Origin of the sequence: Caballeronia sp. LZ032, from assembly GCF_031451315.1 — a bacterium.
GTDB lineage: Bacteria > Pseudomonadota > Gammaproteobacteria > Burkholderiales > Burkholderiaceae > Caballeronia.
In genome coordinates this window covers 1,265,733-1,377,404 of the sequence record NZ_JARUXP010000001.1, presented here as the reverse complement: position 1 = coordinate 1,377,404, position 111,672 = coordinate 1,265,733, and the positions used below count along the sequence as shown (strand labels likewise).

At 64.0% G+C, this 111,672-nt stretch carries 115 protein-coding genes, 2 tRNA genes and 2 pseudogenes (2 of these 119 running past the window's edge); 52 read left to right on the top strand and 67 right to left on the bottom strand.

The window, feature by feature from the left end:
• On the bottom strand, window positions 1-308 hold the beginning of the coding sequence (locus tag QCE69_RS06470; RefSeq protein ID WP_309929961.1) for a polyamine ABC transporter substrate-binding protein. 808 nt of this gene lie to the left of the window's left edge; the window shows 308 of its 1,116 coding nt (coding positions 1-308); its start codon is at window positions 306-308; its stop codon lies off the left edge, out of view.
• Between the two features lie 608 nt (window positions 309-916).
• Here QCE69_RS06470 and QCE69_RS06465 point away from each other — a divergent pair.
• From QCE69_RS06465 to QCE69_RS06455, 3 genes are all read left to right on the top strand, one after another.
• A complete protein-coding gene (locus QCE69_RS06465) occupies window positions 917-2,266 on the top strand; it encodes an Nramp family divalent metal transporter (protein WP_309929959.1) in 1,350 nt (449 codons plus the stop codon).
• Window positions 2,267-2,423: 157 nt separating this feature from the next.
• Window positions 2,424-3,671: a phospholipase A gene (locus tag QCE69_RS06460; RefSeq protein ID WP_309915747.1), complete on the top strand. Its 1,248-nt coding sequence runs from the start codon at window positions 2,424-2,426 to the stop codon at window positions 3,669-3,671.
• A gap of 71 nt (window positions 3,672-3,742) precedes the next feature.
• Complete coding sequence (locus QCE69_RS06455; protein ID WP_309808206.1) at window positions 3,743-3,946, top strand: DUF1289 domain-containing protein; 204 nt, start codon at window positions 3,743-3,745, stop codon at window positions 3,944-3,946.
• Window positions 3,947-4,018: 72 nt separating this feature from the next.
• Here the strand turns inward: QCE69_RS06455 and QCE69_RS06450 are convergent, their stop codons facing one another.
• The 4 genes from QCE69_RS06450 to QCE69_RS06435 form a co-directional block, all read right to left on the bottom strand.
• Window positions 4,019-5,611: an ABC-F family ATPase gene (locus tag QCE69_RS06450; protein ID WP_309915744.1), complete on the bottom strand. Its 1,593-nt coding sequence runs from the start codon at window positions 5,609-5,611 to the stop codon at window positions 4,019-4,021.
• Between the two features lie 198 nt (window positions 5,612-5,809).
• Window positions 5,810-7,255 carry a threonine synthase gene (gene thrC, locus QCE69_RS06445; RefSeq protein WP_309929957.1) on the bottom strand — a complete coding sequence of 482 codons (1,446 nt, stop codon included), beginning with the start codon at window positions 7,253-7,255 and terminating at the stop codon, window positions 5,810-5,812.
• Window positions 7,256-7,268: 13 nt separating this feature from the next.
• A complete protein-coding gene (locus QCE69_RS06440; RefSeq protein ID WP_309929955.1) occupies window positions 7,269-8,591 on the bottom strand; it encodes a homoserine dehydrogenase in 1,323 nt (440 codons plus the stop codon).
• A 25-nt stretch (window positions 8,592-8,616) separates the two neighbouring features.
• Window positions 8,617-9,855: a pyridoxal phosphate-dependent aminotransferase gene (locus QCE69_RS06435; RefSeq protein ID WP_309808201.1), complete on the bottom strand. Its 1,239-nt coding sequence runs from the start codon at window positions 9,853-9,855 to the stop codon at window positions 8,617-8,619.
• A gap of 562 nt (window positions 9,856-10,417) precedes the next feature.
• Between QCE69_RS06435 and QCE69_RS06430 the strand changes: the two genes are divergently transcribed.
• The 12 genes from QCE69_RS06430 (at window position 10,418) to QCE69_RS06375 (ending at window position 23,367) form a co-directional block, all read left to right on the top strand.
• Window positions 10,418-10,792 (top strand): Mth938-like domain-containing protein, encoded by a 375-nt coding sequence (locus QCE69_RS06430; protein WP_309929954.1) that lies wholly within the window; start codon window positions 10,418-10,420, stop codon window positions 10,790-10,792.
• Window positions 10,793-11,090: 298 nt separating this feature from the next.
• A complete protein-coding gene (locus QCE69_RS06425; RefSeq protein ID WP_309929953.1) occupies window positions 11,091-12,764 on the top strand; it encodes a glycosyltransferase family 39 protein in 1,674 nt (557 codons plus the stop codon).
• A gap of 96 nt (window positions 12,765-12,860) precedes the next feature.
• Window positions 12,861-13,232, top strand: a complete 372-nt coding sequence (locus QCE69_RS06420; protein WP_409021168.1) for an EamA family transporter — start codon at window positions 12,861-12,863, stop codon at window positions 13,230-13,232.
• 72 nt (window positions 13,233-13,304) lie between these two features.
• Window positions 13,305-14,456, top strand: coding sequence for a DegT/DnrJ/EryC1/StrS aminotransferase family protein (locus QCE69_RS06415; protein WP_309915732.1), 1,152 nt, complete (start codon window positions 13,305-13,307; stop codon window positions 14,454-14,456).
• 67 nt (window positions 14,457-14,523) lie between these two features.
• Window positions 14,524-15,561 carry a glycosyltransferase gene (locus tag QCE69_RS06410; RefSeq protein ID WP_309808196.1) on the top strand — a complete coding sequence of 346 codons (1,038 nt, stop codon included), beginning with the start codon at window positions 14,524-14,526 and terminating at the stop codon, window positions 15,559-15,561.
• Window positions 15,558-16,556, top strand: coding sequence for a formyltransferase (locus tag QCE69_RS06405; protein ID WP_309929949.1), 999 nt, complete (start codon window positions 15,558-15,560; stop codon window positions 16,554-16,556). The genes QCE69_RS06410 and QCE69_RS06405 overlap by 4 nt, the downstream gene beginning before the upstream one ends.
• Window positions 16,553-17,599 carry a bifunctional UDP-4-keto-pentose/UDP-xylose synthase gene (locus QCE69_RS06400; protein WP_309915726.1) on the top strand — a complete coding sequence of 349 codons (1,047 nt, stop codon included), beginning with the start codon at window positions 16,553-16,555 and terminating at the stop codon, window positions 17,597-17,599. Before QCE69_RS06405 ends, QCE69_RS06400 begins: the two co-directional genes overlap by 4 nt.
• 15 nt (window positions 17,600-17,614) lie before the next feature.
• Window positions 17,615-18,511, top strand: coding sequence for a polysaccharide deacetylase family protein (locus QCE69_RS06395; protein ID WP_309915724.1), 897 nt, complete (start codon window positions 17,615-17,617; stop codon window positions 18,509-18,511).
• 81 nt (window positions 18,512-18,592) lie between these two features.
• Window positions 18,593-19,054 (top strand): peroxiredoxin, encoded by a 462-nt coding sequence (locus QCE69_RS06390; RefSeq protein ID WP_309915722.1) that lies wholly within the window; start codon window positions 18,593-18,595, stop codon window positions 19,052-19,054.
• A 397-nt stretch (window positions 19,055-19,451) separates the two neighbouring features.
• Window positions 19,452-21,305, top strand: coding sequence for a PhoH family protein (locus QCE69_RS06385; protein WP_309915719.1), 1,854 nt, complete (start codon window positions 19,452-19,454; stop codon window positions 21,303-21,305).
• A gap of 206 nt (window positions 21,306-21,511) precedes the next feature.
• Window positions 21,512-22,501: an NlpC/P60 family protein gene (locus QCE69_RS06380; protein ID WP_309915717.1), complete on the top strand. Its 990-nt coding sequence runs from the start codon at window positions 21,512-21,514 to the stop codon at window positions 22,499-22,501.
• 59 nt (window positions 22,502-22,560) lie between these two features.
• A complete protein-coding gene (locus QCE69_RS06375; protein WP_309808189.1) occupies window positions 22,561-23,367 on the top strand; it encodes an SDR family oxidoreductase in 807 nt (268 codons plus the stop codon).
• A 46-nt stretch (window positions 23,368-23,413) separates the two neighbouring features.
• Here the strand turns inward: QCE69_RS06375 and QCE69_RS06370 are convergent, their stop codons facing one another.
• The 8 genes from QCE69_RS06370 to QCE69_RS06335 all read right to left on the bottom strand — a co-directional run bounded on the left by QCE69_RS06370 (window position 23,414) and on the right by QCE69_RS06335 (window position 29,416).
• Complete coding sequence (locus tag QCE69_RS06370; RefSeq protein ID WP_309915714.1) at window positions 23,414-24,424, bottom strand: anion permease; 1,011 nt, start codon at window positions 24,422-24,424, stop codon at window positions 23,414-23,416.
• A 40-nt stretch (window positions 24,425-24,464) separates the two neighbouring features.
• Window positions 24,465-25,091 carry a DUF47 domain-containing protein gene (locus QCE69_RS06365; RefSeq protein ID WP_309808186.1) on the bottom strand — a complete coding sequence of 209 codons (627 nt, stop codon included), beginning with the start codon at window positions 25,089-25,091 and terminating at the stop codon, window positions 24,465-24,467.
• 223 nt (window positions 25,092-25,314) lie between these two features.
• Window positions 25,315-26,703: a replicative DNA helicase gene (locus QCE69_RS06360; RefSeq protein WP_309929947.1), complete on the bottom strand. Its 1,389-nt coding sequence runs from the start codon at window positions 26,701-26,703 to the stop codon at window positions 25,315-25,317.
• A 111-nt stretch (window positions 26,704-26,814) separates the two neighbouring features.
• Window positions 26,815-27,270: a 50S ribosomal protein L9 gene (gene rplI, locus QCE69_RS06355; protein WP_309808184.1), complete on the bottom strand. Its 456-nt coding sequence runs from the start codon at window positions 27,268-27,270 to the stop codon at window positions 26,815-26,817.
• Between the two features lie 28 nt (window positions 27,271-27,298).
• On the bottom strand, window positions 27,299-27,574 hold the full coding sequence (rpsR, locus tag QCE69_RS06350) for a 30S ribosomal protein S18 (RefSeq protein WP_309808183.1): 276 nt from the start codon (window positions 27,572-27,574) through the stop codon (window positions 27,299-27,301).
• Between the two features lie 2 nt (window positions 27,575-27,576).
• Entirely contained in the window at window positions 27,577-27,876 is a 300-nt protein-coding gene (gene priB / locus QCE69_RS06345) for a primosomal replication protein N (RefSeq protein ID WP_309915708.1), read from the bottom strand.
• Window positions 27,877-27,910: 34 nt separating this feature from the next.
• On the bottom strand, window positions 27,911-28,282 hold the full coding sequence (gene rpsF / locus QCE69_RS06340) for a 30S ribosomal protein S6 (RefSeq protein WP_309808182.1): 372 nt from the start codon (window positions 28,280-28,282) through the stop codon (window positions 27,911-27,913).
• A gap of 150 nt (window positions 28,283-28,432) precedes the next feature.
• Window positions 28,433-29,416 carry a LysR substrate-binding domain-containing protein gene (locus QCE69_RS06335; protein ID WP_309929945.1) on the bottom strand — a complete coding sequence of 328 codons (984 nt, stop codon included), beginning with the start codon at window positions 29,414-29,416 and terminating at the stop codon, window positions 28,433-28,435.
• Window positions 29,417-29,607: 191 nt separating this feature from the next.
• Between QCE69_RS06335 and gcl the strand changes: the two genes are divergently transcribed.
• The 4 genes from gcl (at window position 29,608) to lysM (ending at window position 34,023) form a co-directional block, all read left to right on the top strand.
• Window positions 29,608-31,383 (top strand): glyoxylate carboligase, encoded by a 1,776-nt coding sequence (gcl, locus tag QCE69_RS06330; protein ID WP_309929943.1) that lies wholly within the window; start codon window positions 29,608-29,610, stop codon window positions 31,381-31,383.
• A gap of 76 nt (window positions 31,384-31,459) precedes the next feature.
• Window positions 31,460-32,260: a hydroxypyruvate isomerase gene (gene hyi, locus QCE69_RS06325; RefSeq protein ID WP_309915701.1), complete on the top strand. Its 801-nt coding sequence runs from the start codon at window positions 31,460-31,462 to the stop codon at window positions 32,258-32,260.
• A gap of 44 nt (window positions 32,261-32,304) precedes the next feature.
• Complete coding sequence (locus QCE69_RS06320) at window positions 32,305-33,213, top strand: 2-hydroxy-3-oxopropionate reductase (RefSeq protein ID WP_309915698.1); 909 nt, start codon at window positions 32,305-32,307, stop codon at window positions 33,211-33,213.
• Window positions 33,214-33,528: 315 nt separating this feature from the next.
• Window positions 33,529-34,023, top strand: coding sequence for a peptidoglycan-binding protein LysM (gene lysM, locus QCE69_RS06315; RefSeq protein ID WP_309808177.1), 495 nt, complete (start codon window positions 33,529-33,531; stop codon window positions 34,021-34,023).
• 49 nt (window positions 34,024-34,072) lie between these two features.
• Here lysM and QCE69_RS06310 read toward each other — a convergent pair whose 3' ends face one another.
• From QCE69_RS06310 to QCE69_RS06285, 6 genes are all read right to left on the bottom strand, one after another.
• On the bottom strand, window positions 34,073-35,065 hold the full coding sequence (locus QCE69_RS06310) for an asparaginase (RefSeq protein ID WP_309929940.1): 993 nt from the start codon (window positions 35,063-35,065) through the stop codon (window positions 34,073-34,075).
• 42 nt (window positions 35,066-35,107) lie between these two features.
• Window positions 35,108-36,034: a CysB family HTH-type transcriptional regulator gene (locus QCE69_RS06305; RefSeq protein WP_309808175.1), complete on the bottom strand. Its 927-nt coding sequence runs from the start codon at window positions 36,032-36,034 to the stop codon at window positions 35,108-35,110.
• A 61-nt stretch (window positions 36,035-36,095) separates the two neighbouring features.
• On the bottom strand, window positions 36,096-37,154 hold the full coding sequence (locus tag QCE69_RS06300) for a sulfate ABC transporter ATP-binding protein (RefSeq protein ID WP_309915689.1): 1,059 nt from the start codon (window positions 37,152-37,154) through the stop codon (window positions 36,096-36,098).
• Between the two features lie 15 nt (window positions 37,155-37,169).
• On the bottom strand, window positions 37,170-38,072 hold the full coding sequence (gene cysW / locus QCE69_RS06295) for a sulfate ABC transporter permease subunit CysW (protein ID WP_309929938.1): 903 nt from the start codon (window positions 38,070-38,072) through the stop codon (window positions 37,170-37,172).
• Window positions 38,069-38,956, bottom strand: a complete 888-nt coding sequence (cysT, locus tag QCE69_RS06290) for a sulfate ABC transporter permease subunit CysT (protein ID WP_309808172.1) — start codon at window positions 38,954-38,956, stop codon at window positions 38,069-38,071. Before cysT ends, cysW begins: the two co-directional genes overlap by 4 nt.
• A gap of 99 nt (window positions 38,957-39,055) precedes the next feature.
• On the bottom strand, window positions 39,056-40,090 hold the full coding sequence (locus QCE69_RS06285) for a sulfate ABC transporter substrate-binding protein (protein ID WP_309915683.1): 1,035 nt from the start codon (window positions 40,088-40,090) through the stop codon (window positions 39,056-39,058).
• A gap of 258 nt (window positions 40,091-40,348) precedes the next feature.
• Here QCE69_RS06285 and lexA point away from each other — a divergent pair, with 258 nt between their 5' ends.
• The 3 genes from lexA (at window position 40,349) to QCE69_RS06270 (ending at window position 42,280) form a co-directional block, all read left to right on the top strand.
• Entirely contained in the window at window positions 40,349-41,026 is a 678-nt protein-coding gene (lexA, locus tag QCE69_RS06280) for a transcriptional repressor LexA (RefSeq protein WP_309929936.1), read from the top strand.
• A gap of 224 nt (window positions 41,027-41,250) precedes the next feature.
• A complete protein-coding gene (locus QCE69_RS06275) occupies window positions 41,251-41,580 on the top strand; it encodes a hypothetical protein (RefSeq protein ID WP_309915680.1) in 330 nt (109 codons plus the stop codon).
• Window positions 41,581-41,677: 97 nt separating this feature from the next.
• Entirely contained in the window at window positions 41,678-42,280 is a 603-nt protein-coding gene (locus QCE69_RS06270; protein ID WP_309929934.1) for a DUF2939 domain-containing protein, read from the top strand.
• A 19-nt stretch (window positions 42,281-42,299) separates the two neighbouring features.
• Here the strand turns inward: QCE69_RS06270 and QCE69_RS06265 are convergent, their stop codons facing one another.
• On the bottom strand, window positions 42,300-42,809 hold the full coding sequence (locus QCE69_RS06265; RefSeq protein WP_309929932.1) for a universal stress protein: 510 nt from the start codon (window positions 42,807-42,809) through the stop codon (window positions 42,300-42,302).
• Window positions 42,810-43,169: 360 nt separating this feature from the next.
• Here QCE69_RS06265 and nodI point away from each other — a divergent pair, with 360 nt between their 5' ends.
• Both nodI and QCE69_RS06255 read left to right on the top strand, forming a co-directional pair.
• Window positions 43,170-44,141 carry a nodulation factor ABC transporter ATP-binding protein NodI gene (gene nodI, locus QCE69_RS06260; RefSeq protein ID WP_309915672.1) on the top strand — a complete coding sequence of 324 codons (972 nt, stop codon included), beginning with the start codon at window positions 43,170-43,172 and terminating at the stop codon, window positions 44,139-44,141.
• A gap of 13 nt (window positions 44,142-44,154) precedes the next feature.
• Window positions 44,155-45,015 (top strand): ABC transporter permease, encoded by an 861-nt coding sequence (locus QCE69_RS06255; RefSeq protein ID WP_309929931.1) that lies wholly within the window; start codon window positions 44,155-44,157, stop codon window positions 45,013-45,015.
• A gap of 60 nt (window positions 45,016-45,075) precedes the next feature.
• On the opposite strand, the gene gnd is transcribed toward QCE69_RS06255, so the two are convergent.
• From gnd to QCE69_RS06240, 3 genes are all read right to left on the bottom strand, one after another.
• Window positions 45,076-46,056 carry a phosphogluconate dehydrogenase (NAD(+)-dependent, decarboxylating) gene (gene gnd / locus QCE69_RS06250; RefSeq protein ID WP_309915667.1) on the bottom strand — a complete coding sequence of 327 codons (981 nt, stop codon included), beginning with the start codon at window positions 46,054-46,056 and terminating at the stop codon, window positions 45,076-45,078.
• A 5-nt stretch (window positions 46,057-46,061) separates the two neighbouring features.
• Window positions 46,062-48,155: a transketolase gene (gene tkt / locus QCE69_RS06245; protein ID WP_309929930.1), complete on the bottom strand. Its 2,094-nt coding sequence runs from the start codon at window positions 48,153-48,155 to the stop codon at window positions 46,062-46,064.
• A 411-nt stretch (window positions 48,156-48,566) separates the two neighbouring features.
• Entirely contained in the window at window positions 48,567-49,619 is a 1,053-nt protein-coding gene (locus QCE69_RS06240; RefSeq protein ID WP_309915660.1) for an NADP(H)-dependent aldo-keto reductase, read from the bottom strand.
• A gap of 187 nt (window positions 49,620-49,806) precedes the next feature.
• On the opposite strand from QCE69_RS06240, the gene QCE69_RS06235 reads away from it, so the two are divergent.
• Together QCE69_RS06235 and QCE69_RS06230 are read left to right on the top strand one after the other, a co-directional pair.
• Window positions 49,807-51,234, top strand: coding sequence for an MFS transporter (locus tag QCE69_RS06235; RefSeq protein WP_309915659.1), 1,428 nt, complete (start codon window positions 49,807-49,809; stop codon window positions 51,232-51,234).
• Window positions 51,235-51,301: 67 nt separating this feature from the next.
• Window positions 51,302-51,502, top strand: a complete 201-nt coding sequence (locus tag QCE69_RS06230) for a hypothetical protein (protein ID WP_309808160.1) — start codon at window positions 51,302-51,304, stop codon at window positions 51,500-51,502.
• A gap of 46 nt (window positions 51,503-51,548) precedes the next feature.
• On the opposite strand, the gene QCE69_RS06225 is transcribed toward QCE69_RS06230, so the two are convergent.
• From QCE69_RS06225 to QCE69_RS06215, 3 genes are all read right to left on the bottom strand, one after another.
• A complete protein-coding gene (locus QCE69_RS06225; protein ID WP_309929929.1) occupies window positions 51,549-52,286 on the bottom strand; it encodes an SDR family oxidoreductase in 738 nt (245 codons plus the stop codon).
• A gap of 134 nt (window positions 52,287-52,420) precedes the next feature.
• Window positions 52,421-52,624, bottom strand: coding sequence for a hypothetical protein (locus QCE69_RS06220; RefSeq protein WP_309929928.1), 204 nt, complete (start codon window positions 52,622-52,624; stop codon window positions 52,421-52,423).
• Window positions 52,625-52,793: 169 nt separating this feature from the next.
• Window positions 52,794-53,096, bottom strand: coding sequence for a hypothetical protein (locus QCE69_RS06215; protein ID WP_309915655.1), 303 nt, complete (start codon window positions 53,094-53,096; stop codon window positions 52,794-52,796).
• 192 nt (window positions 53,097-53,288) lie between these two features.
• On the opposite strand from QCE69_RS06215, the gene dusA reads away from it, so the two are divergent.
• Entirely contained in the window at window positions 53,289-54,293 is a 1,005-nt protein-coding gene (dusA, locus tag QCE69_RS06210) for a tRNA dihydrouridine(20/20a) synthase DusA (protein WP_309929926.1), read from the top strand.
• Between the two features lie 121 nt (window positions 54,294-54,414).
• A tRNA-His gene (locus QCE69_RS06205) sits at window positions 54,415-54,490 on the top strand.
• Between the two features lie 167 nt (window positions 54,491-54,657).
• Here QCE69_RS06205 and QCE69_RS06200 read toward each other — a convergent pair.
• Window positions 54,658-55,278 (bottom strand): annotated as a pseudogene (locus tag QCE69_RS06200) (IS3 family transposase).
• A 197-nt stretch (window positions 55,279-55,475) separates the two neighbouring features.
• On the opposite strand from QCE69_RS06200, the gene QCE69_RS06195 reads away from it, so the two are divergent.
• The gene (locus QCE69_RS06195) at window positions 55,476-55,727 is read left to right on the top strand and encodes a hypothetical protein (RefSeq protein WP_309929924.1); all 252 of its coding nucleotides are present in this window, start codon (window positions 55,476-55,478) and stop codon (window positions 55,725-55,727) included.
• A gap of 126 nt (window positions 55,728-55,853) precedes the next feature.
• Window positions 55,854-56,279 (top strand): hypothetical protein, encoded by a 426-nt coding sequence (locus tag QCE69_RS06190; protein WP_309929923.1) that lies wholly within the window; start codon window positions 55,854-55,856, stop codon window positions 56,277-56,279.
• A gap of 71 nt (window positions 56,280-56,350) precedes the next feature.
• Here QCE69_RS06190 and QCE69_RS06185 read toward each other — a convergent pair whose 3' ends face one another.
• From QCE69_RS06185 to QCE69_RS06155, 7 genes and pseudogenes are all read right to left on the bottom strand, one after another.
• Window positions 56,351-57,460: an enoyl-CoA hydratase/isomerase family protein gene (locus QCE69_RS06185; RefSeq protein WP_309929922.1), complete on the bottom strand. Its 1,110-nt coding sequence runs from the start codon at window positions 57,458-57,460 to the stop codon at window positions 56,351-56,353.
• The gene (locus QCE69_RS06180) at window positions 57,457-57,990 is read right to left on the bottom strand and encodes a TetR-like C-terminal domain-containing protein (RefSeq protein ID WP_309931577.1); all 534 of its coding nucleotides are present in this window, start codon (window positions 57,988-57,990) and stop codon (window positions 57,457-57,459) included. The genes QCE69_RS06185 and QCE69_RS06180 overlap by 4 nt, the downstream gene beginning before the upstream one ends.
• Before the next feature lie 15 nt (window positions 57,991-58,005).
• Window positions 58,006-58,152, bottom strand: a pseudogene (locus QCE69_RS06175) (helix-turn-helix domain-containing protein); the annotation flags it as partial.
• Window positions 58,153-58,267: 115 nt separating this feature from the next.
• Complete coding sequence (locus QCE69_RS06170) at window positions 58,268-58,447, bottom strand: hypothetical protein (RefSeq protein ID WP_309808151.1); 180 nt, start codon at window positions 58,445-58,447, stop codon at window positions 58,268-58,270.
• Between the two features lie 231 nt (window positions 58,448-58,678).
• Window positions 58,679-58,972: a DUF1488 domain-containing protein gene (locus QCE69_RS06165; protein WP_309929920.1), complete on the bottom strand. Its 294-nt coding sequence runs from the start codon at window positions 58,970-58,972 to the stop codon at window positions 58,679-58,681.
• A gap of 160 nt (window positions 58,973-59,132) precedes the next feature.
• Entirely contained in the window at window positions 59,133-59,489 is a 357-nt protein-coding gene (locus QCE69_RS06160; RefSeq protein WP_309915636.1) for a hypothetical protein, read from the bottom strand.
• Window positions 59,486-59,752 (bottom strand): hypothetical protein, encoded by a 267-nt coding sequence (locus tag QCE69_RS06155; protein WP_309929917.1) that lies wholly within the window; start codon window positions 59,750-59,752, stop codon window positions 59,486-59,488. The genes QCE69_RS06160 and QCE69_RS06155 overlap by 4 nt, the downstream gene beginning before the upstream one ends.
• Before the next feature lie 330 nt (window positions 59,753-60,082).
• Here QCE69_RS06155 and QCE69_RS06150 point away from each other — a divergent pair, with 330 nt between their 5' ends.
• Window positions 60,083-60,475, top strand: a complete 393-nt coding sequence (locus QCE69_RS06150) for a hypothetical protein (protein ID WP_309915630.1) — start codon at window positions 60,083-60,085, stop codon at window positions 60,473-60,475.
• A gap of 42 nt (window positions 60,476-60,517) precedes the next feature.
• On the opposite strand, the gene QCE69_RS06145 is transcribed toward QCE69_RS06150, so the two are convergent.
• Complete coding sequence (locus QCE69_RS06145; protein ID WP_309929915.1) at window positions 60,518-60,856, bottom strand: multidrug efflux SMR transporter; 339 nt, start codon at window positions 60,854-60,856, stop codon at window positions 60,518-60,520.
• A gap of 43 nt (window positions 60,857-60,899) precedes the next feature.
• A complete protein-coding gene (locus QCE69_RS06140) occupies window positions 60,900-61,397 on the bottom strand; it encodes a heme-degrading domain-containing protein (RefSeq protein WP_309915627.1) in 498 nt (165 codons plus the stop codon).
• A gap of 262 nt (window positions 61,398-61,659) precedes the next feature.
• On the opposite strand from QCE69_RS06140, the gene QCE69_RS06135 reads away from it, so the two are divergent.
• The 4 genes from QCE69_RS06135 to QCE69_RS06120 all read left to right on the top strand — a co-directional run bounded on the left by QCE69_RS06135 (window position 61,660) and on the right by QCE69_RS06120 (window position 63,235).
• Window positions 61,660-61,736, top strand: a tRNA-Met gene (locus tag QCE69_RS06135).
• 211 nt (window positions 61,737-61,947) lie between these two features.
• Window positions 61,948-62,343: a DUF2946 family protein gene (locus QCE69_RS06130; RefSeq protein WP_309929913.1), complete on the top strand. Its 396-nt coding sequence runs from the start codon at window positions 61,948-61,950 to the stop codon at window positions 62,341-62,343.
• 92 nt (window positions 62,344-62,435) lie between these two features.
• Complete coding sequence (locus QCE69_RS06125) at window positions 62,436-62,798, top strand: copper resistance protein CopC (protein ID WP_309929912.1); 363 nt, start codon at window positions 62,436-62,438, stop codon at window positions 62,796-62,798.
• Between the two features lie 5 nt (window positions 62,799-62,803).
• Entirely contained in the window at window positions 62,804-63,235 is a 432-nt protein-coding gene (locus tag QCE69_RS06120) for a copper chaperone PCu(A)C (RefSeq protein WP_309929911.1), read from the top strand.
• A gap of 91 nt (window positions 63,236-63,326) precedes the next feature.
• Here QCE69_RS06120 and QCE69_RS06115 read toward each other — a convergent pair whose 3' ends face one another.
• On the bottom strand, window positions 63,327-65,912 hold the full coding sequence (locus QCE69_RS06115) for a penicillin-binding protein 1A (protein WP_309929908.1): 2,586 nt from the start codon (window positions 65,910-65,912) through the stop codon (window positions 63,327-63,329).
• 517 nt (window positions 65,913-66,429) lie between these two features.
• Here QCE69_RS06115 and QCE69_RS39495 point away from each other — a divergent pair.
• The 3 genes from QCE69_RS39495 to QCE69_RS06100 all read left to right on the top strand — a co-directional run bounded on the left by QCE69_RS39495 (window position 66,430) and on the right by QCE69_RS06100 (window position 69,164).
• A complete protein-coding gene (locus QCE69_RS39495) occupies window positions 66,430-66,855 on the top strand; it encodes a plasmid mobilization protein (RefSeq protein ID WP_404987299.1) in 426 nt (141 codons plus the stop codon).
• A 267-nt stretch (window positions 66,856-67,122) separates the two neighbouring features.
• A complete protein-coding gene (locus QCE69_RS06105; protein WP_309915611.1) occupies window positions 67,123-67,803 on the top strand; it encodes a PspA/IM30 family protein in 681 nt (226 codons plus the stop codon).
• Between the two features lie 158 nt (window positions 67,804-67,961).
• The gene (locus QCE69_RS06100) at window positions 67,962-69,164 is read left to right on the top strand and encodes a tetratricopeptide repeat protein (protein ID WP_309929907.1); all 1,203 of its coding nucleotides are present in this window, start codon (window positions 67,962-67,964) and stop codon (window positions 69,162-69,164) included.
• Between the two features lie 81 nt (window positions 69,165-69,245).
• Here the strand turns inward: QCE69_RS06100 and QCE69_RS06095 are convergent, their stop codons facing one another.
• Both QCE69_RS06095 and glgX read right to left on the bottom strand, forming a co-directional pair.
• Window positions 69,246-69,368 carry a hypothetical protein gene (locus tag QCE69_RS06095; RefSeq protein WP_309808134.1) on the bottom strand — a complete coding sequence of 41 codons (123 nt, stop codon included), beginning with the start codon at window positions 69,366-69,368 and terminating at the stop codon, window positions 69,246-69,248.
• Between the two features lie 160 nt (window positions 69,369-69,528).
• The gene (gene glgX, locus QCE69_RS06090; RefSeq protein WP_309915605.1) at window positions 69,529-71,739 is read right to left on the bottom strand and encodes a glycogen debranching protein GlgX; all 2,211 of its coding nucleotides are present in this window, start codon (window positions 71,737-71,739) and stop codon (window positions 69,529-69,531) included.
• Between the two features lie 287 nt (window positions 71,740-72,026).
• On the opposite strand from glgX, the gene QCE69_RS06085 reads away from it, so the two are divergent.
• The 4 genes from QCE69_RS06085 (at window position 72,027) to QCE69_RS06070 (ending at window position 75,344) form a co-directional block, all read left to right on the top strand.
• Window positions 72,027-73,406 (top strand): DUF2252 domain-containing protein, encoded by a 1,380-nt coding sequence (locus QCE69_RS06085; protein ID WP_309931575.1) that lies wholly within the window; start codon window positions 72,027-72,029, stop codon window positions 73,404-73,406.
• Between the two features lie 182 nt (window positions 73,407-73,588).
• On the top strand, window positions 73,589-74,032 hold the full coding sequence (mscL, locus tag QCE69_RS06080; RefSeq protein WP_309808131.1) for a large conductance mechanosensitive channel protein MscL: 444 nt from the start codon (window positions 73,589-73,591) through the stop codon (window positions 74,030-74,032).
• Between the two features lie 355 nt (window positions 74,033-74,387).
• Window positions 74,388-74,879: a hypothetical protein gene (locus QCE69_RS06075; protein ID WP_309915602.1), complete on the top strand. Its 492-nt coding sequence runs from the start codon at window positions 74,388-74,390 to the stop codon at window positions 74,877-74,879.
• Window positions 74,880-75,134: 255 nt separating this feature from the next.
• The gene (locus QCE69_RS06070) at window positions 75,135-75,344 is read left to right on the top strand and encodes a dodecin (RefSeq protein ID WP_309832023.1); all 210 of its coding nucleotides are present in this window, start codon (window positions 75,135-75,137) and stop codon (window positions 75,342-75,344) included.
• Window positions 75,345-75,425: 81 nt separating this feature from the next.
• Here the strand turns inward: QCE69_RS06070 and QCE69_RS06065 are convergent, their stop codons facing one another.
• The 4 genes from QCE69_RS06065 to QCE69_RS06050 all read right to left on the bottom strand — a co-directional run bounded on the left by QCE69_RS06065 (window position 75,426) and on the right by QCE69_RS06050 (window position 80,249).
• Complete coding sequence (locus QCE69_RS06065) at window positions 75,426-76,511, bottom strand: BMP family ABC transporter substrate-binding protein (protein WP_309915600.1); 1,086 nt, start codon at window positions 76,509-76,511, stop codon at window positions 75,426-75,428.
• A gap of 104 nt (window positions 76,512-76,615) precedes the next feature.
• On the bottom strand, window positions 76,616-77,545 hold the full coding sequence (locus QCE69_RS06060) for an ABC transporter permease (RefSeq protein ID WP_309929906.1): 930 nt from the start codon (window positions 77,543-77,545) through the stop codon (window positions 76,616-76,618).
• Between the two features lie 21 nt (window positions 77,546-77,566).
• Window positions 77,567-78,670, bottom strand: coding sequence for an ABC transporter permease (locus tag QCE69_RS06055; protein WP_309915597.1), 1,104 nt, complete (start codon window positions 78,668-78,670; stop codon window positions 77,567-77,569).
• 7 nt (window positions 78,671-78,677) lie between these two features.
• The gene (locus QCE69_RS06050; protein WP_309915595.1) at window positions 78,678-80,249 is read right to left on the bottom strand and encodes an ABC transporter ATP-binding protein; all 1,572 of its coding nucleotides are present in this window, start codon (window positions 80,247-80,249) and stop codon (window positions 78,678-78,680) included.
• Window positions 80,250-80,520: 271 nt separating this feature from the next.
• Here QCE69_RS06050 and QCE69_RS06045 point away from each other — a divergent pair, with 271 nt between their 5' ends.
• Window positions 80,521-81,453 carry a LysR substrate-binding domain-containing protein gene (locus QCE69_RS06045; RefSeq protein WP_061124662.1) on the top strand — a complete coding sequence of 311 codons (933 nt, stop codon included), beginning with the start codon at window positions 80,521-80,523 and terminating at the stop codon, window positions 81,451-81,453.
• Between the two features lie 36 nt (window positions 81,454-81,489).
• Here the strand turns inward: QCE69_RS06045 and QCE69_RS06040 are convergent, their stop codons facing one another.
• Window positions 81,490-82,851: an 8-oxoguanine deaminase gene (locus QCE69_RS06040; protein ID WP_309929904.1), complete on the bottom strand. Its 1,362-nt coding sequence runs from the start codon at window positions 82,849-82,851 to the stop codon at window positions 81,490-81,492.
• Window positions 82,852-83,310: 459 nt separating this feature from the next.
• Between QCE69_RS06040 and uraH the strand changes: the two genes are divergently transcribed.
• The 4 genes from uraH (at window position 83,311) to QCE69_RS06020 (ending at window position 86,356) form a co-directional block, all read left to right on the top strand.
• Window positions 83,311-83,664 (top strand): hydroxyisourate hydrolase, encoded by a 354-nt coding sequence (gene uraH / locus QCE69_RS06035; RefSeq protein ID WP_309915591.1) that lies wholly within the window; start codon window positions 83,311-83,313, stop codon window positions 83,662-83,664.
• A gap of 87 nt (window positions 83,665-83,751) precedes the next feature.
• On the top strand, window positions 83,752-84,945 hold the full coding sequence (locus QCE69_RS06030; protein ID WP_309929902.1) for a urate hydroxylase PuuD: 1,194 nt from the start codon (window positions 83,752-83,754) through the stop codon (window positions 84,943-84,945).
• Between the two features lie 339 nt (window positions 84,946-85,284).
• Complete coding sequence (locus tag QCE69_RS06025; protein ID WP_309929901.1) at window positions 85,285-85,602, top strand: hypothetical protein; 318 nt, start codon at window positions 85,285-85,287, stop codon at window positions 85,600-85,602.
• 229 nt (window positions 85,603-85,831) lie between these two features.
• A complete protein-coding gene (locus QCE69_RS06020; protein ID WP_309929899.1) occupies window positions 85,832-86,356 on the top strand; it encodes a hypothetical protein in 525 nt (174 codons plus the stop codon).
• 169 nt (window positions 86,357-86,525) lie between these two features.
• Here QCE69_RS06020 and ltaE read toward each other — a convergent pair whose 3' ends face one another.
• The 20 genes from ltaE to QCE69_RS05920 form a co-directional block, all read right to left on the bottom strand.
• On the bottom strand, window positions 86,526-87,530 hold the full coding sequence (ltaE, locus tag QCE69_RS06015) for a low-specificity L-threonine aldolase (RefSeq protein WP_309915585.1): 1,005 nt from the start codon (window positions 87,528-87,530) through the stop codon (window positions 86,526-86,528).
• Between the two features lie 105 nt (window positions 87,531-87,635).
• On the bottom strand, window positions 87,636-88,139 hold the full coding sequence (locus QCE69_RS06010; RefSeq protein WP_309915582.1) for an ureidoglycolate lyase: 504 nt from the start codon (window positions 88,137-88,139) through the stop codon (window positions 87,636-87,638).
• A complete protein-coding gene (alc, locus tag QCE69_RS06005) occupies window positions 88,136-89,149 on the bottom strand; it encodes an allantoicase (protein ID WP_309915578.1) in 1,014 nt (337 codons plus the stop codon). The genes QCE69_RS06010 and alc overlap by 4 nt, the downstream gene beginning before the upstream one ends.
• A gap of 40 nt (window positions 89,150-89,189) precedes the next feature.
• Window positions 89,190-89,711 carry a 2-oxo-4-hydroxy-4-carboxy-5-ureidoimidazoline decarboxylase gene (uraD, locus tag QCE69_RS06000; protein ID WP_309929898.1) on the bottom strand — a complete coding sequence of 174 codons (522 nt, stop codon included), beginning with the start codon at window positions 89,709-89,711 and terminating at the stop codon, window positions 89,190-89,192.
• Window positions 89,708-90,658 carry an allantoinase PuuE gene (puuE, locus tag QCE69_RS05995; RefSeq protein ID WP_309808114.1) on the bottom strand — a complete coding sequence of 317 codons (951 nt, stop codon included), beginning with the start codon at window positions 90,656-90,658 and terminating at the stop codon, window positions 89,708-89,710. The genes uraD and puuE overlap by 4 nt, the downstream gene beginning before the upstream one ends.
• 146 nt (window positions 90,659-90,804) lie before the next feature.
• Entirely contained in the window at window positions 90,805-91,539 is a 735-nt protein-coding gene (locus QCE69_RS05990) for an aspartate/glutamate racemase family protein (RefSeq protein ID WP_309808113.1), read from the bottom strand.
• Window positions 91,540-91,606: 67 nt separating this feature from the next.
• A complete protein-coding gene (locus QCE69_RS05985) occupies window positions 91,607-93,100 on the bottom strand; it encodes an NCS1 family nucleobase:cation symporter-1 (RefSeq protein ID WP_309929897.1) in 1,494 nt (497 codons plus the stop codon).
• A 324-nt stretch (window positions 93,101-93,424) separates the two neighbouring features.
• On the bottom strand, window positions 93,425-94,180 hold the full coding sequence (locus tag QCE69_RS05980; protein WP_309929895.1) for a GntR family transcriptional regulator: 756 nt from the start codon (window positions 94,178-94,180) through the stop codon (window positions 93,425-93,427).
• A 303-nt stretch (window positions 94,181-94,483) separates the two neighbouring features.
• The gene (gene ldcA / locus QCE69_RS05975; RefSeq protein ID WP_309929894.1) at window positions 94,484-95,404 is read right to left on the bottom strand and encodes a muramoyltetrapeptide carboxypeptidase; all 921 of its coding nucleotides are present in this window, start codon (window positions 95,402-95,404) and stop codon (window positions 94,484-94,486) included.
• Window positions 95,401-96,027, bottom strand: coding sequence for a tRNA adenosine(34) deaminase TadA (tadA, locus tag QCE69_RS05970; protein WP_409021167.1), 627 nt, complete (start codon window positions 96,025-96,027; stop codon window positions 95,401-95,403). The genes ldcA and tadA overlap by 4 nt, the downstream gene beginning before the upstream one ends.
• On the bottom strand, window positions 96,024-96,416 hold the full coding sequence (locus QCE69_RS05965; protein WP_309919663.1) for a DUF1992 domain-containing protein: 393 nt from the start codon (window positions 96,414-96,416) through the stop codon (window positions 96,024-96,026). The genes tadA and QCE69_RS05965 overlap by 4 nt, the downstream gene beginning before the upstream one ends.
• A 281-nt stretch (window positions 96,417-96,697) precedes the next feature.
• Window positions 96,698-97,456, bottom strand: a complete 759-nt coding sequence (locus QCE69_RS05960) for an ABC transporter ATP-binding protein (RefSeq protein WP_309929893.1) — start codon at window positions 97,454-97,456, stop codon at window positions 96,698-96,700.
• Window positions 97,453-98,325: an ABC transporter ATP-binding protein gene (locus tag QCE69_RS05955; protein WP_309929891.1), complete on the bottom strand. Its 873-nt coding sequence runs from the start codon at window positions 98,323-98,325 to the stop codon at window positions 97,453-97,455. The genes QCE69_RS05960 and QCE69_RS05955 overlap by 4 nt, the downstream gene beginning before the upstream one ends.
• Window position 98,326: 1 nt before the next feature.
• Window positions 98,327-99,238, bottom strand: a complete 912-nt coding sequence (gene nikC / locus QCE69_RS05950) for a nickel transporter permease (RefSeq protein ID WP_309931571.1) — start codon at window positions 99,236-99,238, stop codon at window positions 98,327-98,329.
• 45 nt (window positions 99,239-99,283) lie between these two features.
• Window positions 99,284-100,351: an ABC transporter permease gene (locus QCE69_RS05945; RefSeq protein ID WP_309919660.1), complete on the bottom strand. Its 1,068-nt coding sequence runs from the start codon at window positions 100,349-100,351 to the stop codon at window positions 99,284-99,286.
• 8 nt (window positions 100,352-100,359) lie between these two features.
• Complete coding sequence (locus QCE69_RS05940; RefSeq protein ID WP_309929889.1) at window positions 100,360-101,952, bottom strand: ABC transporter substrate-binding protein; 1,593 nt, start codon at window positions 101,950-101,952, stop codon at window positions 100,360-100,362.
• Window positions 101,953-101,987: 35 nt separating this feature from the next.
• Window positions 101,988-102,551 (bottom strand): D-alanyl-D-alanine dipeptidase, encoded by a 564-nt coding sequence (gene ddpX / locus QCE69_RS05935; RefSeq protein WP_309929887.1) that lies wholly within the window; start codon window positions 102,549-102,551, stop codon window positions 101,988-101,990.
• Window positions 102,552-102,662: 111 nt separating this feature from the next.
• Window positions 102,663-103,211: a 2'-5' RNA ligase family protein gene (locus QCE69_RS05930; RefSeq protein WP_309929885.1), complete on the bottom strand. Its 549-nt coding sequence runs from the start codon at window positions 103,209-103,211 to the stop codon at window positions 102,663-102,665.
• Between the two features lie 197 nt (window positions 103,212-103,408).
• Window positions 103,409-104,278, bottom strand: a complete 870-nt coding sequence (locus tag QCE69_RS05925; RefSeq protein ID WP_309929883.1) for a hypothetical protein — start codon at window positions 104,276-104,278, stop codon at window positions 103,409-103,411.
• A complete protein-coding gene (locus tag QCE69_RS05920; RefSeq protein ID WP_309929881.1) occupies window positions 104,202-104,480 on the bottom strand; it encodes a hypothetical protein in 279 nt (92 codons plus the stop codon). The genes QCE69_RS05925 and QCE69_RS05920 overlap by 77 nt, the downstream gene beginning before the upstream one ends.
• A 204-nt stretch (window positions 104,481-104,684) precedes the next feature.
• Between QCE69_RS05920 and QCE69_RS05915 the strand changes: the two genes are divergently transcribed.
• The 5 genes from QCE69_RS05915 (at window position 104,685) to QCE69_RS05895 (ending at window position 108,846) form a co-directional block, all read left to right on the top strand.
• A complete protein-coding gene (locus QCE69_RS05915) occupies window positions 104,685-105,446 on the top strand; it encodes a hypothetical protein (RefSeq protein WP_309931670.1) in 762 nt (253 codons plus the stop codon).
• The gene (locus tag QCE69_RS05910; RefSeq protein ID WP_201656092.1) at window positions 105,443-106,027 is read left to right on the top strand and encodes an LA2681 family HEPN domain-containing protein; all 585 of its coding nucleotides are present in this window, start codon (window positions 105,443-105,445) and stop codon (window positions 106,025-106,027) included. The genes QCE69_RS05915 and QCE69_RS05910 overlap by 4 nt, the downstream gene beginning before the upstream one ends.
• Window positions 106,028-106,134: 107 nt before the next feature.
• Complete coding sequence (locus tag QCE69_RS05905; RefSeq protein ID WP_201656090.1) at window positions 106,135-107,475, top strand: hypothetical protein; 1,341 nt, start codon at window positions 106,135-106,137, stop codon at window positions 107,473-107,475.
• Between the two features lie 172 nt (window positions 107,476-107,647).
• Window positions 107,648-108,097, top strand: coding sequence for a hypothetical protein (locus QCE69_RS05900; protein ID WP_309929880.1), 450 nt, complete (start codon window positions 107,648-107,650; stop codon window positions 108,095-108,097).
• Between the two features lie 5 nt (window positions 108,098-108,102).
• Window positions 108,103-108,846 carry a hypothetical protein gene (locus QCE69_RS05895; RefSeq protein ID WP_201656084.1) on the top strand — a complete coding sequence of 248 codons (744 nt, stop codon included), beginning with the start codon at window positions 108,103-108,105 and terminating at the stop codon, window positions 108,844-108,846.
• Between the two features lie 49 nt (window positions 108,847-108,895).
• Here QCE69_RS05895 and QCE69_RS05890 read toward each other — a convergent pair whose 3' ends face one another.
• The 3 genes from QCE69_RS05890 to QCE69_RS05880 all read right to left on the bottom strand — a co-directional run.
• Window positions 108,896-109,444, bottom strand: a complete 549-nt coding sequence (locus QCE69_RS05890; protein ID WP_201656081.1) for a hypothetical protein — start codon at window positions 109,442-109,444, stop codon at window positions 108,896-108,898.
• 55 nt (window positions 109,445-109,499) lie between these two features.
• The gene (locus QCE69_RS05885; protein ID WP_201656078.1) at window positions 109,500-110,279 is read right to left on the bottom strand and encodes a hypothetical protein; all 780 of its coding nucleotides are present in this window, start codon (window positions 110,277-110,279) and stop codon (window positions 109,500-109,502) included.
• Window positions 110,280-110,572: 293 nt separating this feature from the next.
• A protein-coding gene (locus QCE69_RS05880) for an AAA family ATPase (protein ID WP_309929874.1) crosses the window boundary here: on the bottom strand, window positions 110,573-111,672 show its final stretch. 1,558 nt of this gene lie beyond the right edge of the window; only the last 1,100 of its 2,658 coding nucleotides appear in the window; the start codon falls outside the window, past its right edge — the gene reads right to left on this strand; its stop codon occupies window positions 110,573-110,575.

Below are 111,672 nucleotides of genomic sequence, written 5' to 3'. Positions count from 1 at the left end.
AGCGGCGAGAAGATGTTGGCGGCAATCTGCTTGCCGGCATAGTTGCTGGTCGGCACGACGATGTCGTAGCCTGAATTGCCGGTGAGCAGCTTGGCCTGGAGGGTGTCGTCGCTGTCGTAGTTGTCGTACTTCACCTTGACGCCGGTTTGCTTGGTGAAGTTGGGAATCGTGTCCTTGGCGATGTAATCCGACCAGTTGTACACGTTCAGCTGCGTGTCCTTCGCCATTGCAGCGAGCGGAGTCAACATCGCGGCGCAGGTCAGCGCGCCCGCCAGCTTGACCATGCGGCCCGCCAGTTTCTCGTTCATCTCGATTCTCCGTTGTTGCGACTGTCAAGACGTCGTGCCGCGCGCATCCGCCACCGGTTGAAGTCCCGGTCGCTTCAAGCCCGACCCTGGCGCGCGACGCCCCTCAAAACCCCGAAAACTACCATTAAACGCAAGCGCGACAAAAATTAACGGGCCGCCTGTCGCACAAAATCTACAACCACGCGGCACGTCGGTCCGGAAGTCTTGCGCAGCAAGCTTCAACGATGCAAACCGCACCCGCGGGGAGCGCGCATTTTAGCCCCTAATCGCCCCCTGCGGCACCTGATAAAACCACACTCGCCACAGGGACCGCGGGCGCCTTGTGCCGATGGGGTGTCATTATCTGTGGTCGGCTGCCGGCATGCCCTTCCCTTGCCCGCCTTTCAGTTTCTTTCAGGCGGCAAGCGGAACAATGGGCTGCGGCATCCGACCACGAATAGCCAGCGGAACAGTTGTTGCGAGCCAATTCGACGAGCGCCGCCTAGGCGGCGCGCGACGAGCGCCGTACAGGCGGCTCGCGACGAGCGCCGTGCATGCGGCGCGTCCAGAACCCGCAACGACCGCACGTCATCGCTGCGCCGTTGCCCGCTATTCGAGGCCGCCTTCGCATGAACACCAACCCGTCCACGCTTGGCGCACTGTCCGCCGCGCAATCCGACGCGCAGTCGCACCCGGCGAATCTGGACGAGCGGGACGCCCCACGCCGGCGCGGGCCGCGCTCGGGCGGGCGCTGGTATTCGTTCGCCGGCGCGGGTGCGCTCGTCGCCGTGGGCTACATGGATCCGGGCAACTGGGCGACAGCCCTCGCCAGCGGCGCGCGCTACGGTTATTCGCTGCTCTTCGTCGTGCTGGTTGCAAGCCTGATGGGCATGCTGCTGCAATGGGTGGCCTCGCGCGTGGGCGTCGTCACGGGCCGCGATCTCGCGCAGCTGTGCCGTGAACGTTTTGGCCCGCGCACGAACTTCGCGCTATGGGTGGCGTGCGAGATCGCGATCATCGCGTGCGACGTAGCCGAAGTAGTCGGCAGCGCGGTGGCGTTGCAGCTGCTGTTCGGCATCTCGCTCACGGCGGGCGTGCTGTTCTCGGGGGTCGGCACGTTCGCGATGCTCGCACTGCAAAGCCGCGGGCGACGGCCCTTGCAGCGCGTCGTGACCGCGCTGATCCTGTTCGTGAGCGTCTGCTTCGTGGTGGAGCTAGCGCTGGCGCATCCGTCATGGAGCGACGCGCTGCGCGGCGTGGCGCCCTCGCCCCAGCTCGTGCGCGATGCGGGCATGCTGTGGCTCGCCGCCGGCGTGCTCGGCGCCACGGTGATGCCGCACAACCTGTATCTCCATTCCACGCTCGTCAGGGACCATGCGCGCGGCCGCGACGACGTGTCGATCGGGCAGGCACTGCGTGGCGTGAACATCGATACCTTCGCGTCGCTCGGTCTGGCGTTCGTCGTCAATGCGTCGCTGCTGATCGTGGCCGCGGCCGTGTTTCATGCGAGCGGCCACACCGAAGTCGAAGATCTCGCCGATGCCCACCGGCTGATTGCGCCCCTCGTCGGCAGTCAATGGGCGGGCGTCGTGTTCGCGGCCGCGCTGCTCGCCTGCGGTCTCAATGCGACCGTCACCGGCACGCTGGCCGGACAAGCCGTGATGGAAGGCTTTCTGCGGCTCAAGATGGCGCGCTGGGCGCGTGCGCTGACGACGCGGGCGCTCGCGATCGGTCCGGCGCTGGTGGCGGTGGCGTGCTTTGGCCAGCACGGCTCGAACACGCTGCTGGTCGCGACGCAGGTCGTGCTGAGCCTGCAATTGCCGCTTGCGGTGATTCCGCTCGTCAGCTTCGCGTCCGATGCGCGGCTGATGGGCCGCTGGCGGGTCGCACGCCTGCCGCTCGCGCTGGCGTGGGGCTGCGCGGGTGTGATCGTCGCGTTGAACGGCGCGATGCTCTGGCAGGCGGTGTTTTCGGGTTAAATCTGGCTGTTTCCGTGCAAGTGGGGCGTCGAGGCATGATTTTCGCTACCTCATCCCGACGCGCGGCATTTCTTGCCGCTTCGTCGGACCCCGCCGGACCACGCCACAGCACGCCGCAGCGTGCTGGATTTCGCCTGCAACAGGACACTAACCAGACATGCCTTACCGCCCACGACGGCTTTCTCCCGCTCACGCCCTGCTGCTCGCCACGTTGTGCGCGAGCGGAGCTGCTCACGCTACCGTCGCCGTGCTGCAACCCGCGCGCGAAGCGGCGGCTTCCCAGCCGCTCGAACTGACGCTGCTTTATACCGATGACGACGCAAAAGCACTCGCCGTCGATGTGCCGAAACAACTGACCGTGAATCTGACCAACGGCGACCTGCCGCCCGCGCCGTTGACGCTCACGCGCGATCCCAAGGTGCCCGACCGTCTGCGGCTTGCGCCGGGGCAGTATCGACGGGTGCGGTTTTCAGCGCCGTGGCCGGACGCGGCGCGCGGCACCGTGAAGATCGATCCGGTGGGCTTCGACGCCTCGCCGATGCTGGTCACGATCAACCGCGGCGAGTCGCAGACGCAGGTGGCGGCCGCCGAGCATCGCGAAACACAGGCGACCACGCCCTCGCAACTCGCGACCGCCACGGCCGCGGCCAACACGCAGGCGGCGCCGACCTCGACGGCGGATACCCTGCTGTCGGGCCGCTTCTCGAGCTTCGAGCCGATCTATTTCGCCGATGGCAAGAACGGCGACAACCTCGCGAAATTCCAGTTCAGCTTCAAGTACCGGCTGCATTTGCCGGACGATCCGCGTTCGCGCGGCTTCCTGGACAACCTCTACTTCGGTTATACGCAGACGGCCATCTGGAATCTCTCCGCGGAGTCGGTGCCGTTCCGCGACATCAGCTTCCAGCCGCAGCTGTTCTACTACGTGCAGGACACGGGCTGGAACAGTCCGCTCTATACGCGCATGGGCATGGCGGCGGGTATCGGGCATGAATCGAACGGCAAGAGCGGCGCGGATTCGCGGGCGATCAACATCGCCTTCGTGCGGCCCACCTGGGAATTCGGCGACCTCGACAGCAATCACCTGACGCTCTCGCCGAAGTTCTACTATTACCTGTCGAAGTCGGGAAATCAGGACATCGCGGATTATCGCGGGTATGTGGACTTTCTCGTGAAGTACGGCAGCCCGGAGGGCCTGCAACTCGCGACCACGCTGCGCAAGGGCACGAAGCACTGGTACGGCAGCGTCGATTCGCAGCTCACGTATCCGCTGGCCAAGCTGATCGGGAGCGCATGGGGCGGGTATCTGTTCGTGAGCTACTTCAACGGCTACGGCGAGGATATCCTCGATTACAACCAGCGACATCACTGGATCGCGCGGATAGGCTACAGTATCGCGCGCTGAGTTTTCTTTTGTTTCCGATCGCCTGGTCGCCGGGCCGCATTGCGGACGGCGGCGGGCCATGACCCGTTCTTATGTCTTCCATTCTTCACGATCAGCCCGACAGCCCGTGCATCGGCGTGTGTTCCACCCTGTTCGACGATGTCTGCAAAGGCTGCGGCCGGACGGCCGTCGAGGTGTCCAACTGGGTGTTTCTCTCCGATGAGGAGAAGCGCGTGGTCTGGGAACGCATACGGCGCGAAGGCACCGCGATGCGGTTCCGCAACGACCATCTGTAAATCCGGAAGCAGACGCAAAAACGGCCCGCTCTTGCGAGACGGGCCGTTGCATTTGACGCGCAGTTGCCGGACTTACTGAATCCCCTGGCTCGCCAGGAAGTCCTCGTAATTCCCGCCGAAGTCCCGCAACGTGCCGTCGGTCTTCACTTCGATGATCCGGTCCGCCAGGCCGCTCACGAACTCGCGGTCATGCGACACGAAGATCAGCGTGCCTTCGAACTTCTCGAGCGCGATCTGCAGCGACTCGATCGATTCCATGTCCATGTGATTGGTCGGCTCGTCCATCAGCAGCACGTTGTGGCGGCCGAGCATCAGCTTGCCCCAGATCATGCGGCCCTTCTCGCCGCCCGACAGCACCTTCACGTTCTTCTTGATGTCGTCCGCATTGAACAGCAGACGGCCGAGCGTGCCGCGCATCATCTGCTCGTCGTCGCCTTCCTTGCGGTACTGGTCGATCCACTCGGTCAGCGTTTCGTCCTTCGGAAACTCTTCGTACGTGTCCTGCGGCATGTAGCCGACATTCGCGTTCTCGGCCCATTTCACCGTGCCGTGATCGAGATCCAGCACGCCCTTCAGCGACTTGAGCAGCGTGGTCTTGCCCGCGCCGTTCTCGCCGATGATCGCGATGCGTTCGCCCGGCTGCACCGACAACGAAAAGTTCTGGAAGATGGTGCGGTCGTACTTCTTGGTCAGGTCTTCCGCCACCACCGCGATGTTGTGCAGCTTCTTTTCGAACTCGAAGCGGATGAACGGGTTCTGACGCGACGACGGCTTGAATTCCTCGATCTTGATCTTGTCTATCATCTTCAGACGGCTGGTGGCCTGACGCGCCTTCGACTTGTTGGCCGAGAAGCGCCGCACGAAGTCCTGCAAGTCCGCCACGCGTTCCTTCGCCTTCTGGTTGGCGGCCTGCTGACGCTCGCGCGCCTGCGTGGAGGCCAGCATGTAGTCGTCGTAGTTGCCCGGCCAGACCTTCAGCGTGCCGTAGTCCATGTCTGCCATGTGCGTGCACACCTGGTTCAGGAAGTGGCGATCATGGGAGATGATGATCATCGTCGAGTTGTACTGGTTGAGCACGTCTTCCAGCCAACGGATCGAGTTGATGTCCAGGTTGTTGGTCGGCTCGTCGAGCAGCAACACGTCGGGCTTCGAGAACAGCGCCTGCGCCAGCAGCACACGCAGTTTCCAGCCCGGCGCCACATTGCTCATCGGGCCGTTGTGATCGCTGATGTTGATGCCGATGCCCAGCAGCAGCTCGCCCGCGCGCGCCTCGGCCGTGTAGCCGTCGTATTCCGCGAACTTGGCTTCCAGGTCCGCCGCGCGCATGTAGTCGTCGTCGGTGGCGTCGGGGTTGGCGTAGATCGCGTCGCGCTCGGTCATCGCGGCCCACATCTCGGTGTGGCCCATCATGACGACGTCGAGCACGCGCATGTCTTCGTAGGCGAACTGGTCCTGGCGCAGCTTGCCCAGACGGACGTTCGGCTCCAGCATCACGTTGCCGGAACTGGGCTCGAGATCGCCGCCCAGAATCTTCATGAAGGTGGATTTGCCGCAGCCGTTCGCCCCGATCAGCCCATAGCGATTCCCTCCGCCGAACTTGACCGAGATATTCTCGAAGAGGGGCTTGGGCCCGAATTGCATGGTGATGTTGGCGGTAGACAGCACGGCGCGTCCTTTCGAATGGAGTACGACGAAAAACCTGAGATTTTAGCAGCTTTTGGCGGGCTTTGAGCCTTGTTCAGGCCCGGAAGGCCTTCGCGCGTGCCGCAAAAGCGTGCGTCAAAACGATTCGGGGCGCAGCGATGCCCGCTGCGCCCCGTGCGTTCCCGCGACGCTCCGCCCGTGGCGGATGCGCTCCTGTGGTCAGGTGCGCTCGGCGATGAACGCTTTCACGACGTCTGCATCCGCAGGAACGATATCGAACCTTTGTGGCAGTTTTTCAAGTCCCGCGAACGCCGCCGGACGCTCCGGCTCGCGATTCAGCGCTTCGCGGATCGTTTCGCCGAACTTGATCGGCTGCGCGGTTTCGAGAACGATCATCGGCACGCCGGGTTTCAGGTTTTCGCGCGCGACCTTCACGCCATCCGCCGTGTGGGTGTCGATCATCGTGTGATAACGCTCGAACACGTCGCGAATGGTGTTCACGCGGTCGTCGTGCCCGCTCTTGCCCGACACGAAGCCGAATTCCTTCACGCGCGCGAAGTCGCCGCTCGCGGCGAGGTCGAAGCCGCCCTTTTCCTCGACGTCGTGGAACAGTTGCAGCACGCGCGCAGGATCGCGTCCGAGCAGGTCGTACACGAAACGCTCGAAGTTCGACGCCTTCGAGATATCCATGCTCGGGCTCGTGGTGTGATACGTCTCCGCCGCGCCGCGCACGCGATACACACCGGTGCGGAAGAACTCGTCGAGCACGTCGTTCTCATTCGTGGCAACGACCAGCTGGTCGATCGGCAAACCCATCATCCGCGCGATGTGTCCCGCGCACACGTTGCCGAAATTGCCCGACGGCACCGTGAACGACGCCTGCTGGCTGTTGTCCGTGGTCGCCGCGAAATAGCCGCGGAAGTAGTACACGACCTGCGCGACGACGCGCGCCCAGTTGATCGAATTGACCGTGCCGATCTTGTGGCGCGCCTTGTAGGCGTGATCGTTCGAGACGGCCTTCACGATGTCCTGGCAATGGTCGAAGTTGCCTTCCACCGCGAGGTTGAAGATGTTGGGATCCTGCAGCGAGAACATCTGCGCCGTCTGGAACGCGCTCATCTTCTTGTGCGGAGAAAGCATGAACACGCGCACGCCGGCCTTGCCGCGCATCGCGTATTCGGCGGCGCTGCCGGTGTCGCCGGAGGTGGCGCCCAGGATGTTCAGCGTCTCGCCGTGTTTCGCCAGCGCGTACTCGAACAGGTTGCCGAGCAGCTGCATGGCCATGTCCTTGAATGCGAGCGTCGGACCGTTTGACAGCTCCAGCAGCGACAGCGCCGTGCCGTTCTCGACGCCGAGCGTCCTGAGCGGCGTGATCTGCACCGCGCTTTCCTCGTGGCGCACGTTGCTGTACACCTGGGCGGTGTAGGTCTTGCGCGTGAGCGAGCGGAGATCGGCGGCGGGAATGTCGTCGCTGAACTTAGAGAGCACCTCGAACGCGAGATCCGCGTACGACAGCGTGCGCCAGCACGCGAGTTCGTCGGCGCTGACCTTCGGATACTCCGCCGGCAGATACAGCCCGCCGTCTTTCGCGAGTCCGCCCAGCAGGATGTCGGAGAACGTGTGGCGCTCGTTGCTGCCCGCGCCGCGCGTCGAAATGTAGTTCATGTCACGTACCTGATCAGTTGAGCGCTTCCATGCGCAGCTTCGTCACCTTCGAGACCACCGTGGACAGCGCCTCGATCTCCGCGATCGCCGCGTTCACGTTCTTTTCCACCGTCTCGTGCGTGATGAGGATGATGTCGGTCTCGCCCTTGCCGGCGCCGTCCACTTCCTCCGATTCCTTCTGCAACAGCGCGTCGATGGAAATGCCCTTGTCCGCGAGGATGCGCGTGATGTTGGCGAGCACGCCGGTCACGTCGGCGACGCGCAGGCGCAGGTAGTAGCCGCTCGTCACGTCGTCGATCGGCAGGATGGGCGTGTTCGACAGGCTGTCCGGCTGGAACGCCAGGTGCGGCACGCGATGCTCCGGATCCGCCGTATGCAGGCGCGTCACGTCGACGAGATCCGCGACCACCGCCGACGCCGTCGGCTCCGCGCCCGCGCCCTTGCCGTAGTACAGCGTGGTGCCGACCGCGTCGCCATGCACGACGACTGCGTTCATCGCGCCCTCGACGTTCGCCAGCAGGCGCTTCGCCGGGATCAGCGTGGGATGCGTGCGCAGCTCGATGCCCTGCTCCGTGCGCCGCGCGATGCCCAGCAGCTTGATGCGGTAGCCGAGGTCTTCGGCGTAGCGGATGTCGATGGCGGCAAGCCTGCTGATGCCTTCCACGTAGGCGCGCTCGAACTGCACCGGCACGCCGAACGCGATGGCGCTCATGATCGTGACCTTGTGCGCGGCGTCGACGCCTTCGATGTCGAAGGTCGGGTCCGCTTCCGCGTAGCCGAGTTCCTGCGCGGCCTTGAGCGCGGTGGCGAAGTCGAGCCCGCGGTCGCGCATTTCGGAGAGGATGTAGTTCGTGGTGCCGTTGATGATGCCGGCGATGTACGCGATGCGGTTCGCCGTCAGGCCTTCGCGCAGCGCCTTGATGATCGGAATGCCGCCGGCCACCGCGGCTTCGAACGCGACCATGACGCCCTTGGCGCGCGCGGCTTCGAAGATTTCCGTGCCGTGCACCGCGAGCAGCGCCTTGTTGGCGGTGACCACGTGCTTGCCGTTGGCGATGGCGCGCAGCACGAGTTCGCGCGCGAAGCCCGTGCCGCCGATCATTTCGCAGACGATCGCGATGGACGGGTCGTCCACCACCGCGTTGAAGTCGTCCGTCACCGGGATGCCCTGCGCCGTGGCCACTTCTGCCTTGGACGGCGTGCGCACGGCGATGCGCGAGATTTCGATGCCGCGGCCCGCCCGGCGTTTGATTTCTTCCTGGTTGCGGCGCAGCACCGTGAAGGTGCCGCTGCCGACCGTGCCGAAGCCCAAAAGTCCTACTTTGATCGGTTCCATGCAGCGTGCTTCTTTAAAAGGGAAATTAAGCGGAGTGGCGTTTGCGATAACCGTCGAGGAATCGTGCGATGCGATTCACGGAGTCGGCGAGGTCGTCGACATTCGGCAGGAAAACCACGCGGAAGTGATCCGGCGTCGGCCAGTTGAAGCCCGTGCCCTGCACCAGCAGCACGCGCTCCTCCAGCAGGAGATCCGTGATGAACTGCTGGTCGTCCTGGATCGGGTACATCTTCGGATCGAGGCGCGGGAACATGTAGAGCGCCGCCTGCGGTTTCACGCAGGTCACGCCCGGAATGGCGGTGAGCATGTCGTAGGCGAGCTCGCGCTGCTTGTAGAGGCGTCCGCCCGGCAGGATCAGGTCGTTGATGCTCTGGTAGCCGCCGAGCGCCGTCTGGATCGCGTACTGGCCCGGGACGTTCGGGCACAGGCGCATTGACGCCAGGATGCCCAGCCCTTCGAGATAGTCCTTCGCGCGGCGGCGGTTCTCTTCGATCAGCCCGGAAATGGCCATCCAGCCCGCGCGGTAGCCGCACGAGCGATAGCTCTTCGACAGGCTGTTGAAGGTCACCGTGATGACGTCTTCGGAGAGCGCGGCCATCGACGTGTGCGTGAGGCCGTCGTAGATGATCTTGTCGTAGACCTCGTCGGCGAAAATGATGAGGCCGTGCTCGCGCGCGATCGCAATCAGGTCCAGCAGCAGCTGATCCGAGTACAGCGCGCCGGTGGGGTTGTTCGGGTTGATGACGACGAGCGCCTTGGTGTTCGGCGTGATCTTCGCGCGGATGTCGTCGAGGTCGGGCATCCAGCCGTTGCCTTCGTCGCACAGGTAGTGGCGCGGCGTGCCGGCCGAGAGACTCACGGCCGCCGTCCACAGCGGATAGTCGGGGGCGGGCAGCAGGACTTCGTCGCCGTCGTTGAGGAGCGCCTGCATGGCCATGACGATCAGCTCGGACGCGCCGTTGCCGATGTAGATGTCGTCCAGTCCCACCCCTTCCACGCCCTTCTGCTGCGTGTAATGCATGATCGCCTTGCGCGCGGCGAACACGCCTTTCGAATCCGAGTAACCCGACGAACCCGGCAGGTTGCGGATCATGTCCTGGATGATTTCATCGGGCGCCTCGAAACCGAACGGGGCCAGATTGCCGATATTGAGCTTGATGATGCGGTGGCCTTCTTCCTCGAGGCGCTTCGCGTGCTCGAGCACGGGTCCGCGAATGTCGTAGCAGACGTTTTGCAGCTTGTTGGATTTCAGAATCGGTTTCACGGCGGGCGCTCTGGTCTGGATGTGTGGACGGACGTTGTCTGGTTCGGTGCGGCTTGGGCGTCGTACTCGCCGGTTTTGCACACGGGTGTTACACGCGGTGTTGCACGCCAAAGGTTGCGCGATTCCGGCCCGGTCATCCGTGTGTCCAGCCTCGCGCGCGGACAGCGTGCGGACGAGCGTGGCAGACCGGGATGGGGAGCCTGGGCTTCGAAAGCGACTTCAACCTGGGCTGATGAGTTTCGGGCAAGCCGCCCGGGCGCCGGACGACATATTCTAGACGCAGCGCCGGGTAGGCTTGAGCGTTGCGGACCGGAGACTAAGCCGGAAGCGGCGATTGCGCGCGATGGCGGCTTGTGGCGGCAGCGAGCGCAACGGGCGGCGCGAGCGGGCCCGGCAGCCGGAAAGTTATAATTTACTGATTATGGCTCCGTTGCGCAATGCACCAAAGTCGCGCCGCCGCGCCCTGCGGGCGGGCGCGAGTGACCTGGCCGGCGCGTCCGCACGCCTGCACGTCGCGTAACACCTGCCGGGCCCTTCATCCCTTCCCTGCCGGATCACTGTTTTGAAACTTCACCAGGATTCCACCAGCGCACTCAATACCATCACGAGCTACGGAGACGGTTTCGTCGCGATCAACCTCGAACGGCACGAAGGCAGCGTGATCGTGATGCCCGAAACGCCGGTGACCGCATGGCCGGTTGCGTCGTTCGACGCGCTGGCCCCCGAGCACTTCGAGGCGCTGATCGACGCCGCGCCCGAGGTGGTCATCTTCGGCAGCGGCACGCGCCTGCGCTTTCCGCATCCGCGCCTCACGGCGAGCCTGGCGCAGCATCGCATCGGCGTCGAAACGATGGACTTCGGCGCCGCCTGCCGGACCTACAACATCCTCATGTCCGAAGGCCGGCGCGTGGCGGCGGCCTTGCTGATCGAACGCTGATCGATCCGGAGGCAAACGCCAGAAGTGCGCTAAGGAACCGTTAAGGAACGGTTGGCAGACTCCGGCCGCGCGCCTGAATTCGGTGCAGGCTGCGGTGCAGGCGAGCACGCTCCAGCAGGGTGCGCCGTGGCGTACTGCTAAACTCCCGCCCGGCATTCATGGCAACGGACCGCAGGACGCCGGACCGTCGCGGCGGCAACGCAGACGCGCCCGACGCCGCGAATACCCCGAACCGCCGGGCGTTGCCGCCCCTTTCGTTCCACTAGCGCCGCATCGCGGCATCGGACAGGTCGACTTCATGAACGATACGCCTTCGCGGCTACCGCTCACCCGTCTCGCGCTCATCCTCCTGGTCCTGGCGCTCGCGCTCGTCTGGTTCGGGCCGCTGGGCTATCGCCACCTGGTGCCGAGCGACGAAGGCCGCTACGCCGAAATGGCCCGCGAGATGTTCGTGACCGGCGACTGGATCACGCCGCGCTACAACGGCTACAAATATTTCGAGAAACCGCCCCTGCAAACCTGGGCAAACGCGCTGAGCTTCGCGTGGTTCGGCATCGGCGAATGGCAAGCTCGGCTTTACACGGCGCTCACGGGCTTCGCCGGCGTGCTGCTGGTCGGCTATACCGGCACGCGCGTGTTCAACGCGATGACGGGCTTCGCCGCCGCCGTCGTGCTCGCGACCTGCCCCTACTGGAACCTGATGGGCCACTTCAACACGCTCGACATGGCCCTGTCGTTCTGGATGCAGGTCACGCTGTGCGCGCTGATGCTGGCGCAGCGTCCTGGGCTGCCGGCGCGCGCCGTGCGCGGCTGGATGTGGCTGTGCTGGGGCGGCATGGCCGCGGCGGTGCTGTCGAAAGGCCTGGTCGGGCTGATCCTGCCGGGCGCCGTGCTGATCCTCTATTCGCTCGTCGCACGCGACTGGGCGCTGTGGAAGCGGCTCTATATCGGCAGCGGACTGATCGTGTTCCTGGTCATCACCGCGCCGTGGTTCGTGCTCGTGCAGATGAAGAATCCCGAATTCTTCAACTTCTTCTTCATCGTCCAGCAATTTCAGAGATATCTGACGCCCGAGCAGAATCGCCCGGGCGCGTTCTACTACTTCGTGCCCGTGCTGCTGGTCGGCTTCCTGCCGTGGCTGTCGGTGGCCGCGCAGAGCGTGTGGCACGGCATCCGCACGCCGCGCCAGCCGAACGGCTTCGCGCCCGTCACCATGCTGCTGATCTGGTCGGCGTTCATTTTCCTGTTCTTCAGCGCGTCGCACTCGAAGCTCATCTCCTACGTGCTGCCCGTCGCGCCGGCGCTGGCGCTCGTGATCGGGCTCTATCTGCCGTCGCTGACGCCGCAGCGCTATCGCATGCATCTGATCGGCTATGCGGTGTTCCTGGTCGCGGCGGCGCTCGGGGCGATCTTCATCGGCCGGGCCGGCAGCGCCAACACGCCGAACGCGCTCTATCGCGTCTTCCAGCTGTGGGTGTGGGCCGGGCTTGCCGTGGCGTTCGTCGCGACGCTGGTCGCGCTGTGGCTGAACCGCCGCAGCGTCCTGGCGAGCGCCACCGGACTGGGGGCCGCGTGGCTGCTGCTGGGCACGATCGCCGGCTGCGGCCACGATGTCTTCGGCACGCAGAGTTCGGGCGTGCAGCTCGTGCCGGCCGTCAAGGCCGCGATGGCGAGATTGCCGCCCGACACGCCCTTCTATTCGATCGCCAAGCTCGATCACACGATGCCCTTCTACCTCGGCCACACGATGATCATGGTCGGCGAAGCGGACGAGCTGACCTTCGGCGTGCATGCCGAGCCGCAGAAATGGGTGCCGAGCATCGACGAGTGGGTCCGAATCTGGGATTCGGAGCACGCGGCGCTCGCGCTGATGCCGCCCTACCGTTACGACGAGCTTGAAAAACGTCACGTGCCCATGCAGGTGATCGCGCGCGACGAGCGTCGCGTGATCGTCGAGAAACCGCAGCCCTGAGCCTTCGAATGCCTTTCGGTCGCGCATTTGAAGCGCACGGCCGTGCGGCATTTGGTGGCGAACCGGGTATCCTTGACCCGCACCCGACCTTTCACGATGAACCTGATTTCCTTCATTTGCATCATCATCGGCGTATCGTTGAACGCATGCGCCCAGTTGCTGCTCAAAGCCGGCGTGAACGCGGTGGGCCATTTCGACTTCACGCCTGCCAATATCGTGCCGGTCGGCCTCAAGATTGCCACGCAGCTGCCCATCATCGGCGGGTTGAGCTGTTACGTGCTGAGCGTGGTCGTGTGGATCGTCGGGCTGTCGCGCGTGGACGTGTCGATCGCCTATCCGATGCTCTCGCTCGGCTACGTCGTCAACGCATTCGCGGCGTGGTACCTGTTCGGCGAAGTGCTGTCGATGCAGCGGCTCATCGGCATCGGCATCATCCTGGTCGGCGTGGTGGTGCTCGCGCGCGGCTGAAGTGCAGCCCGCCTCGCGTCCCGACCCGCGGCGGCCCTGTCCGGATCAATCATCAATTACAACGCATAGCCCATGACTCAAACCTCGCGGCCGTTCCTGCCTTTCGTGAAGCCCGACATCGACGAAGAAACCATCCAGGGCGTGGTCGACGTGCTGCGTTCGGGCTGGATCACCACCGGCCCGCAGAACCAGCAGTTCGAAGCGGAGCTGTCGGCGTATTGCGGCGGCCGGCCGGTGCGGGTGTTCAACTCCGGCACCTGCACGATGGAAATCGGCCTGCGCATCGCGGGCGTCGGCGCGGGCGACGAAGTCATCACCACGCCGATGACCTGGGTGTCCACGGCGAACGTGATCCTCGAAGTGGGCGCGACGCCGGTGTTCGTCGACATCGATCCGGTCACGCGCAATCTCGACCTGAACCTGCTCGAAGCCGCCATCACGCCGCGCACGAAAGCCATCATGCCGGTGTATCTGGCGGGGCTGCCGGTGGACATGGACCGGCTCTATGAGATTGCACGGGCGCACGGGCTGCGCGTGATCGAGGACGCGGCGCAGGCCTTCGGGTCGAGCTGGAACGGCAAGCGCATCGGCGCCATCGGCGACCTGGTTTCGTTCAGCTTCCACGCGAACAAGAACCTGACGTCGATCGAAGGCGGCGCGCTCGTGCTCAACAACGAGGACGAGGCGGAACTCGCGCGCAAGTACCGCCTGCAAGGCATCACGCGCACCGGTTTCGACGGCATGGACTGCGACGTGCTCGGCGGCAAGTACAACCTGACCGACGTCGCGGCGCGCGTCGGGCTGGGCCAGTTGCGCCAGATCGACCGCTTCACGGAAAAACGCCGCCAGCTGGCGCGCGCGTACTTCGACGCGTTCGAAGGCGGCGCAGCCGTGCGCCTCGGCACGGGCCTGCCGCCGCGCAACTTCAGCGACGCCAACTGGCACATGTTCCAGATCGCGCTGCCTCTGGAGCGGCTCACGCTCACGCGCGCCGAGTTCATGCAGGAGATGAAGGAACGCGGCGTCGGCACGGGCGTGCACTATCCGGCGCTGCATCTGTTCACGCTGTATCGCGCGCGCGGTTTCCACGAAGGCATGTTCCCGCATGCCGAGAAGCTCGGCGCGGCCACGCTCACGCTGCCGCTCTTCACGCTGATGGAGACCGCCGACGTGGATCATGTCGTGAAGTCCATCGATGCGATCTGCGAGCAGTTCGGACGATGAACACGCCTAGAGAAACGCTCAAGACATGCATCCGAATAACGGGCAACCCAGGGACAACCAGCGCAACATGAGTCATTTCGATTTTCCGGCGACTTCCCCCGAGCTTTCGGTGATCATCCCCGTCTACAACGAGGAAGCCGGCCTCGCCGCCCTGTTCCAGCGCCTGTATCCGGCGCTCGACGCGCTCGGCACGTCGTACGAGGTGATCTTCATCAACGACGGCAGCCGCGACAAGTCGGCGGCGCTGCTGGCGAAGCAGTTCCACGCGCGCCCCGACACCACGCGCGTCATCCTGCTGAACGGCAACTACGGCCAGCACATGGCGATCCTCGCGGGCTTCGAGCAGTCGCGCGGCGAGATCGTCGTCACGCTCGACGCCGACCTGCAGAACCCGCCCGAGGAAATCGGCAAGCTGGTCGCGAAGATGCACGAGGGTTATGACTACGTCGGCACGATCCGCCAGCAGCGCCAGGACAGCCTGTGGCGCAAGAAGGCGTCGCGCGCGATGAACCGGCTGCGCGAGCGCATCACCAAGATCCGCATGACGGACCAGGGCTGCATGCTGCGCGCCTACAGCCGCCATATCATCGACACGATCAACCGCTGCGGCGAAATCAATACCTTCATTCCGGCCCTCGCCTACACCTTCGCGCAGAACCCCATCGAAGTGGACGTGGCCCACGAGGAGCGCTTCGCGGGCGAATCCAAGTATTCGCTCTACAGCCTCATCCGCCTGAACTTCGACCTGGTCACCGGCTTCTCGGTGGTGCCGCTGCAATGGCTGTCGTTCATCGGCGTGATTCTTTCGGTGGGATCCGCGGGCCTGTTCCTGCTGCTCCTGATCCGCCGCTTCATGTTCGGCGCGGAAGTCCAGGGTGTGTTCACCCTGTTCGCCATCACCTTCTTCATGCTCGGCGTGATCATCTTCGCGCTCGGGCTGCTGGGCGAATACATCGGCCGGATCTACCAGCAAGTGCGCGCGCGGCCCCGCTATCTGGTGCAGACCATCCTCGAAGAGCGCGACGGCCTGCCCACCGCCACCCGGCCGCTGCAGGACGCCGTGCAGCAGGTCGCCGTGGTCACGCGCGAGGAAGACGGCGCATGAAGCCGCGCGCAGTCGTCTTCGCCTATCACGACGTCGGCGTGCGTTGCCTGCAGGTGCTGCTCGCGCGCGGCGTGGAGGTCGCGCTGGTGGTCACGCACGAGGACAGCGCGAGCGAGAACATCTGGTTCGAGAGCGTCGCGCGGGTCGCGGCGGAGCATGGCATCGCCACCCTCACCCCGGCCGATCCGAAGTCGCCCGAGCTTCACGAGGCCGTCGAACGGCTTGCGCCCGACTTCATCTTCTCGTTCTACTACCGCCACATGCTGCCGGTGGCGCTGCTGTCGCTCGCGCGGCGCGGCGCGTACAACATGCACGGCTCGCTGCTGCCGAAGTACCGCGGCCGCGTGCCGACCAACTGGGCCGTGCTCAACGGCGAAACCGAGTCCGGCGCAACGCTGCATGAAATGGCCGCAAAGCCCGACGCCGGCGCGATCCTCGCGCAGACGCCGGTGCCCATCCTTCCCGACGACACCGCCGCGCAGGTCTTCGACAAGACCGTGGTCGCCGCCGAGCAGACGCTCTGGCGCGTGCTGCCCGCGCTGCTGGCCGGCGACGCGCCGCGCCTGCCGAACGATCTCGCCGCCGGCAGCTACTACGGCGGGCGCAAGCCGGAAGACGGACGCATCGACTGGACCCAGCCGGCCACGCGCGTCTACAACCTGGTTCGCGCCGTGGCGCCGCCTTATCCGGGCGCGTTCACGGATCTCGGCGCTGACCGCTTCATCGTCGCGCGGGCGCGGCTCGTGCCGGAAAGCGGCGCACCGGGCGTCACGCCGGAAAGGCTCGGTGAGCTGCGCGGTTTGCCCCCGGGCCTTGCCGTGACGGATAATGCGCTGTTCGGCGTGTGCGGCGATGGCCGCGTCATCGCCATCCACGAATTGCGCCATCGGCCGCTGTCCGCCGACGGCCAACCCGTGGGCGACGAGCGCGTCATCAGCCCTGCCGAATTCGCCACCGCGTTCGGCCGCTTCACTCAATCCTCTCGTCATTCATGAAAAAAGTTCTGATCCTGGGTGTCAACGGCTTCATCGGCCACCACCTGTCCAAGCGCATCCTCGAGACCACCGACTGGGAAGTCTTCGGGATGGACATGCAAACCGATCGTCTGGGCGACCTCGCGAATCACGAGCGGATGCACTTCTTCGAAGGCGACATCACGATCAACAAGGAATGGGTCGAGTATCACGTCAAGAAGTGCGACGTGATCCTGCCGCTGGTCGCCATCGCCACGCCCGCCACCTACGTGAAGCAGCCGCTGCGCGTGTTCGAACTCGACTTCGAGGCGAACCTGCCCATCGTGCGATCGGCCGTGAAGTACGGCAAGCACCTGGTGTTTCCGTCGACGTCCGAGGTGTACGGCATGTGCACCGACGAGCAGTTCGACCCGGAGAACTCGCAGCTCTCCTACGGCCCGATCAACAAGCCGCGCTGGATCTACGCGTGCTCCAAGCAGCTGATGGACCGCGTGATCTGGGGCTACGGCATGGAAGGCCTGAACTTCACGCTGTTCCGTCCGTTCAACTGGATCGGCCCGGGCCTCGACTCCATCTACACGCCGAAGGAAGGGTCGTCGCGCGTGGTGACGCAGTTCCTCGGCCATATCGTGCGCGGCGAGAACATCAGCCTCGTCGACGGCGGCGCGCAGAAGCGCGCGTTCACCGACATCGACGACGGCATCGGCGCGCTGATGAAGATCATCGAGAACAAGGGCGGCGTGGCCAGCGGCAAGATCTATAACATCGGCAACCCGAAGAACAACTTCTCGGTGCGCGAGCTGGCGGGCAAGATGCTGGCGCTCGCCAACGAATATGCCGAGTACGCGGACACGGCGAAGAAAGTACAGCTCGTCGAGACCTCGTCGGGCGCGTACTACGGCGAGGGCTACCAGGACGTGCAGAACCGCGTGCCGAAGATCGACAACACGATGCAGGAACTCGGCTGGGCCCCGCAGGCCAGCATGGACGACGCGCTGCGCAAGATCTTCGAAGCGTATCGCGGGCACGTGGGCGAAGCCCGCAAGCTCGTCGAGCAGGCGTAAGCGCGAGGACGCCGCGTGGCACGCATTGTCCTCAAGATCGACGTCGATACCCTGCGCGGCACGCGCGAAGGCGTGCCCAATCTCGGGCGTCTGCTCGACCAGTACGCCGCGCGCGCCACTTTCCTGTTCAGCCTCGGTCCGGACCATACCGGCTGGGCCTTGCGCCGCGTGTTCCGGCCGGGCTTCCTGAAGAAGGTGTCGCGGACTTCGGTGGTGGAACACTACGGGCTCAAGACGCTGATGTACGGCGTGCTGCTGCCGGGACCGGACATCGGCCGCGAAGCCGTGTCGGAGATGCGCGCCATCCACGAAGCCGGCTTCGAATGCGGCATCCATACGTGGGACCACGTGTACTGGCAGGACAACGTGCGCGCGCGTGACCGCGACTGGACCGTGGCGCAGATGCAGCAGAGCCATGCGCGCTTCATCGAGATCTTCGGCGCGCCGCCCGTCACGCACGGCGCGGCCGGCTGGCAGATGAACGGCCACGCGTTCGAGCAGATCGACGCGTGGGGCATGCGCTACGCCTCCGACGGCCGCGGCCACACGCCCTACATTCCCGTGCTCGACGGCCGCACGCTGAACCACGTGCAGATGCCCACCACCCTGCCGACGCTCGACGAAGTGCTCGGCGTGGCGGGTGTCGACGAAAGCAACGTCGCCGCGCATCTGCTGAAGCACACCGAGAACAACCCGCACGACCAGGTGTTCACGCTGCACGCGGAGCTCGAAGGCCAGAAGCTCGCGCCCGTGTTCGGGCAACTGCTGGCCGGCTGGCGCGCGCAGGGACACGTCTTCGCCACGATGGGCGATTATCATGCGGCGCTGGACCGCGCGACGCTGCCCACGTACCCTGTCACGTGGGGCGAGATTCCGGGCCGCGCGGGCGAACTGATCGTCCAGCCGGGCTGAATCCGGGCCTGAGTCTCGTTCGGGCAGCGCGCGTGCGGATCGTCTCCCTCACCAACAACCCACAACAACGGAGAAGCCTTCGTGTCAGTCGCTGTCGACCAGCCCGTTCCCGATTTCACCGCACCCGCAACTGGTGGCGAGTTCACCCTCTCCTCCCTGCGCGGCAAGAAGGTCGTGCTGTTTTTCTATCCGAAGGACAACACGCCGGGTTGCACGACCGAAAGCCTGCAGTTCCGCGACCACTACGAGCTGTTCCGGAAGGCCGGCGCGGAAGTGGTCGGCATCTCGCGCGACAGCGTGAAGTCGCACGACAACTTCAAGGCCAAGCTGGAACTGCCCTACACGCTGGTGTCGGACAGCGACGAAGCCATCTGCGCACAGTTCGATGTCGTCAAGATGAAGAAGATGTACGGCAAGGAAGTGCGCGGCATCGAGCGCTCGACCTTCCTGATCGACGCCCAGGGCGTGTTGCGGCAGGAGTTCCGCGGCGTGCGCGTGCCTGGGCACGTCGAGGCCATCGTGGAGGCTGTACAAGCCATTTGAGGCACGATATATTGGTTCGCAATGAGCGCCTGTCCCTTCACTTTCCTCCTTCCCGGCACGAGCCGTCGTGCGCCCTGCGGCGCGGTCGGCATGGATCCGGGTTATCCGGGCGGTGAGGCAGCGGGTCGGCGCAGGCGCTCTGAAAGAGAAGTCAGCCGCTGGTTCCGGTAGTCGGAACGGCGGCTTTTTTATTGGGCATCGCGCGGAGCCACGCACCGCGCAATGATCCACTGACGCAATCCCGAGGAGCAGATCGACACCTAGGCGAACCGGCGTTTTCGACATTGAAGCGCGCCGCCGGGCGCAAACTGCGGCACGCGTCTCGCTGCGAGGGCGGACGAGCAGGATGCGACAGGCGGCGCACGATACACGACCCGATTCCTTTCGAGGGAACACCATGCCTTTGCCTACCGCCCCGGCCAAGCTCGGCCATCTCCTTCCGTCCGACGAGTACAAGGCCAAAGCCCGGCCTTCGAAATCGTCGAAGAAGCCCGCTGCGGCGAGCGACGACGAAGTCCATGGCGGCGCCGCCACGGCCACCGCCGAACGTCCCGCGAACGCGGCGCACACGCTGCGCGCCATCGCCAGCGAAGTGCTGACCCAGGTTCCCGCCGAAGCGCAGGTGGATGCGGCCGTGCCGCCGCCCGCGCCCGGCACCATTCCCACACGCGGCCGCAAATCGCGGCAGACCGCGGCGCTGTTGCAGCCGGCGCCCGCCGTCCGCTCGAAGCAGGACGAAACCGAAGTACGCTCCGAACGCGTCGAGCAGGCCGATGCGCCTGTCGCGGTTGCCCCGTCGAACGCGAAGGACACGCGCGCGTCCGGCAAACGCCGCAAGGGCGCCGCCGCCGAAGCCGAATTGCGCAAGCTGTTCGTGCTCGACACCAACGTGCTGATGCACGATCCGAGCTCGCTGTTCCGCTTCGAGGAACACGACGTCTATCTGCCGATGATGACGCTCGAAGAACTCGACAACCACAAGAAGGGCATGTCCGAAGTGGCGCGCAATGCGCGTCAGGTGAGCCGCACGCTGGACGCGCTCGTCGCTCATGCAGGCAAGATGACGGAAGGCATTCCGCTCGCCGCGCAGGGCAACCGCGACGCGCTCGGCCGCCTCTACTTCCAGACGACGCTCACCGACATCGAGCCGGTTGAGGGCCTGCCGGTCGGCAAGGCCGACAACCAGATCCTCGGCGTCGTGCGCGCATTGCAGAAGGAGCGCCCGGAAAGCCAGGTCGTGCTGGTGTCGAAAGACATCAACATGCGCATCAAGGCGCACGCGCTCGGGCTGCCCGCCGAAGACTACTTTAACGATCAGGTCCTGGAAGACAAGGACCTGCTCTACTCCGGCGTGCGCGCGCTGCCGCAGGACTTCTGGACGCGGCATGCCAAGGGCATGGAAAGCTGGCAGGACACCAAGACCGGCACCACGTATTACCGCGTGACCGGTCCGCTGTGTCCGTCGATGCTCGTCAACGAGTTCGTCTATCTCGAACCGCAGAACGGCGAGCCGTCGTTCCACGCCGTGGTGCGCGAACTCAACGGCAAGACGGCGCTGCTGCAGACGCTGCGTGACTACGGCCATCACAAGAACAATGTGTGGGGCATCACCGCGCGCAATCGCGAGCAGAACTTCGCCCTCAACCTGCTGATGAACCCCGAAGTCGACTTCGTCACGCTGCTCGGTCAGGCCGGTACCGGCAAGACGCTGATGGCGCTCGCCGCCGGCTTGGCACAGGTGCTCGACGACAAGCGCTACAACGAGATCATCGTGACGCGCGCGACCGTGCCGGTGGGCGAGGACATCGGCTTCCTGCCGGGCACCGAGGAAGAGAAGATGCAGCCGTGGATGGGCGCCTTCGACGACAACCTCGAAGTGCTCCAGAAGACCGACGACGCCGCCGGTGAATGGGGCCGCGCCGCGACGCAGGAGCTGATCCGCTCGCGTCTGAAGGTGAAGAGTATGAACTTCATGCGCGGCCGGACGTTCGTCGACAAGTACGTGATCATCGACGAAGCGCAGAACCTGACGCCCAAGCAGATGAAGACGCTTGTCACGCGTGCGGGCCCGGGCACGAAGATCGTGTGCCTCGGCAATATCGCGCAGATCGACACGCCTTATCTGACGGAAGGCAGTTCGGGGCTCACGTATGTCGTCGACCGCTTCAAGGGCTGGACGCACAGCGGGCACGTGACGCTGGCGCGCGGCGAACGCTCGCGACTCGCGGATTACGCGTCGGACATTCTGTAAGCGGCTTTACGGCTGCCATGCACGGCCCGGCGGAGCGATCCGCCGGGCCGTTTTTCATGGTGGTTCCGCTCATTCCGCCGTTCCGCACGGGCAACACTTACAGCCGAATCTTCATGTAAAACTTCAACAGCGCTTGCCGCACGCCCGTGCGACGGGCTAGTATCGGCACACTGCCCTTACTGGCGAGCCTGCGCTCGCCTTCTGCAATGCGTCGAATCTGGTTGCCGCTACTCGTGTCCGTGCTGCTCGCCGCGTGTGGTTCCGCGCCGCAGCAGGCCACGCGCAAGCCCGCGTCCAGCACCGCCGCCACCCGCACCTTCAAGCCGCCGCCCGGCTTCCCGACGTTCGTCGATCACAGCATCGGACGCGAGGAAATCTCCATTCAGGCGATGTCGCTCGTCGGCGTGCCGTATCGCTGGGGCGGCAACACGCCCGACGCAGGCTTCGATTGCAGCGGCCTCGTGCGCTATGTCGTCGGGCGCGCGGCGTCCGTCGATCTGCCGCGCACCACTGGCGAGATGAGTTCGCGCGGCGAATCGGTCGAACCGGACGAAATCGCCGCCGGCGACCTCATCTTCTTCAACACGACCGGGCGGGCTCATTCGCACGTCGGCATCTATGTCGGCAAGCTGCGCTTCGTGAACGCGCCATCGACGGGCGGCACGGTGCGTCTCGATTACCTCACCAACCCGTACTGGGCCAAGCGTTTCGACGGCATACGCCGCGTCGCGGCGCCCAAGGCCGCACCGACGCCGTTCGATGGCCCGACTTACCTGGCATCGCCTGCACCTGCTGCACCCGCTGCGTCGCCTGCGGTTCAAGCCGCCGCGCCGGCTCCAGCGGCTCAGGCGGCTCAGGCAACTCCAGTGGCCCCGATAACCGCGAGCGCCGACGCCTTCGAACCGCCGCCTTCGTCGCTGAGGGCGGCGCAGCGGCAATCGCAAGCGGCCGGCGCGATCGCGCCCGCTGCCGCCACGGCCGCGATCAACGCCGCGCCGGATCCGATCCAGGCCGCCGCCGACGCCTTCGAGCCGCCGCCGCCCAGCTCGCGCGCCGCGCGGCAACAGGCCTACGACAACGCCTCGCCCGCCGATCCACCCGTGCGCGTGATGCGCGCTTCGACTGGCTCGCTTGCCGCGCCACGTCCCGCACCGAACGACGACCCCATCGCCCGCTTCGCCACCGGAACGAACTGACGCCCGCCGCGCGCGTCTGCTATCGTGTCCCGATCGATTTCACCACGGAGCGCAACACCATGGACTTGGGACTGGCAGGCAAGGTCGTGCTGATCACGGGCGGCAGCAAGGGTATCGGTTTCGCCTGCGCCAAGGCGTTCGCCGCGGAAGGCGCGAAAGTGGCCATCGTCTCGCGCGATGCCGCCAATCTCGCCCGCGCCCGCGAGCAGCTCGCGAGCAGCGGCTATCACGTGCATCTGGCGCGTGCCGATCTGCACGAGGCGCACAGCGCTGACGACGTCGTCGAGGAAGCGAGTGCGGCGCTCGGCCCGATCGACATCCTGATCAACAGCGCGGGCGCCGCAAAACGCTACGATCCCGACACGCTCGACGCCGCCGCGTATAAGGCCGCGATGGACGCCAAGTACTTCTCCTACGTGTATCCGCAGCAAGTGGTGCTCAAGCGCATGGCCGAACGCCTGCGCGCCGATCCGCAGGCGGAACCGGGCGCCATCGTCAACATCATCGGGATGGGCGGGAAGATGGCCAGCGACATCCACATCGCGGGCGGCGCCGCCAATGCCGCGCTGATGCTCAATACCGTGGGGCTGGCGCATCACTATGCAAAGCTCGGCATCCGCATCAACGCGATCAATCCGGGCTCGACGCTCACCGAACGCGTCGAGGAAGCGCTCGATCTCGAAGCGAAGCGTCAAGGTGTGACGCGCGATCAGGTGCTCGCCGACAGTCAGGCCAAGGTGCCGTTCGGCCGCTATGCGAAGCCGGAGGAAATCGCCGACGTCGCGCTCTTCCTGGCGAGCCGCCGGGCGAGTTACGTATCGGGCGCGCTGATTCCGATGGACGGGGTGTCGTCGCCGATCATCTGAAGCGGCTCTGCCTCGCCGTCACGCGGGGCGGACGCGCTCACGACACTTACAGGAAGCGATGTCCGAGCCACCAGCCCGCTGCGGCAAGCAGAGCGGAGGCCGGAATGGTGAGAATCCACGCCCACACGATGTTGCCCGCGACGCCCCAGCGCACCGCGCTGAACTTCTGCGTCGCGCCCACGCCGACAATGGCGCCGGTGATCGTGTGCGTGGTGGACACCGGAATGCCGAGGAACGACGCGAGAAACAGCGTGATCGCCCCGCCCGTCTCCGCGCAGAAACCGCCGACCGGCTTGAGCTTGGTGATCTTCTGACCCATCGTCCGCACGATGCGCCAGCCGCCGAACAGCGTGCCCAAGCCCATCGAGAGATAGCACAGGCCGATGACCCAGATCGGCGGCGCATCGGCGGTGGCGGACGCGTAGCCGGTGGCGATCAGCAGCATCCAGATGATGCCGATGGTCTTCTGCGCATCATTGCCGCCGTGTCCCAGCGAGTACAAGCCCGCCGAAACCAGCTGCATGCGGCGGAAGCGCCGGTCGACCTTCGAGGGCGGCGTGCGGAAATACAGCCACGACACCAGCAGCATGAAGAACGAGCCGAGCACGAAGCCCAGCAGCGGCGAGATGAAGATGAACGCGACCGTCTTCAGCAGGCCGTCCCAGTTGAGCGAGCCCCAGCCTGACTTGGCGAGCGCCGCGCCGACCAGCCCGCCGATCAGCGCATGCGACGAACTCGACGGAATGCCGTAGATCCAGGTGACGATGTTCCAGCCGATCGCCCCGACCAGCGCGCCGAAGATCACGTAGTGATCGACGATCTCGGGGTCGATGGTGCCCTTCCCGACCGTGGCGGCGACCTTCAGATGAAAGATGAAATACGCGATGACGTTGAACGCCGCCGCGAAGGCGACCGCTTGCTGCGGCTTGAGCACGCCGGTCGAGACGACCGTGGCGATGGAATTGGCGGCGTCGTGGAAGCCGTTCATGAAGTCGAACGCGAGTGCGACCACGACGAGCAAGGCGACGGCCCAGATGGCGAGTTGAATCGAATGCATCAGTGAATGGTGTTGTGACTGGAGTTCAAAGCGCCGCCGGTCAGGCGTTTTCCAGCACGATGCCTTCGATGATGTTCGCGACGTCTTCGCACTTGTCGGTGATCGTCTCGAGCAGCTCGTAGATCGCCTTCAGCTTGATGAGCGTCTTCACGTCGTCTTCCTCGCGGAACAGTTTCGACATCGCCGAGCGCAGCACGCGGTCCGCATCCGACTCGAGCCGGTCGATTTCCTCGCAGATCTTCAGGATTTCGCTCGCGCGCTTCATGTCGGACAGCAGCCCGACCGCTTGCTGCACGCGCTCGCACGTTGCCGTGCTGATGTGCGCGAGCTGGCTCGCCTCCGAGGTCACCGCACGCACGTCATACAGCGAAATGGCCGTGGCGACATCCTCCATCAGGTCGAGGATGTCGTCCATCGTCGTGATCAGCTTGTGGATCTCGTCGCGGTCGAGCGGCGTGATGAAGGTCTTGTGCAGCAGGTCGATGGTTTCATGCGTGAGTTTGTCGGCGCGCTTCTCGTTCGCCTGCACTTTCTGCTTGTGCATCTCGGCTTCGTCGAGGTTGTCGATCAGCAGCTCGAGTTCGCGGCTGGCCTCTACGATGCACTTGGCATGCGCGTTGAAGATTTCGAAGAATTTGCCCTCAGTGGGCATGAAACGACCGAACATGAAAATCCCGATCCCGATTAATGGGTCAATTTAAAGACAGACATCAAACTGACATATTGTACCCGTGCGCGCACCCTGACGTCCCGCGCTCATGCGCCGCGAATCGTGACTCGCATCCGGCACGGCAAAGCAGTCGTCATGTCTTGGTGTACGCTCCGCACCTTGCAGGATGCTTGCGCCACGGCACTTGACCGCTTTAATTCGATGCCGAGAGGCAGTGGTCTTACTCGCTGCCGTAGAAGGTCTGCGAGCCCGCGAAATTGTCAAATTTCGTGAACTGGCCGTGGAAGGTCAGGCGCACTGGTCCAATCGGACCGTTACGCTGCTTGCCGATGATGATTTCCGCCGTGCCCTTGTCGGGGCTGTCGGGGTTATAGACTTCGTCGCGATAGATGAACAGGATCACGTCCGCATCCTGTTCGATTGCGCCCGATTCGCGCAGGTCCGACATGATCGGGCGCTTGTTCGGACGCTGTTCCAGACCGCGGTTCAGCTGCGACAACGCGATCACGGGCACGTCGAGTTCCTTGGCGAGACTCTTCAGCGAGCGCGATATTTCCGAGATTTCAGTGGCGCGGTTTTCGCCGCTGCCCGAGCCCGACATCAGCTGCAAATAGTCGACGATGATGAGCCCCAGCTTGCCACACTGGCGCGACAGACGCCGCGCACGCGAGCGCAGTTCCATCGGGTTGAGGCCGCCGGTTTCGTCGATGAACAATTGCGCCTCGCTCATCTTCTGCACGGCGTGCGTGAGCTTCGGCCAGTCTTCGTCGGTGAGGCGGCCCGTGCGCATGCGGTGTTGATCGAGCCGGCCCACCGAGCCGAGCATACGCATGGTGAGCTGCGTGCCGGGCATTTCCATCGAAAACACGGCGACCGGCAGGCCATATTCCACCGCCACGTATTCGCCGATGTTCATCGAGAACGCCGTCTTGCCCATTGACGGACGTCCCGCCACGATGATCAGTTCGCCGCCGTGCATGCCCGAGGTCATGCGGTCGAGATCGACGAAGCCGGTGGGCGTGCCGGTCACGTCGCTGGGATTGGCGGTGTGGTACAGCGTGTCGATGCGCTCCACCACTTGCGTCAGCAGCGGTCCGATCTCGAGAAAGCCCTGCGTGCCGCGCGCGCCGTCTTCGGCGATCGAGAACACGCGCGATTCGGCTTCGTCGAGAATCTGGCGGACTTCCTTGCCCTGCGGATTGAAGGCGTCGGCGGAGATTTCGTCAGCGACCGACACCAGACGGCGCAACACCGCGCGATCCCGCACGATCTCGGCATAACGCCGGATATTCGCCGCGCTCGGCGTGTTCTGCGCCAGCGCATTCAGGTACGCGAGCCCGCCCACTTCGTCGGCCTTGCCGGCCATCGTCAGCGCTTCGTGGACGGTGATGACGTCCGCGGGACGCGTCGCCGCGATCAGCTTGCCGATGTGTTCGTAGATGATGCGATGGTCATAGCGATAGAAATCGCTTTGCGCCATCACGTCGGCGATGCGGTCCCACGCGGCATTGTCCAGCAGCAGGCCGCCGATGACCGATTGTTCAGCTTCGATCGAATGCGGCGGGACCTTCAGCGCGTCGAGTTGCGGGTCTTTGGACGGAGCGTTCATGGGGTGGAATTATCGGACAATGGCCGGGCATGGACAATAAAAAATGGCAGGAGCCATTCAGCTCCTGCCATTTCTGATCCGATTCGCGAGGCGCGGCGCCTCGCGTCAGACTTAGGCGTGCTCGCCGAGCACCGACACCGTGACGTCGACCAGCACGTCCGTGTGCAGCGCCACTTGAACCGGATGGTCGCCGACCAGCTTGATCGGGCCTTGCGGCAGGCGCACTTGCGCCTTTTCGACTTCGGCGAAGCCTTGCGACTTCAGCGCTTCGGCGATGTCCGCGTTCGTGACCGAACCGAACAGACGGCCGTCGACGCCGGCCTTTTGCGAGATCTGAACGGTGAAACCGCTGAGCTTTTCGCCTTGGGCCTGAGCTGCTGCCAGCTTTTCAGCGGCGTTCTTTTCGAGTTCGGCGCGGCGAACTTCGAATTCAGCGATGGCGTCCTTGGTCGCGCGGCGTGCCTTCTTGCCGGGGATCAGGAAGTTACGTGCGTAGCCGTCCTTGACCTTGACGATGTCGCCCAGGTTGCCCAGATTGACGACCTTTTCCAAAAGAATGATTTGCATTTTTGGCTTTCCCTATTGCGTCGTCTGATTAGGCCTTGTGCAGGTCGGTGTACGGCAGCAGCGCGAGGAAACGTGCGCGCTTGATGGCCGTGTCGAGCTGACGCTGATAGTGCGACTTCGTACCGGTCAGACGAGCCGGCGTGATCTTGCCGTTTTCGCCGATGAAGTCCTTCAGCGTTTCCGTGTCCTTGTAGTCGATCTGTTCGACACCGGCTGCCGTGAAACGGCAGAACTTCTTGCGCTTGAAGAGCGGATTTTGTTGCTGACGACGCTTGTCGAATTTCTTACCAGTCGGGCGGGGCATGATTAGTCCTTTCCAATGTCCTGCAATTCTGTGATGTGAAACACCAGGGTTCGTGCGTTACGGCTCTTCTTGGCCAGGAAGCCGATGAAGCGTGTTTCGACGCCCATCGGACAGCTTTCCAGCCTGCCGCTCGCCTCTCCGGCGGCGACCGCCTGCAGTGTCAGTTCGATTTTCCGGGCGATGCCCGCTTCGACGACTTCTGCGGCGTGTTGCAACGTGCAGCTGGCGATCGGGATGCCGGCGGGCGTGTACCGCACCGGTTCGCGTTCCACGACGCTTGCTGTCAGTTGCAGCCGATTCACTTGAACCTTGGTGGCTGTGACGAACTGATTCGCCTTAAGCCTGCGCTTCGGACGGCTGGCTGGCCGCCTTCTTGGCTTCTTCGCGCTGCACTTCCTTCATCATCGGCGACGGGCCGGTTTCGGCCTTCTTCATCTTGACGATGAGGTGACGCAGAACGGCGTCGTTGAACTTGAATGCGTGTTCCAGCTCTTCCAGCGTGGGCTGGTCGCACTCGATGTTCATGCAGACGTAGTGAGCCTTGGCGAGTTTCTCGATCATGTAGGCCAGTTGACGACGGCCCCAGTCCTCGATGCGGTGGATCTGGCCACCGTGCGACGTGATCGTGCTCTTGTAGCGCTCGATCATGGCGGGCACTTGCTCGCTTTGATCGGGATGCACGATGAAGACGATTTCGTAATGACGCATATTCACTCCTTGTGGCGAACTTTTGGATTAAAGCCACCCGGGCGTCGGACCGGTGCGGCAAGTGAGAAGCCCGAGACTATAACGTGGAATGGCGCTTTTCGCAAGCTGCATAGCCTTTTTCAGGCCGAAATCGGCAGTGATTTCAGGCAGTTAGCGGTCCTTGACCGGCGCAGCCGCCGCATGGACCGGCTCGCCCGGCAAGCGGACCGGCTTGCCCGGCAAGCTGGGCGGACGGCTCCAGTAACCCGGTTGGGCGAAGATTTCCTTAAGATAATCAATGAAGTAGCGTACACGCGCCGGCACGTAGCGCTGCTGCGGGTAGACCGCAAGGATGTCGTAGTCAGGCAGTTCGAAATCGTCCAGCACGGTCTCGAGCTCGCCGGATTCCAGTTGCCGCTGGATTTCCCACGTCGATCGCCAGCCCAGCCCCAGCCCTTCCGATGCCCAGCGGTGCAGCAGTTCTCCGTCGTTGCAATCGAGATTGCCGGCCACGCGCACCGTCACGATCTTGCCGTTGCGGCGGAAATACCAGCCACGGTTCTGGCCGCCCTGCAGATTGAACGCCAGGCAGTTGTGGTTCGGCAGGTCTTCAAGCGTTTTCGGCCGGCCGTGCTTCCTGAAGTACGCGGGCGTCCCGCACACGACGCGCCGGTTGCCCGCCAGCTTCACCGCGACGAAGTTCGGATCGACGGCCCCGCCGATGCGTATCGACAGGTCATAGCCCTCGCGCACGAGATCCACGACGCGGTCGGTCAGATTGAACGACATCTGCAATTCGGGCTTGTCGGCGAGGAAGCGCGGCGCGTGCGGCGCGACATGCATGCGCCCGAACGCCGCCGGCGCGGACACGATCAGATGCCCGCCCACCGCGCGCCGCCCGGCCGCAAGTTCGTTCTCCGCCTGATCCCATTCCGCCAGCAGATTCCGGCAGCGGTCGAGAAACGCGGCGCCTTCCTCGCTGACCACGAGTCGACGGGTCGAGCGATACATCAGCTTCACGCCGAGTCGCTTCTCCAGGGCGTCGATGCGCCGCCCGAGAATCACCGGCGACACGCCCTCCTCCAGCGCCGCCGCCGCCAGGCTGCCGGCCTCGGCCACGCGCACGAAGGTTTCGATCTGCTTGAAACGGTCCATCGGTCGTCTCCGGACGGGCACTCGCCGCTCAGTCGCGCCACGTCGTCATTCGATACTTTTTGTTTGGTAAAAAGCGACTCGCGCTGATCTTATCAAACCTTTTTCACAGACTTAAAGTGCATCGAACCCTGCATGAAAAGCAGACAGCCATTTCCCCGAATTCAGTTAGAGCCCCCAGGAAGGAGACAACCATGCCCAAGATGAGAGCCGTCGATGCAGCCGTCCTCGTGCTGGAAAAAGAAGGAATCGATACCGCGTTCGGCGTGCCGGGCGCGGCCATCAACCCGTTCTACTCGGCGATGAAGAAGTCGGGCGGCATCAGCCACGTGCTGGCGCGCCACGTCGAGGGCGCCTCGCACATGGCCGAAGGTTATACCCGTGCGGCGCCGGGCAACATCGGTGTGTGCATCGGCACGTCGGGTCCTGCGGGCACCGACATGATCACCGGCCTGTATTCCGCCCAGGCCGACTCCATTCCGATCCTCGCGATCACCGGCCAGGCGCCGCGCGCGCGGCTCTACAAGGAAGATTTCCAGGCCGTCGATATCGAATCGATCGCCAAGCCCGTGACGAAATGGGCCGTCACCGTGCGCGAGCCGGCGCTCGTGCCGCGCGTGTTCCAGCAGGCGTTCCACCTGATGCGCTCGGGCCGTCCGGGTCCGGTGCTGGTCGATCTGCCGATCGACGTGCAGATGGCCGAGATCGAATTCGACATCGATACGTATGAGCCGCTGCCGGTCTACAAGCCGAAGGCAACCCGCGCGCAGATCGAGAAGGCGCTGACGATGCTCAACGACGCCGAAAAGCCGTTGATCGTCTCCGGCGGCGGCGTGCTCAACGCGGCGGCTGAGGACCTGCTCGTGAAGTTCGCGGAAACCATCGGCGTGCCGGTGATCCCCACGCTGATGTCCTGGGGCGCGATTCCCGACGACCATCCGCTGATGGCCGGCATGGTCGGCCTGCAAACCTCGCACCGCTACGGCAACGCGACGATGCTCGCCTCCGACTTCGTGCTCGGCATCGGCAATCGCTGGGCGAACCGCCATACGGGCAGCGTCGAGGTGTACACGAAGGGCCGCAAGTTCGTGCACGTCGATATCGAACCGACGCAGATCGGCCGCGTGTTCGGGCCGGATCTCGGCATCGTGTCGGACGCGAAGGCGGCGCTGGAACTGTTCGTCGAAATCGCGCAGGAGTGGAAGGCCGCCGGCAAGCTGAAGGATCGCGGCGCGTGGGTGGCGGACTGCCAGCAGCGCAAGCGCACGATGCAGCGCAAGACGCACTTCGACAATGTGCCGATGAAGCCGCAGCGCGTCTACGAGGAAATGAACCTCGCCTTCGACCGCGATACCTGCTTCGTCACGACGATCGGTCTGTCGCAGATCGCCGGCGCCCAGTTCCTGCATGTGTTCAAGGCGCGCAACTGGATCAACTGCGGCCAGGCCGGCCCGCTCGGCTGGACCATTCCGGCGGCGCTCGGCGTGCGGGCAGCCGATCCGCAACGCAAGATCGTCGCGCTGTCGGGCGACTATGACTTCCAGTTCATGATCGAAGAGCTCGCCGTTGGCGCGCAATTCAAGCTGCCGTACGTGCACGTGGTCGTGAACAACTCGTATCTCGGGCTGATCCGTCAGGCACAGCGCGGCTTCGATATGGACTACTGCGTGCAGCTCGCGTTCGACAACATCAATGCGCCCGAACTCGAAGGCTATGGCGTCGATCACGTGGCGGTGGCCGAAGGGCTCGGCTGCAAGGCGCTGCGCGTGCACAAGCCGGAGGAGATCGCGCCCGCATTGAAGCAGGCGCAGGCGCTGGCCGCGCAACATCAGGTGCCGGTCGTCGTCGAGATGATTCTCGAACGCGTGACCAACATCGCGATGGGCACGGAGATCGACGCGATCAACGAGTTCGAGCAACTCGCGGAAAGCAAGTCGGATGCGCCGACTGCCGTCACGCCGCTGGACTGATTCCCCTGCTTCGCCGCCGCGCGTTCGTTGAACGAGCGCGCGGCCTTCATCACTGACCGACCATCAGGACCGAACCATGCCGAAATTTGCTGCGAACCTGACCATGCTGTTCAACGAAGTCCCGTTCCTCGACCGCTTCGCGGCCGCGGCGAACGCGGGCTTCAGCGCGGTCGAGTTCCTGTTCCCGTACGCGTTTTCGATCAGCGATATCCAGCAACGCCTGAAGGACCACGATCTGCGCATCGTGCTGCACAACCTGCCCGCCGGAAACTGGGAAGCGGGCGAGCGCGGCATCGCCTGCCTGCCGGACCGCGTGGCGGAATTCCGTGAAGGCGTGCCGCGCGCCATCGAATACGCGAAGGCGCTGAACGTGCCGCAACTGAACTGCCTCGTCGGCATTCCGACGGCCGGCGTTTCGACGGAACAGGCGCGCGCGACCATCATCGAGAACCTGCGCTTCGCTGCCGCTGCGCTCAAGAAGGAAAACATCCGCCTGCTGGTCGAGCCGTGCAATGCGTACGACATTCCCGGCTTCGCGCTGAACCGCTCGAAGGACGGGCTCGACGTGATCCGCGCGGTCGGCTCGGACAACCTGTTCCTGCAGTACGACATCTATCACATGCAGCGCATGGAAGGCGAACTCGCGGCGACCATCAGGAAGCATCTGCCGCAGATCGCGCACATCCAGCTCGCCGACAACCCCGGCCGCAATGAACCGGGCACCGGCGAAATCAACTACGCGTTCCTGTTCCGGCTGCTCGACGAGATCGGCTATCAAGGCTGGATCGGCTGCGAGTACAAGCCGCTCGACGGCACCGAAGCGGGCCTCGGCTGGCTCGAACGCATCGGCGGCGTGACGGCGGGCAGCGCGGCATGACCCACGGATCCGGACATTCAAGGACACAAGGAGGAGCATCCAGTATGGCAACGATCGGTTTCATCGGCCTCGGCATCATGGGCGCGCACATGGCGCGCAATCTCATCAAGGGCGGCCACGCGCTCGTCGTGAACGGCAAGTTTCCGGTGCCGGACGACATCCGCGCGCAGACCAAGGTCGTGGAAGACTCGGCCGCGGTCGCGAAGGCCAGCGAGATCGTCATCACGATGGTGCCCGACACGCCCGATGTCGCCAATGTGCTGTTCGCCGACGACGGCGTCGCCAAGGGTCTCTCGAAGGGCAAGCTCGTGATCGACATGAGCTCGATCGCGCCGCTCGACACGCAGGAATTCGCGAAGAAGATCAACGCGCTCGGCTGCGACTATCTCGATGCGCCGGTCTCGGGCGGCGAAGTCGGCGCCCGCGAAGCGACGCTCACCATCATGGTCGGCGGCCCGGAAAAGTCCTTCGAGATCGCGAAGCCGCTGTTCGAGCTGATGGGCAAGAACATCTCGCTGATCGGCGACAACGGCGCGGGCCAGACCTGCAAGGTGGCGAACCAGATCATCGTCGCGCTGAACATCGAGGCGGTCGCCGAAGCGCTGCTGTTCGCCGCGCGTTCGGGCGCCGATCCGGAGCGCGTCCGCAAAGCGCTGATGGGCGGCTTCGCGTCGTCGCGCATCCTCGAAGTACACGGTGAGCGCATGACGAAGCGCACCTTCAATCCGGGCTTCCGGATCGAACTGCATCAAAAGGATCTGAACCTCGCGCTCGACGGCGCGCGCAAGATGGGCCTCGCCCTGCCCCACACGGCCAGCGCGCAGCAACTCTTCAGCGTATGCGCCGCGAACGGCGGCAAGGCATGGGATCACTCGGCGCTCGTGCGCGCGCTCGAAATCATGTCCAACTTCCAGGTGGCCGACGAGCCGGCGCAAGCCAAAGCCGCCGCGTAACGCGCGGCACCTGAACCGTGGGGCGTCCCGCGTATGGGCACGCGGGACAAATGCCGTCCTGGGCTGAGGGCGGCAAGTGGGGTCCGAGAGCGGCACCCGGCGTTGCGCCGGGTAAGCCTTGGTCGGTCAGACGGAGTGTCGTCGGGTGTCCGCGTCGGATTGTCATGCATCGATTCCTGCCGCTTGTCCATGAGCGGGGCTGCAACTCCTGTGTTGAAACTCCTGGGTTGAAACTCAGAACTATCTGGTGGTGCGCGCGACTAAACTGCGTGAAAGTCGCAGGCCGTCTCACCACTTCAACCAAGGAGCCAGACAATGGGAATCCTCAGCTTTATCAAGGAAGCAGGCGAGAAACTCTTCGGCGCAGCCACGCCGGCCGCACAGGCTGCGGCGCCCGCCGCGGCGCCGGATGTCGCCGCGCTGAACCAGAAAGCGGGCGAAGCCATCGCCACCTATATCCGCTCGCAAGGCCTCAACGCGGATAACCTCGATGTGAAATACGACGGCGCGTCGCACACGGTCACCGTGTCGGGCCAGGCGCCGGATCAGGCGACGAAGGAAAAGATTCTGGTCGCCGCGGGCAACGTGCAGCACGTCGACAAGGTGGACGACCAGCTGACCGTGCCGAACTCGGAACCCGAGTCGCAGTATTACACCGTCGTGTCGGGCGACAATCTCTGGAAGATCGCCGAGAAATATTACGGCAGCGGCGCGAAGAACGACCTGATCTTCGAAGCGAACAAGCCGATGCTGAAGAGCCCCGACAAGATCTATCCGGGACAGGTGTTGCGCATTCCTCCTGCTGCCTGAGCCTCAGGCGCACACCATGAAAAACGCGAGCCTTGAGCTCGCGTTTTTTTTAGTACGTATCGAATACGCGTTGCAGGTCATTATCGCCTCTGGCCAGCGCCAGCATCAGCAGCACGCGCGCCTTGTACGGGTTCAGCGTGCCCGCGCTGACCGTGCCCAACGCGTCATCCGAGGCCGCGCCATTGCGCATCACATGCCCCGACCCCACCCGCGACGCACGCACCACCGCCACGCCCCGCTTCACCGCATCGGCGAGCGCCTGCGTCAGCGTGGCGTGCATCGAGCCGTTGCCCGTACCCGCCACGACGATCCCCTTCACGCCGGCCGTCACGAGTGCATCGACGCTCACGCGCGACGCGTCCGCATAACTCGCGACGATCTCCACTATCGGCCATTGATCCGTCACGGCGAATTCGCTCGCCACGGTATGCGGCCGCACGGCCGTGCGCTGAAACTCGACGCGTCCGTCTTGCACGAAGCCCAGCACGCCGGTTTCGGGAGACCGGAAGGCATCGACGGCGTAGGTGCTCGTCTTGGTGACATCGCGGGCGCAGTGGATCTGGTTGTTGAACGCCACCAGTACGCCCTTCCCCGCCGCGTCCGGCGATGCCGCCACCGTCACCGCATTGAGCAGATTGAGCGGACCATCGGCGGACAGCGCGGTGGACGGCCGCATCGCCGCCGTCAGCACGACGGGCTTCGCGTGCTTCACCGTCAGATGCAGCAGGTAAGCGGTTTCTTCGAGCGTATCGGTGCCGTGCGTGACCACGATGCCGTCGATGTCGTCCTGCGCCAGCAGCGCGTCGATGCGGCGCGACAGCGTCGTCCAGAGCGCGGCGCTCATGTCCTTGCTGTCGATGCTCGCAACCTGTTCCGCGTGGATGGTCGCAACCGAACCGAGTACGGGCACGGCGTCGAGCAGCTTGTCGACACCCACGACGCCCGCCTTGTAGCCCGCTGTTTTCGAGGCATCGCCGGCCGATCCGGCGATGGTGCCGCCGGTTGCCAGCACGGCGATGCGAGGGAGAGAGGATGGTTTCATGCCGGCGATTGTAAATCAGCCGGCAAGGACATCACGCGTGGCTCACGCCGCTTCGCGCAGCTGCGCGGCGATCTGCGCTTCGTCGAGTTGCGGGGCGAACATCTCGATCAGCCGATACGCATAGGCGCGCAGGAACGCGCCCTTGCGCAGGCCGACGCGCGTCGTGCTCGCCTCGAACAGATGCTGCGTATCCAGCGCGACAAGTTCCGAATCGCGCTTCGCGTCGTAGGCCATCGCCGCGACGATGCCGATGCCCATGCCGAGTTCCACATAGGTCTTGATGACGTCGGCGTCGATGGCGGTGAGCACGATGTCGGGAATCGCGCCGACGCTCGCGAACGCCTGGTCGACGTGCGAGCGGCCGGTGAAGTCCGTGTCGTAAGTGACGATCGGATATTCGGCGATGTGCTCCAGCGAGAGGTTCTCGCGCCCGACCAGCGGATGATCCTTCGGCACCACCACCGTGTGATGCCACGAATAGCACGGGAACGTGACGATGTCCGGATAGCGGTCCAGCGCTTCGGTTGAGATGCCGATGTCGGCCTCGCCGTTGATGATCATCTGCGCGATCTGCTGCGGGCTGCCCTGGCGCAGCGCGAGATGGACCTTCGGAAACACTTCCGTGAACTGGCGAATCACCTTGGGCAGCGCGTAGCGCGCCTGCGTATGCGTGGTCGCGACGACCAGATGGCCGTTGTCCTGATCCGCGAACTGGCGTGCGACGCGCCGCAGGTTTTCGGCGTCGAGCAGCATGCGCTCGATCAGCTGATGCACTTCCTTGCCCGGCTCCGTCAGTCCGGTGAGACGCTTGCCGCGGCGCACGAAGATATCGACGCCGAGTTCGTCCTCGAGGTCCTTGATCTGTTTCGACACGCCCGATTGCGACGTGTACAGCACGTTGGCCACTTCCGTCAGATTCATGTTCTGACGCACGGCCTCGCGCACGAAACGCAGTTGCTGGAAGTTCATGGGAGTCTCTCCGTGATGCTTTTTGTCGCTTGTTCTGTGTGTTTCTGTGTATTTCTGTTTGTCATTGCGCCGGAAACACGCGCAGCGAGCGCGGCACCGCGGTCACGCCGTCGCCGACCTCGAGCCGCAGCGCGCGCCAGGCCTCGCGATCCAGCTCCGCTTCGATCACGCCGCCCGCGCTGCCTTCCAGCTCCACACGCACCGAACCGCCGAGCGTCACGACGCGCCGCACGCCGACCGTGATGCCGTCGCGATGCGCGCCGTCCGCCGGATACAGCGCGAGATCGTGCGGCCGGACGTAAGCGAGCGCGCGGCCGCTGAAATGGGCCTGCGCGGCGATCGGGCTCGCGGCGCCGTCGGCGGTGAAGCCGTTGGCATCGACCTGCCCTTGCAGGCGGTTCGCCGCGCCGAGAAACTCGTAGACGAACGAAGTCTGCGGATGATCGTACACGTCCTGCGGACTGCCGACCTGCTCCACGCGGCCGTGATTCATCACGACGATGCGGTCCGCCACCTCCAGCGCTTCTTCCTGGTCGTGCGTGACGAACAGCGTCGAGATATGCAGGTCGTCGTGCAGGCGCCGCAGCCAGCTGCGCAGTTCCTTGCGCACCTTGGCATCGAGCGCGCCGAACGGTTCGTCGAGCAGCAGGACCTTCGGCTCGACAGCCAGCGCCCGCGCCAATGCAATGCGCTGCCGCTGTCCGCCCGACAGCTCCGAAGGAAAGCGTTCCGCGAGCCAGTCGAGCTGCACGAGCTTGAGCAGTTCATGCACCTTCTCGCGGATCACGGCTTCGCTCGGGCGCTCGCGGCGCGGCTTCACGCGCAGGCCGAACGCGACGTTCTCGAACACCGTCATGTGACGGAACAGCGCGTAATGCTGGAACACGAAGCCGACCTGGCGCTCGCGGGCGCCCACTTCCGCGACGTCCTCGCCATGCAGGACGACCTGCCCTGCATCGGCGAATTCGAGGCCCGCGATGACCCGCAGCAGCGTGGTCTTGCCGCAGCCCGACGGCCCGAGCAGCGCGACCAGTTCGCCGGCGGGAAAGTCCAGCGAGACCTGGTCGAGCGCGGTGAAATCGCCGAAGCGTTTTTGCAGATTGCGAACGATGATGCTCATGATGATGTCGGCCTGTCAGTTCTGTGCGGTGGCGGAGGCTTTGGCTTCGCTCACGGACTGCGTCATGCGCCGCTCCGCGAGGAGCTTGAGCGCGAGCGTCACGAGCGCGAGCAGCGCAAGCAGCGACGCCACCGCGAACGCCGCCGAGAAGTTGTATTCGTTGTAGAGGATTTCGACGTGCAGCGGCATGGTGTCGGTCTGGCCGCGAATGTGCCCGGAGACCACCGACACCGCGCCGAATTCGCCCATGGCGCGCGCGTTGCAGAGGATCACGCCGTACAGCAGGCCCCACTTCACGTTGGGCAGGGTCACGCGGCGGAAGATCTGCCAGCCCGATGCGCCCAGCACGTGCGCTGCTTCTTCTTCGTCGTTGCCCTGCGCCTGCATCAGCGGGATCAGTTCACGCGCGACGAACGGAAACGTCACGAAGATGGTCGCGAGCACAATGCCCGGCACCGCGAAGATGATCTGCACGTCGTGCGCGGCGAGCCACGGACCGAACCAGCCCTGGGCGCCGAACATCAGCACGTAGATAAGGCCGGAGATTACCGGCGACACCGAGAACGGCAGATCGATCAGCGTCGTCAGCAGCGCCTTGCCGCGAAACTCGAACTTCGCGATGGCCCACGAAGCCGCCAGCCCGAACCCGAGATTGAGCGGCACGGCGATCGCGGCGGTGAGGAGCGTCAGCTTGATCGCGGACCACGCATCCGGGTCCTTCAGCGACTCGAAGTAATAGTCGAGGCCCTTGGCGAAGGCCTGCGCGAACACGGCGGCGAGCGGCACCACGAGAAAGAACGCGAGGAACGCGAGCGCGATGCCCGTCAGCAGCCAGCGCACCGCGCGCGGCTCGGTGACGGGATTGAGCGTGTGTGTCTCGCGCTGCGACGAGGTTTGCAATGGCAGGACCTTGCTCATGCCGGTTCTCCTGCCGTCGCCTGCGCGACCTGTGCCGGCGCCGCGCCGGTCTTGCTCGTGCGCCGTTGCAGGAACCACTGCAAGGTGTTGATGAGCAGCAGCATCAGGAACGACACGCACAGCATCACGACGGCGAGCGCGGTGGCGCCGGCATAGTCGTATTGTTCGAGCTTGGTGATGATGAGGAGGGACGTGATCTCGGACTTCATCGGCACGTTGCCGGCGATGAAAATCACCGAGCCGTATTCGCCGAGCGCACGCGCGAACGCGAGCGCGAAGCCCGTCAGCAAGGCGGGCAACAGCGACGGCAGCACCACCCGGCGGAACGTCAGCCAGCGCGACGCGCCGAGGCACGCGGCGGCTTCCTCCTGCTCGCGCTCGAAGTCCTCCAGCACCGGCTGCACCGTCCGCACGACGAACGGCAAGCCGATGAACGTCAGCGCGACCAGCACGCCGAGCGGCGTGAAGGCGACCTTGATGCCGAGCGGCGCGAGATACTGGCCCACCCAGCCGTTGCTCGCATAGACCGCGGCGAGCGAGATGCCCGCGACCGACGTGGGCAGCGCGAACGGCAGGTCGACGATGGCATCGACGATGCGCTTGAACGGGAAGGTGTAGCGCACCAGCACCCACGCGACGAGAAAGCCGAACACGGCGTTGATGAGCGCGCCGCCGAGCGCCGCGCTGAAAGTCAGCCGGTACGAGGCCAGCACGCGCGGCGACGTGACCGCGCGGACGAATTGGGCCCAGTCGAGCGTCGCGGTCTTCGCGAAGGTGGCCGCAAGCGGAATCAGCACCACGAGGCTCAGATAAGCCAGCGTGATGCCGAGGGTCAGGCCGAAGCCGGGCAAGGCGCTCGGCTTCCTGAATGTGAGGGTCGTCATCCTTGAGTCTTCCTTTTGCGCCGGGGGAGGCGCGTGCTGCCGGGTACTGCATGAACGACGCGCGGCGTCATGAGTGCGCCGCGTCGCCGGGACCCGTCCTTACTGCGGCTGATAGATCGAGTCGAACACGCCGCCGTCGGCAAAGTGCGTCTTCTGCGCCTTGGCCCAGCCGCCGAACGTATCGTCGATGGTGTAAAGCTTCAGCTTCGGAAACTGCTTCGTGAGCTCGGCCGGCACCGTCTTCGAACGCGGCCGATAGAAATTGCGCGCGGCAATCTGCTGGCCTTCGTCGCTATACAGATACTTGAGATACGCCTCGGCGAGCTTGCGGGTGCCGTGCTTGTCGACGACCTTGTCCACCACCGCGACCGGCGGCTCCGCCAGGATGCTCACCGACGGCACCACGATCTCGAATTTCTCCGGACCGAACTCCTTCAGCGACAGAAACGCCTCGTTCTCCCACGCGATCAGCACGTCGCCCTGACCGCGCTGCACGAAGCTCGTCGTTGCGCCGCGCGCGCCGGAATCGAGCACGCCTGCATTCTTGTAGAGCTTCGTCACGAAGTCCTTCGCGGTCTGCTCGTTGCCGCCCGGCTTGTGCTGCGCATACGCCCACGCGGCCAGGTAGTTCCAGCGCGCGCCGCCCGAGGTCTTGGGATTCGGCGTAACGATGGACACGCCCGGCTTCGCCAGGTCGTCCCAGTCCTTGATGTGCTTCGGATTGCCCTTGCGCACCAGGAACACGATGGTCGAGGTGTACGGCGAGGCATTGTCCGGCAGACGTTTCTGCCAGTCCGCGTTGACGAGGCCCTTGCCCGCGAGGGCGTCGATGTCGTACGCCAGCGCGAGGGTGACGACATCGGCCTGCAGGCCGTCGAGGACCGCGCGCGCCTGGCCGCCGGAGCCGCCGTGGGACTGCTTGAAGGTGACGGTCTCGCCCGTCTCGGCCTTCCACTTCTTCGCGAAGGCCTGATTGAAGTCCTGATAGAGCTCGCGCGTCGGATCGTAGGACACGTTCAGGAACGATGTCTCCGCGCTCGCGGACGCCGCCATGCCGATGCCCGCCGCTGTCAGCGCAGCCGCCGCGAGCAGGCGTCGCGCGCCCCGACCCAATCCCCATTTCAAGCTTTGCATTCCCCGTTCTCCGTCTTATCGAATTGACGGAATCAGTCTAACGACGCGTCTATATGATTAGAAATAATCGTTTGTCACTTTTTTATACGTGAAACTGCTAAGAAGCTTATTCCTCTACGTAGAAAGGGTGGCTGGGGCTCGAACGTGCTCGCTGCGGGCCTGCACAACCGAACTTAAAGTAAAGCTTGAAAAGCGCGGAATACTGTATAAAAATACAGTCACCTGTCCATCCATACAGTGCCCCAGGGGTCCGAGCCAGTGAACAAGACATCCAAACTCACCGCGCGGCAGCAGCAGGTGTTCGAGCTGATCCAGCGCGCGATCGAGCGTACGGGCTTCCCGCCCACGCGCGCGGAGATCGCCGCCGAACTCGGCTTCAGTTCGGCCAATTCGGCCGAGGAGCATTTGCGGGCGCTGGCGCGCAAGGGCGTGATCGAACTCGCGGCGGGCTCGTCGCGCGGCATTCGCCTGCTGAGCGACTCAGCGCGCATCGAGCGGCCGGAAGACGTGCCGCATCAGTTCACGCTGCCGCATGCGAGCATCATGCAGCTTTCGCTGCCGCTGGTCGGCCGGGTCGCGGCCGGTAGTCCCATCCTCGCGCAGGAGCACATCTCGCAGCACTACGCCTGCGACCCTGCACTGTTTTCGAGCAAGCCGGACTACCTGCTGAAGGTACGCGGGCTGTCCATGCGCGACGCGGGCATTCTCGACGGCGACCTGCTGGCCGTGCAGAAGCGCACCGAAGCGAAGGACGGGCAAATCGTGGTCGCGCGTCTGGGCGACGACGTGACGGTGAAGCGCTGGAAGCGTCATCGCGATGGCGTCGAACTGATCGCCGAAAATCCGGACTACGAGAACATTTTCGTGCGCTCCGGCAGCGGCGAGTTTGCGCTCGAAGGCATCGCGGTCGGCCTGATTCGCTCCGGCGAGCTCTGATATTCCGGCATACGCGGTGGTGAGCTTGGTGAGACCAAGCCTCAGAAAAGATTGAAAGTTTTTATGTTCCGCCTGTCTCACTGAGACAAGAAATGTCCTGGTAATAGCGGAATATCAACTCACCAACCGCAGCGACGCTCACCCGGGCGTTCAACCGAAAAAACCAGCATGACGGCCACCGTTCGCGGTGGGCCGCTGTGCGCCCTATCGTCTGGAGAGTCACCATGGAACGTTTCGCCCGCTTGTTGCCCTTCCGCCAATTCGGCCGTCTGCGTCATCTGCGCACGCTGATTTCGTGCGGCATGCCGCGCGCCGAAACCACGCCGGATCTCTTCGAGACGGACATGCCCGCACTGCCGTCGCGTCAGCCGGCGTTTGCGCGGGTTTCGCTGAACAGCGGCGTGCATGCGGAAGCAGCCGAACGCGCGCCGGTGCGCGTGTATCGCGGACAATCGCGCGTGATCCTGGTCGGCAAGATCGATGAAGTGTCGCGCATGATCGACCGCTGCATCGCGGAGGAAAGCGCCGGGCTGGCGGGCGGGATCCTCGCGTAAGCGGGTCCCGGCAGACGCCGATTTCGGGTTCGCGGGATTTATCGGGCCCTTGCGCGGTCAATCGGGATTCACGTTCCGCGCGAGGCCCTTTCACCGCATGTCCCGCACTACCCGCTCCATCCTGACCGCGCTCGTCGTCCTGATCGTCATCGGACTGCTGAGCTATATCTATGCATCGCCCTACATCGCGTTGAATCGCCTCAAGCGCGCAGCCGATGCGCGCGACGCGCAGACGGTCAATGAATACGTCGATTATCCCGCGCTGCGCGCGAGCCTCAAGGAGCAAGTCGCCGCCTTGCTCACGCGGCGTGTGGACATCCAGAAAAGCGGAAATCCGCTCGCCATCATCGGCGCGATGATCGGCGCGGCGGTCGTCGGTCCGCTGGTGGACACCTATGCCACGCCTGACGGCGTCGCGGCCATTCTCAACGGCATCCCGCCGCGCGGCACCCCCGGCGAACGCCCGCCGCCGGCCGGAACGAACGAGGCGGCGGTTTCATCCGCAGCACCGGCATCGGGCAGCGCCGCCCCGACACCCGAAGCCGCGCCGAAACCGCCTGCCACCACCGCGGGCTATCGCGACTTGAATACCTTCGCCGTGACCTATCAGCACGGCGCCGGCGACGCCCGTTACTCGGCCATCTTTCATCGCGATGGCCTCGTGTCATGGAAGCTCGTCGCGGTGAATCTGGACGGCTGAGGCGTTTCTGAAGCGTCGTTCAGGCGCCCGCTTCCGCCTTCACAGGCCGGGCCGCCATGGCGGCCTCTTCTTCCGCCTCGGTCGACTCACCCGCCTGACACACGGCGACCAGAATGCTGCACTTCACGCGATCGAGCAGCGGCGTGTTGCCCGCGCCCATCCACCAGCGCGCGAGTCCATTGCGGCAGCGGTGCCCGACGACCACCAGATCCACGTTCAGCTGTTCGGCGAGCGCCGCAATCTCGTCGATCGGATGGCCGAACGCGAAGTGTCCCTGCGCCGGCAAACCGCGTTCGCGCAACCAGTCGACGCCTTCCTGAAGGATGTCGCGCGCGGCATCCTCGAAGCGGCCACAGGCCATGTCGGTGAGCAGCCCGGCGCTCTGTGCGATGCTCGAGCGCATGTCGACGACGGCCAGAATGTGCGTTTCCGCCTTCAGGTCGAGCGCGAGATTCGCGCCCTGACGCAGCGCCTTGCGGCCCTCTCTGGAGCCGTCATAGCACAGCAGGATTTTTCGATAGCTATCCATCTTGACCTCCCTGGCCAGACTTGCCCTTGACGCCTGCGCTCCGGACCGGAACGAGGCGTGTGATGGCAATGCGATTTCCCGTGGTGTCGCATCTTCATGATCGTGTGTCCCCCGGGGCGTCACAACGGTGGAAAACGCTAACCGGATGCGTGCGCCGTGCATGCTAGCTGGCGTCGTGCCAGCCGTGCAACATCCTTGCCAGGCAGGCCTCGCGCGCTACGGCCGAAACAAAGCACGCGGCTTCCGCACGGATTCGAAACGGGCTTGCCGCTTGCAACAGCACGTCGAGCGCCACGCTGGTGCATTGGATTACACTAGCCCGCTGGATTTCCCATCGCTTTTTCCTCGCAACACGATTGCATGACTGATCAAACATTGCAGCAGCCATCGCGTGCCGGCCTTCACGACGATGCCGGCGCCTGCGCACCCGCCATCGAGTTCAGCGAGGTCAGGAAGCACTACGGCACGCGCACGGTGGTGGACGGCCTTTCGTTCGATGTGCGCCCCGGCGAGTGCTTCGGCCTGCTCGGTCCCAACGGCGCAGGCAAGACCACGACACTCAAGATGCTGCTCGGCATCACGTCGCCGGACAGCGGCTCGATCCGGCTCGTCGGCGAACCCGTTCCGGCGCGCGCCCGCTTTGCTCGCGAACGCGTGGGCGTGGTGCCGCAGTTCGACAACCTCGATCCCGATTTCACCGTCCGCGAAAACCTCGTCGTGTTCGGTCGTTACTTCGGCCTGAAGGGAGCGCGCATGGACGCGCTGGTGCCGTCGCTGCTCGAATTCGCGCGGCTGGAGAGCAAGGCCGATGCGCGCGTCGGCGAGCTGTCGGGCGGCATGAAACGGCGCCTCACGCTGGCGCGCGCCCTCGTCAACGACCCCGACGTGCTCGTGATGGACGAACCGACCACCGGTCTCGATCCGCAAGCGCGCCATCTGATCTGGGAACGGCTTCGTTCCCTGCTCGCGCGCGGCAAGACCATCCTGCTGACCACGCATTTCATGGAAGAAGCGGAGCGTCTGTGCAACCGCCTGTGCGTGATCGAGGAAGGACGCAAGATCGCCGAAGGCAGGCCGGGCGAACTGATCGAGTCGGTGATCGGCTCGGACGTGATCGAGATCTACGGGCCGGACCCGAAAGCCCTCGCCGCCGAACTGGAACCGCTCGTTGCGCGCATGGAAGTCAGCGGCGAGACGCTGTTCTGCTACGTCGATGACCCGCAACCCGTGCATGCGCTCGTCCGCGGGCGCGCCGGCGTGCGTTATCTGCATCGTCCGGCGAATCTGGAAGATGTGTTCCTGCGCCTCACGGGCCGCGAGATGGTGGACTGAACCGCACACGCTCATGAATACCTTCGATCAATCCAGCGCCAAGGCCAAAGCCGCGCGCCGGAAACAAACGCAAGCCCAGGCCGACAACCTCACGCCCCTCTCGAGCGCGCTGCCCGCCAACGCCACCCACTGGATGTCCGTGTGGCGGCGCAATTACCTGGTGTGGAAGAAGCTCGCGATCGCCTCGATGATCGGCAATCTCGCCGACCCGATGATCTATCTGTTTGGCCTGGGCCTGGGTCTCGGCCTGATGGTCGGGCATGTCGACGGCGTGTCGTATATCGCGTTTCTCGCGGCGGGCACGGCGGCGTCGAGCGTGATGATGTCGTCGAGCTTCGAGGCGATGTACTCCGGCTTCTCGCGCATGCACGTGCAGCGCACCTGGGAAGCCATCATGCACACGCCGCTCACGCTCGGCGACATCGTGCTGGGCGAGATTGTCTGGGCCGCCAGCAAGTCGGTGCTGTCGGGCGTCGCGATCATGATCGTCGCGGGCGCGCTTGGCTACGCGAGCTTTCCGTCGATGCTGATCGCGGTGCCGGTCATCGTGCTGACCGGGCTGGCTTTCTCCAGCACGGCGATGATCGTGACGGCGCTTGCGCCGAGCTACGACTTCTTCATGTTCTACCAGACGCTCGCGCTCACGCCGACGCTGCTGCTCTCCGGCGTGTTCTTCCCCATCGCGCAACTGCCCGCGCTCGCGCAGCACGTCACCCAGGTGCTGCCGCTCTATCATGCGGTGGAGCTGATCCGTCCTGCCATGCTCGGCCGTCCGCTCGATGGCTGGGCACTGCATGTGCTCGCGTTGTGCGCGTACGCCGTGGTGCCGTTCTTCCTGTGCGCCTGGCTTTTCAGGCGGCGCATGATGAAATGAAAACGGCGCCGGACCGCGAAGGTTCGGCGCCGCTGTTTCAAGCAGCCAGCGTGACGGCCGCTACTTCACCGGAAACTCGTGATGGCCGCCAAAGCCGAAGCGCATGGCCGACAGCATCCGCTCGGGGAACGACTCGGCGTCGCGCGAGCGAAAGCGCGTGTACAGCGCCGCCGATAGCACCTGCGCAGGCACCGCCTCTTCGATCGCCGCCTCGATGGTCCAGCGTCCTTCGCCGCTGTCGGCGACTTCGGCTGAATAGCGATCGAGCGAGCCGTCGCCGGCGAGCGCGCCCGCCGTGAGATCCAGCAGCCACGACGACACCACGCTGCCGCGCCGCCACACCTCGGCGACATCGGCGAGATCGAGTGAATAGCGCTCGTTCTCCGGCAGGTCGGTGGAGTCCTTGCGTTCGAGCACGTGGAAGCCTTCGGCATACGCCTGCATCAGGCCGTACTCGATGCCGTTGTGGACCATCTTGACGAAGTGCCCCGAACCGACCGGCCCGCAATGCATGTAGCCGTTCTCCACGCGCGCATCGCGGCCTTCGCGGCCGGGCGTCGCCGGGATGTCGCCGCGTCCGGGCGCGAGGGTCGCGAGAATCGGATCGATGCGGCGCACGATCGCCTCTTCGCCGCCGATCATCATGCAATAGCCGCGCGTCAGGCCCCACACGCCGCCCGACGTGCCCACGTCGACGTAATGCAGGCCCTGCTCCCGCAACTGCGCGGCGCGGCGGATGTCGTCCTTGTAGAAGCTGTTGCCGCCGTCGATGATCACGTCGTCCGCCGTGAGGATCTTGCGCAGGTCGCCGAGCGTGTCCTCGGTGATCTTGCCCGCCGGCAGCATCAGCCAGATGACGCGCGGCGTCTCCAGTTTCGCGACGAGATCGCCGAGATCCTTCGCGCCGGTCGCGCCCTCGCCCGCGAGCGTGGCGGTGACTTCGGGGTTGTGGTCGTACACGACGCACTGGTGTCCGTCGCGCATCAGGCGGCGCCCGATGTTGCCGCCCATGCGCCCCAGTCCCACGATGCCGATCTGCATGTCCGTTACTCCTTGCCGTTGGATTTCACACGTTCGAGCTGTTTCTTCGCGGCGTCGACCACCGCTTCCGGCGTGAAGCCGAACTTCGTCTTGAGCGCCTTCAACGGCGCCGACGCGCCGAACGTATGCATGACGATCTGCGCCCCGAGCCGGCCGACATAGCGGTCCCAGCCGAGCGTCGCCGCCTGCTCGACGCACACGCGCGCATGCACGTCTGTCGGCAGCACCGACTCCTTGTAGGCTTCATCCTGCTTTTCGAAGAGGTCCCACGAGGGCATCGACACGACGCGCGCCGCAACGCCTTCGGCCGTGAGCTTCTCGAAGGCTTCCACACACAGCGACACTTCGCTGCCGCTGGCCATCAGGATGACCTCCGGCTGCTTGCCGCCGTCGGCGTCGGCGAGCACATACGCGCCGCGCCGCACGCCTTCCGCCGAGCCGTACTTCGAGCGGTCGAACGTAGGCAGCGGCTGGCGCGTCAGCACGAGGCACGACGGTTCCTTGTTGTGCGTCAGCGCGACGCGCCACGACTCGCCCACTTCGTTCGCGTCCGCGGGGCGCAGCAGCGTGAGTCCGGGCACCGCGCGCAGCGACGCGAGCTGTTCGATCGGCTGGTGGGTCGGACCGTCTTCGCCCACGCCAATCGAGTCATGCGTGAAGACGTAGATGACCGGCACTTCCATGATGGCCGAGAGCCGGATCGGCGGCTTCATGTAGTCGCTGAAGATCAGGAAGGTGGAACCGTAGGGACGCATGTCGGACAGCGCCATGCCGTTGCAGACCGAGCCCATGCCGTGCTCGCGGATGCCGAAGTGCAGGTTGCGTCCCGAGTAGTCGTCATGTTCGAAGCTGCCGGCGCCCTCGAACTTGAGGTTCGTTTTCGTCGACGGCGACAGGTCCGCCGCGCCGCCGATCAGCCAGGGAATGCGCTGCGCGATCGCGTTCAGCACCTTGCCCGACGAGTCGCGCGTGGCGAGGCCCTTCGGATCTGCGTCGAAGTTCGGAATCGCGTCTTCCCAACCTTCGGGAAGCGTGTGATCCAGCATCTGCCGGGCTTCCTTCGCGAGTTCGGGATGGCTCTTCTCGTAGGCGTCGAAGCGCTGCTTCCATTCGGCATGCAGCTTCTTGCCGCGCGCGCCCATGCCTTCGGCGAAGTGCTGCATCACGCCGTCGGGCACGTAGAACTGCTTGTCCTCGGGCCAGCCATAGAACTTCTTGGCGAGCTTCACTTCGTCCTCGCCCAGCGCCTCGCCGTGCGCGCCCGCCGTGTTCTGCTTGTGCGGCGCGCCCCAGCCGATGATGCTCTTGACGATGATCAGCGTCGGCTTGTCCTGGGTCGCCTTCGCCTCCTTGAACGCGGCTTCGAGCGCGGCGCCGTCGTTGGCGTCATCGACGTGGAGCACGTTCCAGTTGTAGCCATGAAAGCGCGAGGCCACGTCGTCGCTGTAGGCGAGTTCCGTGTGGCCTTCGATGGTGATCGTGTTGCTGTCGTAGATCCACGTCAGGTTTGACAGCTTCAGGTGCCCCGCCAGCGATGCCGCCTCGTGCGAGATGCCTTCCATCATGTCGCCGTCGCCGCACAGCGTCCAGACGTGATAGTCGAACAGCGTGTCGCCGCCCTGGTTGAAGTGGGCTTCCTTCCAGCGCGCGGCCATCGCCATGCCCACGCTGTTGCCGAGACCCTGCCCGAGCGGACCGGTGGTCGTCTCGACCCCAGTCGTCATGCGGAACTCCGGGTGACCGGGCGTCTTGCTGTCGAGCTGACGGAAGTGCTCGATGTCGTCGATCGAGACCGCGGCCTTGCCGGTCGGCTTGCCGTGTTCGTCGACTTCCTTGACGCCGGTGAGATGCAGCATCGAGTACAGCAGCATCGACGCATGGCCGACCGAGAGCACGAAGCGGTCGCGGTTCGGCCACAGCGGCGCGTCGGGATCGTAGCGCAGGTGGTTCTGCCACAGGTGGAACGCCACGGGCGCGAGCGCCATCGGCGTGCCGGGGTGGCCGGAGTTGGCCTTCTGCACGGCGTCCATCGACAGCGTGCGGATGGTGTCGATCGACAGGCGATCGAGGTCTTTTGCTTGAGGTGATGCTTGAGACATGAGCGACGACTCCTTTGCGAAGAGCGCGCTGTGGCTTGAGGCGCCGCAGCGGGCAACCAGGACCATCGAGCAAGTGTAGTGCCTTGCAGCCGGCACGGCACCGCGAGTGATGCGAAGGACGCGCCGTGGCGCGCGGCGATGCGGCGCTACGGGCGTTCAGACGGCGTTGTTGATGCAGGATGCGGGCGCGAAGTGCTTCCTGTCCTGCCTTGTTACCTTGCGACGTGCGGCACTTCCAGCGGGTAATGTCTTCAAGCGGTTTTCCTGGAGGCCGGGCGATGAAGCGCCGAGGCCCGCCGCCGCGAGAACCTCCATGCTGACACATTCACGGCGTTGCCCGCAAAAAGCGTGGCAAATCCCTGAACGCACAGGAAATTCCGCGGCGCGTCCGGCCGACGCATCCGGAAACCTTCAGGGCGCAGGATTCGGCTGACGCTCGTGCAGCGCGTCGATTTCGGCCAGAATTTCTTCCGACAGTTCGATCTCCACGCTGCCGATGTTTTCCTTCAACTGCTCCATCGTCGTCGCGCCGATCAGTGTGCTGGTCGTGAAAGGCCGCTGATTGACGAACGCGAGCGCGAGCTGCGTGGGCGTGAGGCCGTGGCGCGCGGCAAGTTCGACATAGGACGTGATGGCCGCGACCGACTGCGGCTTGCTGTAGCGCTGGAAGCGCTCATACAGCGTGATGCGCGCGCCGGCCGGACGTGCGCCGCCTTCGTACTTGCCGGAGAGCCAGCCGAACGCCAGCGGCGAATACGCGAGCAGCCCGACGCCATCCCGGTGCGTGAACTCCGACAGCCCCAGTTCATAGGTGCGATTCACGAGGCTGTAGGGATTCTGAATGCTGACGATCTTCGGCAGCCCGGCCTTCTCGGCCGCGTGCAGGAACTGTGCGACGCCCCAGGGCGTTTCGTTCGACACGCCGACATGACGGATCTTGCCTGCCTTCACGAGTTCGGCGAGCGCGGCGAGGGTCTCCTCGATGGGCACCGTGTATTCGTCGTCGACGTACGGATACGCCGAACGGCCGAAGGTCATCGTGCTGCGGTCGGGCCAGTGCAGTTGATACAGGTCGACATAGTCGGTGTGCAGGCGCTTCAGGCTGCTGTCGATGGCTTCGTTCAGGTTCTTGCGGTCGAACTGGTTGCCCGCGCCGCGAATGTGACGCGGATTGTGCGGCTGGCGCGCGGGTCCGGCGATCTTGGTGGCGAGCACGATATCGGCGCGCTTCGACGGGTTCCGCGCGAGCCACGTGCCGATGTATTGCTCGGTGCGGCCCTGTGTTTCAGGACGCGGCGGCACCGGGTACATTTCGGCGGCATCGACGAGATTGACGCCCTGCGCCAGCGCGTAGTCGATCTGTTCGTGCGCGTCGCGCTCGGTGTTCTGCTCGCCCCAGGTCATGGTGCCGAGTCCGATCAGACTTACATCGATACCCGAGTCACCCAGTTTCCGAAACTTCATTGTCCAATCCCTCTTGTTGGCGTTATGTCTGCATGCCGTCAGCGCTTCGTCAGCGCGTGGCCAGCCTTGGCTGTGGCGGGCTTCCAGGCAAGCGCGAAAACTACCATAGGCGCGCAAGCTCTGCTGTCGCGGCTAGAATGGCAGCCTCGCCCACCGTCCATCCGCCCGTTCAGGAATGCCCGATCCGATGCCGTCCGCAAGCGAGCGCGCCCGCCAGCGCAGCGCGTCGCTCATCGTCATGCTGGTCGCTGCGACCTTCTTCATGGAGAACCTCGACGGCACGATCATCGCCACGGCGCTGCCGCAGATGGCGCGCTCCTTCAACGTGCATCCCGCCGACATGAGTCTCGGCATCACGGCGTATCTGCTGACGCTCGCCGTCTTCATTCCGATCTCCGGCTGGGCCGCCGACCGCTTCGGCCTGCGCACCGTGTTCGGCAGCGCGATTGCCGTGTTCACGGCGGCGTCCGTCCTGTGCGCGACCACCTCGACCCTGCCCGCGTTCGCCGCGGCGCGCGTGCTGCAGGGCATCGGCGGCGCGATGATGGTGCCGGTCGGACGGCTCGCCGTGCTGCGCGCAACACCCAAGGAAGGCTTGATGCGCGCCATCGCCATCATCACGTGGCCGGGGCTCGTCGCGCCGGTGATCGGGCCGCCGCTGGGCGGCTTCATCACCACGTACTCGTCATGGCGCTGGATCTTCTATCTCAACGTGCCGCTCGGGCTGATCGGCCTCCTGCTCACGCTGCGCTATCTCGACAACACGCGTGAGGACGCGCGGCGCCGCTTCGACCTGCCCGGCTTCGCGCTGTGCGGCATCGCCTGCACCACGCTGCTGTATGCGATGGAACTGAGCGGCCGCAGCGACGCCGACTGGACCTCGGTCGGCGTGCTCGTGCTGGTGGGGGGAATCGCGGGCATCGCGTCGTGGCTGCATCTGCGCCGCGCGGCGCAACCCGTCGTGGACCTGGCCGCGTTGCGCGTGAAGACCTTTGCCGTCGCGATGGGCGGCGGTTCGCTGTTTCGCATCGCGATCAGCGCCGCGCCGTTCCTGCTGCCGCTGATGTTCCAGGTCGGCTTCGGCATGAACGCGTTCGAATCGGGCCTGCTGACGCTCGCGGTGTTCGCGGGCAACCTCTCGATGAAACTCGTCACGACGCCCGTCATGCGCCGCTTCGGCTTTCGGCAGGTATTGATCGTGAACGGCGTGCTCGCCGCGCTCTCGCTCGCCGCGATGAGCCTGCTCGCGCCGTCGACACCCAAGCTCGTGATCGCCGCCGTGCTGTTCGCAAGCGGATTGTCGCGCTCGTTGCAGTTCACGGCGCTCAACACGCTCAGTTTCGCGGACGTGCCCAAGGCGCAGATGAGCGCGGCCTCCGCGCTGTCGAGCACGCTGTTCCAGATGACGATGGGCATCGGTGTGGCGATCGGCGCCATTGCGCTGCGCTTCGGCGAATGGCTGCATGGGCACGATGCCCATAGCATCGGCCCGGAGGATTTCAGCGTGGCGTTCCTGATCGTCGGGTTGATCGGGCTGATCGGCGTCGCCGATCTCTTTACGCTCGCACCGGATGCGGGCGCGCTGGTTTCAGGGCACGGCAAATCGAGGACCTGATGCGCGGGCGCGCCGAATTTGCGCGTCCGCTCTAAAGGCTGATCCGTCCCTGCCGTAAAAGTGCGCTATGAACTCGCACACGCTCGACTCCATCGCCGCCCTGACCGAAACGGTCGCCGTCATCCGCCACGCCAAAGGCCTCAAGAATCCTCACGACTTCACCGCAGGCTCGCTCGAACATGAGCTGGCCAGCGCCGCCTTCGCCGACGACTTCCTGCGCGCCCTCGACGCCGAGCCCGGCATCGGCGCCTGGTGGCCGATGCAGTGATCCGCGCGGCATGGCCGGAAGCAGGTCCATGCCGTATTGGATGAGATCAGAGCTGGCTCATCCCGCCGTCGATCACGATCTCCGTCCCGACGATGAATCCCGACTCCGGCGCGGAGAGATGCAAAACCGTCGCCGCCACTTCGCTCGACTTGCCGAAGCGGCCGAGCGGAATCTGGGCTTGCAGCTGCGCACGCGCGTCATCGACGATGCCGAGCTTTTCGTGCAACGGCGTCGAGACCGGACCGGGGCTCACCACGTTGACGCGCACGCCGCGCGGCAGCAGTTCCGCCGAGAGCGTTTTCGCCAGCGACACGAGCGCCGCCTTGCTGGCTGCGTAGACCGGTGACGTCGGCATGCCGATGTGCGCGTTGATCGAACCGTTCAGCACGATCGATGCACCTTCGTTGAACAGAGGCACCAACGCCTGGATCTGGAAGTACGGGCCTTTCACGTTGATCGAGAAAGTGTCGTCCCAGGCGTTCTCGTCGATGTCGGTGAACGGCGCGAAGATGCCGATACCCGCATTGACGAATACCGCGTCGAGGCGGATTTGAGCGTCTGAAAGTTGCTGCGCGAGTTCACGTGCGGCGGCGACCGTGCCCGCGATGTTGCGGATCGCGAGCGCATGTTCGCCGAGCGTGGCGCGCGCCTCGGCGAGTGAAGCCTCGTCGCGACCCGTGATGACGACGCGCGCGCCTTCAGCCGCAAATGCCTGCGCGGCCGCCAGGCCAATGCCGCTGTTGCCGCCGGTAACCAGGACTGTCTTGCCTTCGAAGCGATTCATGACGTTCTCCTTTGAACGTTGATCTGTGTGAAGGCATTATGGGCGCGGGTTTGCGCGTTGCCGTACGAGCAGCTTGGCGAACTCGTTCGAAGTCATCGAACGAGTTTCTGTCCAGCTTTGTGCGACGGATGGGTTCAGCGGTCGTTCGACATGCCTTTCAGGCGGTCATTGCCGGCATCGCGCGCGGCGTCGGCGGTCGCGAAGTTTTCCTCCGAGACCAATGCACGCTTGACCTCCTTCGCGGAAAAATCAACCAGCGCGATGACCCAGACGAAACCGCCCGCCTGTTCCGCGGTTTGTACGAACGCGCGCAGATTCCCTTCATTCGACGATGCCATACCGACCTCCTCGTGGATGGTGACGCACCGGCGGCGTCGCGGATGCAGCGCCGCTGCGTGTTGCACTGGCTGGACGGGCGCAACCGTCGGCCAGCATCACGCGTGCGATGAGGGCAGCGCCGCTTGCGCACGCGCGATCGGATGTCGCAGGAAACGGACCGCGCCGGGATCAGACGGCGGGGAGATCCTCCAGCGATTTCTCGATCTGCCCGTCCTGAACCCGCGCCTCGATGCCCACGTGGCCGTTTGTATAAGGCAGCGCGCCCACTTTCGGCCCGAGAAAAGTTCGCCCGCCGAGCGTGAACAGCGTGCGCACTTCCTTGCCGCTGTGGATGGCGTCCACGACCTGCTGAACGTCCACGATGGTGGTGGGCGCGGTCCAGTCGTTAGTGGATGAATCGAAACTGCCCCATCGCACGCTGGTCACGCGGTCGTTGACCCAGCGCACGCCGTCGATCGCCAAGGTTGCCATGGCTGCCTCCAATTTCGTCCCGGGGGAAGGGAAAATCGTAGCATGGGGTGGCGTGGGGGTGGGCGGAGCGAACGGGGTCCCGGACGCCGCGCGACGCCTTCCTGCCCGGTTTTCCGCCGCAGTGCGGTAAAATCGCAAATTCCCTTTATTTTCAAGCGGCTCGCGTTCAGTGGGCCCGTTGCTCATTCGCTCATGGCCGCCGTACCCAAGCTCAAGTCCCGTCGTGTCTCCGTCGCTCCGATGATGGATTGGACCGACCGCCATTGCCGTTCGCTGCATCGTCTGGTGTCGCGGCACACCTGGCTTTATACGGAGATGGTGACGACCGGCGCCCTGCTGTATGGCGACGTCGCCCGTCATCTCGCCTTCACGCCGGCCGAAGCGCCCGTCGCGTTGCAACTTGGCGGCAGCGAGCCAGCCGATCTCGCCCGCAGCGCGAAGCTCGGCGAACAGTGGGGCTACGACGAAATCAACCTCAATTGCGGCTGCCCGTCGGAGCGCGTGCAGCGCGGCGCGTTCGGTGCGTGCCTGATGAAGGAGCCGCAGCTCGTCGCGGACGGTGTGAAGGCGATGCGCGACGCCGTAACGATACCGGTCACGGTCAAGCATCGCATCGGCGTGGACGAGGTCGAGGATTACGCGTTCGTGCGGGATTTCGTCGGGACCGTGGCGGACGCGGGTTGCGAGGTTTTCATCGTGCACGCGCGCAACGCGATCCTGAAAGGGCTAAGCCCGAAGGAAAATCGCGAGATTCCGCCGTTGAAGTATGACTATGCGTATCGGCTGAAGCGGGATTTTCCGCATCTGGAGATTTCGATCAATGGCGGCATCAAGACGCTGGACGAAGTCGAAGAGCATCTGAAGCACGTCGACGGCGTGATGCTCGGCCGCGAGGCCTATCACAACCCCTACGTGCTGGCAGCCGTGGACACGCGGTTCTATGGCGCGTCCACGCCAGTGCCTTCGCGTGAAGAGATCGAGGAAGCGCTGATTGCATATGCGCGCGGCGAGCTCGCGCGCGGCACTTATCTCGGCGCGGTGACACGACATGCGCTCGGACTGTATCGCGGCGTGGCGGGTGCGCGCGGATGGCGTCGTGTCCTGTCCGACAGCCGCCGCCTCGCCACCGGCGATCTCGCGATCTTCGACGAAGCGCGCGGGCATCTGCGTGAGGCGATGGAAGCAATCGAATCGTGAACGCCGATGGGCGGAAAAAGACGCTCAAAAGGACTAGTCAAGTGTGGTCTTTGTTCGTATAATCTCGCTTCTTGATTGCTGCGGTAGCTGTTTCAAAGCAGTCGGGATCGCAGTAACAGTGGTGGCTGTAGCTCAGTTGGTAGAGTCCAGGATTGTGATTCCTGTCGTCGTGGGTTCGAGTCCCATCAGCCACCCCAAGAATTCATGCAAAAAGCCCAGTTCCATGAACTGGGCTTTTTGCTTTTCGGGGTTCGTGTTTGCGCTAGGTCGGCAATCCGGGCAACGCGAAAATGATGTTTGCATTCTTCTCAGGCGAGCGCTCGCTCGCGCATGAGGTCGGTCGGAATCAGTGGAGGCCAACGCGTTAAGCAACGGTACGATCCAGATAGAATCGCCGCGTAAATGCGGCAGGCGACAGGTAGTTCAGACGTGCCTGCGTGCGCTGCCGGTTGTAGAACATTTCGATGTACTCGGCGATGGCGAGCCTGGCCTGCTCGCGCGTTGCGAAGCGCTGATGACAGATCAGTTCGTTCTTGAGTGCCCCCAGAACGATTCGATCGGCGTGTTATCGTAGTCATTTCCGCGGCGACTCATCGACGCGCGCATGCCGAACTGCCTGAGGAGCTTCTGGACATCGGTGGCACCGGATAATCCTGTCGCATCTGTTCAATCACGCCGTACTTCACCGCGACTCCCTCGCAAAGTGCGTCGCGAATTTTTTTAACAGGTCGCGCTCCATTTTCACTTCCGCCAGTTCTCGCTGCACGCGCGCCAGCTCGGCCTCCAGTTCGGTCAGCGGCTTCTGGTCCCTGCCGACCTTCTGCAGTTTGCCTGCCTTGGCTGAACGCACCCAGTTCGCCAGTGTCTTGAGCGGAACCGAGAGCCGGCGTGCCGCTTCCGAAACACCGACACCTTCAGTCAATGCCTGCTTGACCGCCTCCTCGCGAAACTTGCTCGTGTAGACCGCTTTGGGAATTCGATTCATTCATGCCTCCGTTTCACGATTTTACGAAACGTTGGCTTCCACTTTTTTCAGCCGACCTCTCCCTAGTCCGGTCGCAGACCCGCGTACGACTGGACAGAAGGCCCGTCCACTTAACCTCTCCGGGCTGGGCAGAAACTTGCTGAGCTTCTCTGTGCACTCAGCCAAGGCATTTCGCCTACGCCGCCCGGAGAACCATCATGCCCCGCCATCGTCTTGCGACAGCTGCTCTCGTTCTCAGCGCCGCGCTTGCCCACACAGCGCAAGCCCAGCCCAGCCGCCCGGACAACGGCGCCTCGATGGTCAAACCGCCGACCACGCCCGGTGCGCCATCCGCAAGCGCGACCCGTCCCGACAACCCCGACAACATGCCGGTCAAGCGCCCCACTCCGCCGCAGAACAGCGATCGCATGCTGCACCACAGCCCCGCGAGCGACGCAATCGCGAAATAGTCATGCACGGCGCCGGTCGCAGGCTGGAAGCACCCGCGACGCCCCTATAATGGCGCTCGTCACGATACTCCGAGAGAACCGCGGCTCCGGGCTTGACATGTTCAAGCGATCCAAGCGGTCCTGCCAATGCAAAAAATCATTCTGCCGTTCGTTTCCGGTTTCCTCGCCGCACTCTTTTTTCGCGAATCGACCTTGGCACTGCTGCACGCGGCAGGCCTCATCGATCCCGCTGGCTTCTCCACCCTGCCCTTCCTTCCGCTCGGCATCCCGGAATTCATCGCCAACGCGCTCTGGAGCGCGGTCTTCGGCGTTCTGATGGCGTGGCTGCTGCGTGTCGCGCCGGACCGCAGCGCACCATGGATCGGGGCACTTGTGTTCGGCGGCATCGTATTGACGGCGGTCGGCGCGTTCATCATCGATCCCATCCGCGGCATCTGGCCCGCCGGCAACATGCTGCCGCGCCTCGCGCCCAGTTTCATCGCCAACGCGATCTGGGGCTGGGGCGCCCTCGTCTTCATGCGCGCCTTGATGGCAGGCAGCGACACACGCTGATCCGCGCTCACGCCGCAAATAAAACAAAAACGGCCCGACCGGGCCGCTTGCACGCCGCGAGGCTCCCCCGTTCAATCCTTCAAAAGCCTGAGCGGATGCGCCGCCGGCGTCCACGCGCTTTCGAACATGCGCTCGACGTCCGCGGCCTTCACGTCTTCCAGCCGCGCCAGCTTCCATTGCGGCTGATTGTCCTTGTCGACGATGCGCGCGCGGATGCCCTCCACCACGTCGCCGCGTTCGAATACCGTGCGCGTGAGGTCGAGATCGCGACGCAAGGTCTCCGCCATGGTCGAGAACTTCGCGCGGTCCACTTGCTGCAAGGCCACATCGACCGATAGCGGCGAACGCTCGCGCAATTCCATGGCCGTCTGTCGCGGCCACTCTTGACCGGCATCGGCATCGCGCTCGAGCGACGCCAGGATCGACGCGCCATTGCCCGCCGCAAAATGCTTGTCGATCAGGGTGCGCGCATCGGCGAGCGCGCTGCGTTCGGGAATCGGCGCCACCTTGTACTTCGTGGTTTCACCCTGCACGAAACGCACGATCTCCACGCCATCGAGGAAGCGCTGATGTCGCAGCGATTCGATCAAGCCGGGCAACGCGCCGTCGTCGAGATAGGCGTCGGCCATGCGGGCATAGAGCGCATCGGCAGCGGCCATGGTCGCGCCGGTGGCCGCGAGATAGCGGCCGATCGCGCCCGGCGCGCGCGCAAGAAACCAGCTCACGCCGACATCCGGAAACAGCCCGATGCGCGTCTCGGGCATCGCCATCCTGGTGGATTGCGTGACGATACGCAGGCCGCCCGTATGATGCGCGCCCTGCGAGATACCCATGCCCCCGCCCATCACGACGCCGTTCACCACCGCGATATATGGTTTCGGGAACGTGAAGATCGCGTGATTGAGCTTGTATTCCTCGGTGAAGAAAGCGTCGATGGCTTCGCGCTCGCCCGCCTTCGCCGATTCGTACAGGAAGCGGATGTCGCCGCCCGCGCAGAACGCGCGCACGTGCGGACTGAAGATGACGACTGCGCGGATCGCCTGGTCGTGCCGCCATGCGCGCAGCGCCTCGCTGATCGCGCCCAGCATCGGCGCGGTCAGCGCATTGAGTGCCTTCGGACGTTCGAGCGCAATGAAGCCGATGCCGTTGGCGGTGTCGATTCGGATGTCTTCGGTGGTCATCGTGTTGAGGTGTCGGGTCGGTTCGCTGAATTGCCTTGAGGTTCTGCTTTCCGAGGTTTGGTTCCCGTGTTTCGCGTCTGGCCGGCGCGCTCGTCCGCCTGCTTGCACCACGCTTCGAGCGACAGCTCGACGAGCGTTTCCACTAATGTGGCGGGCCATGCCGCGCCGTTCAGCTTCAGCGCGACGATGCCATGCAGACTCGCCCAGAGTCCTTCCGCACAGGCCGCGGGCACGGCGTGCGGCGGCAGGCGTCCGGCCGCGCGCAGCTCGAGGAACGCGTCGGCGATCGGCGCCAGCATGGCCGCAACGGCGCCGGAGGCTTCTTGAGCATCTGCTGGAGCCTGCGCCCCGACATCATCCGTCGCGGCTTCGCCGGAGAGCGCCGGCTCCATGAACATCAGCCGATACGTCTGCGGTTCGGCCAGACCAAATTCGACGTACGCGCGCGCCATCGCATGCAGACGGGCGGCCGGGTCCACGATGCTCGCCTGCGCAACGAACGCCTCGCGCAAACGCAGGTGGCCTTCCATGCACAGCGCCCGCGCAATCTCGCTGCGGCTCCTGAAGTGAAGATAGAGCGCGGCGGGAGAATAATCGATGGCTCCGGCAAGCTTTCTCATCGACAGCGAAGCGAAGCCTTCCCGCCTGACGATCTCGCGCGAGACTTCAAGTATGCGCTCGCGCAGCGCCATGCGCTGCTCGCGTCTCTGCTCGGTGCGGTGCGCTCGCGGTCCCATGCGAGGCATTGTCGGCACCGTCAATTTCGAAGTCAATTCGCGGCCCCGCCCTGCGCCGCCGATGACCCGGTCAGACTGGCATGCGGTCGTTGTCCGGCCGCGCGACCGACTCGTACAGCGGCTCGTCCGAGTCGCGCAGGACGACCGAAGCGAACACGATGCATACCGCCAGAATCAGCACACCGACGGCTGCCCAGATGAGCCATAGCGCATTGGACTCGACAAGCGAGTGAAGAAAGGAATGGAACATGACGACCCCGTGCGATTTTTATAATGTGGTTGCTCAAGCCGAGCGCATGGCGTCGAGCAAGTACTATGCCGAGCGAATCGCATCGCGTGCGGCGAGTCTGGAGATGGTACTCCGTTGCGTGATAACGCGAAAGCAGACGCTCGGGGGCGTTCGCATCTTTTTATCGGCGGGCACACACACCGCGATGCAGGTCTTACATCGCGCCATGTAAGAGTGGAAATCGCGTGGGCTTCAGTGCTGCGTCGACGTTACCGGACCGGGCGGGAAGTGGCCGCTTTTCAGGAGCACCGGCATGCCGTTGGTCACGCGCAAATGCTCGCGCGCCACGGCTTCGATGTGCGTGCGCGCGGCGTCGAACGCATTGATCCAGCCCGCGCTGTCATAGGTCTGCGCGCCGAAATGATCTTCGAGCGCTTCGACCGAGATCGCGCAGGGCACGCGCCGGCCATCGACGAGCGCGGCGAATTCGACGGTCAGATTGGAATCGCGATAGTCGGGCGCGTCCTGAAGAAATCGGATGTCCATGATGGTCTCGTAGCTTGGCCGTGACGGCCCGCTCCACGCGAATGATGCGGAGCGCTCGACCGGCTCATGCTTCGCGTAAAGCGGTGCGGCGACTATGGTAACTGCGCGGCCGTCGTGCGGTCCATACCCCGCGGCCTTCGCGATAACGCCAGCGAGTGCGTTACGCAGCAAGCACGTGCTCGTCGATATCGACCACCAGCAGCGAGCTCGCCAAGGGATCGGCGTAATTGAAATCCAGCAGACGGCTCATCTCGCGCACGCGCTCGCAGACCCGCTCGCGGGCGTCGTCGGCGAGCTGCGGATAGGTGCGCAGCACCTGCGCATCGAAGCGGTAATGCACGCCCCATGCGATGTTGCCAGGATGATTGGCCACCCCACCCGTGCGCCAACTGACGAACAGCGAAGGCGCCGCCTCCAGTCCGATCTCCGCGATGTCTGCGCCGCTCGGAAACAAGTCGGCCAGGCAGCTCGCGACGTCGAACAGCACCGCGTGTCTCAGGTGAATGGGGCGTATCATGCCGGACGCAGCAAGCGGTCGATATACTCGCGCGCTGCCTGTTCGACGTGGGCGAGCGCCTCGGCTTCGGTCGAGAAACGCTGCTCCGGGCCGAGGTCGACGAGCGCCTCGAAACGATGCACGTCGTCCGGGCCGCCCTGCGCGAGACTCACCGATCCGACGTAGATCGGCCCGGCCTCGCTCTGTGGCTCGTGGTTCTGCACGAGCCGCGCCGAAGCGCTGATGTAGTAGCCCCGGTATGGCCCCGTGACTCGTTCTGCCATGTTTCTTCCTCCTTTGACGGACCGCGCGCCGCGGCTCACGACGCTTCGATCAGGCAATTTCAACCGCCGATCAGAACAGTAAGGCGTCGGATCCGGAAATTAGTTCATTCGTTCCCATTGTTTCATCGGCGCCGCGGTCGTCTCGCCGCGGCATAGGTCCTTCAGCCTTCTTTCGCAAGCATCGCGCCCGGCGGACGGCTTCGCTAACAAGCGCTTACGTGTTGCGTAAGGCGTGTATGGGACAATGCGCTCTCTCAAAAAGGCCCTCATGCGACTGTCCTGTGACCGTCCTGTGAGCGGCGCAACATCATTCGTTTTCACGAGGTAAAGATGAAGGATCACGGCCGGCGCACGCGCCGACACTCCGCATGCGCAATTCAACCCGACGCTTCGGACGTTGCTTCGAAGGCTTCCTGGCTGCGTGCCGCGCTGACTGGCGCGGCCGCGCTCGCAATGGCGAGTCTCGGCGCATGTGCATCGTCGAACGATGCTTCGCTGATCAACCTGCCCGATGGCCAGACGGGCTACGCGGTCAACTGCAGCGGCGCCGATGCCGGATCCAGCTGGGCCAGCTGCTACGTCCTGGCCGGCGAGAAATGCGGCGCGACCGGCTACGACATCGTGTCGAAGGACAACGAGGAAGGCGGCCCCACCGGCGGCGGCATCACCAACGTGATCTCGGCGAACGTGAAGAATCGTTCGATGATCGTCCGCTGCAAATAACGCCGCAGCGTTCGCACGCGCGGTCCGATCATTCGATGGTTCTCAGTGCGCGCTCATCTTCGAGAACGCGTTGAGCACGACGACGCCCGCCACGATGAGACTCATGCCGAGCATCGCGGGCAGATCAGGCGTCTGCTTGAAGTGCAGCGCGGCGACCAGCGTGATCAGCACGATGCCCGCGCCCGACCACACGGCATAGACGACGCCGACCGGCAACGCGCGCAGCGTCAGCGACAGCAGATAGAACGACACTCCGTATCCGGCCACGACGATCGCCGCGGGAAGCGGGCGCGTGAAGCCATCGGAGGCGCGCAGCGCGGAGGTTGCGATGACTTCGGCGACGATCGCGATCGCGAGCAGGACATAAGCGGTTGAGCGCATCGATTCCTTCAAGGCTGGGAGGTTGCGTGTCGGTCGTCGTACGTCAGTCCTGACCGAGCGAGAGCTGGCTGAAGTCGTGGCCAAGTACCGCGCAGAGCGCTTCGACGACCATCTGGTGATCGTCGCGCTGCGCCAGTCCCGAGACCGCCACCGAGCCGATCACGCCCGCGCCCGCGACGCGCAGCGGAAAGGCTCCGCCATGCGTGGCGAACTCGGCGGGATCGAGGCTGAACTTGTCGGCGAGCGTGGTGCCCGCCTGTTGCAGCGTGAGCCCGAGCGCATACGAACTGCGGCGGAAGTGTTCGACGGTGCGTGACTTTCGTTCGATCCAGCGCGCGTTGTCGGGTGTGGTGCCGTCGAGCGCGATATAGAACAGCTTGCGGCCGAAGGTGCGCACATCGATGGCCACGGCCGCGCCGCGCGCCACCGCCATCTCGCGCAATTGCGAGCCGATCTGCCACGCCTGTTCGGCATGGAACTGCGGGAACACGAGCGTGCGTTCCTGATGCGCGATGGCCTGCAGAACGTGTGGAATGTCCATGAGCGTGCGACTCCTTGACTGGCTTGTCTGGTGGGTGTGTGCCGCGCTTGAGTCACGGCACCTCTGTGCGTGGCACACGGCCGAGGCTTGCGATTTTGACATGCGCGGATGCAACAGCAACATGCGAACCGGCCATGCATCGGTGCTAAAGCGACTCGATGCAGCATCGTCTCGTACAGGCAATTCGGTTCGACATGCATTGAGAGACGAGCAAGCCATTGCGCTCAAGTAAGCGATGACTTATAATCTTTTCTTCGACGGACGCGGGGTGGAGCAGTCTGGCAGCTCGTCGGGCTCATAACCCGAAGGTCGTAGGTTCAAATCCTACCCCCGCAACCACAGTTGAAGATTCATGCAGCAGCGCGTCAGTCAAGACAAGTGAATCAGGCAACACGTCGTACACATCAACCCGCCATCGAGCGGGTTTTTTGTTGTCTGCCGTTCTTCTTCTGCATTCCTCCGCGTCGAACCGTCGCTCCCCGAGACGCCGCCCCGCCAGACCCCCATGGCATAATCCCTCGCTCAGCATCGTCCAACCATCGAACGCGGCATGCATCATTTGCGTCGGGCCATCGTCAGGAAGATCGGCGGAATCGCGGCACTTTGCGCGATCCTGCTGCTCTCGCTTGTGCCCGTCACGTCGCAGGCGCTCGAACACGCGCGCATCGATGCATTGCTCGCTTCAGTCTGCGCTTCCGTTGCACCCACCGCGCTGTCAGACCAGCAGCCTCCCGCGCATCGCACTAAACACGACAGTCTCGCGCACCTGCGAGCCTGCGCCTATTGCGACTTCATCGCGCACGCGCCCACTCCGCCCGCAACGCCATCCAGCCCCAACATTCTGCAAGCCACGCGCGAGCCGTTCGTGACCCAAGCTCCCGCCGACGCACCATTCAGCGCACGACTGCGCGCCGCACAACCCCGCGCCCCGCCCGCCGCTTTCTGACGTCTGACGCGCGCGCCTGAAACCACCACGCCGCGCCTCCATTTCAACACCCTTCCGCGACGCACCCCGTCCGGAACCTTCAAGGACACGTCATGAAGTCATCATCGCTTGTGCGCGGCGCGCTCGCGCTCGCCTGCGCCCTGGCCGCGCAACTCACGCTCGCCCACGCCTTGCCCAAATTGCAGCAGCCCGGCCCCGGCGCGACGGTCAGCGCGCCGCACGAGGTCGCCATCGACTTCGGCGAAGCGCTCGAACCGACCTTCAGCAAGCTCATCGTCACGAATGCGCAAGGCACCCAGGTCAACACCGAAAAGTCCGTGGTCGCCGACAACGACAAGAAGCACATGAGCGTCGCGCTTCCTGCGCTGCAACCGGGCGTCTACAAGGTGCAATGGACCGCGCTTGCCGCGGACGGACATCGCACGCAAGGCCACTACAACTTCACCGTCAAGTGAGCATCATGAAAAAAATCGTTTTCTTCACAGGCGCGCTCGCGTGCGCGTCCCTCGCTCAGGCGGCCACGCTCGAAGCGCATGACTGCTGGATTCGCGCGATGCCGCCCACGCTGCCGTCGTCGGGGTATTTCAGCCTCGCAAACAACGGCGACACGCCCGTCACGCTCACCGACGCGCAAACCCCTGCCTTCGGCATGGCGATGATGCACAAGTCCGAAATGAAGAGCGGCACGGCCACGATGTCGCCCGTCGATTCCGTCGATGTCCCCGCCCACGGCAAGCTCGACTTCGCGCCGAAGGGCTATCACCTGATGCTCGAGGAACCGGCAAAGCCGCTCAAGGTGGGCTCCACGATTCCGCTGACGCTGACGTTCGCGGACAAGTCCACGCTGAACATGAACTGCTCGGTCAAGCCGGCGGGAGCGACCGGTCACTGACCAGCGGCCGCCTGACCCAGAAAAAACGCGCCGGATTCGGAAAGAACCCGGCGCGTTTGCTTTACGACGCAGCGTCTGAAAACAGCACAGCCTAAGGCTTGCTGAACATGTCCATGATCTGCTTGCGCTCGTCGGTGGTGACTTGCGGCGGCGGCGGCGCCTGCATGCCCGCCGGACCGACACCGCCCATGGTGGTCGCATCGCCCGCCATCGGATTGGTGTTGTCGAGCCCGACGCTCGCGACGAAGCCCATGCCCGGCGTCCGATCGGCATAGAACAACTCGCCGTCGACCGTCGTGACGCCGTCGGGCTGGGTCATCTCCTGCTGCGGAATGCCGCGCAGCGCGCGCCCCATGTACTCGACCCAGATCGGCAACGCCAGCTGTGCGCCGAACTCGCGGCTGCCGAGCGTCTTCGGCTGGTCATAGCCCATCCAGGCCACGGCAACCAGCTGCTTCTGATAGCCCGCGAACCAGCCATCCTTTGCATCGTTGGTCGTGCCGGTCTTGCCTTGCAGGTCGTTGCGCTTCAGCACGTTGGTGCCCGCGCCCGTGCCCTGCGTCGCCACCGTGTGCAGCAGGCTGTTCATGATGTAGGCGTTGCGCGGCTCCAGCGTCTGCGGCGCATTGCTGCCCGCCGTCAACGGATTGGCGCGCGAGATGACGGCGCCACGCGCGTCATCGACTTCGCCGATCAGATACGGATTGATGCGATAGCCGCCGTTCGCGAACACCGAATACGCGCCGGACAGCTGCAGCGGCGTGACAAGACCCGCGCCGAGCGCGAGCGGCAGGTACGGCGGCGTCTTGTCCTTGTCGAAGCCGAAGTTCTTCGTGACGAAGTCCTGCGCGTAGTTCGTGCCGATATACGACAGGATCCGGATAGACACCAGATTCTTCGACTTCTGCAAGCCGGTGCGCATGGACATCGGGCCATCGGGCTGGTCGTCGTCCTTCGGCTCCCACGGATCGCCGCCGTTGGTCGCCGGGAAGTACAGCGGCGCGTCGTTGATGATGGTCGCCGGCCCGAGCCCCTTGTCGAGCGCCGCCGAGTAGATGAACGGCTTGAAGCTCGAACCCGGCTGGCGCCAGGCCTGCGTCACGTGGTTGAACTTGTTCTTGTTGAAGTCGAAGCCGCCGACCAGCGCGCGGATCGCGCCGTCCTGCGGCACCATCGACACCAGCGCGCCTTCGACCTGCGGCAGCTGCGTGATCTGCCAGCCGCCCTTCTCCTTGTCGTCGCGCGTGAGGCGCACGATCGAACCCGGCTTGATGGCCAGCGCCTTCGACGCATTGCTGCGCAGCGCGGCCGCGACGAAGCGCAGGGCATCGCCGGACAGCGTCGCGGTATCGCCGCCGACGAACTGCGCCGTCACCTGCTTCGGGCTCGCCGACGTCACCACGGCGGCCACGAGTTCGCCGTTGTCCGGGTGATCGACGAGCGCGTCCTCGATGGCCTCGGCGCGATCGTCCGCGTTCGACGGCAGGTTGATGTTGCCTTCCGGACCGCGATAGCCGTGGCGACGCTCATAGTCCATCACGCCCTTGCGCACGGCCTTGTAGGCGGCGTCCTGATCCGCGGAATCGATGGTCGTGACCACCGTCAGGCCGCGCGTGTAGGTTTCTTCCTTGTACTGCGCGTACATCATCTGCCGCACCATTTCCGCGACGTATTCGGCATGCACGCCGTACTCGGTGCCGGCGGACTTCGTGTGGATTTCTTCCGCAGCGGCCTGGTCGTACTGCTCGCGCGTGATGAAGTTCAGGTCCAGCATGCGCTTCAGGATGTACTGCTGGCGCACCTTCGCGCGCTTCGGATTCACCACCGGGTTATACGCGGAAGGCGCCTTTGGCAGGCCCGCGAGCATCGCGGCCTCGGCGAGCGAGATGTCCTTCAGGTCCTTGCCGAAGTACACGCGCGCCGCAGCCGAAAAGCCATACGCGCGCTCGCCCAGATAAATCTGATTCATGTACAGCTCGAGAATCTGATCCTTGCTCAAGGCGCGCTCGATCTTGTACGCGAGCAGCATCTCGTAGACCTTGCGGGTGTAGGTCTTCTCGCTGGAGAGGAAGAAGTTGCGCGCCACCTGCATCGTGATCGTGCTGGCGCCCTGCGACGCGCCGCCGTGCATCAGGTCGGCGACACCCGCCCGCAGGATGCCGACGAAATCCACCCCGCCGTGATCGTAGAAGCGGTAGTCCTCGATCGCGAGCACGGCCTTCTTCATCTGGTCGGGGATATCCTGGAAGCGCACGAGGCTGCGGCGTTCCTCGCCGAATTCGCCGATCAGCACGTGGTCCGCCGTGTAGACGCGCAGCGGCACCTTCGGCCGATAGTCGATCAGCGCATTCAGCGACGGCAGGTTCGGCTCCATTACGACGAGCGCATAGCCGACGATGAGTCCGCCCACCACGGCGCCCAGCGCCACGAGGCCGGCGCACCAGAGCGCGATGCGCCCGAGCACGGAGCGGCCGCCACGGCCGCCTCCGCCGTTCCTGCCGTTGCGATCATTGCGGCCGTTGCCGCCGCCTCGGCGGCCGCCGCCATCACCGCCGCCGCGGCCATTGCGGCTGCCGGCGTCGGAGTCGTTGCGTGCCTGGTTACGTGATTCGTTCCAGCTGGGTTCGCGATCGTGTCGCGTGGAATTCGATGAGTCGGGTCGTTTGATGATTGGCATGACTGGGTTCGTTCGGCGTGCGCCGGTGGCGCGCGCTGCGCCGCTGCACTGCTGTGCGGGCGCGACTGCAAAGACGGGCGAGCGAATGAGCGGGCCGGTGTCGACCGAGGGTAACAGCGCATTTTAAAGAATTCGCGCGCGTCACCCCAAAACCGCACGGGTTTTTTTGTAAGTGAGTGCGCGGATGGATGCGCACGGCGCCCGTAACCGCACTTGTGTTGGGTTACCCACAGAGGTTGAGCACAGAGTTGTGGACAACTGTATGAGAATATAGGCAAGTGTTTGAACGCACGGCAGTTTCGGTGCGTGCTCAAAGCGTGATCAGCGAGCGGCGGCACACCGCTCCCCCAAACCCACGCCCGCGCGCAAACCGATATGATGGATGCATGGATTGCAGGTTCCCGGTCGGTCATGCGCGAACCCTGCGGTAAAGATGTCGTGCCGTTTGATGAACCGAAGTTGCGATTCGTCCCGCCACTCGTCCGGTTACGATCGCCTTACTGTTTGCGAGCCGCCCATGTCGACCAAACCCAGCGAACGCATCGTTGTCTTTGTCACTCCCGCGCAGAAGCTGGCCATCAGCAAGACAGCGGATACGCTCGGCATCAGCGTGAGCGAACTCATGCGCCGCGCCGTGCTGAACTTCAACGCCACCAGCGAGCAGATCAAGGCGGCCGGCATCGTCGACCGCCTGCGCGCCCCGAAGGCGCCCGATCCGCTCGATGTCGCGCTGAAGAGCGTCGCCGCCAAGGCCGCCGCCCGCGAGGCGCGTGAAGCGGCGGCAAGCGCCACCAAGCGCGCTGCCCTGACGCCCCGGATTCGGCCGGAACTGCCTGGCGCCGGCGCCACGACCCCGCACACGGCCGACTCCCTCAACGAAGACAACTCGATCGGTACAGGCGAAGACGCCTCGCTCACCGATGGCTCGCGCTCCGGTCATTGAGGCCGTCTCGCCTCCGTACCAGCCTTGACGCGTCCTTCGTTACACTCCCTAACGTCAGGTTAAGGTCGGATTAAGCCCGGGCGTGCTCTAATGGGCGGATCAACCCGACGCATTCGCACGGTCGCGCAAGCCCTCGCCGGAAGTTTTTCTCGAGCCACGCTTGCAATCCCGCACCTTGCCCTTCACCTACGCGCCGCGCACGCTTGCTGAACGTGCACAGGGGCACGCGGCACAAGGCGAGCCGCAGTCTTCATCCAGGAGAAATACATGTCGCTTTTCGATTCGATCACCCGCACGGTCAAGGGTCTCTTGAACGACGCCGCCGACACCATGCAGGACCCGTCGCGTGACGCGCGCCAGATCGTGCGCGAGCTCGACGACAGCATTGCGAAGGCGGAGAACTCGCTCATCGAGATCGAGGCGCAGGTCGCGACGCAGCAAAGCAAGCGCGACGCCGCCGCCGACAAGGCGAAGAAGTACGAGGACGGCGCCCGCCGCGCGCTGCAATCCGGCGACGAAGGCCTGGCGCGTGAAGCGCTCGCGGCGCAAGCCAACGCCGAAACCGAGCGCGACGCACTCGCCGGTGAACTGCAGACGCTGGAACCGTCGGTCGAGCATCTGAAGACGCAGATCGCCGACATGCGTCAACGCCGCAACGACCTCAACGCGCGTTCGAACATCCTCCAGGCCAAGCAGCAGATCGCGCAGGCGAAGGACACCGCGGCCACGGCGCTGGGCGGGATCGGCGGAAAGAATCTTTCCGAGGACTTTCAGAAGCTCGAAGACAAGATCCAGCTGGCCAACGCGCGCTCCGACGCCCGCCTGAATTCCGCCGACCAGAAATCCGGCAAGGCGCTCGACGACAAGCTTGCCGCGCTCAATCGCGGGCCGTCGGTGGAAGACCGCCTCGAAGCGCTGAAGAAGCAGGTCAATCCGCCGGCGCAGTAATTGCGATGGCTGCATGTGCAGTTGAATCATCTGGCGCGCCGTGGACTCACCGGTTCGCGACGCGCCGGAGCGTGATGCGCTATCTTGAGCAGGACTCTGAGCAGGACATGTTTGCAGCTTCGAAAGGAGACGGACGTTAATCGCGTCCGGCCCGCCTCATGAAAAAGTTTTTGACGGCCTTCGCCTTGTCGCTGTCGCTCGCTTCGCCGCTCGCCTTCGCCCTACCGACGGTGCAGCAGGTCGAGCAATCGATGACCCAAGGCAACTGGCAGAAAGCCGACTCGCAGTTGAGCGAAGTGCTCGACGCCCATCCGAAGAATGCCCATGCGCATTACCTGTACGCGCAGGTGCTGGATCGCGAAGGACGCTACAGCGATGCGCTGTCGCATCTGCAGCAGGCCAAGGCCATCGATCCTTCGCTGAGCTTCACCGACCCGTCGCGCTTCGCCGCCACCCAGGCGCGCATTCAAGCCGATTCGACCCGCGCGACCATCTCGCCGCGCTCGGACAACGGCGCGAACACCACGGCGGTGCGCAATCCGTTCAACCAGGATCAGGCCGCCGCTGCCGCGCCGCAGAAGCACGGTATCGGCATGGGTGCGTGGATCGGCTTCGCGGTGCTGATCGCGGCCATCGCGCTGGTGCTGCGCTGGGGCTTGCGGCGCGCGCGGGCACGCGACGACGGCCAGGCCGAAACCGACCGCCGCGGGCAACTGAAGCGCGCCACCGACCTCCTCAACGAAGTGCGCTCGCTCAAGCTCGACGTGCGGCTCTCGACCGCGCCGGGACATGAGGCGCTGCTGAAGGACGTCGAGGGCGCGGAAGCGCAGTTGCGCGACACCGTCGAGTCCCTGACGAACGCGAAGAATCCGGTGCCGCCGTACGCCATCGAGGATCTGGAGAATCAGGTCGCGAGCCTCAAGGCCCGCGCCGAAGGCCGCCCGGACCCGGCCGCCGCTGCGCAGGCTGGCGCCCCGAACGCGTCGCCGTATGCGCAGGAAGCCGAGCGCTTCGGCCGCGGCCAGCAGCCGCCTTATCCGCAACAGCAAGGACCCTATCCCCCGCAGCAGGGACAACCGCCCGTCATCATCCAGCAAGGCGGCGGCGGGTTCGGCGGCGGCATGGGCGGGTTGTTGACCGGCGTGCTGCTCGGCGAGGCGCTGTCGCACGGACGCGATCGCGTGATCGAGCGCGATGTGCCGGTCGATCGTCCGGCGCAGAACGACAACGGCGGTCTCGACTTCGGCAACAACGGCGGCGGTGGCGGCCTCGACTTCGGCAATGGCTCCAACGACTGGAGCGACGGCGGCGGCGGCGGCATGGATCTCGGCAACAACGACGACGGCTGGCGCGACACCTGATCCGCCTCGTATCCGCCTCATCTGCATAAGCCAGGGCCCCGCACGCGGGGCCTTGTTTTTTGGCGCGAGTAACACGCGCGCTCAGCCGCCTCCGCCGAGAAAGCGGAGCAGGCCCCACAGGAACTTGAAGAAGCCGACGACGAACGCCCAGATCCGTTCGAGCTGATCCCAGTTCGCGAGATAGAGCAGCGTTCGCAGCATCATGCGGCGCGCGCGGCGCGGCAGAGAAACCGCGCGCGGTCAGGCAAGGTTGAAGCGGCCATCGGCGAAATCGGAGAAAAAAAGAAGGCGGCTCGCGCCGCCTTCGATGCCATCGCAAAGATCGCATGATACCGCCCCGCCGATCAGCGACTCACCTGCCGTCTTACTGATCCGTCGGCTTCGACTCGTCCTGCGGCGGGATCTCATCCGTCAGCGCTTCTTCCAGGCGCTTGAAGATGCGTCGCGTCGCGCCGCGCGGCTGAAGCGCGAACAGCAGCAGCGAGCGGCCCGTCACCTGGTAGACATCGTCGGAACCGAACACCGGCAGCTCCTCGCGGACCGGCGCGTTGGTGTCGATCAGACAGATCCACTCGTCCGGTCCCGGAACGTCCGGCAGCGTGAAGTCGACGACATCGTGGTACGAATTCACGATCAGCAGCAAGGTCGCATCCGACGCCGGCTTGCGAATGCCCGTCGCCTGCGCGCGCCCGTCCATCACAACGCCGAAGCAGCGCATGTTCGGATCGTCCCATTGCTCCTGCGTCAGCTCGTCGCTGCTCGGACTGAGCCACCGGACATCCGCGACCTGCAGATCCTCGCGATATTCCCCGGTCAGGAAGCGTTGCCGGCGCAGCACCGGCAGCGTATGCCGCAAGGTCGTCAGCTTGCGCACGAACTCGGTGAGCGCGAGACCGTTTTCATCGATATCCCAGTTCACCCAGCTGATGTCGTCGTCCTGGCAATACGCATTGTTGTTGCCCTGCTGCGTGCGGCCGAACTCGTCGCCGGCCAGCAGCATCGGCGTCCCTTGAGAAAACAGCAGCGTCGCCAGCAGGTTGCGCTTCTGGCGCTCGCGCAGCGTGCGGATCTCTTCATCGTCGGTCGGGCCTTCGGCGCCGCAGTTCCACGACTTGTTATCCGAATGGCCGTCCTTGTTGTCTTCGCCGTTCGCCTCGTTGTGCTTGTCGTTGTAGGAGACGAGATCGTTCAGCGTGAAGCCGTCGTGCGCCGTGATGAAGTTCACGCTCGCCCACGGACGCCGGCCGCGCTTGTTGAACTTGTCACCGGACGCGGTCATGCGCGTCGCCAGCTCGGGCGCTTCGCCCTCGTCGCCCTTCCAGAAAGCGCGCACCGTGTCGCGATAGCGATCGTTCCACTCGGCCCAGCCCGGCGGAAAACCGCCGACCTGATAGCCGCCCGGGCCGCAATCCCACGGCTCGGCGATCAGCTTGACGCTGGACAGAATCGGATCCTGACGGCAGCTGTCGAGGAACCCGCCGCCTTCGTCGAAGCCATAGGGCTCGCGGCCGAGAATCGTCGCGAGGTCGAAGCGGAAGCCGTCGACGTTCATCTCCGTGACCCAGTAGCGCAGGCTGTCGGTGACCATCTGCAGCACGCGCGGATGCGACAGGTTCAGCGTGTTGCCGGTGCCGGTATCGTTGATGTAATAGCGCGACTCTTCCGGCATCAGCCGGTAGTACGACGCGTTGTCGATGCCGCGGAACGACAGCGTCGGGCCGCGCTCGTTGCCTTCCGCCGTGTGGTTGTAGACCACGTCGAGAATCACTTCGAGACCGGCTTCGTGCAGACGGTCCACCATCTCCTTGAATTCGGCGACGACGCCCGCGCCGCGCGCGAAGTAACGCGGGTCCGCCGCGAAGAAGCCGATCGTGTTGTAGCCCCAGTAGTTCGTCAGGCCCTTGTCGGTGAGATGGCTGTCGTTGACGAACGCGTGAATCGGCAGCAGTTCGACCGATGTCACGCCAAGGCTCTTGATGTACTCCACCACTTCCTTCTGGCCGAGGCCCTCGAAGGTGCCGCGCAGGTGCTCGGGCACCGCCGGATGGCGCTTCGTGAAGCCGCGCACGTGGGTCTCATAGAAGATCGTGTGTTCCCAGGGCACGCGCACGCGGGTGGCGTGCGTCCAGGAGAAGCTCTGGTCGACGACCTGGCACTTCGGCATGAAGGGCGCGCTGTCGCGTTCGTCGAAGGTGAGATCGTCGCCTTCGGCGAGCAGCGTATAGCCGAACACGGCCGGGTCCCATTTCAGCTCGCCGACATGCGCCTTCGCGTACGGGTCGAGCAGCAGCTTGTTCGGGTTGAAGCGATGGCCGGCTTCCGGCTCGTAAGGACCATGCACACGATAGCCGTAGACGGCGCCGGGCTTGAGGTCGGGGATATAGACGTGCCAGACTTCGTCGGTGTATTCGGGCAGTTCGATGCGCTGCAGTTCCTGTTCGCCTTTCTCGTCGAACAGGCACAGGTCGACCCGGGTGGCGTTCGCGGAAAACAGCGCGAAGTTGACGCCGTTACCGTCCCAGGTGGCGCCGAGCGGAAATGGGGAGCCTTCGGCAATGCGGAATTCGTTCGGCATGAGATGATCGGATTCGAGTAATGACGCGCGCGGCGTCGGGATCGTACGGTGTGTGCTGCGTGCATTGCGGACGTGTAAGGCGGATCGAAAACAGCATTTTGCGTGCCCATGGAAGGGCACGGCGCGCGGCTTGCTGGCGCTCCCTTGGACGTGGATGCGCCGCGTGCTCGTGTGCGCTGCGGTCCGCCCGACGCGTACAGCGTGTAAAACGTGCCTGTCCATGACACCGTTGCGCATCTGCCCGACGCTTCACCGCATTCAAGTCCCAAGGAGAACCTGCCTTGTCCATGCGCCCCGGTTCCACTCCGACGAATCCCCAGGCCGGCGGCACGGCCGAAGCCAGCCGCGCCGCCGGGCGCGCGCTGCGCGACGCGGTGCCGTTCGAGCAGCACGCCGCATGGCAGCCAGACCCTGCCCGGCCCGATCCGGTCGAGCGCGTCCTCGCGGGCAACGCCGGCCGGCAGGAGCGGCTCATTCCGCTGCGCATGCAGCGCATGGCGGAGTCACCGTTCGCATTCCTGCGCGGCTCCGCCACTGTGATGGCATGGGACCTGGCGAAATCGCCTTCGATCGGGCACAACGTCATCATCGACGGCGACGCCCATATCAATAATTTCGGCCTGTTCCGCACGCCGCGTCAGGACGTGGTGTTCGATCTGAACGACTTCGACGAGACGCTCGTCGGACCGTGGGAATGGGACCTGAAACGCCTGACTGCGAGCATCAATGTCGCGGCGCGCGAGAACGGCGTGGACGCGGCCGGACGCGAGCGCGCGGTGCGGTCAGCGTGCGCGGGCTATCGCACGACCATGGCGACGCTCTGGCAGGTGAATCCGTACGATCTCTGGCAGATGCGCAGCTACGCGAGCGCCCTGCACATGGATGCGCCGACCCGGCTCGACGCTCACGAGAAAGCCACCATCGAGAAGACCGTCGAGCGCGCGATGAAGCGCTCGCACGCGACCATGCTCGCGAAGGTCGCCGAGCCGGTGGGCAAGGGCTATCGCTTCAAGGTCGATCCGCCGATCCTCACGCAACTCGACGCCGCCGAGAAAAATCATGTGATCGATGGCCTGAAGGCCTATCTGCAGACCATCGCCGGCGAGTGGCGCATGATGCTCGAACGCTATGATGTGGCGGATGTCGCGCACCGGGTGGTCGGCGTGGGCAGCGTCGGCACGCGCGCCTACCTGGTGCTGATGCTCGGCCGCGCGCTCGGCGATCCGCTGTTCGTGCAGGTGAAGGAAGGCATCGTGCCGGCCGCAGCGCCGTTCGTGCCGCCGCTGGACGAGCCGTACCAGCATCAGGGACGGCGCGTCGTGCACGGTCAGCGGCTGATGCAGAGCTCGTCGGACGCCCTGCTCGGCTGGACCACGATCTCCGGCCGCGACTTCTACGTACGCCAGATGAAGCAGATTCGCGGCTCGATTCCGGTGGACTGGCTGCACGGCGCCACCTTCAATTTCTACGCCTGGTGCCTCGGCATGCTGCTCGCGCGCGCCCACGCCCGCACGGGCGATGCTGCGCTCATTGCCGGCTATTGCGGCAGTTCGGACCGGCTCGATGCCGCCTATGCGACCTGGGCCGAGCGCTATGGCGCGCAGACCGTGGCCGATCACGCCGCGTTCTGCGCGGCGATCAGCCAGGGACGCGTGCCGGCGAAGTAACGCCTGGGCAGCAGGATGAGATGTGCGGTGCGCGGGCGGCTCCCAGTCGAATTGACTATCATGGACGCTGTCCACGCCGCAATGCCCGACGCGGCGCGGCTCGCCGGCGTTTCAATGGCATAGCCCTTGCTGCCGCCTTACCCCGATTCATCGTTTCGAACTTCAACTGGAGGAAGCCGCGCATGAGCATGATCGAAGAATTCAAGAACTTCGCCCTGAAGGGCAACGTCATGGACCTCGCGGTCGGCGTCATCATCGGCGGCGCATTTTCGACGATCGTCAACTCCGTTGTGAAAGACCTGATCATGCCGGTGGTCGGCCTCGCCACCGGCGGCCTCGACTTTTCCAATCTCTTCATCAAACTCGGGCCCATACCCCCAACCTTCAAGGGCAACCCGGATTCGTACAAGGATCTGCAGACCGCGGGCGTGGCCGTGTTCGGCTACGGCTCGTTCATCACGGTGCTGATCAACTTCATCATCCTCGCGTTCATCATCTTTCTGATGGTCAAGTTCATCAACAACCTGCGCAAGCCCACCGAAGCCGCCCCGCCGCCGTCCACGCCGGAAGATGTGCTGCTGCTGCGCGAAATCCGCGACGAACTGAAGAACGCGCCGCGCGTCTAGCCCGCCTGTGGATTGAGATTTTCAGGAACCCGCGCGGCGTGCGCGGGTCTCCAACCACAGCAGCCCACTTCCGTGGGTGTCCATTAGTGCGCCCCGCCGCTTTTTTCTTTACGAAAGCTGTTCTTGCGGGCAGGAGCGGGACTATTATTGGGATTAGATGCTCAGAGGGATGCCCAGATGGATGCCAAGCGGGCCGCCAATCGGTCAACGGCATGAATCGTGCGCCAGGATCGTGCAATCAGGCAGGAGGCCGTGCAAATCGCCGGTCGTGATCCTTGGCCCGAATCACCGTGACCTATTCACATCGATGCGCTATAAAAGATCGACGTGCGGCGCGCAAGACGGGAGTGGCCGCATGAGGACGCTGCGTTTCTTGCAATTCTTTTTCAGGCGAGTTTTTATGTCCTTCCCGAAAAAGCGTAGACGCGTGAAAGCCGACGGCGACGAGTCGTTTCTCGCCGTGCTCCGGCATTTCAGGCCTTTCGGTCAGCTAGACACCAAGATCGCGCGCGCTCGCGCGCAGGACGAACCGGTGCTCTACGCCCATGCGTTGCCCGGACTCGATGTCCTCCTGTGCAGCGTGCGCGGCGCCCAGCCGCCCTATCCGGCCATCGATGAACTGCACCGGCGCTGTGTCGAATCCATCACCAATGCGCTCGAACAACCGCTCGACGGACTCGAGAACGGCGGCTACTGGTATGAAGCCAACGGCTTCGGCTTCCTGGTTTTCGCAAGCCGCGCCCGCACCCAGATCCTGAACGACTTCGGCGCGACCGTCTCGGCGCGCAGGCGGCGCGGCGCGCGCCGGCAGGATGCGGGCGACGCTGCATCGCGTCCGCTGCGCTGAGTTCTCTTCCGAATCTCCGGTAGCGTGAAGCAGCATGAATCGATCGGGCCTCCCTGCGAGGCCCGATGCGTTCAGGGCCTGGGTTCAGGCACGTCCCTCGCGCAAACCCCGACTATTCCCGCACGCCTGCATGTTCTCTAATGGAAGCCGCGCGCCGCCGCAGACAATGGCGCGCGCCTTGCTGCAACGACATTGCAAGCTTCTCGCGACGCCACCGGCCATTCGCGCCGCCCATCATCAAGAACGGAGAACACCATGTCGGAACACGTCTACAAGCAGATCGAACTCACCGGTTCCTCGCCCCAGTCCAGCGACGACGCCGTGCGCGTCGCGCTGTCCAAAGCCTCGAAGACGCTGCGCAACATTCACTGGTTCGAAGTCACGGAAACGCGCGGCCACGTGGAGGACGGCAAGGTCGCGCACTGGCAGGTGACGCTCAAGGTCGGCATCCGCCTCGAGGATTGACGCGTTCACACGCCGTATGCAAAAAGCCGCGCTTCGTTTCGCAACGAAGCGCGGCTTTTGTTTCGACGGCAGCCAGCCTCCTTACTTCGGCAGCGAACCGTCCACGCCTTCCACATACCAGTTGATGCGTTGCAGTTCCGGATCCGTCAGCGTCTTGCCGGCCGGCACCTTCTCCGCGCCCGACTGATCCTTGATCGGACCGCTGAACACATCCCACTTGCCGCCATGCATTTCGTCACGCTTCGCGGCGACGGCCTGCACCGCCTTCGCGGGAATCACGCCGGTATTCAGGTCTTCGAGGTCCACGGCCTTCTGCGGAATGCCGAGCCACACCGGATCGTTCTTCCACTTGCCGTCGATCACCTTCTGGATCACGTCGTTGTAATAGACGCCCCAGTGCGCGACCACCGAACCCAGATGCGCGTTCGGGCCGAACTTCTTCATGTTCGAATCCCAGCCGAAGGCATACACGTGTTTCTCGGCGGCCGTGTTGAGCGTCGCGTTCGAATCCGTGTTCTGCAACAGCACGTCGGCGCCTTGGCCGATCAACGTTTCAGCCGCCTGCTTTTCCTTGCCCGGATCGAACCAGCTGTTGATCCAGATGACCTTCGTGTGGATCTTCGGATTCACCGAGCGCGCGCCCAGCGTGTACGCATTGATGTTGCGGACCACTTCCGGAATCGGCACCGAGGCGACGAAGCCCAGCGTGTTGGTCTTCGTCACGTAACCGGCCGCGACGCCCGCGAGATACGCGCCCTGGTACATGCGCACGTCATAGGTGCCGAAGTTCTTCGCCTTCTTGAAGCCGGTGGCCGTCAGGAACGTGGTGTCGGGAAAGTCCTTCGCGACCTTCAGCGCGAAATCCTGGTAGCCGAAGCTCGTCGCGAAGATCACCTTGTTGCCCTTGTTGGCGAGATCGCGGAACACGCGTTCCGAGTCGGCCGATTCCGGCACGTTCTCCACGCGCGTGATCTTGATCTTGCTGCCGTACTTCGCTTCGGCTTCCTTGCTGCCCGCGTCGTGTGCGAAGGTCCAGCCGGCATCGCCCGGATTGCCGAGATAGACGAACGCGACGCCCGGCGCGTCGGCGGCCTGCGTGCTCATCGCGGCGACGCTGGCCGACAGCGCGACCGTCGCGGCGACGGCCTTGAGCCATGGTTTATTCATTGTGATTCTCCTGGTCGATGTTGTGTGTGAATCGGTTGTGCGTGTGACAGAGTGTGGTCGGCCAAAAAAACGGACGAAACCGCCGGGCGTGCCGTGACGGACCGCTAGCTCGCCGCGAAAAACGGCTTGCCCAGCGACGCCGGCGCATTGAGCTTGATCGTGTTCGGGTTGCGCGAGATCAGCACCAGCACGACGATCGTCGCGATGTACGGCAGCATTGCGAGAAACTGTGTAGGCACCGGCACGCCGATGGCCTGCGCGTAGAACTGCAGCGCCATCACCGCGCCGAACAGCAGCGCGCCGATCAGCAGGCGTCCCGGCCGCCAGGTCGCGAACACGACGAGCGCGAGCGCGATCCAGCCGCGACCCGAGGTCAGTTGCTCCTGCCAGACGTGCAGATAGACGATCGAGTAATAGCCGCCCGCGATGCCGGCCATCGCGCCGCCGAACAGCGTCGCGCCGTAGCGCACGCCGACGACCGGAAAGCCCACCGAATGCGCGACCGCCGGCGATTCGCCGACCGAGCGCAGCACGAGCCCCGCGCGCGTCTTGTAGAGGAACCAGCCGATCACCGCGAACATGACGAACGCGAGATAGCCGAGCGGCGTCAGCGAGAACACCGCCGGGCCGAGCACGGGAATCGACGAAAGGCCGGGAATCGGCATCACGTCGATGCTCGCGCGCACCGCCGCCGAGGTGTACGGCTTGCCGACATAGGCCGAGAAGCCAATGCCGAAGATCGTCAGCGAGAGGCCGGTGGCGACCTGGTTGGCGAGCATCGTGATGGTGAGAAAGCCGAACAGCAGGGCCATCGCGAGTCCGGCGAACACCGAGGCGACAATGCCGAGCCACGGGCTGCCGGTGATCGCGGTGACGGCGTAGCCGGTGACGGCGCCCATCAGCATCATGCCTTCCACACCGAGGTTGAGCACGCCCGACTTCTCGGCGACGAGTTCGCCCGCGCCGGCGTACATCAGCGGGATCGCGGCGATGACGGCGCTCGAGGCGAGGTTGCTGGCCTGATTGATATCCATGGTCTTCTGCTCTCGTTAAGCTTAAGCGGTGTGATGCGCCGAACGCCGCGTAATGCGGTAGTTCACAAAGAGATCGCAGCCGAGCAGGCAGAACAGCAGCAGGCCCTGGAACACGCCCGCGAGCGCCTGCGGCAGTTGCAGCGAGGTCTGCACGGCTTCGCCGCCGAGATAGAGCAGCGCCATCAGCAGACTCGCGAGCACGATGCCCACCGGATGCAGCCGGCCGACGAACACGACGATGATCGCCGTGAAGCCATAGCCGGGCGACCAGCCCGCCTGCAGCTGGCCGATCGGCCCGGCCACCTCGCCCATGCCGGCCAGGCCCGCGAGGCCGCCCGAGAGCAGCAGCGAGGTCCAGATGGTCTTCTTGTCGGAGAAGCCGGCATAGCGCGCGGCCAGCGGCGCGAGGCCGCCGACGTTCATCCGGAAGCCCGCGAAACTCTTGCGCATGAAGACCCACACGCAGGGAATCGCGATTGCCGTGAGAAACACCGACGCGTTGATGCGCGTGCCCTTGAGCCACGCCCAGTGCCAGTCGCCGTAGAGGCGCGGGAACAGCGCGTCGTCGCCGAACATGGCCGAGATCGGGAAGTTCATGCCGTCCGGGTCGCGCCACGGGCCGCTCACCAGATAGATCAGCAACTGGGCCGCGACGTAGGTGAGCATCAGGCTCGTCAGGATTTCGTTGGTGTTGAAACGGCTCTTGAGCAACGCCGGAATCGCCGCCCACAACATGCCGCCGATCACGCCGCCCGCCATCATCAGCGGCAGCGTCCACCAGCCTGAGGCATCGCCGGCATGGATCGCGATCCCGCCCGCGACGATGCCGCCCAGCAGCATCTGCCCTTCCGCGCCGATGTTCCACACGTTCGCGCGATAGCCGACCGCGAGACCCAGACCGATCAGGCACAGCGGCGAAGCCTTCAGCACGAGTTCCGACCAGCCGTTGACGCTCGACAGCGGTTCGATGAAGAACGCGTGCATCGCGCGCAGCGGATCCTGGCCGACGAGGCTGAAAATCAGAAAGCCGATGACGAGCGTCGCGACCGCGGCGACCACCGGCACGGCAAGCTGCATGGCGCGCGACGGCGTCGGGCGCGCTTCGAGTCGATAGGGAAAGATCATCGTTCGCTTACTTCGGGAGTGAATCGAGTTCGGCCGCCTGCGCGCGCTTGCCGTCGAACAGGCCGGCCATGAACAGGCCGATCTCTTCCGCGTTGGTTTCGCTGGTCGGGCGCACCGGCGAGAGCTTGCCGCCCGCGATCACCGCGAGCCGGTCGCAGATGTCGAAGAGTTCTTCCAGTTCCTCGGAGATCACGAGAATCGCGACGCCGCGCGCCGCGAGATCGAGCAGTTGCTGTCGGATGAAGCCCGCCGCGCCGACATCGACGCCCCAGGTGGGCTGCGCGACCACCAGCACTTTCGGCTCCTGGAGAATCTCGCGCCCGACGATGAACTTCTGCAGGTTGCCGCCTGACAGGCTCTGCGCGAGCGCGCCGCTGCCGCCGCAGCGCACGTCGAAGGATTTGATGCAGCGGTCCGCGAACGCCTGCACCGCGCCCGAGCGGATCCAGCCGCCGCGCACCATGTTCTCTCTGTGGGCCGTCAGCAGGCCGTTGTCCGCGAGCGACATCGCCGGGACCGCGCCGCGTCCGAGCCGCTCTTCCGGCACGAACGCGAAGCCCAGCCGCCGCCGTCCGCCCGCACTCAGGCGCGCGGCGGGCTTGCCGCAGATCGACACAGCATCGGCGGCGACGTGCTTGTCGCGGATCTCGCCCGAGAGCGCCGCCAGCAATTCGGCCTGGCCGTTGCCCGACACGCCCGCGATGCCGAAGATCTCGCCCGCGTGGACGGCGAACGAGACGTTGTCGAGCGAGGTGCCGAACGGATCCGGACTCGCCGCCGACAGGTTCTTCACCGCGAGCCGGATCTCGCCCGGCTGGTGCTCGCGCCGCGTGTAGTCCGGCAGCGAATGGCCGACCATCATCTGCGCGAGCGACGCCGGCGTCTCACGGCGCGGATCGGCATTGCCGGTCACGCGGCCGCCGCGCATCACCGTGGCGTTCTCGCAAAGCGACTGGATTTCGTCGAGCTTGTGGCTGATGTAGAGAATGCTGCAGCCCTCGGACGCGAGCCGGCGCAACACCTTGAACAGCTTCTGGACCGCCTGCGGCGTGAGCACCGAGGTGGGCTCGTCCATGATGAGCAGACGCGGATTCTGCAGCAGGCAGCGCACGATCTCCACGCGCTGCCGTTCGCCGACCGTCAGGCTGTGGACATGGCGCTGCGGATCGACATCGAGCCCGTAGTCTTTCGACACCTCGCGAATGCGCTTGCCGAGCGCCTTCATGTCGAACTTTTCGTCGAGCGCGAGCGCGATGTTCTCGCCCACCGTCAGCGTTTCGAACAGCGAGAAATGCTGGAACACCATGCCGATGCCGAGCTTGCGCGCCGCCGCCGGGCTGCCGATCTCGATGGCCTCGCCCTCCCAGCGGATCTCGCCTTCGTCGGGCCGCACGGCGCCGTAGATGATCTTCATCAGCGTGGACTTGCCCGCGCCGTTTTCGCCCAGCACGGCGTGGATTTCACCCGGCATGACGACCAGATTCACGCCGTCGTTCGCCTTGACCGACGGATACTGCTTGCTGATGCCTGACAACGCCAGGCGCGGTGGCGTTGTCGACGATTGGATGGCGTCGCCCATTGAGATCCAGAGATGCGCCCGGCCACCGAGCAGGCCAGGCTGGAAAAAGTTACCGCGAAACCGGCGCGCGACAAATGGACGTCACGCAAATCGGGCCGCGGGCAGAATGTACAGAATTCGGGTCTCCAAGTCGATTACTCAAAATAACGCGCCAAATCACGTACAGCCAGGCTTTGCGGGTAAGCCACACCTTGACGAAATTTTTGCTACATATTAAAAATGATATGGACAACCCCTGCTGATATCAGGCAGAACGTATAGTGGAGATAACATGAGTCAGCAACGCGAGGCGATCGATACTTACTTATTGCGCGTCTTGCACACTCTGCTGATGGAACGCAGCGTGACCCGCGCGGCCGTCAAGCTCAACCAGTCGCAACCGGCTATCAGTGCAGCGCTGCGTCGCCTGCGCGACATTACCGGCGACCCGCTGCTGGTACGCGGCAAGTCCGGCATGGTGCCCACCGAATACGGCCTGCGCCTCCTCGAACCCACCCAGAACGCCTTGCGCGAAATCGAGCGCATCAAGGTGCAGCAGCACAACTTCGACCCGTCGACGTCGGTCCGGTGTTATCGCATCGGCTGCCCCGATTATCTCAACGTGCTGTTCGTGCCGACGGTCGTCGAACGCTTTCGCCAGGCCGCGCCCGACGCCACGCTCGAATTTCATTCGCTCGGCCCGGCGTTCGACTACGAGCTCGCGCTGGAGGACGGCAAGCTCGATATCGTCGTCGGCAACTGGCCCGAACCGCCCGAGCAACTGCATCTGTCCAATCTGTTCGTCGACAAGATCGTCTGTCTCGTCAGCAATACGCATCCCTTCGCCAAGCGCGGCGGCCTGACGCTCGACCAGTACCTGAACGCCCCGCATCTCGCGCCGACGCCCTATTCGGTCGGCCAGCGCGGCGCGATCGACGTGCATCTGGCGCGCGAGCGGCTCAAGCGCCATGTGGTCGTGACGCTGCCGTACTTCAATCTCGCGCCATACGTGCTGATCAAGTCGGACCTCGTGTTCACGACGACGCGGCTCTTCGCGGATCATTACGCGCGCTTCCTGCCGCTGGCCGTCGTGCCCGCGCCGCTGGATTTTCCGCCGATGCAGTACTACCAGCTGTGGCACGAGCGCTGCCATTACTCCGATGAAGTCCGCTGGCTGCGCGGGCTCGTCGCGGAGGCGACGCGCTCGCTGATCGATCAGCCGTGATGCCGCACGGGGCGCCTTCGGGCGCCCCGCTGCTTTTTACGCCTGGTTTGCCAGCTCGCCCGCCAGACGGTTGTGCCGTTCGACGACCGCGCCGAGATCGAGCGTCGTCAGGCGGCCGTCCTTCACGACAACCTTGCCGTCGATCACGCTCGTCGATACCTGCGACGGCGCGCAGAACACCAGCGCCGCGACCGGATCGTGCAGCGCGCCCGCGAACGCCGTCTGCGCCAGATCGAACGACACGAAGTCCGCTGCCATGCCGGGCGCGAGTGCGCCGATGTCGTCGCGATTGAGCACTTTCGCGCCGCCGAGCGTGGCGATTTCGAGCGCCTCGCGCGCGGTCATCGCGTCGGGGCCGAAGCCCACGCGCTGCAAGAGCAAGGCCTGGCGCACTTCCGCGACCATCTGCGCGCCGTCGTTCGACGCAGAGCCGTCCACGCCGAGCCCCACCGGCACGCCGGCATCGCGCATGGCGCGAATCGGCGCGATGCCGGAAGCCAGCCGCATGTTCGAGCACGGACAATGCGCGACGCCGGTGCCGGTGCGCGCAAACAGTTCGATACCGGCGCGATCCAGCTGCACGCAGTGCGCGTGCCATACGTCATGGCCGACCCAGCCGAGATCCTCCGCGTATTCGGCGGGCGTCATGCCGAATTTCTCGCGGCTGTAGGCGACGTCGTTGACGTTTTCGGCCAGATGCGTGTGCAGCGAGACGCCGTGTTCGCGCGCGAGCAGCGCGGCGTCGCGCATCAGCTCGCGGCTCACGGAAAACGGCGAGCACGGCGCCACGACGACGCGCAGCATCGCGTAGCGGCCGGCGTCGTGATACGTCTCGATGAGGCGCTGCGTGTCCTTCAGGATCGCGTCTTCCTGCTCGACGACGGAATCGGGCGGCAGACCGCCGTCCTTCTGGCCGACGCTCATGCTGCCGCGCGCCGCGTGGAAGCGCATGCCGATCTCGCGCGCGGCCGCGATGCTGTCGTCGAGCCGGCTGCCGTTCGGGTAGATGTAAAGATGGTCGCTGGACGTCGTGCAGCCGGAGAGCAGCAGCTCGGCCATCGCAGTCTGGGTGGAAACGTGGATCATCTCCGGCGTGAGATGCGCCCAGATCTTGTAGAGGTTCGTGAGCCAGCCGAACAGCTCGGCATTCTGCGCGGCAGGAATCGCGCGCGTCAGGCTCTGGTACATGTGATGGTGCGTGTTGACGAGGCCTGGAATCACAAGCTGGCCGCGCATGTCGAGGATGTCGTCGGCGGTGGACGGCAGTTCGCTCGTCGGGCCGACTGCAACAATGCGGTTGCCTTCGATATACATGCCGCCGTCGGCGATTTCACGGCGCTGCGCGTCCATCGTGACGAGCATGTGGGCGTTTCTGACCAACAGGGTTCTGGCTTGCATCGATTGTTGCTCCTGAAAACGGTGATGGGGTCCGGTGAAGCCCCGGTTACCCAGCGCAGGACGCCGTCTTCGGGACGCGGCACAGTATCCAGATATCGTGCGCGCACTGCCACTGTCCGCAGCCAAAAATTCGGACGCAATCAGGCTCCCGTCATGGTCGTCCTCAGCCCGCCGATATATTCCTGATTTTTGGCGCGGTTAGCATCGCCGGGAGACCCCGGCAGATGCGCGCGAGGGCTGTTCGGACCGCGCTCATGCGTTGGGCATTATCTTTCCTATCGCGGGCGCACAGCGCGCGGCGACTTCCTACAATGCTGTACACGGCGCGCATCCGAAACGCCGACGGGTATGTAGCCACTGACGTGGAGCCTCGATCCGCCGCACACGCACCCCGCCCCGGGGACGCGGATTTTCGGATCAGCGCTCCGCCAGATCTCGCATAACTCAAGGAAACTGCGAATGGGCAAGCTCACTACCCACGTCCTCGACACCGCGCACGGCCGCCCGGGCGCGCATCTTCAGGTCGAACTGTTCGCGCTCGACGGCGACTCGCGCCGCGCGCTCAAGACCATCCACACCAACGACGACGGCCGCGCCGATGCGCCGCTGCTCGAAGGCGCCGAATTCCGCATCGGCGAATACGAACTCGTGTTCCATGCGGGCGATTACTTCGCGAAGCTGGGCGTGAAAGTGCCCGAACCACGTTTCGTCGACCGCGTGGTGCTGCGCTTCGGCATCGCGGACGCGGCGTCGCACTATCACGTGCCGCTGCTGGTTTCGCCGTGGGCGTACAGCACGTATCGCGGCAGCTGAGAACACGCTCAAGACAATGACTTCGCGCCCTGCCCCTGGTCCCCTCGCAGACGGCGCGCATAAAACAAATCGGTAGTGGAGGAGTACATGGAAGGCTTTGTCACCGACTGGCTCAATCTCGTATTGCGCTGTCTGCACGTCATCGTGGCGATCGCCTGGATCGGCGAATCGTTCTACTTCGTCGCCCTGGATAACAGCCTGAAACCGCCGACCGACCCGAACGCGCGCCGTCGCGGCGTGTTCGGCGACTTCTGGCACGTGCACGGCGGCGGGTTCTATCACATGCAGAAGTATTCCGTCGCGCCGCAGGACATGCCAGAGAACCTGCACTGGTCGTTCTGGCCGTCGTACACGACGTGGATGTCCGGCTTCGGCCTCTTCTTCGTGCTGTATCTGCTGTCGCCGTCGACGTATCTGATCGACAAGAGCGTGCTGGACATGAGCCCGGTGGTCGCGGTGTCGGCGGCGCTGGGCTTCCTGATGGCCGGCTGGATCGTGTACGACACGCTGTGCCGCCTGCTCGGCACCAACGACAAGCTGCTCGGCATCTGCGTAGGCGTGTATGTGCTGGTGGCGGCGTTCATCGCGTGCCACGTGTTCGCGGGCCGTGCCGCCTACCTGATCACCGGCGCGATGATTGCGACCATCATGTCGGCGAACGTGTTCTTCGTGATCATTCCGGGGCAGCGCAAGATGGTCGCCGCGATGCTCAAGGGCGAAACGCCGAATGCCATCTACGGCAAGCGCGGCAAGCAGCGCTCGGTGCACAACACGTATTTCACGCTGCCGGTGGTGTTCGCGATGCTGTCGAACCACTATGCGATGACCTACACGCACAAGTTCAACTGGCTGATTCTGGTGCTGATCATGCTGGCCGGCGCGCTGATCCGCCAGTTCTTCGTGATGCGTCATCGCGGCCAGGTGCTGTGGTACATGCCGGTCGCGGGACTGGTGCTGGTGCTGGGCGCGTTCGCGTGGACGATGCCCGCGCCGACGATGCCCGTCGCGCAGGCCGCCGGTGCGCCGACGATCAAGGTCGCGGATATCCAGCCGATCATTCAGCAGCGCTGCGCGACGTGTCATTCCGCGCATCCGACGATGATGGGCAGCGCGCCGGCGGGCGTGTTGCTGGATACGCCGGCGGAGATCAAGCAGAACGCGCAGCGCGTGAATCAGCAGGCGGTGACGCTGAAGGCGATGCCGCTGGGGAATGTCACGCAGATGACCGATGCCGAGCGGCAGAAGGTGGCGGCGTGGTTTGCGGGAGGGGCGGTGGAGTAAGGTGGTGCTTCTGGCTTGAAAAAGCCTGGTTCAAGTTTGAACGGAACCCCGGTTCGGTGGACTTCGGTCCAGGAAACCGGGGTTTTGTTTTGCAGCGCCGATTGCGGGGTATCGAATACGTTCGCGACCGCTTTACGAGAACAGATCCGTATTTTTAAGACTATTCGTGTATCAGCCTTCGATCCGGCGCGAGAGTATCGCTTGGATAGCGCGCTTGTGCGCTTATTCTGATACGGGTTAGTCAAAAATGGATTTTCCAGCGTCCGTGCAGTATGACCATACTGAGCCGTCGTACCACTGGGATGATAAGCATAAACCAGTGACATCTGACATTTCGAATTGCGTCCGCCCGGTGTCCCACAACGGGCGAAACCAATCTACGACGAATATCTGAACGCCGTCATTGGGTATCAGGATGAGATTGCGGGCGTTTCCCGGATTTACTCGCTCGGCGGGATCTTGCATTTAACGGAAAAATCACTGGAAACACCGCTGCTCGATCCACTCGACATTATCTTGATGGTCGGAGGGTTTTGGCGCGCAGGAATGCAAAGTTTTACTCGCTCGGGACTTCGGGGTATAGGGGCGGCTGTCGGCGAACATACCTTATCCGGATTGCGATCGCGCTATCTTGCGATGGCGCAGGTGCACCAATAAAGTTTGCGGCTCAACCGCTGACGCACATGAGAAACCCCCATCGATTCGTGCCCGTGCATATCCTGCGACTCACAATAATGTTTGGAAAGCGTGGCCCGGATCCGAGAAACATGAAAGGGTTATCCATGTATGAACAAGCCATCAAGATTAACGGGAAGGCGTATGTGCTCGAAGTGCTGGTACGCGAGAAAGACTATACTATTCTTCATTTTCTCTATAAGCAGATCAAATGAACCTGATGATCAAGGAAGAGCCGGCACCGCATGAACCTCCTTTGGTCAAAAGCTACTGGGATGTTAACGCCTGTTCATTGATGTGCGAGATTACTTATGGTGATGGCGAACCTACGACAGACACCGGGACGCTAAGTCAGGCGCTCGACTGCCAATTCAGTATCCATTCCCGTGGCTACGTTCTCACAGGCAGTTCGTTCTCAATGGCGCTCGATTCAAGAAAGCGAGTGATTGACTGGGATATTCTGGCGAATCCGGCGCAATGGATTGATTGCACCTTCCCGTATGTCGAGGCGCCACTGTCCGTACTCACCTTCTCGACGGATTTCGATTCAAACAATCGCGCGGGAGGAATTGAAGAGCCGAGGATCTACTACGAACGCACAAACGGCACGCTCTATCTGTCTTGGTTCACTGCGGCCTCCTGGTACGCAATCAATGAAAAGCTTGCGTTTGGAGCAACGGAAGACGGTTATCTGGCGCAGATCCGGCTAGACGGGTTTTACATCGACAGTCGTTGAATTCGACTTCGCATATCCGAAGGGAATCGAATTCCTGGATGAGTGAAGCATCTATCGGATGCTCCCTACTCCTGCTGACCGCTGGTTGAATCGGCCCTTTCCTCCGAGCCGATTCAACCAGGCAGACGATTTCATCGAGCCCGCCTCTCCGATACGCAATCGAAACACCTCACCGCGCAAAATACCCCTTGACCGCCTGAATCACCGTATCGACATCTTCCCGCGACACATCCCGATGCGTCACGAACCGCGACGCATACAGCATCTGCATCAGAATGCCCCGCTCCTTCAGATACGCCTCCAGCGAAGCGCAATGCGTTTCAGGAATCTGCGCAAACACCATGTTCGTGGCTTGCGACAGCACCTTGATCGGTTCGATCTGCGCAAGCCCCGCGGCGAGACGCTCGGCGTTCTCGTGATCCCGCGCGAGCCCTTCGACATGATGGTCCAGCGCATGCAGACAAGCAGCCGCGAGCAGTCCCGCTTGCCGCATCCCGCCGCCCAGCACCTTGCGCCAGCGGCCCGCCACGTCCAGCAACGCACGCGGCCCCACCAGCACCGAGCCGACCGGCGCACCCAGCCCCTTCGAAAAACAGATCGACACGCTGTCGAACGGCGCGCAGATGTCCGCAATCGGCCTGCCCGACGCCACCGCCGCATTGAATGCGCGCGCGCCGTCCAGATGCGCCGACAGCCCGCGAGCGCGTGCAAGACGCGTCGCCTCGTCGACATACGACGCCGGCAGCACCTTCCCGCCGATGGTGTTTTCGAGCGCGAGCAGCTTCGTGCGCGCGAAGTGATTGTCGATAGGCTTGATGGCCGCCGCGATCTTCTCGAGCGGCAGCGAGCCGTCCGCTGCGTTCTCGATGGGCTGCGGCTGGATGCTGCCCAGCACCGCGGCGCCGCCGCCTTCGTACTTGTAGGTATGCGCCGCCTGCCCGACGATGTACTCGTCGCCGCGCGCGCAATGCGCCATCAGTGCCGCGAGATTGCTTTGCGTGCCGCTCGGAAAGAACAGTCCGGCTTCCTTGCCGGTGCGTTCGGCGAGCGTCGCCTGGAGCTTGAGGACGGTGGGATCGTCGCCCCAGACGTCGTCGCCGACTTCGGCCGCCGACATCGCGGCGAGCATGGCCTGACTGGGACGGGTAACGGTATCGCTGCGCAGATCGATCATCGTGTGTGGGTCGTCGGGGAAATGAGCCGCCTATCTTAACGCCCCAAAACAAAAAGGACCGGCTCGACTGCAACCGGTCCTTCCCTGTCCGCCCGACGATGCGTCTCAGCGCATGGCTTCTTCAGTCAGCCACAACGACTCTCTCAGGTCCTGCTCGTTGAGGTTATGCCCTTCGCCGCCGCCACGATCGACGACGATGTAATCGCTCACCTTGTCCAGCGCGAGCAACGGATGATGCCATACGCCCTTCGCGTAGTTGACGCCCTGCCAGCCGCGCGTGACGAAAGCGCGAATCTTCGTTTCGTCGAGATCGCCCGCGGGCGCGACGACCACCAGAGTCGGCCGGTCATCCAGCGGAATGAACGCCTGGCTGCCGAACGGATGCCGTTCCAGCATCGTGCATTCGAACGGCAGCGCGCGCGGCTGCCCGCGAAAGAGATTGACGATCGCGTGACCGCCGCCGTCCGTCACATCGACACGGCACAGATCGTGGAAACGGATCGTCGTACCCAGGTTGATCGGGATCTGCTTCGCGCCATCGAGCTCGATGACATCGCCGAACGGCTCGAATGCAGCGCGCGTCAACGGTTCGATGACGAGTTTCTTCATGATGCCAGGGTTCCGAAAAGACGCAGGCGCGACACGCCGCCATCAGGGAAGATGTTGAAGCGCACGTGCGTCACCGGACCGAGCGCCTCGAGCTCGGATTCGAAGAAATGCTGCTTGTCCATCTGCAGCTTCTGTTCGCCGAGCAGGACCGGCCAGAACATCGCCTGCGTGACGAGCGAGCTGTCCGTGCCGCCCTTCACATACGCCGCCTGGAGCGAGCAGCGGTCGGGATAGTTGCCCTTGAAGTGCGCGGTATCCACTTCCACCTTCTTGATGACGCCCGGTTGCGCCAGCGCGACGATGCACCAGTCGTTGCCCGGTTCGCGTCGGCGGCGCGTTTCCCAGCCGTCGCCCATGTTGACGCCGCGGCCCGGCATCAGCAGCGTCGACGCCAAGCCAAAGTGCTGGTTGTTGGTGCCGACCAGATAGGCGCCGTTTTCCATCGCGCCGAGATCGACCAGCGTATTGCGGTCCGCACGGCTCCAGTCGAGCTGCGGCTGGCCATAGACGCGCAGCCGCGCAATGCCGCCGTCCGGATAGATGTTCACGCGCAAATGCGTGAACGGCTGCTCCGTCTTCACGTCCAGATAGTGATGGTTGTTGCCCTGCAAGGTCGTGGACGGCACGATCTCGGTCCACTGCGTCGACTGGTTCGGCGCGCCTTCGATCACATGCGCACCCTCGATCGACGCCGCCGGCGGGAAGTTGCCGGTGAAGTGGCTCGTATCGAGATCGATGCCCTTGATGACGCCCGGCCGCGCCAGCTTGACGATGCACCAGTCATAGCCGGTCGAACGCTTGCGGCGGGTTTCCCAGCCGTCCATCCACTTGCCGTGATCGTCGAACTTGCCGGGAATGAACACGGCCGGCTCGGGATTCAGCATGCGCTCCTTCGGCGCGAAGAAATCGTCGCTCGCCTCGAGTGCCTGCGCGCCCAGACGCGGATCCGCCAGGTTCACATGGCGGCGCGTGAATTCGGGTGCGTTGGGATCGAGTGTCGGAATAGCCATTTATCAAGTCCTTATCGTGGAGCGTGGCGGTGAAGGCGGATCAAGCCTGGATCAGGTCGTTCAGCCTGAAACGGGCGATCCGGTAGATCTGGTCGAGGCTCGTGCGCAGCTCTTCGGCGCGATCGTGATGCACGCGCTGCTCGAAGTTCGCGATGATGCCGTGCCGGTCATAGCCGCGCACCGCGAGGATGAACGGAAAGCCGAACTTCTCGCGATAGCGCGTATTGAGTGATTGCAGCCGGTCGAATTCTTCCTGCGTGCACAGGTCGAGGCCCGCGCCGCTTTGCTCGCGCGTCGACTCGGCGGTCAGTTCGCCGCGCACCGCCGCCTTGCCCGCGAGTTCCGGGTGGGCGTTGATCAGCGCGAGCTGCTTCTCTTCGCCCGCCGTCTCGACGATGCGCGACATCGCCGCATGCAGCGTGTCGATGTCCTTGAAGGGACGCTGCCGCGCCGCCGCTTCCGGCACCCACGGCGAATGTTCGAAGATGCCGGCGAGCACCGTCACGAAGGTGTCGGCGGGCATGGAATTGAGTTGGTCGAGTGAGTAGTGCATCGCCTTCATGCCGCCGTCCCGTTGCTGGATTGATCGAAAGGATGGTGCTCGCGCCAGTGCCGCGCGATGTCCACGCGCCGCGTGACCCACACGCGGTCGTGCTGCTCGATGTGATCGAGGAATTTCTGCAGGCCGCGGAAGCGGCCCGGACGGCCCAGCAAACGGCAATGCATGCCGATCGAGAGCATCTTCGGCGCTTCGTCGCCCTCGGCGTACAGCACGTCGAACGCGTCCTTCAGATAGGTGAAGAAGTGATCGCCGGTATTGAAGCCTTGCGGCGTCGCGAAGCGCATGTCATTGGTGTCGAGCGTGTACGGCAGGATCAGATGCGGTTTCTTCTCGCCGCCTGTCACCTCCACTTCGGTCCAGAACGGCAGGTCGTCGCCGTAGTTGTCCGAGTCATAGAGGAAGCCGCCGTACTCCGCCACCAGCCGGTGCGTGTTGGGACTGTCGCGGCCGGTGTACCAGCCGAGCGGCCGCACGCCGGTCACGCGTTCGATCGCTTCCATGCCGAGGCGCATGTGTTCCGCTTCGCGCTCCGCCGACATATCCTGATAGTGAATCCAGCGATAGCCATGGCACGCGATCTCATGTCCCAGTTCGACGAACGCCTTCGCCAGTTCCGGATGACGTTCGATGGCCATGCCCACGCCGAAAATGGTGAGCGGCAAACCGCGCTTCTCGAACTCGCGCAGGATGCGCCACACACCTGCGCGCGAGCCATATTCGTAGATCGACTCCATGCTCATGTGACGCGACGGATACGACGCCGCGCCGACGATCTCCGACAGAAACTGCTCCGAGCCCGGATCGCCGTGCAGCACGCAGTTCTCGCCGCCTTCCTCGTAATTGAGCACGAATTGCACGGCGATGCGTGCATTCCCCGGCCAGTTGGCCTGGACCGGGTGGCGGCCGTAGCCGATCAGGTCGCGTGGATAGTTCGGATCGTGTGACATGGCTGGGCGTTCGCAGTCTGGCGTTGAAAAAGCGGGATTGTTGACGATTCAGTTTAGCCAAAAGACCCGGACGCGCCCATACATCAGGGCAGATAATCCGGGTCACGCCAGCGGTATGTGGAACCCGCCGGCGCGCCGTTGCAGGCTCAGCGCGGACTGAAATCGGCCAGCACGCCGTCGTAGCGCTTCGCCAGCGGCCGCGCGTAGTCGCCGCGCTTGGCGGTATGGAGTTTCAGCGCGACGAGCGCCTCGGTCCATTTCACGGCCGCCGTGACGCCTTCCACGACCGGCGCGCCCACCGCGTCCTCCACTTCGCGGCAGAACTCCGCCATGCCCGCGCAGCCGAGCACGATGGCGTCCGAGCCGTCCTCGTCGAGCGCGCGCCGGCATTCGTCGATGATCGTTTGCCGCGCCGACGAACCCGGCTCGTCCAGTTCGAGCACGGCGACGTCGGTGGCGCGAACGTTCTTGCAGAAGCGCGACATGCCGTAGCGCTCGGCCAGATGCCACGCCATGCCGACCGTACGCTGCAAGGTCGTCACCACCGAGAAGCCCGGCGCGATCACGCTCGCCGCATGCATCGCGGCCTCCGCGATGCCGATCACCGGTCCGCGCGCCAGTTCGCGCGCCGCGTACAGGGCGGGATCGCCGAAACAGGCGATCACGTAGCCGTCGAAACCCTGCTTCTCTCCCGCCTCGATCTCGGCCAGCAGGCCGAGCGAGGCCACCGCTTCGTCGTAATAGCCTTCGATCGACGGCGGGCCCATCGTCGGGCTTACCGCCACGATCTCCGTGCCGGGCGCGGCCACTTGCCGGGCGCAGTGGCCCATCGCGTCGGTCATGCGCTGCGTCGTGTTGGGGTTGATCAGTTTGATGCGCATTGCGGTTCTCCACGTACTGCTTCGAAAAGGCTCTCAGGTTCCTGTTGTTTCTTGTCGGTTCACGGCATCAGACCGGATGCTTGCGGTCCGCGAGGAAGTAATAGAACAGCGCGCCCAGGCCCGCGCCGATGAACCACGAGAAGTTCGCAGCGCCTTCGAGCGACGGCAGCATCACGCACAGGATCGCGATCACGGCGGCCGGCAGCAGCGCCATCACCGCACGGCGGTTCACGCCCTTCGTGTACCAATAGCGGCCTTGCTCGGAGACGGTGTAGAGATCGTCGACGGCGAGCTTGCCGCGCTTGACCATGTAGAAGTCGAGAATCAGCACGCCGTACAGCGGTCCGATGAAGCTGCCCAGGATATCCAGCGTGTAATGGATCACGGCCGGGTTGTTGAACAGGTTCCACGGCGTGATGAAGATCGACGCGGTCGCGGCGAGCATGCCGCCCATGCGCCAGCTGATGAGCTTCGGCGCGACATTCGAGAAGTCGAAGGCCGGCGACACGAAGTTCGCAACGATGTTGATGCCGATGGTCGCGATCGTGAAGGTCAGCGCGCCGAGGATCACGGCGGTCGGATGATCGATGCGGCCGACGGTTTCGACCGGATCGGTAATCAGCTGGCCGAACACCGGCAAGGTGGCCGCGGTGGTGATGACCGTGACCAGCGAGAACGCCAGGAAGTTGACGGGCAATCCCCAGAAGTTGCCGCGCTTGACGCTGCGGAAGCTCTTGCCGTAGCGCGAGAAGTCGCCGAAGTTGAGCATCGGACCGGAGAAGTACGACACGACCAGCGAGATCGCGGTGATCATCACCGGGATCACCTCCATGCCGTGATACTTCACGCCGCCGAGGTTCAGGCCGATGTTCCTGATGCCCGCGCGCCACACCATGTAGCCGGCGAGCATGAACATGACCACGTAGACGGCGGGACCGGCGAAGTCGATGAACTTCTTGATCATCTCCATGCCGCGCCAGAACACGACGGCCTGCAGCACCCACAGCAGCATGAAGCCCGCCCAGCCGAGCGCGGAGAGCCCGACGAAGCCGTACTTGTGGACATCGGCATAAGGCATCAGCGAAGGCACGAACTTCAGCACCACGATCACCAGTGCGCTCGAGGCGAGATAGGTCTGGATGCCGTACCACGCCACCGCGATGAGGCCGCGGATCACGGCCGGAATGTTCGCGCCGAGCACGCCGAAGGTGGCGCGGCACGCGACCGGATACGGCACGCCCGCAACCTGGCTCGGTTTCGCGATCAGGTTGCAGAGCACATTGACGAAGCCGATGCCGATCAACAGAGACACCAGCACTTGCCAGCTCGTCAAGCCGAGCGCGAACAGACTGCCGGCGAACACGTAGCCGCCGACGCTGTGCACGTCGGACATCCAGAAGGCAAAAATGTTGTAGGCGCCCCAGGTCTGGTTCTTGAGCGGGGCGAGGTCTTCGTTGTAGAGGCGGTCGCTGTAACCGGCGGGCATGCCCGGATCGTGTCCGGGGGCCTGCTCTTCGTATTGCGGCAGGGCTGAGCTGCCTGATGCACTGAACTGGGCCATGACGTCTCCTTCATTGGCTGCTTGCGTGATGAATGACTGCAGATTCCCGAAAGACCCTTGCGGGCCGGATACCTTCGCTGGCGTCCTTTCCTGTCCGGCGCAGCGCGATACTCTTTGGATTTGCGTTTGCGCCACCGGGCGTGAAGCCGAGAGCGCTTCAGGCATGTGCCTTGGCGCCCGCCCGGCGGCGGTTGTTCATCTGCCGCTCATGTGCTGCTCATGTGAGCGTGCGGTTCAATGCAACGCGCATTGCGTTTTCGACGCATGCGACTTGCCGCGCGCCCGGTATATGACGGGGCGCGGTGTGACTGGATCGTGTGGTTACTACGTGTCGGACGGCGTGTCGCGTCCGGCGGGCCTTGCGAATACTTCCCTCAGATCGACCGCGCCGCGCGCCGGCCGCTCCAGCATCTTCAGTTCGACATCGCGCAGATGGCGGGCCATCAATTCGGCGGCCTCGGGTGCGCGACCTGCGTCGAGCGCGGCGAGGATGGCTTCGTGATCCTCGAACGAACACGAACTCTTGCCGAGTGACTCGTACAGCGCCGAGATCAGCGTCGAGCGCGCGACCAGACCGGCGAGACAGTCGCACAGCACCGTGTTGCCGGTGAGCGCCGCGAGCTCCGTATGGAACTCGCCGGAGAGCCGGATCCATGACGAAAAATCGTGGCTTTCGAAGGCGCGGCGCTCCCGTCCGATCGTCGCGCTGATCGACTTGAGGCGGCGCGTGCCATGCCCCTGCGCGATCCGTTCGACGACCGCCAGCTCGATGATGCGGCGCATCTCGAATACTTCATGCACTTCCTGCAGCGACGGACTCGCGACGAAGGCGCCGCGGTTCGGCTCCAGATCGACGAGCCGTTCGTTCGCCAGTTGCGCCAGCGCCTGACGTACCGTGCCGCGCTTCACCGCGAAGACTTCGCATAGTTGCGCCTCGGTCAGCTTGGCGCCTGGCGCCAGACGATGTTCGAGGATCGCGTCGCGGATGTTCTCGGCGATCGACTCGGCACTCGCCGCGCCCGGGTTGCCGGGGGCGCTCGATAAGGCATTCAGTGCGGCAGTGGACTGGGCGTCGGACATGATGTGCTCGCTTGCATGTTGACCATCTTAGAAGCGACATAATGATTGTCAACAATCAATTTCAATTAATTGCTGCGAATCGACTGTTTTCAGCAGCTCATGCACGCTGAGACGCCGTAAATAAGGGCCTCTCAGCCCATTACTTCCGTTTTTGTCAGCATTGCACGCACGTTTTTGTCGACAATCGTTCGCGGCCAATGGCGGTACCTGATACGGCGTGCAAAGCAAAATTCGGCGGTTAGTTGCCCGTGGAGACGAAAAAAAAAGCGCCTTGCGGCGCCTTTTGCGGTTCCGCATTGAGCCTCAACTCAGGTGCGGATAGTCGGACAGCTTCAGCATGAATCCGCGCGGCTCGGCGACGAGATGCGCCGTCGCACCGAAAGGCAGCGTCAGCAAGTTCTCGACGTGCCCGAATTGCAGGCCCGTAATCACCGGAACGCCCGTCACGGTGCGCACCTGCTCGATCATGGCGTCGAGGGAATAGCCGTTGTCGTAGTCCGAGAGCCGTCCACCGGAGAACTCGCCCATCACGATCGCCTGCTGCCGCCCGAGAACGCCCGCCTGATGCAGCTGATAGATCATCCGCTCGATACGGAACGGATGCTCGTTGACGTCTTCGATGAACAGAATCCCGCCTTCGACCGGCGGCAGATACGGCGTACCCACCAGCGACGCCAGAATCGCCAGATTGCCGCCCCACAGCATGCCGGTGGCATCGACCGACTCACGCTGCGGCACGTTGCTCCGCACCGTGAACTCCGCGTGCGAGATCGCGTTCCAGAAGTGCTGCATCGTGAAGGCGCTCAGGTTCTCGGCGCCGAAATCGCCTGCGAACATCGGCCCGCCGAAACTCTTCACGCCCGCATGCGCGTAGAGCGCGCACTGGATCGCCGTGAAATCGCTGTGACCGACGATCGCCACCGGCTGATCTGCCAGACGGCGCAGGCCCAGATAATCGAGCCCGTGCAGAAGACGCGTCGCGCCGTAGCCGCCGCGCACCGCCAGCACGACATCGGGCAGCGGACGCCCAGGATCGGCGAGACGGTTCAGATCCGCCGCGCGCTCCGCATCCGTGCCGCCGAAACGCTGGAAGCGCCGGCGCGTCGCCTCGGCGTTCTCCAGCCGATGCCCTTCCCTGCGCAAACGCGTGAGTCCGCGCTCCACTGCGGCGGGATCGCCCGGATAACCGGAGGGCGCAACGAGGTCGATGGTGCGTGTTTTCACGGTGTTGTCGTTGGATTCGTGATCGTTGCGGAAGAAGGAACGCCCGCGCCCGACGCAGCCGCGGCTTCCCGCGCGCGACGTGCATCGCGTTCTTCCCGGGCCAGACGCCTGCGTTCGGCAAAGAAATTCTTCAGCGCGTGGCCGCACTCGTCGGCAAGCACGCCGCCCGTCACCGACGTGTGGTGATTGAGCTGCCCGTTCGCGAACACGTCGATTACGCTGCCGCAGGCACCCGTTTTCGGATCGGTGGCGCCGTAGACGACGCGTGCGATGCGTGCATGCATGATCGCACCCGAGCACATCAAACAGGGCTCGAGCGTCACATAGAGTTCGCAGCCCGGCAACCGGTAATTTTCGAGCTTCTGTGCAGCGGCGCGCAGCGCGACCATTTCGGCGTGTGCGGACGGATCGTGCGCGTGGATCGGATGATTGAAACCGGTGGCGATGACTTCATCGCCCAGCACGATGACGGCGCCTACCGGCACCTCGCCCGCGCGGCGGGCTTCGTCGGCGGCGCACTGCGCGAGCGCCATGAAACGGCGGTCGCGTTCGCTGGGGAAATCCGCCGCAGAAAGCGCTGCGGGCAAGTCGCCCGGAGGCGGCGCGTCGGAAGTGACGGTCACTTCGGCGGTTGCGCCGCGCGGGACAGCGCGCGCTCCGAGAGCCGTTCGGCAATACGCCGGCGATATTCGTGCGGCACGCAACCGCCACCACGCAACGATTCGAGGGCCATGTCGAGGGCGAGCATCCTGGCTTGCAGCTGGCAGCGGGCGGCGGGATCCGTCACCCGGTCGAACTCCTCCTGGAGGCCGCGAAGGGCCCGGAGTTGCTCGACGGCAGGCGGGACAAAGCCCGCATTCTTGAGAATTCGATTGGCGACGCGCACTTCCTCGGGCACGAGGACGTCGTCTGCGAACTGGAGCGGAGCGCCCGCGCCCGGCAAGTCGTTGAACTCGCCACGTGCGGCGGCTTCATTGATCCGCTGTTCGACCAAAGCATCTAGCAATTTCATCGGGGATTTCGACCGGTTGGCGCCCGTCTGGGGCGGACACGGTCTGTCACGATTTGCGTTGGTTAGCCTGAAGTCGGAGGGCAGCCGGAAGACCCAATTCGTGTGGTGTTCGGCACGTCTCGACAATCCAGTGCCTATTCTATCAGCGGGCGCGGAGCGGTTTTCGTCTGATGAAGCGCGCTCTGTGGGTTAGCACCGTATACAGGGCTTACTGACATCGATATGCGTCCTTTGCGCAACATGCGTTTGACCGCGCGCTGCCGGATATGCTTGTACGACGACTACGTCCGTGGCGCCCCATGCGGACGACGCGTATAGCCTTCGGTGGCGGCGAGCAGGCGCCGCGTGTACTCGTGTTCGACGCGGCGCGCGCGCACCGCGTCCACGCTCACCTGCTCGACGATCTCGCCATTGCGCATCACGGCAATCCGGCTGCACATGAAGCTGATGACCGACAGGTTGTGGCTAACGAGGACCATCGTAAGCTTGCGTTCCCGATGCAGCCGCCGCAGCAGATTCAGGATTTCGGCCTGGACGGACACGTCGAGCGCGGACGTGGGTTCATCGAGCAGCAGCACGCGCGGCCCGACGATCAGCGCACGCGCGATCGACAGCCGCTGCCGCTGGCCGCCCGACAACTGATGCGGATAGCGAAACCTGAAGGCCGGCCCGAGCCCGACTTCGCCCAGCGCGGCGAGGATGCGCGCGTCCGGGTCGCCGATGCCGTGAATGGCGAGCGGCTCGCGCAAGGTCTTGTCGACGGTGAAGCGCGGATGCAGTGCGCCGTACGGGTCCTGGAACACCATCTGCACATCGCGGCGCGCGCGGCGCGGCGTCGTCTCGCCGCCGATGCGCATCGTCCCGCCTGCGAGCGGCACGAGACCGGCGAGGCCGCGCAGGAGCGTCGACTTGCCGCTGCCCGATTCCCCGACGAGCCCGAACACCTCGCCCTCTTCCACTTGCAAGGACACGTCGCGCACGGCATCGACGTGACCGGTGCGGGTGCTGAAGCGGATCAGCGCGCGCTCGATTTCGATCATCGCGCGACTCCCGCGTCGAACGTCTCCGCGAGCCAGGCGGGATCGCGACGCAAGGTCGGCAGTTCGTCGGGGGGATGATCGAGCGGCGGATGCGCGGCGAGCAGACCTTGCGTATAGGGATGCGTGGCGTGCCGCAGATCGCGCGCCGCACAGGTCTCGACGATGCGACCGCCGTACATCACCGCAACGCGGTCGCAGAACGACATCACCAGCGGCAGATCGTGACTGATGAACACGAGCCCGGTGTCGTGGCGTTCGATCATCTCGTCGAGCACGGCCAGCACCTGCATCGACACGAGGACGTCGAGCGCGCTCGTGGGCTCGTCGGCGATCAGGAGTCGCGGCCCCGCGCTCACCATCATCGCGATCATCACGCGCTGCCCCATGCCGCCCGACAGCTCGTGTGGATAGGCATCGGCCACGCGCTGCGGATCGCGGATATGCACGGCCTCGAGCGCCGCGACGATGCGCTCGCGCAGCTGTCGCCGGCTCTCGCCGGGCGTCTGCCGGACGAAGTTCTCGCGCATCTGCTGCGCGACCGTCATCACCGGATTCAGCGAGTACTTCGGGTCCTGCAGGATCATGCTCATGCGCGTGCCGCACAACCGGCGCCGTTCCTTCGGCCGCATCGCCAGCAGATCCTGCCCTTCGAAGCGCAGCGCGTCGGCGGACCAGCGCGCCTCGGGCGGCAGCAAGCCGAGCAGCGCGCGCCCGGTCAGCGACTTGCCCGAGCCCGATTCCCCGACGATGCCGAGCCGTTCGCCGCGTTGCACCGTCAGCGAGACGCCGCGCACGGCAGGCGTGAGCGTGCCGTCGGTGGCGGTGAAGGCCACCTTCAGGCCGTCGATCCGTGCCAGCGGCTCATCCATGTCAGCCTCCATGACGGGGATCGAAGACGTCGCGCAGACCATCGCCGAGCAGGTTGAAGGCGAGGCTCACCGCGAGGATCGCGAGGCCGGGAATGGTCGCGACCCACCAGGCGTCCAGCAGCACGTTGCGGCCGGCGGCGACCATGTAGCCCCATTCCGGGCTCGGCGGCTGCGCGCCCAGCCCGAGAAAGCCCAGCCCCGCGACGGCGAGAATGATGCCGGCCATGTCGAGCGTGGCGCGCACGATGACCGACGACGAACACATCGGCACGATATAACGCAGCACGATGCGCAGATGCGAGGCCCCTTGCAGGCGCGCCGCGTGGATATAGTCCGACTGCGCGAGCCGCAGCGACTCGGCGCGCGCGAGCCGCGCATACGGCGGCCACGCGGTGATCGAGAGCGCGATGACCGCATTCAGCACGCCCGGCCCCAGCGCCGCGGCGAAGGCCAGCGCCAGCACGATCTTCGGAAACGCGAGCGCAACGTCGGTGACGCGCATCAGCACCGTATCGACGATGCCGCCGCAATAGCCCGCCACCGTGCCGATCAGCAAGCCCACCGGCACGACGAGCACGACCACCAGCAGCGCGATCGCCAGCGTCAGGCGCGAGCCGTACACGAGCCGCGAGAGGATGTCGCGGCCGAGCTGATCGGTGCCGAACCAGTGCGCCGCGCCCGGCGGCGTCAGGCGTTCGGCGAGCACTTGCGCCAACGGATCGCGCGTGACGGCGAGCGGCCCGAACGCGGCCATCAGCACGAGCACCAGCAGGATCGCGAGGCCGAGCATGCTGAGTGGATTCGACGCGAAACTCCGCCAGCGCCGGTACGCGCGCCCGAGCGACGCCTGACGCGCGGACGCGGGCGTGTCGGTGAGCAGCCAGGCGCGTAAGCTTCCACGTTCGCGTGTCATCGGCGTGCGTTCCGCGGGCGATTGCATCGGCGTGTGGGCTCCATGTCAGCGCGCGCGGGGATCGAAGACGCGGTACAGCGCATCGGTCAGCAGATTGAGCGCAATGAAGGTCGCGCCGATCACGAGCGTGCTGCCGAGCACGGCGTTCATGTCGGCGTTGAGCAGCGCGCCCGTCAGATAAGAGCCGATGCCGGGCCACGCGAACACGATCTCCGTCAGCACTGAACCTTCGAGCAAGTAGCTGTAGGCGAGCGCGATCACCGTCAGCAGCGGCACCGCGATATTGCCGAACGCGTGACGCCAGATCACGCGGCGCTCGGGCAGGCCCTTGGCGCGCGCCGTCGTCACGTATTCCTGGCTCAGTTGTTCGAGCATGAACGAGCGCGTCATGCGCGACAGATACGCGATGGAATAGAACGCCAGCACGCCCGCCGGCAGCGCGATGTGCGAGAACGCGTTTTTGAAGACATCCCACTCGCCGGCGAGCAGCGCATCGATCAGCAGGCTGCCGGTGCGGGTATCGACCATGCCGTCGTAGAGCGGATCGATGCGGCCCGGACCCGACACCCAATGCAGCCGTGCGTAGAACAGCAGCAGGCCCATCAGCGCAAGCCAGAACACCGGCACCGAACTGCCCGCAAGCCCGATCACGCGCGCGACATGATCCACGATCCGGTTGTGCCGCACTGCTGCCACAACGCCGAGCGGCACGCCGATCGCCACGCCGATGAAGGTCGACAGCGTCGCCAGTTCGAGGGTGGCGGGAAACACGCGCTTGATGTCATCGATGACGGGATTCGCTGTCAGCAGCGAGATGCCGAGATGACCATGCAGCACATCGCGCGCGTAGATCAGGAATTGCTCGACGAGCGGCTTGTCGAGGCCGAGTTGCAGCCGCGCGGCGGCATAGGCGGTGGCGGACGCGCGGTCGCCGAGAATGGCCAGCACGGGGTCGATCGGAATCTTGCGGCCAATGAAGAACGTGATCGCCAGCAGCCCGGTGAAGGTGATGGCGAGCATCGCGAACCAGCGCAGCAGCGCCCACGCGAAGCGCACGCCGCCGCGCCGCGCGCCGGCGGCGCGCACGCGCTCGAAGAAGCTCACCGTGCGCACGGCGTCGCTCACTGCTTCCTGAGATTGCGATAGGACACGAGATCGTTGATCGGCCCGACTTCGAGGCCGGTCACGCCCGGACGCGCCGCCACCTGCGACACCTTCTGGAACATGATCACGAACGGCGACTTCGCCAGCACCTCGCGCTGCATCTTCTCGTACAGCTGCGCACGCTTCTTCGTGTCGCTCTCGGCGAGCGCGGCATCGGTTTCCTTCGTCAGTTGCGGGATGTCCCACGCGTTGCGCCACGCGAGCATCTTGTAGCTCGATGCGTCCGAGTTGTCCGGATTCCACACGAAGCCCTGGGCGTTGCTGTGCGGATCGATATAGTCCGCCGACCACTCGCCGATGTAGATGTCATGCGCCCGCGCGCGATAGCGCCCGAGCGTCTGCTTGTTGTCGCTCGGCACGAGTTGCACCTTGATGTTCGCGAGCGCGAGATTGGCCTGCACCGCCTGCGCGATCTCGCTGTACGGGTAGTCGTTGCGCACGTCCATCTTCACGGTGAAACCGTTCGCGAGCCCGGCCTTCGCGAGCAACGCCTTGGCCTTCGCGACATCCTGGTGATACGGGTTTTCGTTCAAGGCGCCGAGAAAGCCTTCAGGCAGGAAGGTTTCATGCACCTTGTAGGTGGTGCGGATCACGTTCTTCTGGATGCCCTGATAATCGATCAGCCACTTCATGGCTTCCCAGACTTCGGGCTTCGCGAGATTCGGGTTCTTGTTGTTGAGCCCGAGGTACATCAGCGTGGCCTGCGGCACGGCCGTCGCCTTGATGACGCCGGACTTCGACAGCGTGTCGAGGTCGTCGGGCGAGAGATCGCGCGCCACGTCGATGTCGGCGTTCTGGATCATCAGCCGCTGGCTCGCGGCCTCGGTCACGTGGCGCAGCACGATGCGCTTCATCGCGAGCGGCACGCGATAGCCTTCGAAACGCTGCAACACGATGCTGTCGTTCGCCGTCCACTTGACGAGCTTGTAGGCGCCCGAGCCGGCTTCGTTGGTCTTGAGCCACTCATTGCCGTAGTCATTGCCCTTCGCGTGCGTTTCGAGCAGCTTGCGATCCACTACCGACGCCGGCCACGAACCGAGCACGTTCAGCACGAAGGTCGGGGCGTAGCGGCGGTCGGTCGTCACGGAGACCGTGGCGTCGTCCAGCTTCTTCACGTTCTGCAGCGCGTTCGCCTTCGTGAGCCCGATGCCCGCGAGCACGGCCGCCGCGCCCTTGTCGAGCAGCGCGGTGCGCTGGATCGACCAGGCGACGTCGGCGGCGGTGAGCGGATTGCCGGAATGGAACTTGAGGCCCGGACGCAGCTTGAAGGTGAAGGTCAGGCCGTCGGGGCTCACGGTCCAGGACTCGGCGACATCGCCATTGAATTTCGACGGATCCTTCAGGTCCACGCGCACCAGCCGGTCATACGTGTTCGCGACGTATTCCTCCGGCACCAGTTCGTAGATCTCGCCGGGATCGAGCGACGTGAATTCGTCGAGCAAGGTCGCCATGACGAACATGTCCTTCGGCGTGGCCGCGCCCGCCGGCTGCGTGCCGAAACCTGCCGTCAGCGCAGCCGCGAACGCGAGCGCCGTCAATGCCTTCTTCATCGGGTGTCGTCCTGTGGATCTTTTGAATGCCGCCATCACATAAGCCGCAGCGGGCCGCTGTCTTCGTTGTCGATCACCTCGAGTTCGCGCGAGCCCGGCAGTTCGTAATGCCACCACTCGCTCTTGATGTGCGTGAAGCCCGCGCCATGCATCACGCCCAGCAGCAAGGTGCGGTTGCGCTGCACGTGCTCCGGCAGGCCCGCGTGGAAGTGTTCGGACGCGGGCACCATCGCGTCGAATCCGGTGCCCATGTCGAGTTCCTGGCCGTCGCGATCGACGAGCGTCAGGTCCAGCGCCGTGCCGCGACTGTGGTTCGAGCCGCGTCCGAGTTCGGCGATGAAGGTCGGATCGGGCAGGAAGTCCCACAGCACCTTCTGGGCTTGCGGCGGACGGTAGGCGTCGAAGATCCTGAGCGTCATGCCGATGCTGCGCGCAATCCCGACGGCCTTGCGCAACGCGGCTTCTGCGGGTTCCAGCAGCAGGCAGTGCTGGGCCTTGTAGATGGGCTTGCCGGTGAGGTTGCGATCGGTCGCGTAGACCAGATCGATCTGGACATGATGCGTATCGGGCGTGACGTGCAGCAGACGGGAACGAGTCATGTATTCGAGATCCGGGCGGAGCGCTGTTGCGTGCAGCTTGGGTATCGATACCCGAACCTTAACCCGTCAGAAAAATCTTCGAAAGCCTTTCCGTGCGATGGTTTTGCCGGATCAGTCCGTGAGCAGCCAGCGCGCGAGGACTTCGTGGCGCGACTGGCCGAGCAGGCTGCGCACCAGCGCGAATTCGCAAGCGCGCCAGCCGACCGGCGCGACCGGATGGGGCGGCACGCGCTGTTCGTCGTAGAGCAGCGTCACATGCGGCACGAATCGCGGATGAGGCTTGACGGCGATGCCCGCGTCAGCGAGCGCGGCGTGGAGAGTGCGTTCGAGAGCGTGAAACGATGGGCTTACATCGCCTGCAAGCACCAGCGGACGCTTCGCGCGACGGCCCGGGAAGCTTTCGATCCAGGCGAGTTCGATTTCGGCGGGCGGCAGCGCGATGCTTGAAGCAGCGGCATGCGTCCGGGCAATCAGCTCGTCTGGAAGGCCCGCGAACGCGCCGAGATAATGCAGCGTGACGTGGAGCCGCTCGGGCGGTATCGCCCTCGCCTTCAGGCCGTACTGCGTGCGGAGTTGCGCGGACAAGCCGGTGAGACGCGCGGCCGCGGCTTCGTCCGGGAACAAGGCGAAGAACAGCGAGTCCGTGGCAGGCGCGCTCACGTCGGGCCGCGCGATGCGATCAGGAGCCGAAACAGGAGAGTTCGAAGCATGTCGGCGGGTTCCTCAGGGGCGGTTGCGGATCGCGCGGTCGTCCGCCCCATGAGATTAACGCCGTTCCGGGCGCGCGCCGAAGAATCCAGACGGGCTGATGCCCGCGCCGCCGGAGTCCGTTCCCTCGTCCGTTTGCCTGAACACGCTCACTGTGGAGGAATCGAAATCGTAGACAAATTCGGTTCGCCCGCGGTCGATCGTGGCAATCTCGCGTGGAAACAGCCCGGTCGGGAGCGTCTGAACCAGCCAGGCGTGCGGCGCCGAGATATCAAAGACCGAAAGGTCCACCGGGTTGAGGGGCGGAGCCACCCCGCTCGTCGCGCTCGTCGGGCTCGTGTCCAGCGATTCGTGTTCGTCACCATCAGATAGGGGCGCACCGGATCCAGGTACAGCCCGACCGGCAACAGGCCATTGCTGCCCACGCTCTGCAACAACGCATGGTCAGGATCGACGGCGAGTCTGGCGCGGTCGAATTGCAGCAGTTCGTTGCTGCCCCGCGCCGTGATCCACACGGAGGATCCGTCCTGAGTTGCCTCGGCCCGAACCGGCGAACAGGCCGCAGCGACAGAGGTCACGACAGCATTGCTGATGACGTTCGGCGCACTGCCTGACGTCGCGGCACCTTGGATGGCCTTTGCCACATCGATGACATTGAGCGCGCCATTCGAACCTGTCGCTTGAGGACTGTCCTTGAAGCATTGCGTGCTGATGAGCGATGCATTGTTGGTACCCGATAGCGTTTCGTTTTCGGTGGCGTTCACGTACTCGGCGGGCACGAAGGCTCGCTTGCCGCTCGGGGAAAAGGACACGCCCGCCAGCCCACTGCCGACAATCGGTATGAAGCCCACCTGCGTGCCTGTGGTTCGCCCGTCGCGCTGCTTGTCGAGCGCGATGATCCCGATGTTGCCTTTATCGGACGTGGGCGTCAGCTTGCCCCATTCATTGGCGATAAACGCATATTTGCCGTCCGGCGTGGGATGTCCCGAAGGTGCCGGGGTTGGCGATCGTGCCGCCATTGCTTTGGTTGACGAACGAAGGCTTCGCCGTGCCGGCCAGCGCGTCGCGGATGTCCACCGGCGCCACGCTGCCCTGGTTAATTGCAACGACCAAGTTCGTCTTGTCCGGCTTGATGCTCATGCCTTCCGCCCAGCCGCCGACCTTCAGCATGACCATGCCCATTTGTTGGTACGTGTTGTTGACCTTCCCGAAGATCAGCACTTCGGCGATCCGGACGAACTGATGGCCGAATACCAGGACATCACCCGCCAGTTGCAGGTTGCCCAGCAAGCGCTGAAAGCCGAACTGCTGGCCGCGCTCAAGGCCACCAGCGGGGAGGCGGAATGAGCGACAAGCCCGTGTCTCTCGTTACAGCCCCGGAAGGCTATGCCAACTGGTTGGGCGAGCTGAAGAATCGCATCCACAGTGCCCAGCAGCGATCACCTGACGCAGCAGAGTGCCCGACTTCATGTAGTTGTAGGCATCCTCGAAGACCGCGCCGATCACCCGGCCTTGCGCGGACACATCACCCGGTTCGTGGACACGCTACAGGAGCTTCCGGAAGTGGAAGCCACCCTCGAACACTGGGAGCCCGTGCAGGTATTGGATGAACTGGACGCCATCTACACGCCAGTCATGAAGAGGGGGCAATCGGAGAGCGTGCGCGCTGGCGAGGCAGCGCAGCGCTTCGGGCATGAGATGCCTCAAATGCTGCAGCGGTATTGTCGCGACCAGATCGAGTTCTGGGCTCGCTGCAAGCGCGCGGCGCTGCTTCATGACTGGATCGAGGGGACGCCCGTTGACGTGCTGGAGAAGCGCTACTCCACCACGCCATTTGCCGGGGCCATCGGCTACGGAAACATCATCGGCATTGCCGATGCGACGCGCTTTCACTTGCGCTCCGCACATCAGATTCTCGCAACGCTCTTTCCAGATCAACCTGATTTCCTGAAGAGCCTGGACGAGATTCTTCAGCGGCTCGAATTCGGGTTGCCCTCCGCCGCCCTACCCCTTACGAAGGTTTCGATGCGGCTGACACGCGGCCAATGCCTGGAGTTGCTGTCTATCGGTGTTCGCAACGAGGATGACCTGAAAAATCTGGACGAAGACCGACTTCGCTGCTGCGTGGGAACAGGCACAGCCACACTATTGCGTCCGAGGAGTGATGCGACCGGCGTTGGCGCATGAACGGTGACTGCGCCACGTATTCAATGGCCGCGGAGTATCTCAAGATCGCTTTCCGGCGCAGCTACCCGTTGTTCGACAAGATTGCTTGCTTCGTCAACGCGCACTGGTCCATCGGATTGCCCGAAAGGGCCGTAAATTTCCGACGCCTTTCGTTCGACGTGGACGACGGAAAAGCAAAGTCATCGCTCAACGTGCGCGCACGGTTCGACGCCTCCCGAAACGGGCGCAGCGCGGTCCGTTCTCGCTATCCAGAGATCTGTCTGCGCCGGATCTTCAAGTCGTTGCGCAACCCGATGCGAAGGAGCTTGCCGACATCCGTAACCATCTTGAACACAAGCATCTCAAACTTGTCGAGATGCTTGTGTCCGACGATGGACGGCGGACTCTATGCGGATCATCTCACTCACATCGCCGAACTGAAGGAGTTCGAGGCGATGACGTTCCGCATTGTGTGGCTCGCAAGATCGGCTCTCATCCACCTTGGCCGGGCTATGCTTATCGAAGAGCGGCACCAGGCCAAAGATGGCGATAGATACTTTCCGATTGAAACAACGTTGATACCCGATGAATTGAAATGGTGAGCATCGGAGTTCGACGTTCCGCTTGATGACATCGTAGAATGATTCCTGCTGTGCGACATGCCTCATCTGGTCTTCGGACAAAATTTTTTCGATTACTTACGAAGCTCGTGAACGTCTTTCGAGGTGGGCCGAAAATCTCAGCTCGACATCCAACTGAAATGTATCTCTTTACGGCGATTGACGGCTCTCCTATTTCCGTCGGCAACGATATCGACCAGTTGAAGGTCGAACATATCCTGCAACGCGACCGCGACGTTTGGGTCGTAAAACCAGAACACCCATTCCTTGCCATCAACGCGCAACTTCTGCGGGAGCGGGCGGCGCGACTGACACGCTTCCCCGTATTTTCCAGTGGCCACCTATTCCAAAACCTCAAGCACGGCGATATCGCAGCCCGCATAATTGCCGGGTTAGCAGGCGGAGGAGTGAACGCCGGGTTGGAGCCCGCCAGCAGAGTCATCGTTGCTGGCAGGGCGAACGCGAACGCACGGACACTGTTCAACTTCAACGAACCGCTGGTACTTGGGACAACACCCTGGTGTGCAGAGGGCACTCATCTCATCTACGTTGACGGCAACGACCTCTTCCAGCACGAATTTGCGGACCTTGTCACCGTTCGTACGCTCAGTCGCCCGAACTCAGTACACTTCGACTTCACGGCTTTGGCCGATCTGCGCGACCGCTACAATGCCGAGTACCTCAACCATCCCAAAGACGTTGAACCGAACCTAGACGCTCTGCGCCACCTGCTTGACAAAACCTTTGCTCAGAACGCATTGAGCCTTGCCGCTGCTGAAGCATTTCATGCGTTAGTCTCCCCGGGTATGGGTTCCATTGATTACCATGCGCCGGTGCTAACAAAGTACGACCGCCTGACACACGACACAGCTGGTCAACCCAAAATTGAAGTGTCCTTTGCCCTCCTGCACTATGAGACGGCGATCACCGAATTCGATGCGGTGAAGCGCCATCGCGCGTCTAAAAACTTGGACGACGCGCTCCGACATGGCGTGTCCTGCCTCGTCGCAGTTGCAGCCTGCATCGAGGCAATCGCTAACCGGTTGGTCTTTTTACAGACCGGCGCACATCCCACATATAAAGACAGGCGCCAGCCGCTGGATAAGCTCAACGACGCGGCAGTCGCGTTGGTCGCGGCCCGAGGAGGCACCTATGTTCCATTGGCAGCCGGAGATCCTACATACGATACACTTGACAGCATCCGCGTCATTCGCAACAACTTCATGCATGCCAAGGAGCTGGAGACCGACATCGACGTGTCGACCTCGGCGTCGGTCACACTGACGAGCGTTGACGAATCTCATTGCCGGAGCTATCTCAGACAACTGAGGTTAGCGGTCGATCATGTGTTCTCACAGCTGCCGCACCTTGTTCCGCCCATCGTGACGAGAGCAAATGTGGTCTGGATGGGCAACCTCGAGGTACCCTGAAACTGGAAAATCAACCCTCCATTGAAGACAACGGAACCGCAGAGACGTCGTCGCGGCCGACGATGACTATCTCAAAACGGTGAATGGCAATAAGCCAGTGAACCACCTGGATAACCTGCCCGAGTTCTACCCATCGGCCGACCTTACCCCAGATACCGCCCCGTAATAGCCGATGACGCGAAGAAAACTGCCCCAATGTGCCAGATTCGGATGCTATGAAAGTCCGTACGCTGGCAACCTATGCAAAGAGCATTACGAGGAAGACCTCGCAAAACGACGCCTGCGCGAAGAAGCCCTTGATCTGCTGCATAGATTCAAGGTGGACGGCACCGCGTTGACGAAGCCAGAGATCCGAGAAGAATATTCGCGCCTAGAACGCTGGTGGGATCGGGCATGCCGAGCCGTAAACTTCAATCGCGTCGATGACGTGCTGCAAGACGAGGCCGAATATGCTGTCGAATGGTGCATCGCTATTGCAACGAGTTTGGTAGAAGAGGAACGCCTGTTCAGGCAAGGTATTTCGCATGATCCGATGCAAAAGGTATATCGAGACGATGTCTGGGCGAGGTTCAGTAATCTTGAAGCTGGGTTGATGAGCAACGGTGTCGCGCGACGAGTATGAGCGGCATGAACAAGAAAAAGCTCAAGCGCTTTCTAGGGGAATGGTGTCGCTTCGCAGTTCGGGACGCTACGGGGCAGACCTTCGGCTGGCCGACTGTCGTTAGTGCGGTATTACTAGGCTATATCCTTAAACGCACAGGCATCGGCACGATACCCAATCAGATCGAAAACGGCCTGGCGGTTGCGATAGTCAGTTGGCTAGTAGCTTTGGTAGCAGCCATCCTGTTGACCGGCATTAGGGCTTACAGGATGGTAAAACCGCTCGGCGTGACCATCACGGACGAGCTTCGCTCACCGAACTTTACCTTCAATGAAGATGTTAAGGGCTATAGCGTAACGGCTATCGTAAAAAATCGATCGAGCGCGCATTTGAAGGACTGCGTGGCTTACGTTATAAATGCACCGCACGTAGACGGATCAATTCAGCCGCGCTATGTGGAACAGTTTGATCTCCCACCGGAGTCCAAGAAATACGTCCACTTCGGTTATTGGTTTTCTCGCCAGCCACCCCACCCAGATGATCCCGATATCAATCTGAGCGGCCCCACAAGTGCTGGATTCGGCGGGAACCGATGCAAGGTTCCAAGCCCATCACGCCTACACATTCGGGTTGTGGCGCAAGATGTAGACAGCAAAGACGTTTACTGCGACGTCTGGATCGACACGAATGCTCGTCGTCTCCAAGCTGCAGAGGTCCCTGCGCCAGATGTCGCCATCACTCAGACACCGCACAGAGAGACGGCAACCTGACCGTTAATGTGCATCCAGCATCAGGTCTCGCGCACTCGAAATTTCATAGTTAGGCAGCGCTACCGATAAGCTGGGAAACGGACTGACGCTTGATTTTGATTCCGTGCTGGCGCAGGTAGTCCCTCCAGTAGTTCATGACTCCATGAGTGAATTCGTGGAGTGGTAATGTTGTCCCGTCTGATAGCTTGACACTTATATCTTGCCCCTCGGCGGCTATTGCCTCGAATTTCCCTGCCCCATCGGAATAGATCTCGATAAATTTCGATCTCCGATGACGGACGCCCATTGTGGATGCCGCTTTGCGTTCGCCAGATACCCGGTCACGAAGCTGGAAGTGCTTTGAGGAATTAGCAATGTCCTTTATGGCAACAAGCAAAGGTTCGGTGTTCCACTCCGCGTGAAACGGATCTTTGTCCCGCTTATGAATCTTGCCCAGATGCTCAAGAAAATAGTCGCGCATAGCATGGGCGGTAACGCAGAAGTTGAAGAAATGGTCCGCTTTGTGAACACGGCTACGGGAATGGTAGGTTCTATACGACTCGCGTTCAAGTTTGCGAAACAGCGCCGCAGGCGAGGCCAGGGAAGGTGCGAGCGTCACTGCCCAATTCCTCCAAAATCAATCAGCCTGCATGTGAGATATTGAAAATGTGCGGTTACCCGACATTCAGTTTTTCCGCCAATTCCGACAACGTCACAAACACGACACCGTAAACCGACGATAACCAGGCACGATTTTCGAGATTCATTATCGTCGGCCCACCCGCGTTGTGCCCAAAGTCGTCAGAGCAGTATAGGTCGATTCCGTAGCCGACATGCGAAGCGATGCCATCACCATCGGACCACTCGGCAATCGCTTTCGCGACGGTCTTTCGCTGTGCCTTGGTTTTCGCATGGCCAAGGCCCTCAAGCCAAAGCTTAGGATTGGCCGGTGTCACACCAACCGAAGCGTTGTATTGATTGCCTAGCTCCAACGCGATCGCACGCCCAACGCCGCGCATTTCAATGGCAGCGGCAACCTTATTCACGTTCTCGCGGTGGGCAACCATCTCCTGGATCGTCTCGACGACGTAAAAAGACTGGTCAGGATCCTTCACCGTCAAACCGTCAACCCAGCGCGCGGGGCCGCGAAGAGCTCGCAGACCGAGGCTCAGCGCTTCCTCCACGGCAGCCTGATATTTTTCATCTAGCGGGGGGCGATAGTGACGGACTTCGATAGTGATGTTCGCGGTCTGATTGTCCGGCGATGTGGAACGGCGTACGACGTTCGTCTTTGCCAGCGCCTCCGCTCGGTCATTCTTCTGGATCCCTTCCAAACTTCGATATGTTTGAGAAAAATAGCCCTTGATGCGCCCATCGCCTAAAGCCGAAACGACACCGGCATGCTCATTGATCCTTGCGAGTGCATTCGCATCGAAGGTAACCGTCGTGACCACTCTGACGTTTCTCCCAATACCAGACTATCAACCTAGTACAGCCAGCATCGCACGGTGCTTGACGGAATCATGGTTGACTTCCACATGCTCGATGGGGCTCGGCCACCGAACACCCTGCCATACCGCTATGGAGTATATTCACGTGCATGACGTGCATATCACACGCCTCCACAATACACTCGCCGCCTTGTCTGCAGGTGCCTATGCATCAGAAAATATGCACCATCTGACCGCCCGCTGCTGTCCAGACTGAACGCAGGATCCGCGCTTCCAGCAACCGCGCGGCGCCGTCATCAGGCCTGCTTGAAGACGGCCGCTCGTTCGAGCAGCTCGCGACGGCGCCGATCTGTTTCCTCGTTCAACTTCTTCCGGTCCGCAAAAAACTTCCTTGCGATTTCGATGTCCGCCCGCAGCTCGTCGGTCGTCGGCGTGGCCGTGTTGGCGTCCGCCGAGGTGTCATGCGCTGCGTAATACGAACAGCGCGACATCGCCGCGTTGAGCTTCAAGAAATCTTCGTCGTCAAGCACCACCGCCCGGAGTCTCTGGGTTGAGACGCCAGGCCGGAAACGAACCACTGTCTCGTTGAAGATTGATTCTTCCACGCCGCGCTCCCAGGTCTCCCGCAGGCGCCCGTATCCGACACGAACGATGTTTTCGCAGCGCTCGATTTCTCCATCGCGAAGCAGTTGATCAGCCTCTGCCGCCATTTTCTTGATGCGCTCCAGGCGCTCGCTAACCCTCACGCCGGCGAAGGGGAGCTCGGGGAAAACAAGCCCGGCGCGCTGCCTGACACGCCGCACGCTCATAGCGCTGGCCTCGACTTTCTGGGCGCTGGCCTCGTCGGCCAAATGATTGGCGAAGGCCAGGTCGTGAGTGAACACGATCACCTGACGGTTCGACGCCTCCTGAACGAGCCGGCGCGCGACCTTTTCCCGATGTGCATGGTCGAGCGATGACATCGGGTCGTCGAAGATGATCGCGCCATGACCTTCCACCAACGACACTTCCGCCATGAAGGTGGCAAGCGCGAGCGCGCGCTGCTCGCCCTCGCTGAGGACTTCGCCGACTTTTTCAGCGCCAGAAGTGTCCAGCTTCACCTGCTGCTTGGCCTTTCCTCTCTCCATTCGCGTGGTGCTGCGGATCGGCACATGGCCAACGCCCAGCGCGGCGCATTCACGGGCGAACGCCGCCTCCGCGTCGGCGGACAGCGCCTCGGCGTGAAGTGCGCTCATTTTTCTCGAAACGGAAGTCGAATCCGCGGCGCGATGGGCGGCTTGCAGCTTCTTCTTCAAAGCCAAGTTGTCCGCAATCTGGATGATCTGCGCGAGCCGCCCCGACAGAGCTTGCCGCGACTTCAGGTCTGCAAGGGCTTGCTCGCTCTTCTTGCGCCCCT

Bases quoted from the DNA above. Each gene is read 5' to 3' on its own strand.
- QCE69_RS06370 (WP_309915714.1), bottom strand. From the start codon at position 24,424: ATGCATTCGATTCAACTCGCCATCTGGGCCGTCGCCTTGCTCGTCGTG.
- dusA (WP_309929926.1), top strand. From the start codon at position 53,289: ATGGCCGCCGTACCCAAGCTCAAGTCCCGTCGTGTCTCCGTCGCTCCG.
- QCE69_RS06220 (WP_309929928.1), bottom strand. From the start codon at position 52,624: ATGGCATCGTCGAATGAAGGGAATCTGCGCGCGTTCGTACAAACCGCG.
- QCE69_RS06215 (WP_309915655.1), bottom strand. From the start codon at position 53,096: ATGGCAACCTTGGCGATCGACGGCGTGCGCTGGGTCAACGACCGCGTG.
- QCE69_RS06415 (WP_309915732.1), top strand. From the start codon at position 13,305: ATGACTCAAACCTCGCGGCCGTTCCTGCCTTTCGTGAAGCCCGACATC.
- hyi (WP_309915701.1), top strand. From the start codon at position 31,460: ATGCCGAAATTTGCTGCGAACCTGACCATGCTGTTCAACGAAGTCCCG.
- QCE69_RS06070 (WP_309832023.1), top strand. From the start codon at position 75,135: ATGTCGGAACACGTCTACAAGCAGATCGAACTCACCGGTTCCTCGCCC.
- cysT (WP_309808172.1), bottom strand. From the start codon at position 38,956: ATGACGACCCTCACATTCAGGAAGCCGAGCGCCTTGCCCGGCTTCGGC.
- tkt (WP_309929930.1), bottom strand. From the start codon at position 48,155: ATGTCTCAAGCATCACCTCAAGCAAAAGACCTCGATCGCCTGTCGATC.
- QCE69_RS06405 (WP_309929949.1), top strand. From the start codon at position 15,558: ATGAAGCCGCGCGCAGTCGTCTTCGCCTATCACGACGTCGGCGTGCGT.
- QCE69_RS06140 (WP_309915627.1), bottom strand. From the start codon at position 61,397: ATGGACATTCCACACGTTCTGCAGGCCATCGCGCATCAGGAACGCACG.
- QCE69_RS06190 (WP_309929923.1), top strand. From the start codon at position 55,854: ATGCAAAAAATCATTCTGCCGTTCGTTTCCGGTTTCCTCGCCGCACTC.
- QCE69_RS06400 (WP_309915726.1), top strand. From the start codon at position 16,553: ATGAAAAAAGTTCTGATCCTGGGTGTCAACGGCTTCATCGGCCACCAC.
- QCE69_RS06160 (WP_309915636.1), bottom strand. From the start codon at position 59,489: ATGATACGCCCCATTCACCTGAGACACGCGGTGCTGTTCGACGTCGCG.
- QCE69_RS06265 (WP_309929932.1), bottom strand. From the start codon at position 42,809: ATGGATAGCTATCGAAAAATCCTGCTGTGCTATGACGGCTCCAGAGAG.
- nikC (WP_309931571.1), bottom strand. From the start codon at position 99,238: ATGACACGCGAACGTGGAAGCTTACGCGCCTGGCTGCTCACCGACACG.
- QCE69_RS06360 (WP_309929947.1), bottom strand. From the start codon at position 26,703: ATGAACGCTCCGTCCAAAGACCCGCAACTCGACGCGCTGAAGGTCCCG.
- gnd (WP_309915667.1), bottom strand. From the start codon at position 46,056: ATGCAGATCGGCATCGTGGGACTGGGGCGCATGGGCGGCAACATCGGG.
- QCE69_RS06195 (WP_309929924.1), top strand. From the start codon at position 55,476: ATGCCCCGCCATCGTCTTGCGACAGCTGCTCTCGTTCTCAGCGCCGCG.
- QCE69_RS05900 (WP_309929880.1), top strand. From the start codon at position 107,648: ATGACGCGAAGAAAACTGCCCCAATGTGCCAGATTCGGATGCTATGAA.
- QCE69_RS06155 (WP_309929917.1), bottom strand. From the start codon at position 59,752: ATGGCAGAACGAGTCACGGGGCCATACCGGGGCTACTACATCAGCGCT.
- QCE69_RS06145 (WP_309929915.1), bottom strand. From the start codon at position 60,856: ATGCGCTCAACCGCTTATGTCCTGCTCGCGATCGCGATCGTCGCCGAA.
- QCE69_RS05965 (WP_309919663.1), bottom strand. From the start codon at position 96,416: ATGAAATTGCTAGATGCTTTGGTCGAACAGCGGATCAATGAAGCCGCC.
- QCE69_RS06285 (WP_309915683.1), bottom strand. From the start codon at position 40,090: ATGCAAAGCTTGAAATGGGGATTGGGTCGGGGCGCGCGACGCCTGCTC.
- rpsR (WP_309808183.1), bottom strand. From the start codon at position 27,574: ATGCCCCGCCCGACTGGTAAGAAATTCGACAAGCGTCGTCAGCAACAA.
- QCE69_RS05895 (WP_201656084.1), top strand. From the start codon at position 108,103: ATGAACAAGAAAAAGCTCAAGCGCTTTCTAGGGGAATGGTGTCGCTTC.
- QCE69_RS06460 (WP_309915747.1), top strand. From the start codon at position 2,424: ATGCCTTACCGCCCACGACGGCTTTCTCCCGCTCACGCCCTGCTGCTC.
- QCE69_RS06375 (WP_309808189.1), top strand. From the start codon at position 22,561: ATGGACTTGGGACTGGCAGGCAAGGTCGTGCTGATCACGGGCGGCAGC.
- QCE69_RS06030 (WP_309929902.1), top strand. From the start codon at position 83,752: ATGGAAGGCTTTGTCACCGACTGGCTCAATCTCGTATTGCGCTGTCTG.
- mscL (WP_309808131.1), top strand. From the start codon at position 73,589: ATGAGCATGATCGAAGAATTCAAGAACTTCGCCCTGAAGGGCAACGTC.
- puuE (WP_309808114.1), bottom strand. From the start codon at position 90,658: ATGTCACACGATCCGAACTATCCACGCGACCTGATCGGCTACGGCCGC.
- QCE69_RS06320 (WP_309915698.1), top strand. From the start codon at position 32,305: ATGGCAACGATCGGTTTCATCGGCCTCGGCATCATGGGCGCGCACATG.
- QCE69_RS06255 (WP_309929931.1), top strand. From the start codon at position 44,155: ATGAATACCTTCGATCAATCCAGCGCCAAGGCCAAAGCCGCGCGCCGG.
- QCE69_RS06380 (WP_309915717.1), top strand. From the start codon at position 21,512: ATGCGTCGAATCTGGTTGCCGCTACTCGTGTCCGTGCTGCTCGCCGCG.
- thrC (WP_309929957.1), bottom strand. From the start codon at position 7,255: ATGAACTACATTTCGACGCGCGGCGCGGGCAGCAACGAGCGCCACACG.
- QCE69_RS06095 (WP_309808134.1), bottom strand. From the start codon at position 69,368: ATGATGCTGCGAACGCTGCTCTATCTCGCGAACTGGGATCAGCTCGAA.
- QCE69_RS05910 (WP_201656092.1), top strand. From the start codon at position 105,443: ATGAACGGTGACTGCGCCACGTATTCAATGGCCGCGGAGTATCTCAAG.
- rpsF (WP_309808182.1), bottom strand. From the start codon at position 28,282: ATGCGTCATTACGAAATCGTCTTCATCGTGCATCCCGATCAAAGCGAG.
- QCE69_RS06275 (WP_309915680.1), top strand. From the start codon at position 41,251: ATGGAACGTTTCGCCCGCTTGTTGCCCTTCCGCCAATTCGGCCGTCTG.
- QCE69_RS06455 (WP_309808206.1), top strand. From the start codon at position 3,743: ATGTCTTCCATTCTTCACGATCAGCCCGACAGCCCGTGCATCGGCGTG.
- glgX (WP_309915605.1), bottom strand. From the start codon at position 71,739: ATGCCGAACGAATTCCGCATTGCCGAAGGCTCCCCATTTCCGCTCGGC.
- uraH (WP_309915591.1), top strand. From the start codon at position 83,311: ATGGGCAAGCTCACTACCCACGTCCTCGACACCGCGCACGGCCGCCCG.
- QCE69_RS06420 (WP_409021168.1), top strand. From the start codon at position 12,861: ATGAACCTGATTTCCTTCATTTGCATCATCATCGGCGTATCGTTGAAC.
- QCE69_RS06045 (WP_061124662.1), top strand. From the start codon at position 80,521: ATGAGTCAGCAACGCGAGGCGATCGATACTTACTTATTGCGCGTCTTG.
- QCE69_RS06020 (WP_309929899.1), top strand. From the start codon at position 85,832: ATGAACCTGATGATCAAGGAAGAGCCGGCACCGCATGAACCTCCTTTG.
- QCE69_RS06055 (WP_309915597.1), bottom strand. From the start codon at position 78,670: ATGATCTTTCCCTATCGACTCGAAGCGCGCCCGACGCCGTCGCGCGCC.
- QCE69_RS06300 (WP_309915689.1), bottom strand. From the start codon at position 37,154: ATGAGCATCATCGTTCGCAATCTGCAAAAACGCTTCGGCGATTTCACC.
- QCE69_RS06410 (WP_309808196.1), top strand. From the start codon at position 14,524: ATGAGTCATTTCGATTTTCCGGCGACTTCCCCCGAGCTTTCGGTGATC.
- QCE69_RS06050 (WP_309915595.1), bottom strand. From the start codon at position 80,249: ATGGGCGACGCCATCCAATCGTCGACAACGCCACCGCGCCTGGCGTTG.
- uraD (WP_309929898.1), bottom strand. From the start codon at position 89,711: ATGAAGGCGATGCACTACTCACTCGACCAACTCAATTCCATGCCCGCC.
- QCE69_RS06465 (WP_309929959.1), top strand. From the start codon at position 917: ATGAACACCAACCCGTCCACGCTTGGCGCACTGTCCGCCGCGCAATCC.
- QCE69_RS06230 (WP_309808160.1), top strand. From the start codon at position 51,302: ATGAACTCGCACACGCTCGACTCCATCGCCGCCCTGACCGAAACGGTC.
- QCE69_RS06120 (WP_309929911.1), top strand. From the start codon at position 62,804: ATGAAAAAAATCGTTTTCTTCACAGGCGCGCTCGCGTGCGCGTCCCTC.
- QCE69_RS06180 (WP_309931577.1), bottom strand. From the start codon at position 57,990: ATGGAAGGCCACCTGCGTTTGCGCGAGGCGTTCGTTGCGCAGGCGAGC.
- ddpX (WP_309929887.1), bottom strand. From the start codon at position 102,551: ATGACTCGTTCCCGTCTGCTGCACGTCACGCCCGATACGCATCATGTC.
- QCE69_RS05925 (WP_309929883.1), bottom strand. From the start codon at position 104,278: ATGGCGGCACGATCGCCAACCCCGGCACCTTCGGGACATCCCACGCCG.
- QCE69_RS39495 (WP_404987299.1), top strand. From the start codon at position 66,430: ATGTCGACCAAACCCAGCGAACGCATCGTTGTCTTTGTCACTCCCGCG.
- QCE69_RS06105 (WP_309915611.1), top strand. From the start codon at position 67,123: ATGTCGCTTTTCGATTCGATCACCCGCACGGTCAAGGGTCTCTTGAAC.
- QCE69_RS05990 (WP_309808113.1), bottom strand. From the start codon at position 91,539: ATGCGCATCAAACTGATCAACCCCAACACGACGCAGCGCATGACCGAC.
- QCE69_RS05955 (WP_309929891.1), bottom strand. From the start codon at position 98,325: ATGGATGAGCCGCTGGCACGGATCGACGGCCTGAAGGTGGCCTTCACC.
- rplI (WP_309808184.1), bottom strand. From the start codon at position 27,270: ATGCAAATCATTCTTTTGGAAAAGGTCGTCAATCTGGGCAACCTGGGC.
- QCE69_RS06185 (WP_309929922.1), bottom strand. From the start codon at position 57,460: ATGACCACCGAAGACATCCGAATCGACACCGCCAACGGCATCGGCTTC.
- QCE69_RS06010 (WP_309915582.1), bottom strand. From the start codon at position 88,139: ATGAAGAAACTCGTCATCGAACCGTTGACGCGCGCTGCATTCGAGCCG.
- QCE69_RS06165 (WP_309929920.1), bottom strand. From the start codon at position 58,972: ATGGACATCCGATTTCTTCAGGACGCGCCCGACTATCGCGATTCCAAT.
- QCE69_RS06365 (WP_309808186.1), bottom strand. From the start codon at position 25,091: ATGTTCGGTCGTTTCATGCCCACTGAGGGCAAATTCTTCGAAATCTTC.
- QCE69_RS06425 (WP_309929953.1), top strand. From the start codon at position 11,091: ATGAACGATACGCCTTCGCGGCTACCGCTCACCCGTCTCGCGCTCATC.
- QCE69_RS06125 (WP_309929912.1), top strand. From the start codon at position 62,436: ATGAAGTCATCATCGCTTGTGCGCGGCGCGCTCGCGCTCGCCTGCGCC.
- QCE69_RS06065 (WP_309915600.1), bottom strand. From the start codon at position 76,511: ATGAATAAACCATGGCTCAAGGCCGTCGCCGCGACGGTCGCGCTGTCG.
- QCE69_RS06225 (WP_309929929.1), bottom strand. From the start codon at position 52,286: ATGAATCGCTTCGAAGGCAAGACAGTCCTGGTTACCGGCGGCAACAGC.
- QCE69_RS06150 (WP_309915630.1), top strand. From the start codon at position 60,083: ATGAAGGATCACGGCCGGCGCACGCGCCGACACTCCGCATGCGCAATT.
- QCE69_RS05980 (WP_309929895.1), bottom strand. From the start codon at position 94,180: ATGTCCGACGCCCAGTCCACTGCCGCACTGAATGCCTTATCGAGCGCC.
- QCE69_RS06075 (WP_309915602.1), top strand. From the start codon at position 74,388: ATGAGGACGCTGCGTTTCTTGCAATTCTTTTTCAGGCGAGTTTTTATG.
- QCE69_RS06440 (WP_309929955.1), bottom strand. From the start codon at position 8,591: ATGGAACCGATCAAAGTAGGACTTTTGGGCTTCGGCACGGTCGGCAGC.
- QCE69_RS05940 (WP_309929889.1), bottom strand. From the start codon at position 101,952: ATGAAGAAGGCATTGACGGCGCTCGCGTTCGCGGCTGCGCTGACGGCA.
- QCE69_RS06115 (WP_309929908.1), bottom strand. From the start codon at position 65,912: ATGCCAATCATCAAACGACCCGACTCATCGAATTCCACGCGACACGAT.
- QCE69_RS06385 (WP_309915719.1), top strand. From the start codon at position 19,452: ATGCCTTTGCCTACCGCCCCGGCCAAGCTCGGCCATCTCCTTCCGTCC.
- QCE69_RS06040 (WP_309929904.1), bottom strand. From the start codon at position 82,851: ATGCAAGCCAGAACCCTGTTGGTCAGAAACGCCCACATGCTCGTCACG.
- gcl (WP_309929943.1), top strand. From the start codon at position 29,608: ATGCCCAAGATGAGAGCCGTCGATGCAGCCGTCCTCGTGCTGGAAAAA.
- QCE69_RS06335 (WP_309929945.1), bottom strand. From the start codon at position 29,416: ATGGACCGTTTCAAGCAGATCGAAACCTTCGTGCGCGTGGCCGAGGCC.
- QCE69_RS05960 (WP_309929893.1), bottom strand. From the start codon at position 97,456: ATGATCGAAATCGAGCGCGCGCTGATCCGCTTCAGCACCCGCACCGGT.
- ltaE (WP_309915585.1), bottom strand. From the start codon at position 87,530: ATGATCGATCTGCGCAGCGATACCGTTACCCGTCCCAGTCAGGCCATG.
- QCE69_RS06235 (WP_309915659.1), top strand. From the start codon at position 49,807: ATGCCGTCCGCAAGCGAGCGCGCCCGCCAGCGCAGCGCGTCGCTCATC.
- lysM (WP_309808177.1), top strand. From the start codon at position 33,529: ATGGGAATCCTCAGCTTTATCAAGGAAGCAGGCGAGAAACTCTTCGGC.
- QCE69_RS06130 (WP_309929913.1), top strand. From the start codon at position 61,948: ATGCATCATTTGCGTCGGGCCATCGTCAGGAAGATCGGCGGAATCGCG.
- QCE69_RS06060 (WP_309929906.1), bottom strand. From the start codon at position 77,545: ATGGATATCAATCAGGCCAGCAACCTCGCCTCGAGCGCCGTCATCGCC.
- QCE69_RS06085 (WP_309931575.1), top strand. From the start codon at position 72,027: ATGCGCCCCGGTTCCACTCCGACGAATCCCCAGGCCGGCGGCACGGCC.
- QCE69_RS06310 (WP_309929940.1), bottom strand. From the start codon at position 35,065: ATGAAACCATCCTCTCTCCCTCGCATCGCCGTGCTGGCAACCGGCGGC.
- cysW (WP_309929938.1), bottom strand. From the start codon at position 38,072: ATGAGCAAGGTCCTGCCATTGCAAACCTCGTCGCAGCGCGAGACACAC.
- QCE69_RS06100 (WP_309929907.1), top strand. From the start codon at position 67,962: ATGAAAAAGTTTTTGACGGCCTTCGCCTTGTCGCTGTCGCTCGCTTCG.
- QCE69_RS06170 (WP_309808151.1), bottom strand. From the start codon at position 58,447: ATGTTCCATTCCTTTCTTCACTCGCTTGTCGAGTCCAATGCGCTATGG.
- nodI (WP_309915672.1), top strand. From the start codon at position 43,170: ATGACTGATCAAACATTGCAGCAGCCATCGCGTGCCGGCCTTCACGAC.
- QCE69_RS06240 (WP_309915660.1), bottom strand. From the start codon at position 49,619: ATGAAGTTTCGGAAACTGGGTGACTCGGGTATCGATGTAAGTCTGATC.
- QCE69_RS05985 (WP_309929897.1), bottom strand. From the start codon at position 93,100: ATGGCCCAGTTCAGTGCATCAGGCAGCTCAGCCCTGCCGCAATACGAA.
- alc (WP_309915578.1), bottom strand. From the start codon at position 89,149: ATGGCTATTCCGACACTCGATCCCAACGCACCCGAATTCACGCGCCGC.
- QCE69_RS06270 (WP_309929934.1), top strand. From the start codon at position 41,678: ATGTCCCGCACTACCCGCTCCATCCTGACCGCGCTCGTCGTCCTGATC.
- QCE69_RS06305 (WP_309808175.1), bottom strand. From the start codon at position 36,034: ATGAACTTCCAGCAACTGCGTTTCGTGCGCGAGGCCGTGCGTCAGAAC.